Raw genomic sequence first — 110,171 nt, 5'->3', positions numbered from 1 at the left:
CGGGCTACGTGAGACGCAGCCCTCGCCGCTCTCCGCGATACGGATCGGCGTGCCGAGTGATCACGGTGCTGCCCCCTCCACGTACGCGGCCCTCCTCACTCGTCGGCGGTGACCTTGAGGACGTCGCACGTGTGCTGGAACTCCTCCATCAAGCGGGTCGCCTCGACGACGAGGACGCCGTAGGGGCGGGTGGAGTCGGCCAGCGGCAGGTCGTGCTCCTTCGCCGACTCCGTGATCCGCTCCCGCGCCATCTGCGCCGTGTCCGCCAGCCTGCACATCTCGTCGGCCTGCTCCGCGAGGGTGTCGCTGTCGATCTCGGCGACGACATGGGCGATGTCGCGCAGTCGGCGTGCGAAGTCCGCGTACCTCTCCAGGACCGGGGCGTAGGTGTACGTGCTCTCCTTCTCGCGCCACGTGCCGAGACTGCGGGTCAGCGAGCCGAGTTGGTAGACCGCGCGCTCCAGCGCGTCCAGCGTGTCCCGGTAGCGTTCGAACGACAGGTAGCCCCGGTGAGCGGGCAGCAGGCGTCGCGGATTGAAGGGCAGACTGTGCTCGGCCACGCTGAGCCCGCTCCGCGCGTTCTCGACCGCGTCCTGAAGGCGGCCGCCGGTGGTGCGCCAGTGCTCGGCCCGGTCGGCGTCCACGTCGCCGCTGCCCAGGCCGTCCGCCACATCGTCGAGCAGGGTCTCGATCTCGGCGGCCAGGGCGTGCAAACCGTGTTCCGCACTGCGGTAGCGCAGCGGCGGCACGATGCACAGGTGCACGATCAGGCCGATGCCGCAGCCGACGAGAACCAGCAGGATGATCTGCCCGAGTTGGCTCGCCTTGTCCGCCGTGGAGGTGGCGGCGGCGTAGGTGGAGAAGGCGAAGAACGCGGCCGTCGGGACCTGGGACCGCTGTTCGCCCAGCGCCGGCCACTGCGCGACGACCAGAGCGATCAGGGCGACCAGGACGAAGGCGACGAGATCGGGTCCCACGGTGAAGCCGATCGCGGCCTGTACCGCCACTCCGACCGTGACGGCACCGGCGTAGCGGAGCGCCTGCCATACCGATGCGTGGATCGTGGTGTTCATGGTGAGCGCCGCGGAGAACGGTGCGAACGCCGGCGACATCGCTTTCATGAGGTCGTGTGCGACCCACCACGCCAGTGTCGCGGCCAGCGCGCATTTGCCGACGAACAGCACGGTGTCGCGTTCGTGCCCGGACGAGCGCAACGCCCGCGCCCACCACTGCTCCCAGCCTCGGATCCGGTCCAGCACGTACTCTGCCTTTCCTTTCTGTGTGCCCCTTCGTGTGCATCAGAGCAAAAGGATGGGCCCGACCGTGAAAGGCCGGGCCCATCCTGCTCGTTCGGCGCGCCGCTCAGGGCCGCCTCACCATCGGTACCAGCGTCCCTTGCGGGCGCCGCCCGACGCGGGGCGGACCACGAAGCCGAGCAGCCACACGACGAGCACGATCACAGCGACCCACCACAAGGCCTTCAGTGCGAAGCCCGCACCGAAGAGGAGCAGGGCCAGAAGAAGTACCAGAAGCAGGGGAACCATTGTCATTACCTCCTGGCCACCGAGTGCTCTGGTTCGCCTTTCACAAACCACGGTTCGCGGCTTTACGGCAGGTCGACCTTCTGTGCCGCGTCGACAAGGCGCCGCAGTTCCTCCTTCGTCCAGCCGGTCAGTTGCGACACATGCGCCCAGTCCTCGGGCGTCGCCTCGCTCGACCGAAGGACCGCGGCCGCCTCGACCTCCAGGTCCGTGCGGGCCGCGTCGAGGGCGGCGGTGGCGTCCTGGTACCGCTGGAGCGCGAGTTCCAACTTGGGTTCGTCCATCGCCGCATTGTGCACCACGAAGCCGACTTCGAGCGTGACGTCACGTCACGTCAGACCTTGCGCCACTTGGCGTTGGCCCACGAGAAGAGTCCGAAGGCCACGAGGCCCACCGCGATCAGGACGAGCAGCCACGGGCCGGCCGGGGTGTCGGTGAAGGAACGCAGCGTGTCGTCCATCCCCTTGGCCCGGCCCGGCTCGTGCCGCACCGCCGCCGTGACGGCGAAGGCTCCCGCGGCGGTGAAGACCACGCCGCGGGCCGTGCCGCCGAACACCCCGAGGAAGTCGACGTACTTGCGGGCGCGAGAGGAGAGTGCGGACATCTTCAGGTGCTTGCGGAACTTGCGCAGGAGCGCCCGTACGGCGATCCACAGGCCCGCCGCGGCGACGGCGCACCCGGCTGCGCCGACGATCCACTGTCCGTGCGGCCAGTCCAGTGCCTTCGCCGTGACGTCCTTGGAACTCTTGTCGGAACCGCCGCCGCTCGACTTCTCGCCGGCGGCGAAGGACAGCACGGAGTACGCGACGAAGCCGTAGAAGACGCAGCGGCCGGCCGCCATCGCCCGTTTGCTCGCCTTCCTGCCGTCAGGACCGGCCTGGCCGAAGACCGCCTCGGACAACCGCCACAGGGCCATTCCGGCCAGCGCGATGCCGAGCAGCCACAGCAGGGCCATGCCGAAGGGTTTCTCGGCGATCTCCGCCACCGCACCACTGCGGTCCGCCTGCCTGCCGCCGCCGTCGGCGAAGGCGATGCGGAGGGCGAGGAATCCGATCAGGAGGTAGATGACACCGCGCCCGACGAAGCCCGCCCGGGCCGCCATCGCGATCGCTGGGCTCTTCGCCGCGCTGCGTGCCCGTCCCAGTCCTCGTGTCCTCGCCGATCCAATAGCTGTCATGACAGCCGAATGCCCCCGGTTCGAACTTCAACTCCTTTCCGTGGCAGCCGTCTTCGCGCCAAGGCCGTCCTGTGGGGCGGTCCGAGACAGCCGGATGCCCGGCCACCGGCCCGTCGCGGCCAGCTCCTTGGTGACCTCGACGATGCCGCGCCGTACCGCCACCACCGCGTCACGCGGCTCGTAGCCGTCCGTCGCCGTGCGCACCGCGATGTGGCGGCGCAGCACTGGGTCGACGATGCGACGGACCTCGAGGTCGTGCCGGGTTCCGTGGACCGCGACCACCGAGCGCGGCAGGATCGTGCAGGCCTCACCGCTCTCCGCGATACGGATCAGCGTGCCGAGCGATTCCACGTCGCCGACGTTCCTGGGCACCAGACCGTGGGCGGCGAACGCCCGGTCGACCAGGGCCCGCAGGTTGCTGCGCGCCCCCGGCGTCACCAGCGGAACCTGCCGCAGACCGTGCAGGGACACCTCGTCCGGGCTCTCCGGGGCGGGGGCCGGGTGGCCGATGAGGTACAACTCCTCGGAGTACAGGGGGAGTGCAGCGGAGCGCGGCGCGTCGTCCTCGCGGAAGACCGCGGCCAGGTCGAGGCGTCCGGCGAGCAGCAGCTCGTGGACGTAGCCGCTCATCGATTCGAAGAGCTGAAGGTGGATGCCGGGATAGTGGGCGCGCACCCAGGAGAAGAGGGCGGGGGCGAGCGGCGCGGTCACCGTGGTGGGCAGGCCGATCGCGACCGGTCCGTGCACCGGCTGGCGGCCGCCGGTGACGTCCTGCGCGAGCCGGTCGAACTGCCGCACCAGTTGTTGCGCGTCCCGGTAGAGCGCCAGCCCCTCGGCCGTCGGCCGTACGCCGCGCGGGCCGCGGTCGAGGAGGCGGACGCCGAGATGGGTCTCGAGCTGGGCCATGCGCTGGCTGACCGCGGGCTGCGACACGTGCAGCACGCCGGCGGCCCGGGACAGGCTTCCGGCGTCGACGACCGCGATGAAGTCGCGTAGCTGGGCGATGTCCACGGTGGTGTTCGCGGCCGCCTTCCGGCTCTGAGGTGTCGGTCTACGTGTCGGTCTACGTCTCCGTATGCCGTGCGGCGAGTTCGGCGCGGTGCGCGATGCGGCGAGCTCGTTCGACGACAGGCCGGTCGATCATCTCACCGTCCACGGTCGCCGCCGCTTCGTGGCCCGCGGCGAGGACACGTCGGGCCCAGTTCACCTCGTCCTCGGCGGGAGCGAAGGCCGTGCGCACGTGCGCGAGTTGCGCCGGATGGATGCAGAGCTTGCCGCCGAAGCCCCAGGCCCGGGCGCGGGTGGCCGCCCGGGTCACGGCGGCCTCGTCGTGGACGGCCGTGGTCACTCCGTCCACGGGTGCGGGCCGTTCGTTCACCACCGACCAGCGGACCAGGTCGGCGCGGGCGGAGTCCAGCGCCCTGTCGTCGGACACGTCCAGGTCGAGCGCGAGGTCGATGCTGCCGAAGAGCACCCGGGCGCAGGCGGGTTCGGCCGTGATGCGGTCGAGGTCGACGAGTCCGCGCGCGGTCTCGATCAGCGGGAGTACGCGGGTGCCGCTCCCCTCGGCCGCGTCCCGCACCTGCGCCGCGGACTCGGTCTTCGGGAGCACGACGGCCGCGGGCGACAGGGCGCGGCAGGCGGCCAGGTCGTCCGCGTACTCGGCGGTCCGGGGGCCGTTGACCCGTACAACCACGGGGATGCCTGCGTCCCCGGGCCAGGCGGCGCGCAACTGCTCGCGGGCGGTCGCCTTGTCGCCCGCCGCCACGGCGTCCTCCAGATCGATGACGACGGCGTCGGCTCCGCCGGCGACCGCCTTCGCGAACCGGTCGGGGCGGGAGGCCGGTACGAACAGCCAGGTCACCGCCGTGGCCAGCGGGTCGGTCGGGTCGGTCGTATCGGTCATACGGCGCCTCGGTCGGTGAGTTCGTCGATCTCGGTGGGGGTCAGGCCCACCTCGGCGAGGATGTCCCGAGTGTGCTCGCCGAGGCCGGGCACCGGGTCCATACGCGGGGCGGCGTCGACCAGTCCGGGCGGGGCGAGTGCGGGGATCGGGCCCGCCGGGGTCTGCACCTGGTGCCAGCGCTCGCGGGCGGTGAGCTGCGGGTGCTGCCACACCTCGGCCAGCGAGTTGACGCGGGCGTGCGCGACCGGGACGGCGGCGAGGAGTTCGTCGGCCTCGGCGGCGGTGAGTTCGGAGAACCGCGCCGCGATGATCGCGCCGAGGGCCTCCCGGTGCGCGTTGCGGGCGGCATTGCCCGCGTAGTCCGGGTGCGTCGCCAGCTCCGGCTGGCCCAGGAAGCGCTCGCAGAAGGCCGCCCACTCGCGCTCGTTCTGGATGCACATCATGACGACCTTGCCGTCCCCGGCGGTGAAGGGGCCGTACGGGTAGATGGTCGCGTGCGCCGCGCCCGCCCGGGGCGGCGGCTCGGCGCCGTCGTACGCGTAGTACAGCGGGAAGCCGAGCCACTCCACGGTGGCCTCCAGCATCGATACGTCGACATGTGAGCCCTCGCCGGTGCGGCCGCGTTCCAGCAGGGCGGCGAGGATGCCGCTGTAGGCGTACATCCCGGCGGCGATGTCGGACACGGAAATGCCCACCTTCGCCATCTCCTCGGCGCTGCCGGTCACCGAGAGGAGCCCGGATTCGCTCTGCACCATCAGGTCGTACGCCTTCGCGTTGGCGTACGGGCCCGGGGTGCCGTAGCCGGAGATGTCGCAGACGGTCAACTTCGGGTGTGCGGCGTGCAGTTCGTCCCAGCCGAGTCCTGCCCGCTCGGCGGCCCCGGGTGCCAGGTTCTGTACGAAGACGTCGGCCTCGGCGAGGAGTCGACGCAGCACGTCCATGCCCTGCGGATCCTTGATGTCGAGGGTGAGCGACTCCTTGTTGCGGTTGACCCACACGAAGTGCGAGCTGAGCCCGCGTACCCGGCTGTCGTAGGCACGGGCGAAGTCACCGGCGCCCGGCCGCTCCACCTTGATCACACGGGCGCCGAGGTCGGCGAGCTGGCGGGTGGCGTACGGAGCGGCGATGGCCTGCTCGAGCGAGACGACGGTGATGTCGCGGAGGGGTTGCATGTGCTTCTTTCTTTCGTACGTGCTTGTGGGGCGGCGCGCGGGTCTCACACCACGAAGCTCACGGCGATGACCAGCACCAGTGACACGACCGATGCCATCGCGGTCACGAAGGTGAGTGCCTTGAGGGCGCCCCGGGTGGTCACCCCGAGGAGCGGTTGGAACATCCAGAAGAAGTTGCTGTTGACCTGCAAGGCGAAGAGCGATCCTGAACCGATGGCCAGTGCGAGGACCGCGGGCGGCACGGCGAGGTCGCCCATGATCGGGGCGATGATCCCGGCCGCGGCGATGGCGGCGACGCCGATGGAACCGATGGCCAGGTGCAGCAGCGCCGCGACGAGCCACACCAGCAGGATCGTCACCACGGTGGACATGCCCGCGTCGGCGGAGAAGATCCCGGAGAGCACCTTGTCGAGGCCGGTCTTGCCGATGACGGCCCCGAGCGATCCGCCCACGCCGGTGACGAGCAGGATCTGCCCGGTGCTGTGGAAGCCCTCGGTCACCGCCTGCTCCACCCGCTCGTTGCTGAGCACCCGCTTCGCGAGGGCGTACGCGCCGACCAGGCCCGCGAACAGGGCGAACGCCGGGTTGCCGAGGAAGGCGAGCAGGTCGGACTTCACGCCCGCGGCGTCGGCGATGGCGCCGGTGGCGATGAGCAGCAGGGGGACGACGATCGGCAGCAGAGACAGGTAGAGCGGCGGCATTGGGCGGCGGGCATGGGTCCGCTCGTCCTCGGACGCAGGCGCCCCGGTGGGCTCGGTGGAATCGACCGGATCGGTCGGCTCGGTGTCGGCGGGGATTTCGTCGGTGTCCGCGTTCCAGAAGCCGACGCGCAGCAGCCGCCCGTAGAGGAACGTCGTCAGCAGCGCGGCGAGCGGGCCGAGGACGAAGCCGTACACCAGCATCGTGCTGAGCGGCACGTGCAGCAGGCCGGCGACCGCCAGGGTGCCGAGGCCCGGCACGACGAACACGTAGCCGACGAGGATTCCGGCGCTCAGGGCGCCACCCATCATCGGCAGCCCGTGGCGGCCCATGCGCGGCGCGGCCGACTTGGCCAGCGGGGCGGCGAGGACGAGTTGGACGTCCACGTAGATCGACGGGAAAACGGCGCTCAGGGCGCCTGCGAGGGCGTAGGGGAGCTTTCCTGGTCCGAGGACGCGCATCAGCTTCTCGACCAGTTTCTGGAGCATCCCCATGGAGTTCAGCAGTGAGCCGAGCAGCACGCCGAATCCGATCAGCAGCCCCACCTCGGCCATGATGTCGCCGAAGCCGTCGACGATCGTCTTGATGGTGCCCTCGAAACCGAGGCCGGTCGCGATGCCGAGATAGAGCGAGCCGATGACCAGGGCGATCACCGGTTCCACCTTGGGCACCAGAATGAGCAGGACGACCACCAGGATGGCGATCGCGGTGTGCAGAGCTGTCACGGGGATTCCTCTCACCACGGCGTGAGTCCACGTGAGGGAACCACGCTGCTCACGGCGGCGGAAGACGGGAATCCGCGAGGGGGGTATCAGGTGTCCTTATAGCCCCGGAGACGGCCGAAGTGTGTCGCGCTCAACTGTCGTCGGCGCGGCGCCGTGATGTCTCCACCACTTGTTGCAGGGCGGCGACATGGTTCTCCAGGGCGCCCCGGCCCGCATCGCTCAGACTCACCCAGGTGCGCGGCCGCTTGCCGACGTACCCCTTCTTGACCTCGACGTAGCCCTTCGACTCCAGGGTGCTGACCTGCTTGGACAGGGCGGACGCCGAGACACCGGCCTCGTCGCGGAGCCAGCCGAACTCGGCCCATTCCACGCCCGCGAGCAGCGATACGAGCGTCAGCCGCGTCGGGTCGAGGAGGACGGCGTCGTACTCAAATGTGGCCATGGAGGGCGCTTCCCGTGGTGTGTCGTTCGCGTGTCGCCGACGAGGCCAGCGCGCGCTGCATCCGGCCGCCGAAGAGGATCAGCGCGCCGCCCAGCAGCACACCCAACGCCGTTCGCCAGTACGGCACATGGATGCCGAGGTCCGGCTGGAGCAGGGCGAACGCGATGCCCGCCGCGGCGAACGCGAGGATCACCAGGCGGGAGACGAGGGCCCAGCGCCCGTTGATCTCGCTCCTGCGCAGCCGTGCGCGCTGTCCGAGCACCGCCGAGCCGCGGCGGGTGTTCAGGAGGAGGACGTAGCCGATGGCAAGGGCCGAGAACACGGGTGTGGTCCAGGCGGTGACGCCGGGGCCGAAGAAGTCGGGGGCGGCAAGCACCACGAAGCTCAGGACGCCGAACACCACGTCCACCCAGCGTGCCGTGCCGGTTCCGTCGCGGGACTGGGCGCGGCGCTGCTCGATGCCCCGCAGGGCCTGGGCCGCCGCCGCAGCTTCGTATGCCGTGGGCTCGTGCGCTGTGGGCTCGTGGGACTCGGTCATGGGACACCCTCCATCGATGTGCGCCAGCAGAACTTGTTTCCTGAGAGGAAACTAGTTTCCCGAGTCTCGGTCGTCAAGCGCGGGCCATGTATCACGCAAGGCGGGTTCGCCACCGACGTCCGCGCCTCGTTCGTCACTGGTGTTCCGTTTTTCGGCGAACCAGCTGCTCCACCCGCACTCCGGCCTCACCGTGGACGAGTGCGGCTTCGACGGAGGTGGCGGACGCGTGAGGATTCTTCGGCGACCACGGATGGAGGAGCCGAAGGTCTCCACCTCCGAACTGGAGCTGTTCGGTGGCCCGTTGCGCTACGACATGGGCTGGAGCAAACACGAGTACGCCCGCCTCGACCTCACGCTCTGGGGTGCCCTGAAGTCCCTGCCACGCCTGGTGGGACACACCATCGCCCTCGCCTGGCACACCGACCGGCGCTCACTGCTCGTCGTGGGCGCCACCGAGGTGGGCCAGGGCATCGCGGCCGCGCTGAAGCTGCTCGCGGTCAACGCCGCCCTGCACGCGGTGCTCGCGGCCGGAACCGATGTGCGCGGCCTGCGGCACGCACTGCCGGCGGGAGCCGTCCTCGTGGCGGTCAACAGCGTCAACGCCATCCTGGCGTCCTGGTCCACCTCGGCGGCGGGGAGCCTGGAGCCGAAGGTCGAACGCGCCGCGTCCGAGCAGTACTTGGCGGCCTGCGAGCGCGTCGAGATGGCGGCGATCGAGGACGGCGCGTTCCGCGAGTTGATCGACCGGGCACAGTACGGGGCGAACGAGGCGCGGCACATGATCGGATCGAGTGTCTCGGCGATCAACAGTGTGTTCTCGCTGATCGCCTCCGGCGGGGTGCTGCTCGCGCTCAACCCGGTGCTGCTGCCGATGCTGATCCTCATCGTGGCGCCGCGCGGCTGGGGCGTGATGCGGGTGGCCCAGCAGCGGTACTTCTCGACCATGACGTGGATCGAGCATCTGCGGGCGAGCCGCGTGCTGTCCAGCCTCCTGACCTCGGTCACGGCCGCGCTTGAGGTACGTGTGCACGGTGTGGGCGGCTTTCTGCTGCGCCACTTCCACCGGATGTCGCACACCGCGGAGTCCGAGCAGGAGCGCCTGGCGAAGGACAAGGCGCGTACGGAACTGGCCGCGTCCGCCCTGCAAGGGGTCGGCTATCTGCTGACGTTCCTGCTGATGATCGGGCTGTGCCTGTCGGGACACATGAGCGTGGCCGCCTTCGGCACCGCCGCGATGGCGCTCAACTCGGGCTCCGCCGGGATCGGCGCCCTGGTCAGCACCATGAGCCAGCTCCACGAGCAGTCCCTGTACGTGCACGATCTGGCCGACTTCCTCGTGAAGGCCGACGACTGGGCCATCCCGCAGGGCGGGCTCCCGCTGCCCGAGCGGCCCGGGAGCATCCGTCTGCACAAGGTGAGCTTCCGCTACCCCGGCCGCGACGAACCGGCGGTGAAGGACGTCTCCTTCACCATCCCGCTCGGCAGTGTCATCGCCCTGGTCGGGCCCAACGGCTCGGGCAAGTCGACGCTGGTGCGGCTGCTGTGCGGGCTGCACCTGCCCGGCGAGGGCCACATCCACTGGGACGGGGTCGACATCGCCGAGGCCGACCGGCACCAGCTGTTCGCTCACGTCAGCCTGCTCACGCAGAGCTTCGAACGCTGGCCGTTCACGGCCGCGGCCAACATCCGTATCGGCCAGCCCGGCCGGGAGGCCACCGACGACGAGCTGCACATCTCCGCCGAGTACGCGGGCGCGGACGGTGACATCGCGGCGCTCCCCCGCGGCATGAACACCCTGCTGGGCAAACAGTTCCGCGGCGGGAGCGACCTGTCGGGCGGCCAGTGGCAGAAGATCGGGCTTGCCCGCGCGCACTTTCGGGACGCCTGCATGATCATCGTGGACGAGCCGACGTCCGCGCTCGACCCGGACGCCGAGCAGCGCGCCTTCGACCAGATCCTCGGACTGGCGGGCCCCGACCGCATCATCGTCCTGGTCACGCACCGCATGGCGGCGGTCCGGCACGCCGACCGCATCTTCGTCCTGCACGAGGGCCGCCTGATCGAACAGGGCAGCCACACGGACCTGTTCGCCGCCGAGCCCACGAGCCGGTACGCGCACATGTACCGCCTCCAGGCGGAACAGTACGAACACCTCCCCCACCGCCCGGCGCCCGACGCCGACCGACCGGCCGTGCCGGAGCCGAACTGACGGTCAGGAACCCCCGTCCGCCGCACCGTCCTCCGCCAGCCGCGTGAGCCACTCGCGCAGCAGGATCTGCTCGGCCTCGCTGAGGACGTCCGCGTGGTCGGGCAGCGCGGCGCGCAGGGCGCGGGCCGCCGGTGCGGGGCCGGACTCCGTGGCGGAGAAGGTGGGTTCGGCACGGGTGACGGCGCCGACCATGGACTCGCGCAGGACGGTCAGCAGCGCCGGATCGCGGCGCTCCCACGGAGTGGCGTGCCACGTGATGACCGCGCCCTGCCCCGTGGCCTGAATGATCTGGGCGGCCAGCTCCTCGTCGACCCGCAGCCACCCTCCGGCCGCCAGCCGGCGCACCCGGCCCCGCAGGATCTCCAGACCCGCGCGGTGCGCCACGTCCGCGTCCCGGCCGGTGGACCTGTTCATCACCGCGAACAGTTCGGGGCGCGAGACCCCGAACTCCACGACCATGTCCCAGCCGCGGCGCAGTTCCTCCACCGGGTCCTCCGGCGCGGGGTCGAGCTGGGCCCGCTTGCTCTCCAGGAACTGCGCATAGCCGTGCTCGGCGACCGCTTCCAGGAGTCCGTCCTTGTCCCCGAAGAGTCGGTAGATCGCCGGCGGCTGCATCCCGGCCGCGGCGGCGACCGCGCGGGTGCTCACGGCGTCGGGCCCTCCGGCCTCCAGCAGCTCGACGGCCGCTTCGACGATGCGGCGGCGGGGGCTCTCTGCGGTGTCACGGGTAGGCATGTATCGATGATATCGATTTTTTGGTTCCATTGTTAGTTCCAGTGTTATCGTTGTTCTGATTCCATCGGAAACATCGGCAACAACGTTCGGAGAACCCCGTGATCATCGTGACCGGAGCCACCGGCAAGCTCGGCAGCCGCGTCGTCGAGCACCTCCTTCAGCGGATGCCCGCCGACCGCGTCGGCGTCAGCGTGCGCGACCCCCGCAAGGCCCAGGACCTCGCCGACCGCGGCGTGCGCGTACGGCAGGGCAGCTTCGACGACCCCGGCTCCCTGGTGCACGCCTTCGAGGGCGCCGAGCAGCTGCTTCTCGTCTCCCTCGACCGCGCCGGCGAGGAGTGCGTCGCGGGCCATCGGACCGCCATCGACGCCGCGGTGAAGGCCGGCGTCGGCCGCATCCTCTACACCAGCCAGATGGGCGCCGCACACGACTCGCGCTTCCAGCCGTGCCGCGACCACGCCAGGACCGAGGACCTCCTGCGCGCCACCGGCCTACCCTGGACCTCGCTGCGCAACGGCTTCTACGCCGCCAGCGCCCTCCAGTTCCTCGAGTCCTCACGCCACAGCGGAGACGCGGCCCTGCCCGCGGACGGCCCCGTCGCCTGGACGGGACATGACGACCTCGCCGAGGCCACCGCCGCGATCCTCACCGACGAGGGCCGGTTCGAAGGCCCCACCCCGGCGCTGACCGGGCCCGCGGCGCTCGACTTCGACGCCATCGCGGAGCTCGCGGCCGGGGCCGAAGGCCGTCCCTTCACCCGCACCGTCGTCCCCGACGACACCTTCCGCGAGCAGGCGCTCTCGCAGGGTGCCCCGGCCCCGGTCGCCGACCTGATGCTGAGCGTCTTCGAGGCGGCGCGAGGCGGGGAGTTCAGCACCGTCGACCCGACGCTCGCCGAGCTGATAGGCCGCGCGCCGACCGACTTCCGTACGCTGCTGGAGCACGCTTGGGCCGCGTAGGTGTCGACGGCCCTCCACACGGCCCCGAGGGCCCTCAACCGCCCGTGCTCTCCCGGACGATGAGCTCGTGCCCGACGACGTGATCGCGCGGCGGAGCCCCGGCCGGGCCGGCGATGCGGTCGAGGAGCAGGGCCACGGCCGCGCGGGCGATCTCCTTCTTGTCGGGGGCCACCGTCGTCAGGCTCGGCACGCTGAAGCGTGAGGCCTCGATGTCGTCGAAGCCGACCACGTCGAGGGTGCCCGGGACGCTCACCCGCCGCTCGTGCAGGGCCCGGAGTGCGCCCAGGGCGAGGTGGTCGTTGAGGCAGAGCAGGGCGTCGGGGCGCAGCTCCGAGTCGAGCAGCGTGGTCGCGGCGCGGGCGCCGTCGCGCCACTGGAAGGCGTCCACCGGAACGACCAGGCGGGCGTCGAAGGGGATTCCGGCCCCCTTCAGGGCCTCGCGACAGCCGTCGGTGCGCAGCCGGTCCGTGCCCTGCGGGCCGCGCACTCTGCCGCCGATGACGGCGATACGGCGGCGGCCCCGGGAGAGCAGGTGCGCGGTGGCCTCGCGTGCGGCCGCCACGTTGTCGAGGGCGACATGGTCCGTGCCGCCCTCGACGGGCCGCTCACCGAGCAGGACCACGGGGAAACCACGGTCGCGTCCCGCGAGGTCGCCTGGGTGCAGGGCGAGCGGGCTGAGCACGACACCATCGGTGAACCGGGCGTCGAAGCCGCGCAGCGCGTCCAGTTCACGCTCGCGCACCCCGCCGGTCCTGTGCAGCAGCACGGTCAGTCCGCGCCGGTCCGCCTCGGCCATGACGAGCCCCGCCAGTTCGGCGAAGTACGCGACGTCGAGCTCGGGCACGGCCAGGGTGATCATGCCGGTGCGGCCCTGGCGCAGCTGGCGGCCCGCGATGTTGACGCGGTAGCCGAGCGCGTCGATGGCCTCCTTCACCGCCTCGCGGGTCCGGTCCGACACCTGCTCGAAGTCGTTGATCACGTTGGAGACGGTCTTGGGCGAGACACCCGCGTACTCCGCAACGTCCTTGATCCTGGGCCTGGCCACCATGCCACTCACCCCTTCCGTCCGCCGCCCGTGAGCGTATCCGCACCGCCACTCCCGTTGGCCGACTCGCCGTCACAGTCGCCGCGTTGACACGCTTGTGCCCCTTCCCTACCGTCCAGAAGCCTGAGGACTTACATCGATGTAAGGAGTCGCTCATGCGCGCACGCCACCGTGCCGCTCTCGTCGCCGGTCTGGCCGCCGCGTTGATCGCGCTGTTCGCCGGTCTGGTCAGCGCGACGCAGTCCACCACGGAGAAGTCGGCACCGGCCTCCGCGCGCAAACCCACCTCGGCAGCGGCCGCATCGAGCAACTTCCGCAATCCGCTCAACTCCGGTCCTGACCCGTTCCTCTCCCACGCGAACGGCGCCTACCACCTCACCACCACCCAGGGCGGCAGCATCAAGATGTGGAGCTCGCCCTCCCTGGCCACACTGCTCGACGCCGACCCGAAGACGGTGTGGACGGACAGCGACGCCTCGCGCAACCAGCACATCTGGGCGCCGGAGTTCTACCGCTTCGGCGAGCGCTGGTACATGTACTACACGGCCGACGACGGCACGGACGAGCACCACCGCCTCTATGTCCTGGAGTCGCAGGGCGACGACCCGACCGGCCCGTACCACTTCAAGGCGAAGCTCACGCCGCCCAACCACGCGAACGACTTCGCCATCGACCCGGGCATCCTCCAGCACGACGGCAAGCTGTACCTCGCCTACAGCGGTCTCAACCCGTACCAGCACAACGGCCTCAACATCGCGCCGATGTCCAACCCCTACACCGTCTCGGGCGACGCGGTCGCCATCGACGGCGCGGGCGGCTGCCCCCAGGTCCGCGAGGGCCCGGAGTTCCTCAACCGCAACGGCCGTACGTGGATGACGTATTCGACCTGCGACACGGGCAAGCCCGACTACCAGGTGTGGATGATGTCGCTCGCGGACGGGGCGAACCCGCTCGTGCCCGGCAACTGGAAGCAGCACGACGGACCGGTCTTCAAGCGCGCGGACGACCGGGGTGTGTTCGGCCCCGGCCACCACGCCTTCTTCAAGTCGCCCGACGGCAAGGAGGACTGGCTGATCTACCACGCCAAGACCACGTCGACGAACACCTACAGCAACCGCACGACCCGCGCCCAGAAGATCGGCTGGAACGCCGACGGCAGCCCGAACCTCGGCACCCCGCTCGCCCTCGGCGCCACCCAGAACCTGCCCTCCGGCGACCCCGGCTCCGGCAACCACTGGATCAACGACGACGGCCGCTCCAGCGGTTCCGGCTCCGTGAAGTACACCGGCACATGGAACTCCGGTACGGGCTGCGGGACCCAGTGCTTCTGGAGCGACGACCACTGGAGCGACAAGGCGGGCAACACGGCGACGTACTCCTTCACCGGCACCCGGATCGCCCTGCTCTCCGTGAAGGACACCGGCAACGGCATCGCCGCGATCAGCGTCGACGGCGGCCCCGAGCAGCGCGTCGACTTCCACGGCCCGATCCGCACCGGCGAGACCCTCCAGTACCTCAGCCCCCGCCTCACCAACGGCCCGCACACCCTGAGGATCCGGGTGACCGGCGACCACAACGCGGACTCCTCGGGCGCGTTCGTGAGCGTGGACCGGGCGGAGGTGTACACGGACTGAGGCCGGGGCCAGGAGCCGCGCCCTCGCGTCACCGCGTCATGTCGTCACCCTGTGCGCCCGCCGCGCCCCCGGGTCGTCCAGCGCCGGCACCAGCCAGTCGAGGGCGGCCTGTCCGGTGCGTACGGGGTTGGTGAGCGTGCCGACGCCCTCGATGGTGATCGATACCGTGTCGCCTTCGGTCAGGGTGACGTCGAGGCCCGGCACGATGCCGGTGCCCGTCGACAGCACCGCGCCCTCGGGGAAGGGCTGGCAGTGCCACAGGTGGTCGACCAGGTCCTGGAGGGGGCGGTGGAAGGCGGCCGTGGTGGTCGTGCCCTCGAAGGCCACTCCCCCGTCCCGCCGTATCTGCATGCCGATCTTCAGCGCGGCGGCGTCCTGGACCTCCCATGCCGGGACGATGCCCGCGGACACCGCGGAGGCACCGGCGTAGATCTTCGCCTGCGGGAGGTAGAGGGGGTTGTCGCCCTCGATGGAGCGTGAGCTGACGTCGTTCACGACGACGTAACCGACCGTCTGCGCCTGGCGGTTGAGGACGAGGCCGAGTTCCGGCTCGGGGACGTTCAGCTCGGAGTCGTCGCGCACGGCGATGGGTTCGCCGTCCGTGACCACGCGCCACGGCTGCGACTTGAAGAACAGCTCGGGGCGCTCCGCGTCGTAGACCCGCTCGTACACCGACTGTTCGCTGCTCTCCTCCACCCGGGCGTCGCGTGAGCGTTCGTACGTGACGCCTGCCGCCCACAGTTCCATCAGGCCGTCCATCGGCGGCAGGAGCAGCACCGGGCCCACCACCGTCTCCGTGGGGCCCTCGACGCGGGCCCGCAGGTCGTCGAGCGGCAGTCGCAGCAGGTCCGCGATCCGGGGTCCTCCCGTGAAGGCCCGTACGGTGCCCGCCTCATCGGTGATCCCGGTGCGTACGGTGCCGTTCTCGTCAGCGAAGCGCACGATGTGTGTCATCGGCCGTCCCTTCTTCAGTCGTTGTGTTGTTCTTCTGTCCCACCCAGTGGAAGGTCGCCGCGACCAGCGCACCCGCGGCGGCGAGCACCGCGATGAGGTACAGGCCGCCGGTCTGCGAGCCCGTGCCCGCTTCGACCGCGCCCATCGCGTACGGGCCCACGAATCCGCCGAGGTTCCCGAAGCCCGAGATCAGCGGGATGGTTCCGGCTATCTGTACCCCGGCGAGGATCGTCGGCGGCACCGTCCAGAACACCGGCTGGGCGCCCAGGAATCCGAAGGCGGCCACGCACAGGGCGGCCACGGCGGGCACCGGCGGCAGCAGGACGCCGCCGAGCAGGCCGACGACCGTGAGGAGCAGCGCGAGGCGCAGCGGGCCGCGCCGGTCGCCGGTCCGGTCCGACCACCAGGGCAGGATCAGCACCCCGGCGAGCGCGAAGACCCAGGGCAGGGCGGACACGAAACCGATACCGACATCGCCCAGGCCGTCGATGCGGCCGACCAGTGCGGGCAGCCAGAACGTCACCCCGTACACGCTGATCTGGATCGCGAAGTACACGAACATCAGGCGCAGGACGCGGCTGTCGCGCAGGATTTCGACCGCCCGCTGCGGGGTGCCGGCGCCCTCGGCCGGGCGGTCGGCGGCGATCCGGTCGACGAGCAGCCGGCGCTCCTCGTCGGTCAGCCATGTCGCCTGCTCCGGGCGGTCGGTGAGCAGCCACGGGATGGCCAGCGCCATCACCACCGTCGGCGCACCCTCCAGGAGGAACATCCACTTCCAGCCGTCGATCCCGGCGAGGCCGTGCAGCCCGATGAGATAGCCGCCCAGCGGGTTGCCGATGATGCTGGACACGGCGACGGCCGACTGGAACACACCGGTGGCCTTCCCGCGGTCCGGGCCCGCGAACCAGTACGTGATGTAGAGGATCACGCCGGGGAAGAAGCCGGCCTCCGCGGCGCCGAGCAGGAAACGCAGGACGTAGAACGTGGTCGGGCTGCTGACCAGGGCCATGGCGCAGGACAACAGGCCCCAGACGAACATGAGTCCGGCGAGCCAGCGGCGCGCTCCGATGCGGTGCAGGGCGAGGTTCGAGGGCACGCCGAGGACCGCGTAGCCGACGAAGAAGATGCCGGCGCCGAGGCCGAAGGCGGCCGCGTCGATGCCGACGTCCGTCTCCAGGTGGCTCTTGACCAGCGCCACGTTCGTGCGGTCGAGGAAGCTCAGCACGAACATCACGAACAGCGGTGGCAGCAGGCGCCGTGACACCTTGCGGCGCACCCCCTGCACGGTGGTCGCTGTACTCATCGGACCTCCTGCGATCCAGAGACGGTGGGATGCCGGATGCCGCCAACGTGGCCAGACATCTGACCCGTGGACCGTAGTGATCGGGCAACTTCCTTGCAATACCTGGGATTTAAGAAATTGACCTCGCCGAAACGTCTGGTCACTGACGCAGACATCTGACATGTTGGGGCCGTGGCCGCGGCTGCCGACCGCGGCTCTCCCGTGCTCTGACAGGAGTGATTGCCGATGACCGCCCGTATCGTCGACGTCGAGACGATCGACGTCCGTTTCCCGACCTCCGCGTCGCTCGACGGCTCGGACGCGATGAACGACGCGCCGGACTACTCCGCGGCCTACGTGGTGCTGCGCGTGGACGGCGGGGACGAGCGCACCAACTCCCTTGAGGGGCACGGGTTCACGTTCACCATCGGGCGCGGCAACGACCTCGCCGTGCACGCCGCGCGGGCGATCGGCGAACGGGCGGTCGGGATGTCCGTGGACGAGATCGTCGGCGATCTGGGCGCCTTCTCCCGCCATCTGCTCGGCGACAGCCAACTGCGCTGGCTCGGCCCGGACAAGGGCGCCATCCACCTGGGTACGGCCGCGGTCGTCAACGCCGCCTGGGATCTGGCCGGCAAGCTGGCGGGCAAGCCGGTGTGGAAGCTGCTGGCCGACATGTCACCGCGGCAGATCGTGGACCTGGTCGACTGGCGCTACCTCAAGGACGCCCTGACACCCGAGGCGGCGCTCGCCCTGCTGGAGTCGCGGGCCGCCGGCCGCGCCGAACGCGAGGCCCAGGTTAGGGAGTTGGGCTACCCCGCGTACACCACGAGCGCGGGCTGGCTCGGCTACGACGACGCCAAGCTCGCCCGACTGTGCCAGGAGGCCGTCGACGCGGGCTGGGACTCCGTGAAGCTCAAGGTCGGCGCCGACCTTGACGACGACGTGCGGCGCTGCCGGATCGCCCGCGACATCATCGGCCCGGACCGGCGCCTGATGATCGACGCCAACCAGACCCTGGGCGTCGCCGAGGCGGTCGAATGGGCCAAGGCGCTCGCCCAGTTCGACATCTGGTGGTTCGAGGAGCCGACCAGCCCCGACGACATCCTCGGCCACGCCGCCATCGCCCGCGCCATCGCGCCCACGCACGTGGCCACCGGCGAACACGCCCACAACGCCGTGATGTTCAAGCAGTTCCTGCAGGCCGACGCGATCGGCATCTGCCAGATCGACGCCTGTCGGCTCGGCGGCGTCAACGAGGCGGTCGCCGCGCTGCTGCTGGCCGCGGCGCACGACGTCCCGGTCTGCCCGCACGCGGGCGGCGTCGGCCTGTGCGAGCTGGTCCAGCACCTGTCGATCTTCGACTACGTGGCGGTCAGCGGCTCCATGAACGACCGCGTGGTGGAGTACGTCGACCACCTCCACGAGCACTTCCACGACCCGGTCCGCATCCGCGGCTCCCGCTACCTGGTGCCCGAGGCCCCCGGCTACAGCGCGCAGATCCGCCGCGAGACGCTGGCCGAGTACCGCTTCCCCGACGGCCCGCGGTGGAGCGGCCCCCGGATGGCATCCTGAGCCCATGCCCATCACACCCACCACAGCGGCAGCGGACAGCTCCGGTGACGCCGCGGGCAGTGTCGTCGACGTGGCGATCCACCGCCTGAAGAAGCGCATCGAGACGGGCGAGTTCAGCCCCGGGCACCGGCTCCCGCCGGAGACCGTCCTCGCCCACGAGCTGGAGCTGTCCCGCCCGTCCCTGCGCGAGGCGGTACGGGCCCTCGCCATGGCCGGAGTGCTCGAAGTGCGGCGCGGCGACGGCACGTTCGTCACCGATCTGCGCCCGGACCGTCTCGTACGGGCGGCGGTCGGCTTCCTCGACCTCGCGGGCGACACCGGGCTCGACGAGATGCTGGAGTGCCGCAAGGTCATGGAACCGGGTGCCACCGCCCTGGCGGCGACCCGCATCGACACCGCCACCCTGGACCGGCTCCAGGAACGCATCGAGCGGATGCGCACCCTCCAGGACGCCGAGGAACTCGTCCGCGAGGACCTGGCGTTCCACACCGACATCGTGGCGGCCACGGGCAACGCCACGCTGGTCTCCCTCCTGGAGACGGTCGCCCAGCGCACCGCCAGGGCCCGCATCTGGCGGGCCCTGGTCAAGTGCGACGTCGTCACGTGGACGCACGAGCAGCACCTGGACATCTACCGCGCGCTGCGCGCCCACGACTCCCTGAGCGCCTTCGCGGCGGCCCACCGGCATGTCACCGATGTGGACACGTGGGTGCGGGAGCGGCTGGATGCGATCCGGGAGCCGGCCTGACACCTCCGCCGCACGCAGTGTGCGCCTACGGAAGTGTCACCCCGCGGAGGAACAGGTCGCGGCCCGGGCAGGTCGTCGTGCCCGGGTACAACGCGTGCAGCGGCGCGTGGACCGGCGGCTCCAGGGCGATGACCTGCGCCTTGCCGCCTGCGACGACGCCGGGTGGTGCGGTGACGAAGGCGAGGCGGCGGGTGCCGATGACCGCGGTGACCGGCGGCGTGCCCTGGCGGTCGGTGCGCTCGACGCGCGGGTCGAACCCGGCGTGGCGGCAGTGGGCGACGAGCAGGTCCGTGTAGCCGGACCGGCCGGGTGTCCCCCACATCATGAAGTGCTCGCCCGCAAGGTCGGGCAGGCTCACGGTGGTCCGCTCGGCGAGGGGGTGGTCGGCGGCGACGGCGATGTGCAGCCGCTGCTCCCCCAGGGTCGTACGGGTAAGGCCGTGTGCCGGAGCCATGCCCCGGCACAGCCCGATGTCGAGGTCCCCGGCGAGCAGCGCGGTCGTCAGCTCGTCGGGGTAGCGCTGGTGCACCTCGGGGACGACGTCCGGGTGGGCGTCGGTCAGCGGGGCGAGCAGGGTGACCACCTCCTCGCCGGTCACCGCCGGGGTGTATCCGATGCGCAGCGGTTCGGTGTCGCCGCGCCCGATGTGCCGGGCGCGGCGCAGGGCGGAGCGCACCGCGCCGTTCAGCACACGGGCGTCCTCGACGAGCGCCTGCCCGGCGGGCAGGACGGTGATGCCGGCGCTGCCGCGCTCCAACAGGGGTACTCCCACCTCGCGTTCGAGGACGCGGATGGACGTCGACACGGCCTGCTGCGACAGGTGCAGTCGGGCCGCGGCGCGGGTGACACTGCCTTCCTCCACGACAGCGACCAGGTGCTCGAGCTTGTTCAGGTCCAGGGCCATGTCACTGTCCTACGGCATGGCGGTGTCGACCGCGTGGATTGTTCAGGCCTGGCCCGTCTCGAAGCGGCCGACCCGGCCGTCGGTCACGGTGAAGGTCCATCGCGTACGCATGCTGCCCCACGTGCTGTTGGTGAAGACGGCGGTCAGGGTTCTGCCGTCGTCCGACACGTCGTCGACGTCCATGCGTCCGTCGGCCGAGAAGATCTCGCGGTCCACCCATGCGGCCAGGTCGCGTTCCGTGCCGTCGTCGGACATCGTGGCGTCGTCGCTGAGCGCGGCGAAGAACGCGTCCTTGTCACCGGAGTTCACCGCGGAGATGAACGCGGCCACCGCCGGGTCCGTCGATTGAGCGGTCATCGCTTCCTCCTGGGGATGGTTCAGCGGGTGGTGTAGCCGCCGTTGGCGAACAGGGTCTGCCCGGTGATCCACCAGCCGGCCGTGGCCAGGAAGGTGATGAGCGGGACGATGTCCTCGATGTGGGTGAGCTGGTTGCCCATCGCCTGCGACTTGTGGAACTCGACGCGCTCCGGGGTCTCCTGCGGGTAGAAGAACGGGGTGTCCATCGGCCCGGGAGCCACCGTGTTCACCGAGATGTGCCGGTCGGCGAACTCCTTGGAGGCCGCCCGGGTGAAGTGCTCCAGGGGCGCCTTGCCGCCGGCGTACGTCGAGTAGCCGTCGGTGTACGCGGCCAGCAGCGACGTCCCCAGGCTGACGATCTTGCCATGGTCGTTCAGGCGTCGCCCGGCCTCCTGGATGAAGAAGTAGGCCGCCTTGGCGTTGATGCCGAACATGCGGTCGTACTCGTCCTCGGTGGTTTCCAGGATCGGCTTGCGCAGCACCATTCCGGTGGTGTTCACGGCGATGTCGACCCCGCCGTAGGTGTCCACGGCGACGTCGAAGAGGCGCCGCACGTCCGCCACCCGGGTCAGGTCGCCCTGGACGGCGACCGCCTGGCCGCCCGCTTCCCTGATCGCCTTCACCGTCTGCTCGGCGTCGTCCTCACCGGTGTGGAAGTGGACGACGACCTTCGCTCCCGCCTCGGCGAACGTCCTGCTGGTCAGTCCGCCCAGGTTCTTCTCTCCTCCGCCGATGACGGCGACCTTGTCGCGCAGCGTGTACTCGGTCATGCTCAGCACTCCCTCGCGTCCTGCCGGTGTTCGATCCGTTGGTGTCTCACGGTCGAGGCTAGGAGGACATTCCGGGCGCCGGGTAACAGAACCTTTGGGTGACCCCACAGGTGTCGTCGATGAACGCAGGTCAGGGAGGCGCGGCCCGGGTGGCGGGGGACTGCTCCACCCTCGTCAGACCCCCGCGCCCGACACCACCGGCGAGTCCGTCCGGTCGCCGACCGAGCCCTGTGTGGCCTTCTTCGGGATCGGCCGGTCGTGGCGCAGGGACTTCCAGACCTGGTGGGAGGCCTTCTCCAGGGGCAGGACGCGGCCCGCGTCCTGGGCGTCGTAGGTGACCGGGAGCGTGACCATGTCGGTCCGGTCGGGGCTGATGCCCTTCAGCTCCTTGGCGAGGCCGAGGAGCTTGTCGGCGGACGCCAGCTCGGAGTCCGCGCTGATGGTCTTCGTCGCGGTGTCGGCCAGGGCGTAGGACTTGCTCGGGCTGCCGAGCGGGTCGACGGTGTCGGCGCGGTGGATCAGGGCCTTGACGAACGCCTGCTGGAGCTGGATGCGGCCCAGGTCACTGCCGTCGCCCACGCCGTGCCGGGTACGAACGAGCGCGAGCGCGTCCTTGCCCTTCAGGCGGTGCTTTCCGGTGTCCAGGGAGAGGCCGCTGTTGCTGTCGTGGATGGCGTTGCGCGTGGTGATGTCCACGCCGCCGAGCTCGTCGATCAGCTTCTGGAAGCCCTTGAAGTCGACTTCGAGGTAGTGGTCCATGCGGACGCCCGACATCTTCTCCACCGTCTTCACGGTGCAGGCGGGCCCGCCCAGCGCGTACGAGGAGTTGAACACCGCCTTGTGGGCCGCCTGGACGTCGCCGTGCGAGGTCTTGCAGGTGGGGCGGTCGACCTCGGTGTCGCGCGGGATGCTGACGACGGAGGCCTTCTTGTGGGTCTTGTCGACGTGCAGGACCATCGCCGTGTCGGCGCGGGCGCCGAGGACGCCGCTGCCGTACTCGCCGTGGGTTCCCGCCCGGGAGTCGGAGCCGAGCAGGAGGATGTTCATCGCTCCGTCGTGCTGGTCGTGGGGCCGGTTGGCTCCGAGGGCGGCGTCCACGTCCGTGCCCTTGATGTTGCCGTTGAGGTGCTGCCAGGCGTAGGCCACACCGCCGCCGCCGACCAGGGTCAGGCCGAGGGCGCCGCCCGCCATCCAGCGCAGGGCGCGCTTGCGCCTGCGGTGCCGGGAGCGGCGCAACCGTGCGGGGCCGTAGGCGGGCACCGTGGGCGCCGCGGGCTCATCGGCCGGGTGCGGCTGGTGCTCGTTCCCGCTCTCGTGCGGCATGGGGAGGGCTTCCTTACTGCTGGGTACTGCTGGGTGCTGCTGGTGCTACGTGCTCGTCTGCGCCGGGGCGCGGCTCAGTACGCCGAGTCGACGTTGTCGATGGAGCCGTAGCGGTCGGCGGCGTAGTTCGCGGCCGCGGTGATGTTGGCGACCGGGTCCGTGATGCTGTTCGACGTACCGGAGACGTGGTACGTGTCGAAGGTGGGCTGGATCACCTGGAGCAGGCCCTTGGACGGGACGCCGTTCTGGGCGTTGACGTCCCAGCCGTTCTCGGCGTTCGGGTTGCCGGAGGACTCGCGCATGATGTTGCGGTGCAGGCCCTCGTACGAGCCGGGGATGCCCTTGGCCTTCATGATGTCGAGGGACTCGCGGATCCAGCCGTCGAGGTTGTTCGAGTACGTCTTGGCGGGCGCCGCGGGCTTGGCCGGGGCGGTGGCGGCCTTGGCGGTGGAGGCCTTGGCCGGGGCGGTGTGCTCCGCCGCCTGCGCCGGCGAGGAGGGCACCAGGGTGAGGGCCGCGGCGGCGGCCGCCGCCGTGGCGATACCGGCGGCGGAGATCCGGCGCATGCGGTCGGTGCGGTCGGCGGTGCGGGCCGGCATCGGGGCAAAGGGCATCAGCATGAGGGGGTGCCTCTCCAACGGGGTGGTGCACGAAGTGCGTCGTGCGGCGCGAGCCGGTGCCGGTGCTCTCCGGCCGCTCCCGGCTGCTCGGGACTCCATCAGGGGTAGCGGCGCGCGGTGGCCGGACGCAAAGGTGTGACGTACTACCCGAGTACGCAGAACCGGCAGATCGGGCACTTCGGACCAGGGTCGGGCGGCGGGGTTCCACGCCGGCCGGAATTACTACCGTCCTTAGCATGTGCCGTGGCTCATATGGGTGGGCTCACAGCCGGAGGGCCCTCCGGACCTCTCCGTCACCTGTCATCGGCTGTCATCGGCGCCACCGCAAAGACCCCCGCCGTTCACACCACTTCCACCCCGGCGTGTACAACCAGTCGCCCTCCTCGGGGGTCTGCTGTGATGACGATGCGCCGCGTTCCGCGGGGAACCGCCGCGCATCGGCACCACGGCGACAGGACGAAACGGGAGTGCGTGTGAACGGCATGAGACGGCAACGGTTGCTCGCGGCGTGTGCGACGGCCCTGGCGGTGACGGGTGGAGTCCTCCTGGTGACGACACCCGCGCAGGCCGAGCCCCGGGCGGCGGCCTCGCCCGCGGGTGACTTCGACGGCGACGGCTTCGGTGATCTGGCGGTGGGCGCCCCTGAGGGGACGATCGCCGGGTTCTCGAAGGCGGGCTACGTCTCGGTGGCGTACGGCACCTCGCAGGGTGTGCGCACGACCCGGCACAAGGGCATCACCCAGCGCACCGCGGGCATCCCGGGCACCCCGGAGGCGGGCGACCGGTTCGGTTCGGCGACGGCCGTCGGGGACGTGGACGGCGACGGGTACGCGGACCTGGTCATCGGGGCGGGCGGCGAGGCGATCGGCTCCGTGAAGGGGGCCGGTTCGGTCACCGTCGTCTTCGGCGCGAAGGGCGGCCTCAGCGCGGACGCCATCGCCTTCCACGCCCCGACGCCCACGGCCCGGCAGGCCTTCGGCAACAAGCTGGCCGTCGGCGACTTCGACCACGACGGGCGCGCCGACATCGCGGTCGCGGCCGGGACGAAGGTGCAGGTGGTGAAGGGGGCCGCCAAGCTGCGCGACACCCCGAAGCCGGCCATGAAGGCCCTCACCCCGCCGGGCGGCGGCGCCGGAACCGGCCAGATCGCGGCGGCCGACGTCAACGGCGACGGCTACAAGGACCTCGCCACCGTCGCCTACTCCGACGACGCGGCGGACGAGGGCACCCTCGGTGTCCTGGCCGGATCGGCCACCGGCCTCACCGGTACGACGCTCGGCAAGACGGGCCTGCCGTTCGCGGGTTACAGCATCGTCGCCGGTGATGTCACGGGCGACGGCAAGGACGACATCGTCGTGGACACCACGTTCTCGGACGGCCCCGACGACTTCCTGATGCGCATGTTCCCGGGCACCGCCTCGGGCATGGGCAAGGGCGTCGCCTACGGGGGCGAGGCGCAGCCCGGCCGCGCCGGCGTCCTCGCCGACCTCGACGGCGACGGCCACGCCGACCTGGTCACCTCCGACACCACCGCCACCGATCCGGACGGCTTCAACAACGCGGGCGCGGTGACGGTCGTCCCGGGCGCCGACTCCGGCCTCGACGCGCAGGGCGCGCACACCATCACCCTGGCCACGCCCGGCGTGACCGGCTCCAGCGAGGGCAACGACCTGTTCGGCTCGGCGGTGGCCGCGGGCGACTACGACGCGGACGGCACGGCCGACCTCACCGTGGGCGCCCCCGGCAAGTACCTCGGCACCGGCGCGGTCAGCGTCATCCCCGGCTCGGCGGACGGCCCGACCGGCAAGGGCTCGATCCTCTTCACCCCGGAGGACCTGGACCACCCGGCGGTCAAGGCCCGCTTCGGCTCGGCCCTGGGCGCGACGACGCGCCACTGACGCGGACGGCCTCGGAGCGTGCCGCCGCGCGCCCCGGGGCCGGTCTCACGCCGTGGGTGCCTCGGCGAGGGAGAGGCTGTTGCCGTCGGGGTCCAGCACGACGACATGGCGTACGCCGTTGCCGTAGGTCTCGACCGGCTCGTGGTCGACACCGTGTGCCGCCAGCCGGGCCAGGATCTCGTCCAGGCCGTTCACGCCGAGCGTGACCATGGCGCCACCCACGCGCGCGGCGCGGACGTCCCGGTCGTCGACGACGACCCACGCGTCCGCGCCGACCTGCCACAGGCGCTCCTCTCCGATGACCTCATCGGCCGGACGCCCGAAGAACACCGCGTACCACTCCACCGCCTTGGTCCGGTCGCTCACACACATCACGCTGTACAGATCCACCTGCACCACTCCTCCAGACCGGTTCGGTTCGGAAGGTGGACCGATTCCGGGCCCGGGACTCATCGTCCGCCATGCTGACCGGGTGACGGCACCACCGGACTCCCCCGACACCCTCCAGGCCGTCCTCTTCGACTCGGGCGGTGTGCTCATGCGGCCGATCGGTGGCCGCTGGAACCCACGAGCGGACTTCGAGCGAACCGTCCTCGACCACGTCCCGTCGATCACCTCGGACCAGTTCGCAGCGGCCATCGACGCGGGCGACGAGTTCTTCGCGACTGATTCGTCGACGCCCGACTACGACGACTACCACCGGCTGATGCTCCGCCACCTCGGCGTGGAGCCGACCTCGCGCCTCCTGGCCGACTTGCGCCGCGACGTGTCCCCGTCGGTCTTCCTGGAGACGTACCCGGACGTCGAGGAGACCCTGGAAGAGCTGAGCCGCCGAGGCGTCCGGATGGCCGTCGTGTCGGACGCCTGGCCCAACCTGCCCGACCTCCACGCCGGACTGGGCATCGCCCGGTACTTCGAGGCGTACGCGATCTCCGCGGTCCTCGGCTGCGAAAAGCCGGACCCGCGCATGTACCACCACGCCAGCACCGCGCTGGGCCTCGCGCCGTCGCAGTGCCTGTTCGTGGACGACGATCCCGATCTGGTCGCCGCGGCCGTCCAACTCGGTTACGCGGGCCGTGCGTTGTGCCGCGACGCGACCGGTTCCGATGTCCCGTCCATCGGCTCCCTGACCGAACTTCTGCAATTCTTCTGATGGTTCACGCCACCGCACCACCCTGTCGACGGCACACAACCGCCCCGACCGTCGCCAGCGCCAGAAACCCTCCCATCACCAGCGCCATCGGGGCGGCACTGCGCGTACCGAACAGGCCGACCAGTGGTGAAGCCGCGGCACCGAAGGTGAACTGGGCCGCGCCCAGCAGTGCGGACATCGCGCCGGGGGCCTCCCGTCCTCGCCCCTGGCCCACCGTGGTCAGGGCGGGGAACAGGAAACCGAACGACGCCACCGACACGAACAGGCACAGCCAGACCGGCCACAGGCCAGCACCGCCCGCGGCGGTGAACAGCAGGAGTGCGACCTGGCCCGCGAGGCCGACCGCGGCTCCCGCCAGCATCAGCGACTCCGGGCCGAACCGGCGGGCCAGGCGCCCGTACAACAGCGAGGCCCCCAGGTTCCCGAGCGCGTTCACCCCGTAGACGAGGCTGCTCGCCGCGGGCGAAAGGCGCAGCAGGTCGTGCAGCACGAACGTGGCCCCGGCCACGTAGGCGAAGACCGCAGCGCCCATGCAGCCCATGGTCAGTACCGGCGCCAGTACGGCGGGCCGCGCCAGGAGACGGGTCGTCGCGCGCAGGGCGCCTCCGGCCCCGCCCCCGAGGCGCCGTTGCGGCGGCAGCGACTCGGGCACGCCGCGCGCAAGACCCACCACCAGGACGACCCCGACGATCCCGAGCGCCACGAACACGAACCGCCACGGCGCGACCGCCAGCAGAGCCCCGCCCAACACCGGCGCCAGTACCGGACCCAGCGCCCCGATCCCCGACAACGTCCCGTACACACGAGCCAGTTCGGCCCCGTGGAACAGGTCGACGACCACGGCCCGCCCGACCACCAGGCCCGCGGCACCCGAGGCACCCTGACCGAAGCGCAATGCGGTCATCGCCTCGATCGTCGGCGCGAGCGCGCACCCCAGTCCGAACAGGGCGAACGCCGCCGTACCCAGCAGCAGGACGGGTCTGCGGCCCACCATGTCGCTCAGCGGCCCCAGGACGAGCTGCCCGACGATGACACCGAGCAGGAACGCCGTGAGCGTCACCTGCGTCCCCGCGCTGCTCGTGTCCAGCGACTGCGCCATGTCCGGCAGGCCGGGCACGTACATGTCCGTGGCCAAGGGGCTCGCGGCCCCGAGCCCGGCCAGCACCGCCAGGAGCAGCACCCGTGAACCACCGCGGGTCCCTGCCCGGGCTCGGCGGCTCCGCCTCGTTCCCTCCCGGCCGGCGATCACCTCGGTCGTCCCGGTGCCCCGTCAGCGGAATCTCCTCTGTCGTCCAATTCCAGGTCGACCAGGGCGAGTTGCTGCATCAGGTCGCCCGCCAGGCGCAGGAGTCCACGCTCGGCCGGCGTCAGGGTGCGTGCCAGGGCGGACGCCAACCAGGCGTTCCCGTCCCGGACATGATCCCGCAGCGCCTCCACACCGTCCTCGGTGACCACGATGTCCTGCCGCCGCTTGTCCACGGTGCTCCGGCTCCGCGCCACCCGCCCCTGTCGCTCAAGGTCCTGCACCACGCGCGTCAGCGACTGCGCCTGGACGCCCTCGATCGCCGCCAACTCGCTGATCGCCAGCGGGCCACGGTGCTTGAGGTTCGACAGCACCGAGGCCGACAGCCGGGTCAGGGGCTCGGCATTTCCCGGATGCTCCGCCCGCAGCCGGGACGCCAGGCGCGAGACGCCCCAGCGCAGTTGCTCAGCGGTGACCAAGTCCTCTTCGTCAGCGTCCATGAAACCAAGCTAGGGCTTCCCTCTTCACGGGAGAAGCCCTAGGACAGCGAAGGAAATACCAAGACCAAGCGTGCTACTTCCCGCTGGCGCCGAGAACCTCGTCCAGGACGCTCAACAGCCGGTCCGCGTCGTTCGCGTCGAAGATCAGGGGTGGGCGGATCTTCAGGACGTTGCCTTCCGCCCCGGTCGCCGAGATCAGGACCTTGCGTTCGCGGAGGCCGTTGACCACTGCGGTCGCCAGGGCCTGGTCCGGGGTCTTGGTGTCGCGGTCCGTGACCAGTTCCACGCCCACGTACAGGCCCGCCCCGCGGACGTCGCCGATGGCGGGGTGGCGGGCGCTCAGGTCGGTGAGGCCCGTGCGCAGGAGTTCGCCGACCCGCCGGGAGTTGTCGAGGAGGTTCTCGTCGCGGATGACGTCGAGGGTCGCCTGGGCCGCGGCGATGGCCACCGTGTTGCCGCCGAAGGTGTTGAAGTACCGCATGTCGTGGCCGAATTCGGCGACGGCGTCGTGGGTGACGGCGATGCCCGCGACGGGGTAGCCGTTCCCCATGGGCTTGCCCATCGTGACGATGTCGGGGTGCACGTCGTGCCGCTGATGGCCCCACATCCGCTCGCCGGAGCGGGCGAAACCGCACTGCACCTCGTCCGCGATGAACAGTCCGCCCGCGTCCTGCACCGCCTTGACGGCCGGGCCGAGCAGATCCGTCGGCTGGGCGTACAGGCCGTCGGAGCTGAAGAGGGAGTCGACGACGAAGGCCGCCACGCCCACCCCGTGGCGCTCCAACTCGCTTATCTGCTCGCGCACATGGTCGGCGAACCACTCCGCCATGCCATCCCGGGGGACGCGGTACGAGTCCGGGGTCGGCACACGGCGCACCCACGTGCCCAGCAGCGCGTTCTCGCCCATCGCCGGTGAGATCCCCGCCACCTGCTCGGAATTGCCGTGGTACGCCTCCGAGGTGATGATGACGCCCTGGTTGCCGGTGCGGTACTTGGCGATGCGCAGCGCGAGGTCGTTGGCCTCCGAGCCGGTGCAGGTGAACATCGCGTGGCCGTCCGCGACCGGCCCGGTGAGGGTCGTCAGCAGGTCCTCCGCGTAGTCCAGGACGCCTTCCTGGAGGTAGCGGGTGTGCGTGCACAGTGTCTGCATCTGCGCGTGCACGGCCTCGACGACGTGCGGGTGGGCGTGGCCGACCGAGACCACGTTGTTGTAGGCGTCGAGGTACTCGTTGCCCTCGTCGTCCCACAGGCGACAGCCCTTGCCGCGCACGATGTGCAGCGGCTGCTGGTAGAAGAGGCGGTAGGCCGGGCCCAGCAACTTCGCGCGGCGTTCGACCAGATGGCGGGAGGCCGGCGAGAGACCTTCCGCCGCGCTCGGGTCGAACGCGTTGTTCATCTTTCCGCGGGCCTTGGTGCCGGTCTCAGGGGTGCTCATGCTCGTCCTTCGTGGTGGTGTGTGCGGTGGGCGGCCCGGTCAGAGGAACGTCGCGGAGATCTCGTCGGGCGTACGGTCGAGGAACCACGCCAACTGACCCCAGCCCGGGCGGGTGTTGCGCAGGATGTACGTGGTGTTCCCCGGGATCAGCGACGCCCGGTGCAGGGTGATGAGCGCCCGGGCGACCACCCGGCCCATCACGAGGTGCGGGAGCAGCGCCAGTTCCGTCTCGGTGAGGTCGGCGTCGCGAAGGTAGCCGCGCAGCACGTCGCGGGCCTCGGCGAACAGGTCCGGCACCGGTCGCCGCGTGGCGTCCCGGGGCAGCTGGTTGAGCAGCGCGGTGGCGACGTCCACCGCGATCGCGGTGTGCACGGCGTCGCCGAAGTCGATGACACCGGTGACGAATGCGGGGGCGCCGTGGTCGACGAGGAGGTTGGACGTGCTGAAGTCGTTGTGCAGCACCTGGCTGCGCAGGGAGGGAAGTTGGGGCACGACCACGTCCGTGTAGCGCGACAGGCCCTCGGCCAGGGCCCGGCGTTGCGCGGCGTCCGGGACTTCGTCGAGCAGGGGGCGCAGCGCCGGGAGGTGGCGGACGTCCCAGGCGCACACCCTGCCGTCCGCCGGGTGCCGGAAGTCGGCGGTGGCGTGCCGCAGTCGGGCCAGCATCTCCCCCACGCGTTCCCGTTCCGGCGCGGAGGTCCCCGTCGTGTCGAGCGGTGTGCCGGCGGCGAAGGTCATGACGCGTGCCAGGCGGTGCCGGCCGGACCCGTCCCGCACCGGTTCGAGCAGTCGGCCGCCGCGCGAGGGCAGCAGTTCGGGGACCGGCACCCGGTACCCGGATTCGTGCACGTGCCGCATCAGCTCGGTCTCGAAGTCGACTTCGCCGTCGTCCTCGTCGGGGTGGGAGATCTTCACGACGAAGGATTCGCCGCCCGAGGTGTCGAGGCGGAAGGTGTCGTCCTTCTCCGTCGCCAGCCGGGTCGCGGCGACGACGTCGAGGGGCCATCGCGCGCGGGCCAGGGCGACCGCTTCGGACTCGCCCATCACCGCGTGGGCCGCGGCGAGGCGCCCGCTCCCCAGGCCGAGCCGGTCGAGCGTCACCCCGGGTCCCGCACCCTCGATCTTCCGGGCAACCGCGTCCGTCATGCCACCGTCCTCCCCCGGCGCGCAGGTCACCGGTGATCTCCGTAATGACGTACTCGACGTTCGTGCGCTCCTCGTGCCGCTCTCGCTCCTCGCCCCCTCCTCGCACGCCGCGTGCCGCTCGTACTCCTGTGCCTCCTCGAAGGAATACGCCGTCATGCCCTCGCCAAAACCTGCCTCGCGCCTACCGGAAGCCGAGGTCCGATTCCGTGCCGGTCAACTCCCCGCTGGCGGCCCACAGTCGTGCGGCCACGTCCGCGTCCGCCATGTGCGCGGGAATCTGCTCCCGCCGCGGCGTCCCCCGGAGCCCGAAGACCCGCGGCCCCCACAGGTCGCCTCCCCGTACCTGCGGATCGAGCACGGCACGTACGACGGGCCGGGCCCCGGCCTCCTTGCCCTGCACCAGGAGCGCGGCGGGCAGGGCGCGCAGCCGTTCGCCGGGCCTCGTCACGCGGATCGGCGGGCGGGACGGGGTGAGGGAGTCGAGCGCGCCGCCGGGGTGGGCGACCACGCTGAGGACGGTGCTGTCGATGGCACGGAGCCGGCGGTCGAGTTCGAAGCCGAAGGACATCTGGGCGAGTTTCGAGCGGCCGTAGGTGCGCTTGGGCCGGTAGTCCCGGGTCGACTGGAGATCGTCGAGGTCCAGTCGCTCGGAGCGTGCCGCGAAGCTTCCCACCGTCACGACTCGGCCCGCGGGCGCCGCGGAGAGCAGGGGTGCCAGCCACCGGGTCAGGGCGAAGTGGCCGAGGTGGTTGGTGGCGAACATCAGCTCGTGGCCGTCGGCGGTCGCCCGGCGGGGCGGGTCGTCGAGCGCGACGCCCGCGTTGTGGACCACCGCGTCGAGACGGTCGAGGCCGAGGCCGGCCACGGACGCCTTCAGGGACGTCAGGTCGGCAAGGTCGAGGCGGAGGTGACTCACCCGTGCGTCGGGGACACGCGAGCGGATCGAGGCCATCGCCGTGTCGGCCTTGCCGCGGTCCCGGCAGCCGAGGACGACGTGTGCGCCGGTGGCGGCGAGTTGCTCGGCGGTGAAATAGCCGATCCCGGCGTTGCCACCGGTGACCAGGAAGGTGCTGCCCTCGGCGGGCGGCAGGCGGTGAACGTCCCACGGCCGGTGCCGGGTTGCGGAAGACACGGTGTCGGGCTCCTTGCGCTCTGGGGCGGCGTGCTCAGGGACTTGGGGAGCAGCCGTGCGCTCAGAATGACAAGACCTACCGACATGTCGCCGACAGGTCTCCGACACACTGCGACCCGACACACCGCGGCCCGGACACGTCACGGCCCGGACACACCGCGGCCCGGATCGCGACGCCGCTTACACGGTCGGCGTCGCGGTCCGGGCCGCAGGGACTCTCTCCGTCAGGTCAGCCGGCGACCTCGGCCCGCTCCTCCGCGGCCGCACCGGACTCGGCCTCGGCCCCGGCCGGTGCGGACTGCGGGCCCGCACCGGTCTTGCGGCGCACCGCGAGGACGTAGACCACCGTGAGCAGCGCCAGCCAGACCGCGCCGACCTCGAGCGCCACGCGGGTGTCCTCGTGGAAGCCGAGCAGGACCAGGACGGCGGCCATGAAGACGAGCGTGATGATCTGGCCGTAGGGCCAGAACGGGGCCGGGAACTTCAGGGCCGCGGTCTCCTCGGCAGACATCGAGCGGCGGGCCTTCACGTGGGTCAGCATGATCATCACCCAGACGAAGACCGTCGCGAACGTGGCGATCGAGGAGATGATCAGGAAGATCTCGCCGGGCACGACGGCGTTCATCACGACACCGAAGAGCAGCGCGCCGATCATGACGAGGGTGGTCACCCACGGCACACCGTTGCGGGTCGTACGGCGCATGGCCGCGGGCCCGTGGCCGCGTTCGGCGAGGCCGTACATCGTGCGTCCGGCGGCGAAGATGTCACTGTTGATGGCCGACAGGGCGGCGGTCAGGACGACGACGTTGAGGACGGCGGCCGCGGACTTGAGGCCGACCCCGGCGAAGATCTGCACGAACGGGCTGCCCGAGTCGTCGATCTGCTGCCACGGGGTGATCGACATGATCACGGCGAGGGTCAGGACGTAGAACAGGATGATCCGCATCGGGATGGTGTTGACCGCGCCCGGGATCGTCTTCTCCGGGGACTGCGCCTCGCCCGCCGTGACACCGATGATCTCGGTGCCGCCGAAGGCGAACATGACGATGGCGAAGGAGATCACGAAGCCGTCGATGCCGCCCGCGAAGAAGCCGCCGTGGCTCCACAGGTTGTCCAGGCCGACGTGCACGTGGCCGCTGCCGAGACCGAAGGCGATGACCGCGATGCCGACGAGGATCATCGCGACGATGGCGACGATCTTCACGAGGGAGAGCCAGAACTCCAGCTCGCCGAAGACCTTCACGCTGACGAGGTTGAGCGCGCCGACGATGACGACGGCGGCGAGGACCCAGATCCAGCGGGGCACGTCGGGGAACCAGAAGCCCATGTAGACGCCGATGGCGGTGACATCGGCGACGGCCACGATGACCATCTCGAAGGCGTACGTCCAGCCGGTCACGAAGCCGGCCAGCGGGCCCAGATACCGGTTCGCGTACTCGCCGAAGGAGCCGGCGGTCGGCGATGCCACGGCCATCTCGCCCAGCGACCTGAGGACGAGGAAGACGGCGGCGCCGCCGATCAGATAGGCGAGCAGGACGGCCGGGCCGCCCGCCTGTATGGACTCGGAGGAGCCGTAGAACAGCCCCGTGCCGATGGCCGAGCCGAGCGCGATGAAGCGGATGTGCCGTGAGTTGAGCCCTCGGCTCAGGCCGGCCTTTTCGGTACGCAAACGAGTGTCTCCCTCTTCGGGGTGGGGCCAACGGACGTTCCGGGGGACCTGATGTCCGGGCTCCCTATGACGAACGGCAGCCTGTATATTCCTGTCTATACAGGTGCGTCAAGAGGTGGTCCGATGAGTGAGCGCACGAACGGCCCGGAGCGACCCCCCGGAACCGCGTCGAGCGCGTCCCCGGCCGTGGGACGCGCCCTGGACATATTGCTGTACCTCGCCGGCCGACCTGGCCTGGTGCAAGCCGCTACTCTAGCCCGTGACCTGGGCATTCCACGTTCGTCGGCCTACCACATCCTCACCGTCCTGGCCGACCGCGGCTTCGTCACCTACGTACCTTCGGAGCAGGCCTACGGACTTGGTGTCTCGTCCTTCGAGGTGGGCTCGGCGTACCTGCGTCACGAGCCGCTGGAGCGTCTTGCCCGGCCCGTCCTGCGCACGATCGCGAGCCGTCTCGGCCAGACCGTGCACCTCGGGATCCTGCACGGCGCGGAGACGGTCTATCTCCTCAAGGAGCGTCCTCCGGCCCGTGCCGGTGACATCGACATCGCACTCGTGACGGATGTGGGTGTGCGGCTGCCCGCACACCTGACGGCCAACGGGCGCGCCATCCTCGCGCACACCTCCGAGGCGCAGCTGCGCGTGCTGTTCTCCCGGCCGGGCGGTCTCACCACCCGCACCGGGCGCGGTGCGCGTTCGCTCGCGGAGCTGACCGCCGAACTCGGCAAGGAGCGGGAGCGCGGCTGGTCGCAGGAGGTGGAGCTGGTGTCACCGGGCTTCTGCTCGATGGGCGCGGCCGCCTTCGACCACAACGAACGCCCGGTGGCCGCGATCAGCACCACCTGGCGCCGCCACCACGGCCGGCACGACACCGAGGACGTCCGCGAGGCACTCGCCCAGGGCGCGGCGCGCCTGACCACGGCGCTCTCGGGACACATCCCGGCGCCGGGTGCCGGCCAGGCATCATCCTGAGCCCGGCCCGTGCTCAGTGCGTGGCGAACGCACCCTCGAGCCGGTAGCGGGTACCCGGGTGCAGAAGCCGGGCGATGCTCACGAGGGCGTCCCGCGACCAGGTGCGGCGTTGGATCAGCAGACACGGCTCGGCCGGGCCCACGTCGAGGATCGCGCACTCCTCCGGCGAGGCCAGGACCGCCTCGACGATGTGCTCGCCGCGGCCGAGCGGAGCCACCTTCGACAGGAACGTGAACGGTGTCTGAAGCGTGAAGTCCTGCTCCAGGTAGCCGGGCGCGAAGGCCGGGTTCACGTACCGGTCCTCCAGCTGGAGCGGCACGCCGTCCTCGTAGTGCACGACCTGGGAGCGGAAGACCGGTTGTCCCTTGCCGAGGCCGAGGTGCGCGCCGGTCCGCTCGTCGGCCTTCTCCTCACCCAGGGACAGCACGCGGGCCGAGTAGCGGTGGCCGCGCCGGAGCACCTCGTCGGCGATGTTGTGGACCTCGAGGAGCGCGGAGCTGGCCTTGCGTTCGGCGACGAAGCTGCCGACGCCCATGACGCGCCGGATGACCCCGTCGGAGGCGAGTTCGCGCAGCGCGCGGTTGACCGTCATCCGGGACAGGCCGAGCGCGTCGACGAACTGGCTCTCCGAGGGCAGGGCGTCGTCCTCCCGCCAGCGGCCGTCCCTGATCTGCCGCTCGACGAGCTCCTTGACGCGCTGGTACGCGGGCACGGCGCTGCTCGCGCCCTCCTCGTACCACCGGGCCAGCTCGGCCGGCTCCACCGTCATGTCGCCCACTGTCCTCGCCATCCGCTCCCCCGCTACCGGCTACTGCTGCGTACATCGAATCCTATGGGGGCGGCGCCCGCGACGGACGGGCCGATGGTCCCGCTCACGGGAAGCGTCTCGGATCCGAGAAATACCGGCGGCCCCGCTGGTCCCGGCTTCCCGGCTCGCGTGTGATGACGGTGCACAACGGCTCGATCCCCTTGAGGAGCACACATGACCAGCCCTTCCCCCGAAACGCCGGGCGTCGTCCGGGCCCCGCGCGGCACCGGGCTCAACACCCTGGGGTGGCAGCAGGAGGGCGCCCTGCGGATGCTCATGAACAACCTCGACCCCGAGGTCGCCGAGCACCCCGAGGACCTCGTCGTCTACGGCGGCACCGGGAAGGCCGCCCGCAACCACGCCGCGTACGACGCGATCGTGCGCACGCTCAAGACCCTTGAGGCCGACGAGACGCTTCTCGTGCAGTCCGGCAAGCCGGTCGGCGTGATGCGGACGAACGAGTGGGCGCCGCGGGTCCTGCTCGCGAACTCCAACCTCGTGGGTGACTGGGCGAACTGGGAGGACTTCCGCAAGCTGGAGGCCGAGGGCCTCATGATGTACGGCCAGATGACGGCCGGCTCGTGGATCTACATCGGCTCGCAGGGCATCCTCCAGGGCACCTACGAGACCTTCGGCGCGGTCGCCCGCAAGAAGTTCGACGGCACGCTGGCCGGGACCATCACGCTCACCGCCGGCATGGGCGGCATGGGCGGCGCCCAGCCGCTCGCGGTCACCATGAACGACGGTGTCGCGATCTGCGTCGACGTCGACGAGACGCGCATCGACCGCCGCATCGGCACCCGCTACCTGGACGTGAAGGCCGACAACCTCGACCACGCGCTCGAACTGGCCGTCCAGGCGCGCGACGAGCGCCGCGGCCTGTCCATCGGCGTCGTCGGCAACGCGGCCGAGATCTTCCCGGAGCTCCTGGAGCGGGACGCGCCGATCGACATCGTCACGGACCAGACCTCCGCGCACGACCCGCTCGCGTACCTGCCGGTCGGCATCTCCGTCGCGGACTGGCACAAGGAGCGCGAGGCGGACCCGGCCGGGTTCACCGAGAAGGCCCGGCAGTCGATGCGCCTGCACGTCGAGGCCATGGTCGGCTTCCTCGACAAGGGCGCCGAGGTCTTCGACTACGGCAACTCGATCCGCGACGAGGCCCGCAAGGCCGGCTACGACCGGGCGTTCGCGTTCCCCGGCTTCGTCCCGGCGCACATCCGGCCACTGTTCGAGGAGGGCCTCGGCCCGTTCCGCTGGGCGGCGCTCTCGGGCGACCCGAAGGACATCGCGGCCACCGACAAGGCGATCAAGGAGCTGTTCCCGGAGAACAAGCACCTGCACCGCTGGCTCGACATGGCCGGTGAGCGTGTCGCGTTCGAGGGCCTCCCGGCGCGCATCTGCTGGCTCGGCTACGGCGAACGCCACCTGGCGGGCCTCAAGTTCAACGAGATGGTCGCCAGCGGCGAACTCTCCGCTCCTGTCGCCATCGGCCGCGACCACCTCGACTCGGGCTCGGTCGCCTCCCCGTACCGCGAGACCGAGTCGATGCTCGACGGCTCGGACGCCGTCGCCGACTGGCCGCTGCTCAACGCCCTGGTGAACACCTCGTCCGGTGCCTCCTGGGTGTCCATCCACCACGGCGGCGGCGTCGGCATGGGCCGCTCCATCCACGCGGGCCAGGTGTGCATCGCGGACGGCACCGAGCTCGCCGCCCGCAAGCTGGAGCGCGTGCTCACGAACGACCCCGGCATGGGTGTCATCCGGCACGTCGACGCCGGGTACGAGCACGCCTCCTCGGTGGCCAAGGAGCGCGGCGTGCGCGTTCCGATGACGGAGGGCGAGGGCGACTCCGCCTGAGTACGTCCCACGAGTTCCGGGAGGGCGCTCTCCCGGTCGCCGACGTTCCGGCCCGGCCATGGTCGGGCCGGGACGACGGTCCTGGCGCGGAGAACCTGCGCTGGCACCACGTCGTCGGGCTCGATGCGGCATCGGCACAGCCGGGTGAAGTGGCGTTCGTCGGCTTCGCGAGCGACGAGGGTGTGCGCCGCAACAAGGGGCGCCAGGGCGCCGCACAGGGCCCGGACGCGCTGCGCCGTGCCCTTGCCCCGATGGCGCTGCCGAAGCCGCTGCGGGCGCTCGACGCGGGTGACGTGGTGGTCGACGGGGACGCCCTTGAGGCGGGCCAGGAACGGCTCGGCGCCGGCGGACGGCTCGGCGCTGCTGAACCTCGACGCGCACTTCGACCCGTCCGACGACGCGCGGCCCAGCTCGGGCGCTCCGTTCCTGCACATGGCCAGGGACGAGGCCCGGCACTGCCGTGACCTCGACTACTCGGTGCTCGGCACCAGTCGGGCCGTGAACACGGAGGCGCTGTTCTGCACCGCGGGGTCGCTCGGGGTGTAGAACCTGCCGGACACCGAGCGCGGGGTGCTGGACATGGCGCGGGTCGCGGCCGGCGGAAAGGTCGTGGTGTGCGATGTCGTGGAGCTGAACCGGGAGTTCGATGTCGACACCCGCACGGCCCGAGCGGCCGTCCACCCGGCCCACCGCATCGCGTCCGGCCGGTCCTGACACCGCTCCCCCACGAACAGGCCGCCAGGTCGCCCGGCAAGAACGCCGCGGCCTGGCGGCTGCGGCGTTCCCGCGATGGTCCGACTCAGTCTCAGTCCATGCTCGCGCGCCATCGCGCGGAACCGCCCTGCACCTCGGCGATGCTTGGATGCCGCACGGCGTCCAGCCCGTCGTCGGCGAGGAGTTCAGCGATCAGGGGCGCGGGCCCGAACACCTCCGTGGCGCTCAGGTCCCAGTCGGTCAGAACGAACCACGAACCCTCCACGGGCCACCAGTGCGCGGGGAACTGGATCCCTGTGGCCCGGTCGGGCCCTGCGCAGGCGTCGTGGTGGGCCAGGGCTTCGTCCAGGCGGCCCCGGCGGGCGGGGACCGGTCGGCCGATGTCCTCGATCGCCGCCTGGGCCCAGTAGCACTCGGTGCGGGGCCCGTCGGGGCTGTGCCGGGCGAGGATGTCGACGAGGCGCGCCAGGGTGCGGCGGTCGATCTCGCCCAGGTCCGGCGTCCCGAGGTCCGCGGGCAGGTCGAGACCCTCGAACACGCGGAAGGAGGGCGTGAACCGCCAGTCCGTCAGATGTTTGCCGGCGTGCGCCAGCACGTCGTTCCACCGGACCGGTTCCCCTCCCACCGTGACGGTGTGCAGGACCCAGCAACGGTCCGCGAACCCCTCTTGGGGCTCATGTCCCAAGAGGGCCTCGTCCGCGTCCAGCATCGGCCGCACGCCGCCCAGCGGATCGTCGTCCGACAGCAGCTCCACCATGGGCTCCCCTCGACGGGCTCAGCCGACCTCGGTCAGGCTCACGACCGCCAGGACCCCTGCGACGTCCACGTCGACGGGGGTCTCGTCGTCCTGGAGCAGCACCGCGTCCAGGCGGTTCAGGCGGACGGAGTCCAGCGTCGCCGTGCCGTCCAGGACGAGGGCCAGGACGCGGGTGCCCGGGGACGGTGCGAGGACGGTCGGGCCGCGCTCGATGCGGACGTCGGCCTTCGCCTCGGTGCGGCGGGTCATGACGTTGAAGTCGACCAGGGGGCCGCCGAGGAGACGGCAGTCGGTCGTGGCGTCGCCGGAGAAGGGGAAAGGGGTGTAGCGGGTGTCGATGATGTGTTCCGTGCCGTCGACCGTGAGGGCCATGCCAGGACCCTCGACGACGGTGATGATCCGGTCGACGCCCTCGAACGCGGAGAACGGACCCGCGGTCGCCACGTCGGCGAGGCTGATGCGCCACGCGAAGTCGTCCGTGCCCGACCCCTCGGGGTGGGCCAGGACCTCGGTGGTGATGCCTCCGCCGTTCTTCCAGGGGGCGGGAGTGCGTTCGTCGGCGCGGAGGATCTGGGGGGCCATGACGGTGAGTTGTCCTTGTCTTCGTACGGACGGCACAGGGCCGAGCCTAACGCTCGGCCGTGTGCCGTGATGCGAGGGCGGCTTCGGTGAAGACGCGGTAGCCGGCCTCCGGGTCGTAGCCGTGGATCTCGCGGGTGTCGAGGGCCGCCATGTACGTCAGGACGTCCTTGCTGACGACCTGTCCGGGGACGAGGACCGGGAAGCCCGGCGGATACGGCGTGACGAACGTGGCGGAGACGACGGTACGTCCTCGTGCCATCGCGTCGGTGATGGCGTCCACCGTGAGGTGCTCGCACTCGGTGTCGTCGTAGGCGAGGAAGAACGCGGCGCGCATGTCGCCCTCGGGGGTGTGCGGGCTCGGCCTGAACACCGGGTGGAACGCGCTGAAGTCGGGCAGCGCGGCGGAGCCCGCGTCGAGGGCGCTGACGGCATCCCGGTGCGCGGAGCGGTCGTGCGGACCCATCTCGCCGACGCTCTCCTCCAGGTCCTCGGCGATCCGCACGAGCACCTCGATGAGGTAGGCGACGGAGCTGCGGGTGGTGCCGATGTTCGTCATGAACAGGAGCGTGTTGCGGGTGGTCTTGTTGACCTGGACGCCGTGCCGGTCCATGAGGAGGTCGTGCTTGAAGGTGTCCCCGTCGATCCCGGTGCGGCCGATGTGCATGGTGGCCCGGGTGGGGTCGAGCACGAACTCGTCCTCCTCCCAGGCCCGTTCCATCCTTGCGAGGCCCGCGGGCAGCGGCTGGTCGATGCCGGAGGAGCGGAAGCGGGGCGGGACGAGTTCGGGGGTGGTGAGGATGTGCAGGTAGCGGCTGAGCAGCGGGTGCTGGTCGACGGCGTCGCGGAGCACTCCGGCCTGTTCGAGCTGCTTCTGGACGAGGGCGTACCCCTCCAGGACGGCCTGTCGGCGACCCAGGTCCATGGAGGCGAGGATCTGGTAGTTGGGCGAGGTCGAGGTGTGCGTCATGTACGCCTCGTGGAACACCTCGGCGACCTTGTGCCGGAAGTCCTGGTCGAAGACGTGGACCATGGAGCCCTGGCGCATCGAGGTGAGCGTCTTGTGCGTGGACTGGGTGGCGTAGACGCGGACGCGGACCTGCTCGGGGTCGGGCATCAGCCGGGTGGTGGCGAGGGTCTCGTCGTCCGGGTCCTCGCCGAGGCTCTCGCGGTGGGCGGCGTACGTGTCCGCGTACGCGGGGTCGCGGTAGCGGTCGGTGAGCGTCCGGGCGGAGGCCATCGCGGTGCGGCGGCGGTACACGGGGTGGAAGCGGGCGAAGGCGAACCACGCCTCGTCCCACAGGAACGCCAGGTCCGGCTTGAGCGCCAGGCACTCCTCCATGACGCGCGAGGGGTTGTAGACGATGCCGTCGAAGGTGCAGTTGGTGAGCATCAGCAGCTTGACGCGGTGCAGGACGCCCTCACGGCCCAACATCAGCAGCTTGCGCTTGATCTCCTCGACGGGGACGGCGCCGTACATGCCGTACTCGTCGAGGGGATACGCGTCGAGGTAGACGACGTGGGCGCCGGCCAGCACGAGCCCGTAGTGGTGCGACTTGTGGCAGTTGCGGTCGACGAGCACGATGTCGCCGGGCCGCACCATCGCCTGCACGACGATCTTGTTGGCGGTCGAGGTGCCGTTGGTGACGAAGTAGGTCTGGCGGGCGCCGAAGGCCTCGGCGGCCAGGTCCTGGGCCTCGCGCAGCGGGCCCGTGGGGGCGAGCAGCGAGTCGAGACCGCCGGACGTGGCGGAGGTCTCGGCGAGGAAGATGTTGAGGCCGTAGAAGTCGGCGATCTCCGGTATCCAGGGCGAGTTGAGCACCGAGGCGCCGCGGGAGACGGGCAGCGCGTGGAAGACGCCGGTGGGCTTGCGGCTGTGGGCGCGCAGCGCGGTGAAGAACGGGGCGCGGTGGCGTTCGGTGATGCCGTGCAGGATCGACAGGTGGAGTTCGAGGAGGCCGTCGCGGGCGTGGAAGACGCGCCGGAAGCGGCGGCTCAGCCGGCCCGCGGTGGACTCGACGGCCCGTTCGGACACGAGGTAGAGGTCGAGTTCGGGGCGCAGGGCGAGGAGCCGGTCGCCGAGCGTGCTGACCTGTTCCTCACTGCCGCCGGGGCTCGCGGAGGCCGCGTCGGCCGACTCGTCGAAGAAGCGGCGCACGACGCTGAGGTCGTGCCGGGAGCGGTCGGTGAAGCGGTCGCGGATGACGACGGCCTGGAGGCTGGAGTTGACCAGCGAGGTGATGACCGCGTCCTCGAAGCTGGGGGCGACGACGATCTCGTAGGCGAACTCGTCGTCGGGGCGGCGCAGTCGGCGCAGTTCGGCGCGCAGGGCCTGTTCCTCGGCGGCGTCGAGGTCGCCGACGACGAGGACCTCGAAGTACGGGGTGGTGGGCGCGGGCAGGGTGTGTGCGCCGTCGGCGGTGTCGTCGGGCGCGGGGCTGGGGGTGGCGGCGGTGTGCGGGGCGGTGCCGCGGTGCCGGTGGCCCGCGAGCGCGCGGTTCAACTCGTCGGCGCGCTGGGCGAGATGGCGGTGGTCGCCCTCGTCGAGCAGGGCGGCGAGTTCCGTGAGGGCGGGGATGCCGGGGAAGGCCCAGCAGTGCTCGATGGGCGTAAGGAGGTCGATGAGTTCCTCGATGCCCGCGACGGTGTGCGGGTGACCGTCCGCGCCCTGCGTGGCGAGGCGGTGGGTGAGGTCCGTCAGGGAGCTCCAGGCGTCGGCGCGCAGTTGCCCGACGCTGTTGTGCACCGTGGCCGTCGGCAGGTCATTCACCGGGAAGGAGCTCCTTCTGAGGGCTGCCCGGCCGCGCCGCGGACGGGGAGGGCACGAAGAGGGTGGGGCGTGGCGTGGGTGGCAGCGGGCCGGGGCCTTGCCGGTTGCGCCGGGTCCTGACCGGCCCTTCCCTTCGGCACGTTGAGGGACGTGCGAGGGGAAGGGCCGGTAGGGGCCCGGCACACCTCCCGGTTCCCGCCGGGGCCGGGAGGTGTGAGGGACGGGATGCGTCCGGGTCAGACGAGCGAGCCGGTGACGGACTCCGCGGCGGCCACGGCGCGGCCGGAGGCGACGTACTGGACGGCCTCTTCGATCTCCGGGGCGAGCCAGCGGTCGGTGCCGGGGCCCTCGACGGTCTCGCGCAGCCCGTCGCGCACGGCCGCGGTGGCCGGAGCGGGGGTGAGCGGGGCGCGCAGGTCCAGGGCGCGGGCGGCCGTGTAGAGCTCGACGGCGAGGACGCGGTTCAGGCCGTCGATGGCACGGCGCAGCTTGCGGGCGGCCGACCAGCCCATGGAGACGTGGTCCTCCTGCATGGCGCTGGAGGGGATCGAGTCGACGGAGGCCGGGGTGGCGAGCCGCTTGAGCTCGGAGACGATCGCGGCCTGCGTGTACTGGGCGATCATGTGGCCGGAGTCGACGCCCGGGTCGTCGGCCAGGAAGGCGTTCAGGCCGCGGTTGCGGGCCGGGTCGAGGAAGCGGTCGGTGCGGCGCTCGGAGATCGAGGCGACGTCGGCGACGGTGATCGCGAGGAAGTCGAGCACGGCGGCGACAGGGGCGCCGTGGAAGTTGCCGTTGGACTCGACGCGGCCATCGAGGGTGACGACCGGGTTGTCGACGGCGCTGGCGAGCTCGCGGGAGGCGACGAGTTCGGCGTGGCCGAGGGTGTCGCGGGCGGTGCCGTGGACCTGCGGGGTGCAGCGCAGCGAGTAGGCGTCCTGCACGTAGGTGCAGTCCGGGCCCGCGTGGCTTGCGATGATCGCCGAGTCGGCGAGCAGGGAGCGCAGGTTGCCGGCGGAGTCGCCCTGGCCGGGGTGCGGGCGCATGGCCTGGAGGTCGGCGGCGAACACGGCGTCGGTGCCGAGCTGGCCCTCGACGCTCATGGCGGCGGCGATGTCGGCGGTGCGCAGCAGCTTGCGCAGTTCGTGGGCGGCGAGGACGAGCATGCCGAGCATGCCGTCGGTGCCGTTGATGAGGGCGAGGCCCTCCTTCTCCTCCAGGACGACCGGGGTGATGCCGGCGGCGGCGAGGGCCTCGCCCGCGGGCTTCTTCTCACCGTCGGCGGTGCGCACGACGCCCTCGCCCATGACGGCGAGCGCGCAGTGCGCGAGCGGGGCCAGGTCGCCGGAGCAGCCGAGCGAGCCGTACTCGTGGACGACCGGGGTGATCCCGGCGTTCAGGAGCGCGGCGTAGGCCTCGGCGGTCTCGGTGCGCACACCGGTGCGGCCGGTGGCGAGGGTGGAAAGACGCAGCAGCATGAGGGCGCGCACGACCTCGCGCTCGACCTCGGGGCCCGAACCCGCCGCGTGGGAGCGCACGAGGCTGCGCTGGAGCTGGGCGCGCAGCTCGGTGGGGATGTGACGGGTGGCCAGGGCGCCGAAGCCCGTCGAGACGCCGTAGTGGGGCTTGACGTCGTCGGCGAGGGCCTTGATGACCTCGCGACTGCGGGCGATCTCCTGGAGGGCCTCGGGGGCGAGGGCCACCTGGGCGCCGTGACGGGCAACGGAAACAACTTCGTCGGCTGCGAGGGCACCGACACCAACAACAACGTTCATGCCCCTATCAAGCCGCAGCCGGGCAAGGGTTCGCGAGTCGTGCGACACGTCTTGTGTCTGGGATCCAAGACGCTGTGTCTGGGTACCCAGACAGATGGTTTGCGACGTCCCTGGTCTACGCTCGCCCCATGAGCATCGTCCCGGCCGCGGCCCAGGTCCTGGCCGTCCTGCGCTATCTGGCCCGCCAGGCCGCTCCCGTGCCCGCGGCCGCCATCAGCCGTGACGTGGGGCTGCCACGCTCGACGACGTACCACCTGCTCGACACCCTGGCGGCGGACGGCTTCGTGGTCCATCTGCCGGAGGAGCGGCGCTACGGGCTCGGGGTCAGCGCCTTCGAACTCGCCTCGGGCTACGAGCGCCAAGCCCCGTTCCAGCGCCTGGCCCGGGCCCCGCTCGCCGCGCTCGTCGACCGCACCGGTCACAACGCGAACCTCGCCGTGCTGCACGGCCGCGAGGTCATCTACGTCATCGAGGAGCGCGCGCCGGGCCGGCCGCCGCTGGTCAGCGAGGTGGGCGTGCGCCTGCCCGCGCACCTCACGGCGAGCGGGCGCGCGATCCTGGCCCTGCTGCCGCCCGCCCAGGTGCGCGCCCTCTTCCCCGACCGCTCGGCGTTCGTGCAGCGTCACAGCGCGGGCCCGGCGACGCTGACCGCCCTGCGCACGCTGCTCACCCAGGCCCGCCGCCGCGGCTACGCGACGGAGGAGGGCGAAGTCACCCCCGGCCTGTCCTCGGTCGCCGCGCCGGTCCTCGACCACCACGCCCACCCGATCGCCGGAATCGCCGTGACGTTCCCCGACGAGACGGTGGACGAGGCGGAGCAGCGGCGGATAGCGGGCCATGTGGCGCAGACGGCGCGGGAGCTGACGCGGCGGGTCGGCGGGGCGACGCGGGCGCCGTCGGCCTAGGCCAGAGCACACGACCCCGTCGCGATGACTTTTCGACGCGGGGGCGGTCAGTACACACAACAGGCAGCCACTGCCAGCGTCTCGACTCCCCACGGAGAACGCCATGCCCCTGGACCTCTTCGCCGGCATCCCCGTCACCGACTACGCCGCGGCGCTCGCCTGGTACGAGCGGTTCTTCGGCGCGAAACCGTCGTTCCTGCCGAACGACATCGAGGCGGTGTGGGAGGTGGCCGAGCACCGCTACGTCTACATCGTGGAGGACCCGGAACGCGCGGGGAACGCGCTGACCCTGTCCTTCGTGGACGACCTCGACACCCGCATCGCCGAGATCGCGGAACGCGGCCTGGAGCCCGCGAAGCGCGAGACGTTCGACGGCGGCGTCACGAAGGTGATCTACCGGGACGCGGACGGCAACGAGATCAGCTTCGGCGGCAAACAGGCCTGACACGCCCGGCCTGCACGGCCCCTCACCGCCGGTGGACCCCGAGCCCTTCGTGGCCCGCCGCGAGGTCGGGGCACAGGACGAGTTCCTCGTCGTACTCACCGCCGGCCTCGGGCCGGTACGCCAGCGGCTCCTCGTCGGGAAGCGTACGCAGCCGCTCCTTCAGCGCGGCGGAGGTACGGGCGTAGTCCGCCGCGTCGTGCCGGTCCGCGCCGTATGTCACGAACGGCGCGAGCGGCGCCATCCCCGTGTACCAGAACGTGCCGTGCAGCAGCGGGAACAGCACCTGGTCCGCCTGCCCGTGGATCCCGCGCGGCCCGAACCCGGACGGCCTGGCCCCCACCGACGTGACGACCAGGGCCCGCTTTCCGGCCAGACCGCCGTCGCCGTACCGGCGGGTGTGCCCGTCCGGCGCCTTCACGCCGAACCCGAGCCCCTGCACCAACACCCGGTCGAACCAGCCCTTGAGGATCGCCGGAGGCCCGAACCACCACAGCGGGAAGTGCAGTACCACGACATCGGCCCGGACCAGCTTCTCGATCTCGCCCCGGATGTCGGCGCTCAACTCCCCTGCCGCATAGGCCCGTTCCTGCTCGGAGCCGACGAACAGCCGCTCACTGCTGGACGCCCCGCAGCCGAAGTCGTCGGCATCGAGGACCGCCTTCCACTTCATCGCGTACAGGTCGGACACCTGGTACGCGTGCCCGAGACCGTCGAGGGCCTCGAGCGCGTCGGCCATCAGGGAACCGTTGAGGGAACGCTGTTCGGGGTGGGCGAAGACCCAAAGAATGTTCATGCCTCGAGCGTGCGCCCCGACCCTCGTACGGCGTCAGTGGCCAGACGGTCATGGGGTGAAAGAATCTGGCCACTGTCCAGGCGCCCCGGTCAAAGTGGTTGAGGAGCGCAATGATTCGGGTGAGGGTGTTGGCCGTAGCCGAGGAAAGGATGCCCGCCATGGCCGCCACCACTCAGCCCCCGTTCCGCGCCGACCACGTCGGCAGCCTGCTGCGCCCGCCCGCGCTCCTGCGGGCCCGCGAGCAGCACGCCGCAGGGAAGATCGACGACGCCGCGCTCGCCACCGCCGAGGACGCGGCGGTGCGCGAAGTCGTCTCGATGCAGAAGGAAGCGGGACTGCGCAGCGCCACCGACGGCGAGTTCCGCCGCGCCTCCTGGCACATGGACTTCATCTACGCGCTCGGCGGCGTCCGGCGCGTCGAGGACGAGTCGCTGCACGTGCGCTTCCACAACGAGGACGGCGACATCGAGTTCGCGCCGCCCTCCGCGCGCATCGACGGCAAGGTGACACTGGAACGCACCGTCTTCGCGGACGCCTTCACCTTCCTGCGCGACACCGTCGCCGAGGGCGTCACCCCGAAGCTGACCATCCCCTCGCCGAGCATGGTCCACTACCGCGGCGGCCGCGCCGCGATCGACACGTCCGTCTACCCCGACCTCGACACCTTCTGGTCCGACCTCACCGACACCTACGCGGCCCAGATCCGCGGCGTGTACGAACTGGGCTGCCGCTACCTCCAGTTGGACGACACCTCGCTCGCGTATCTGAACGACCCCGAGCAGCGTTCCTACGTGGCGTCCATCGGCGGCGACGCGGAGCACCAGCACGAGACGTACATCGCGAACATCAACCGGGCGCTCGCCGGCCGCCCCGACGACCTGCGTGTCACCACCCACATGTGCCGTGGCAACTTCGCCTCCTCCTGGGCCGCTTCGGGCAGCTACGACTTCATCGCCGAGGCCGTCTTCGGCGACCTCGACGTCGACGGCTTCTTCCTGGAGTACGACGACGAGCGCTCCGGCGGCTTCGCCCCTCTGCGCCACGTCCCCAAGGGCAAGCAGGTCGTCCTCGGCCTCGTCACCACCAAGCGGCCGCAACTGGAGGACAAGGACACCCTCAAGCGGCGTATCGAGGAGGCCTCGCGGTACATCGACATCGATCAGCTGAGCCTGTCCCCGCAGTGCGGTTTCTCCTCCACCGTGGAGGGCAACAAACTCACCGTGGAGGACCAGATGGCCAAGCTGCGCCTCATCGTGGAGACGGCGGAAGAGGTGTGGGGCGGGGTGTGAGGACACGTCCGTCCGTCCCGGCGCGCAGCGGACCGGCCCCGCATCGCCCATGAGGCACACCACGCCCGTGCCCGCCGGGGAAACGGAATCCAGCCGCAACCGGCACGAAACCCTCCGCCGCGCCGCGCTCCGTACGCTCGCCGTACCGGTCCCGGGCCCCGGGATCCGGCACGCGCCCGTACAGGACCGGCACGGGGAGAAGGGCCATGGCGCACGTCATTCCGATCCGCAAGCCCACCGCACGCGCGCCGCAGGCCGGCAGCGCGCTCGCCTTCGCCACCGTCCACGGCTACCGCCGCGCCTACCGGATCGCGGGCGAGGGCCCGGCCGTCCTGCTGATCCACGGCGTCGGGGCCTCCTGCGCGCACTGGGAGGACTGCATCGACACACTCGCGCGCCGGCACACGGTCATCGCCCCCGACCTGCTGGGGCACGGCCATTCGGCGAAGCCGCGCGCCGACTACTCGGTCGCCGCGTACGCGAACGGCCTGCGCGACCTGCTCGGTGTGCTCGGCATCGACCGCGTCACCCTTGTCGGGCACTCCTTCGGCGGCGGGGTCGCGATGCAGTTCGCGTACCAGTTCCCCGAGCGTGTCGACCGGCTCGTCCTGATCTCCACGGGTGGGGTCGGCCGCCAGGTCACCCCCATCCTGCGGGCCGCGACCCTGCCCGGCGCGGGGCTCGCGCTCGGCCTGCTGAAGGTGGCCGGGGCGCGCCTGCCGGTCACCACGGCGGTCCGCGCCCTCCAGTTCCTGGACACCGGTCTCGGCGTGGACGCGCCCGACCTCGTCAATGTCGTCGACGCCCTGCCCGACCAGAAGTCCCGCGACGCCTTCACGCGGACGCTGCGGGCCGTCGTGGACTGGCGCGGCCAGGTGGTCACCATGCTGGACCGCTGCTATCTGGCCCGGGGTGTCCCCACCCTCCTCGTCTGGGGCGATCGCGACAGTGTGCTGCCCGTGGCGCACGCCTTCACCGCGCACGAGGCGATGCCGGGCAGCCGGCTCGAAATCTTCCCGGGCGCCGGGCACTTCCCGCACCACACCGACCCCGTACGATTCGTCCGGCTTCTGGAGGAGTTCATCGCCACCACCACTCCCGGCGACTGGAGCGTCGAGCAGTGGCGCGAACTCCTCCGTACGGGAAGCCCCGCGGAAAAGTACGCGCGGGCCGTTTCACGCGAGTACCGCGAGGCCGGCGAGCGCAGCGCGACGTGAGCGAAGCGCGGCCCCTACTCCATCAAGGAAACCGCGAGCGCCACGACGATCAGCCCGCTCGCCACTCCGACGAGCACCAACCGCAGCGCCATCGCCCGGTTCCGTGACACCTCGGATCCGTCACACGCGCAGACGGTCCGCCCGTGCCCGAGCACGGGTGAATCCAGCCAGTACGGGTCGGAAAGCTCGGCCTGTTCCTCGGCGCGCACGATGTCGCTCATACCGGGGAAACGACACTGCGCCGGACTCGGACGCGCACCTGTCCGAACCGTTATCCCGCCCTCACCTAATGGTCACACCCTCGGTCCTTCGCACCTGCGCCACGTCCGCGCTGACGGGATGAGCGGCCCGCGACCGCGGGCCGCCCATGTCTCAGCGTTCCTCCAGCGCCTTCCGGAACGGCAGCGGGCTGTGCAGTGCCTGTTCGATCCGTTCCAGTGAACGGCCCTTGGTCTCCGGCACCTTGAGGGCGACGAACGCGATGCAGGCCACGTTCATCAGCGCATAGAAGAGGAACGTGCCAGAGCGGCCGATGGTGTTGATCGCGGTCAGGGCGGTCATGGCGATGAGCAGGTCGAAGCCCCACAGGCAGACCGTTGCCAGGCTGGTGGCCTGGCCGCGGACGCTCAGGGGCAGGATCTCCGGGCCGATGAGCCAGACGACGGCCTGCATGCCGACACCGTTGAACAGGATGTAGGCGAACAGCGCGATGATCACGGTCCAGCGCTGCGTGGAGGAGTCGCCGAGGACGCCGAAGGCGAGCGCGAGGACGGTCATCGCCAGGGCGGAACCGGGCAGGAACCACAGGATCGTGCGGCGCCGGCCCGTCTTGTCGACGGCGATGGCACCCACCACGCCGGCCACGACCAGCATCGTGCCGATGCCGATTCCCGTGAGCAGGGCCACCGAGTCCCCGAAACCGGCGTCGGCCAGGATCGTGGGCGCGTAGTAGACGATCGCGTTGATGCCGGTGAGCTGGGAGAAGGCCGCGATGCCCACGGCGATCAGCAGCGCCGGGCGCAGCCAGCGCTGCCCCAGGCTCCGCCAACTGCCGCCGTGCGAAGGGGCGGCTGCCGTGACGGCCGTGATCTCCGCGGCCTCGGCCGCGACGTCCGTGCCCGCGGGGCGCAGCCGTCCGAGCGTGCGCAGCGCGACGTCGGTCCGGCCGTTCTCGATCAGCCAGCGGGGGCTTTCGGGCAGGAAGGCCATGCCGATCGCGAGGGCCGCGGCCGGGACGACGGCGAGGCCGAACATCACCCGCCAGCCTCCGCTGTCGTTCAGTGCCCAGCCGCATACGTAGGCGATGAGCTGGCCGATGGCGACCATGAGCTGGAAGACGACCATCAGGCGGCCGCGGATCGCGGGCGGGGACAGTTCGGCGATGTAGACGGGCACCATGTTGGACGCGCCGCCCACCGCGAGGCCCAGCACGAAGCGGGCGGCGATCAGTGTCCCCACGCCGGGCGCCAGCGCTGCCGCGACCGCCCCCAGGGCGAAGATCACCGCGACGGCGGCGACCACCCTGCGGCGCCCGTGCCGGACGGCGGCGCGGCCCGAGACGACGGCTCCGACCATCGCGCCGAGGAGGATGACGCTGACCACGATCTCCTGTTCGCGCGAGGTCAGGTCGAGGTCGTCGCGCAGGTGGAGCAGAGCGCCCGAGATGATGCCGGTGTCGTAGCCGAAGAGCAGGCCGCCCAGCGCCGAGACGGCGGCGACGGCGTAGACGAGGGCGGGGGTCCGCCCAGCCCCCTTGCCGCCGTCCTGGTCCGGTGGTCGCGCGGTCACCGCGGTCGGCTCAGGCATCGCCCATGACCAGACCCTCGATGGTGTGCTTCTGCGTGACCGGCGTCAGTGCGTCGACGACCGGGCAGTCGAGGTGGCGGCGCACACGCTCGGGCAGCGCCTCCCAGTAGGCGCGGGTGACGGCGGTGTCGTGCCGGTCGCCGTTGGTGGCTTCAGGACCGTCGATGCCGAGGATCAGCACCGGCCGGGAGACGGCCGATTCGTTCTTGGTGCCGCGGTGGATGGTGAGCGCGGTGCGGGCCGAGATGTCGCCGCGCTGCGGGTACTTGCGCACGGCGCGCTCCTCGTAGCGGGCGTAGTGCTCGCGGGGCGGGAACATGCCGTGCTCGAAGTCGGGCTCGTCGTCCCACTGCGTGCCGGGGGCGATCTCGAAGGGGCCCATGTCCTCCTTGGTGTCGACGCCGGTGACGTTGAACGCGAGGGAGGTCAGGCGGCGTTCGGTGCGGGTCTCTTCCGGGATGGGGAAGTCGCGGTGCCAGGGCTGGTTGACGGCACCCTCCAGCGGCACGTCGAAGCCGAGTTCGACGATGCGGTAGTCGGGGCCGAGAACGGCGGTGGCCACCGAGCGCACCCAGGGGTGGTCGACCAGGTCGACGAAGCCGCGCAGCTGCTCGGGGTGGATCTCGACGTAGTAGCGGTTCGGTCCGCGGCCCACGGCGCCGCCGGGCCGGGCGCGCGCCTCTTCGTAGGCCGTTTCGATGTCCTCGCGCAGCCGGTCTGCCCACTCGACGGTGAAGGCGCCCTTCCGCGCCGTGATGCCGTCGGTGTACAGGTTCTCGACATCCCCCGACACGTCGATGTCGAGCTCGGCGGGAACGACACCGGGAAATGCGCCACCAGTGGACGCAACACCGGTAGAAGCGTGCACAGCCATCCTTGCCTCCTTGCAAGCAGAACTTCCGCGGACAGGTTTGCATCGATGCATGCAACGTTGCAATACCCTTCTCGTGAGGAGTTTCGAGACGGCGGTCCACCCAGGTGCGGATGCCGGCGAGGCGCGGGCCACGCGCCTCCGGGACCGCACGGACCGCGTGAAAGGATGAACCGGTGAGCAGCCGTCTGAAGGATGTGGCCGCACGGGCCGGGGTCTCCGTGCGTACGGTGTCGAACGTCGTCAGCGGGTCCGCCGCGGTGGCCGCCGAGACCCGACAGCGTGTACAGGAAGCCATCGACGCACTGGGCTACCGGCCCAATCTGGCCGCGCGCAGCCTGCGGGCGGGCCGCACCGGGATCATCGGCCTGGCCATCCCCGAACTGCACTCGCCCTACTTCGGCGAACTCGCGGGCCTACTCGTGGAGGAGGCCCAACGCCGCTCCTGGACCGTGGTGATCGACCAGACACGCGGCGACGCCGACGCCGAGCGGCGGCTGCTCACGCGCAGCGGCGGGCGCGTGGTCGACGGACTCATCATCAGCCCCTGGGCACTCGATCCGGCCGAGCTGACCGAACTCGCCGCCACGGCCGCCCCGGCGGTCCCGCTCGTCCTTCTGGGCGAGCGCAGCCCGCGCGGCGCCCTGGACCGGGTCGCCGTCGACAACATCGCCGCCGCGGACGAGGCCACCACGCACCTCGTCCGCATCGGGCGACGCCGCATCGCCGCCATCGGCCTCCAGCCGCACCTTCAGAACGGCACGGCGCAGCAGCGCGCGCAGGGCTACCACCAGGCGCTGGAGCGGGCCGGCCTCCCCCGCCCCTCCGACGCCCTTCAGCGGACCGTCGCCGCGCTCCATCGGGCGGACGGCGCCCGCGCCATGACCGAACTGCTCGACGGGCCCGAGCCCCCGGACGCCGTGTTCGCCTTCAGCGACGAACTCGCCCTGGGCGCCCTGCACATGGCGCACGAGCGAGGACTACGGGTACCGGAGGACATCGCGATCGTCGGCTTCGACGACATCGAGGACGGGCGCTACAGCCATCCGCCGCTGACCACGATCGCCCCGGACAAGCACCAGATCGCCCTGCGGTCCCTCCAGTGCCTGGCCGACCGCATATACAGCCCCGACAATGCCGTGCCCGCACAGGATCTGACGGTTCCTCACCAGCTGGTGGTGCGCGGGACGGCGTAGGGCGCGGCCGCCCTCACGCCCGGAAACTCCTTGCCTCTCGGGTCGTTGGCCGACGCGTCAGGCGACCGGGACGAGGGGCTCGTCGAGCAGGCTCCGGTCCCCGTCGACGCCGTGGGCCAGCGCGGCGGCCACGGCCTCGTGCGGGGCGCCGAGGCGGATCGCGCTGATCTCATCCAGCTTCTCGTAGTGGTGCGGGGCGAGTTCGACGTTCAGGGCGTCGAGGTAGCCCGCCAGATGGGCGGGGGTGCGGGGGCCGACGATGGGGATCAGCGAGGTGGCGGACCGCGCCGCGCGCTCACGCAGCCAGGCCAGTGCGACCTGGACGGGGCCGGTGCCCAGCTCTTCGGCCACCGCGAGGACGGCGTCGAGCACGGCGGTGCGCTGCTCGCCGCCCTCGCCGTCGGTCGCGGCGCGTGCACTGAGTCGCCCCTGCTCGCCGCGGCGGTACTTTCCGGTCAACAGGCCGCCGGCCAGCGGGGAGTAGAGGACGACGCCGAGGCCGTGCGCCTCGGCCATGGGCAGGAGCTCGCGCTCCGCGGAGCGCTCGGCGAGGCTGTACTCGGTCTGCATGCCGGCCAACGTCATGCGGCCGCCCAGCTCCGATCGTACGGCGGCACCGGCCACCCGCCAGGCCGGGAAGTTCGACAGTCCGGCGTGGCGGACCTTGCCCGCCCGGATCAGGTCCTCGAAGGCGGCCAGGATCTCCGGCAGCGGGGTGACACCGTCGGGAAGGTGCGGCATGAAGACATCGACGTAGTCGGTCCCGAGGCGCCGCAGGCTCTCCTCCAGGGACCGGATCATGGTCTTGCGGCTGTTGCCCGTGGTGCCGGGGCGGATCTGCGCGCTCCGGCTGCCGCTGTACTTGGTGATCACCACGTAGTCGTCGCGCTCGCGACCCATCAGCTCGCCGAGGACGGTCTCGGCCTCACCGTCCTGGTAGATGTTCGAGACATCGAAGGTGGTCCCGCCCGCCGCTACGAACGAGTCGAAGATCGCCCTGGCCCCCGCCAGGCCCGCCGCGGCCGGGGCCGAGCCGAAGTTGGCCGTGCCCAGCACGTACTCCGACACCCGAAGCCCGCTGTGTCGTCCGAAGGTCTGGTAGCGCATGGGTGCCTCCTCAGGGACAGGATCTGCGGTACGGTCGACGACACTAGCACGTAAAACGAATGGTCATTCTTTTATGCCGAAGGTCAGCCAGTCCCACCTCGACGCCCGCCGTCAGCAGATCATCGACGCCGCCCGCGCCCGTTTCGCCGAGGTCGGCTTCGCGCGGACGTCCATGCCCGACATCGTCCGCGCCTCCGGACTCTCCACCGGCGCGATCTACCGCTACTTCAAGGGCAAGGACGAGATCGTCGCCGCCATCTGCGAAGAGTCGAGCCAGGCGCTCCCCGCGGAACTGACCGCCGAGGCCGTACGCGACTTCCTTGAGCACATTCGCACCCTGGCCCGCGAGGAGGGGCACGCCCGGCTGGTCGCCCAGATCTACGCGGAGGCTGCGGTCTCGGCGGACCTTGCCGCCCTCGTCGACCGCCAGCTCGGGGAACTGCGCGCGGCGGTCGCCGCACTGCTGCCGGGCCACGAGCCCGCCCACGCGGCCCGGATCGCCGAGGCCTTCGTGGCCGTCTGCCAGGGGTACAGCCAGCAGCTCGCGGTGCGGGGCGATGTCGACCCGACCCCTTTCACGGCGGCCCTGGTCGCGATCACCGAGTCGTAGGAGAGGAGTTGGGGCGGCCGGCTTCCGGTCGGCCCGTCACCGCCGCACCGCCAAACGCGCGGCCCTCACCCTTCGGCACAGTCGGCCGCCCCAGCGCGATGCCGAGCAGGACCAGGGCCATGCCCGCCGCCTGCCGCAGGGTGAGCGCCTCTCCCCCGAGCGCGACGCCGAGGGCCACCCCGGTGAGCGGATTGAGCAGGCCGACCAGGCCGACCGTGGCGGCGGGCAGGTGGCGCAGCCCGGTGAACCAGGCGACGAACGCGAGGGCCGTGGCGATCACCGCCGTGTAGGCAAGGGCTGCCGCGCCGGGGGCGGTGAACGCCGGCGGTCCGCCCTCGAAGACCACCGCGGCGACGACCAACAGCACTCCCCCGAAGGTGAGTTGCCAGGCCGTACTGGCCAGGACCCCGGCCTCGTTGCCCCAGCGCTTGGACAGGGCGTAGCCGACCGAGGACGTGGCGAGGGCCCCCGCCGACGCGAGCAGGCCGGGGACGCTGGGCGCGCCGGCCTGCCCGGCCAGCATCAGCACCACACCGCCCAGGCCGATCGCGGCTCCGGCCAGCGGCGCCACCCGCGGCCGTTCGGACAGCAGGGCCCACGCGCTGAGCATCAGGGCGGCCGGCGACAGCGCCATCAGCGTCGAGGCGGTCGCGGTGGTCAGCAGATGGGCGGCGAGGTAGACGAGCAGGAAGAACGCGCTGGTGTTGAGCAGGCCGAGCACGGCGGAGCGCCACCACCAGGCGCCGCGCGGAAGCTTGCGGGACAGGGCCAGCAGCAGGAGACCGGCCGGCAGGGCCCGCAGGGCGGCGCCCCACCAAGGGCTGCCGGACGGGAGGTACTCATGGGTGACGAAGTAATTGGCACCCCAGGCCACCGGGGCGAGCGCCGCGACGGCGCCCCACCGGTACATAGTTTCCATGGAAGGTAATATAACTTCCATGGAAGATACCCCGTCCAGTAGGCGAGATGTTCCGTCCAGCACGGACAAGGACCACGCGGACCTGGATCACGTCGCCCGCATCCAGGCCGCCTGGCGGCAGGAACGCCCCGACCTCGACGTCGCGCCGCAGGGTGTCATCGGCCGGCTGCACCGGATCGCGACGCTGCTCACACAGGAGCTGTGCACGGTGTACGGCCGGTACGACCTCAGCGAGGGCGAGTTCGACGTGCTGGCCGCGCTGCGCCGCGCGGGTGCCCCCTTCGAGCGGGCTCCCGGCGAGCTGGCCGCACACACCATGGTCACCACCGGCGCCATCTCCAAGCGCATCGACCGCCTGGAGCGGGCGGGCCTGGTCGCGCGGCGCCGCGCCACGGGCGACGGACGCGGCCGGGTCGTCGCGCTCACCGACGCGGGCCGCGCCCTCTTCGACCGGGCCTTCACCGACCACATCCGCAACGAGCACCGGCTCCTCGCCGCGCTGCCACCGTCCGAGGCGGCGGCGCTGGAACACCTTCTGGCCTCGTGGCTCGCCCAGTTGGAGGCGCCCGCGCCGGGGCCGGGCTGATCTCTTACCGCGTCGCCGCGACCCCGGTGGCCGGAGCCGCCCGGAGCTCCTCCTCGACGAGACCGCGTACGCGCTCACGCTCGGCGCGCCCCCAGGTCTCCTTGGTCACCAGGATGCCGACGAGGCCGATCACCGCCGCGCCGAGGTAGAGCAGCGCGGCCCCCGGCCATCCGAAGGCTCCCACCAGGGCGGCGGCGAGGAGCGGTGCGAAGCCACCGATGGCGGCCGCGACCTGATAGCCGAGCGAGGCGCCCGACGTACGTGTCGCGGTGCGGAACTGCTCGGTCAGCAGGGAGCCCTGGGTGCCGGTGAGCGAGGCGTGGATGAGGCCGATGCCGATGATGAACACCGCGACGACCAGGGCGGGTTGGGCGGAGTTGGTGAGAAGGTACATGGGGAACGCGAAGAGGATGGCCGCCGTGCACCCGGCGATGTAGAGGGGTCGGCGCCCGATGCGGTCGGTGAGCACGCCGGCCAGGAACGTGACACCGATGGCCAGGACACTGGCGACGGTGATCGCGCCCAGGGCGACGGGCCGCAGGTCGGGGTGGTGGTCGGTGATATAGCTGAGCAGGAACGTCGCGGTGGAGTAGTACGCGAAGGACTCGACGACGCGCAGCGCGATGACCCGCAGGATGCCCCGCCAGTCCCCCGCGAGCGTCGCCAGGAACGGGTTCCGCTCCGTCCTGCCGCCGGCCTTGGCCTCCTGGAACTCCGGGGACTCGGACAGCCGCGAACGCACGATCAGCGCGGCGACCACGAGGACGGCACTCACCAGGAACGGGGTCCGCCACTGCCAACTCCCCTCCAGCGTGGCGCTCCAGGCGAACACACCACTGGCCAGGGCGATGCCGAGCGGGTTGCCCGACTGGGGTATCGCGGCGAACATGCCGCGCCGGTGCCAGGGCGCGTGCTCGTACGCCATGGTGATCGCCCCGCCCCATTCGGCGCCGAACGCGAGGCCCTGGATCATGCGGATCACGGTCAGCAGGATCGGGGCGAGCGCGCCCACCTGCCCGTACGTGGGGAGCGCCCCGATGAGGAAGGTGGCCGCACCCATCACGATCATCGCCGCGACGAGGACGGGCTTGCGGCCGAACCTGTCGGCGAAGTAGCCGCCGACGGCGCCACCGAGCGGGCGCATGACGAAGCCGACCGCGAGCGTGGCGAAAGAGAGCAGCGTGCCGACGAAGCGGTCGCTTTCGGGGAAGAAGACGGCGCCGAAGTAGAGGGCGGACGCGGTGCCGTAGGCGATGAAGTCGTAGTTCTCGACGCTGGTGCCGAAGGCGGCGGCGACGGCGGTTTTGACGCGGTCCTTGGAGCCGAGCACGCTCGGCTGTCCGGCGGGGGTGCGGGTGGACATGGGGATCTCCTGCGGGTTCGGGGCACGTGCGGGTACGCCGAGGGGACGCGCGGCGCGGTGTGTGCGCGGGCGCGGGGAGGGAGGGGCGTCGGTGCGAGCGGAGAAGGAGAGGGTGTTGCAGCGGGGTGGGTGTGTCAGGCGGTCGTGGTCGTCAGGTCGTCGAGGGCATTGAGCTTCGCGACGCGGCGGCGGGTGTCCGCGTCGTCGTCGAAGGTGGCGTCCAGGAACTCGCGGACGATGTCGGGCACGAGCGCGTGCGGGACGAGCCAGGCACCCATGGCGATGGCGTTGGCGTCGTCGTGCTCGACGGACTGGTGGGCGGAGTACGGCTCGTGGGCGAGGCCGCAGCGGATGCCGGGGAGCTTGTTGGCCGCCATGACGGCGCCCTGCCCGGTGCCGCACACGAGCACGGCGCGTTCGGCGGCACCGGAGAGCACGGGCTCGCAGGTGTCACGGGTGATGTCGGGGAAGTCGACGGGTTCGCTGCCGTGCGTGCCGCAGTCCACGACCTCGTGGCCGAGCGCCTCGATGGCCTGCCGGACGGTGTCCTTGAGTGCGAAACCGGCGTGGTCCGCGCCGAGGGCGACCCTCATGTGTTGTCCTGCCTTTCGGGATTCCTTGTGCACAACTGCCGTACGGGCGCTCACCGTTGGGGCTTGGGCGACCGGTCGACGAAGGTCGTGGGGACGCGCTGACCGGTGGCCGCGCGCCCGGCGATGAGGTCCACGACCCCGCGCACGCCGAGCCGGCCGATCTCGGCGGCGTCCTGACGGACCGCGCTGACGGGCGGCGAGGCGAACTCGAACCAGTCGAGGTCGTCGACGGACACCACCTCGATGCGGGCCGCCTGTTCGGTGCCGAGCCGCTCGCGCAGCGCACGTACGGCGCCGAGCGTGGTCGGGCCGTTCGCGCCGAAGACGGCGGTGAACGGGACGCCGCGGTCGAGGATCCGGTGCATCGCCTTGGCGGCCCCTTCGGCGAGGAAGTCGCCGGCGTCCAGGAGTGCGTCGTCGGTGCTGATGCCGTGCCGCTCGCGGCCCGCGAGGTAGGCGGCGCGTCGTTCGGCGCCGGTGGAGATGGTGTCGGGGCCGCCGACGAAGGCGACGTCGCGATGCCCGCGCCGCCGCAGCCAGTCGAGCACCTGCCCGACGCCCTGGGCGTTGTCCGTCCCGTACATCGGCGCGTCGATGCCGTCGATGGTGCGGTTGAGGAAGACGAGCGGGAGGCCGGAGGCGAAGGTGGCTGCGAGCTGCGGCGAGACGGTGCTCTGCGGCGCGAACAGCAGTCCGTCGATGCGCTGCGAGGCGAAGGTCTGGAGGTAGGCGTCGGCCTGGTCGGCGTCCTCGTTGGCGTTGGCCAGCAGCACGGTGTAGCCGTGCCGGCGGGCCTCCTGCTCGGCGGCGTGCGCCAGTTCGGAGAAGAACGGGTTGCGGATGTCCGAGACGAGCAGCCCCAGCACGTCGGTCCGTGCACGGCGCAGCGCGCGGGCGGGCCCGTTGGCGACGTAGCCCAACTCGGCGGCGGCCGCGAGCACCCGCCGCCGCGAGTCGGCCGAGGTCTGGCTGCTCCCGCTGAGCACGCGCGACGCCGTCCCGAGCGCGACTCCGGCGCGCGCGGCGACGTCCTTGATGGTGGCCATCCGTGGCTCCACTTCCTCGTGGATTTCATGGAAACGTTTCCATGAAGTGGATGACTTCAAGATTGCATACGGGCCGGTCCGCGGGCAAGGGTTCGACGGAGGCGCCGCTCGCGGGCGGGGCCGTCGGGGTGCCACGGTTCGCGCCACTCGCGCGACGTGTGCCTTTACCGTGCCCGCACCCGGAGAGCATCCTGATCTTTCGTGCCGCCGCGCGCGGCCGTCCGCGCCGCCTACGAAGGGTCGATTCCAGTGGAGGGGCAACTCCGACAGGTCGAGGCCGTGCTGTTCGACACCTTCGGCACGGTCGTCGACTGGCGGACCGGGGTCGCGGCCGCCGTCGACGACTTCGCCGCACGTCACGGGCTGGCGCTCGACGGGACGGCGTTCGCCATGCGCTGGCGGGAGCTCTACCAGCCGGCGATGGAACCCGTACGCACCGGCGAACGGGACTTCACCCCGCTCGACGTCCTCCACGCGGAGAACCTGCGGATCGTGCTCGCCGAGCACGGAGTTGACCCCGCCGCCTTCGACGAGGTCGGGCTGAGGTGGCTCAACGAGGCGTGGCACCGGCTGCCCGCCTGGCCGGATTCGGCACCTGGCCTGGCGCAACTCGCCCGCGGCGTCACGGTCGGAGCACTGTCCAACGGCAACCTCGCGCTCCTGACCCGCCTGGCCAAACACGCGGGCCTCCCCTGGGACGTGATCGTCGCCTCCGACGTCACCCGCGCGTACAAACCGCAGCGAGAGGCCTACGAGCGGGCGGCCTCGTTCCTCGGGCTCCGTCCGGAACAGGTCATGCTCGCCGCGGCACACAACGAAGACCTGCGGGCCGCTCGGGACGCGGGCCTTCGGACCGCGTTCATCGCGCGGCCCACCGAGTACGGGCCCGCGCAGGCGAAGGACCTGGCACCCGACGGGGACTGGGACCTGGTGGCGGGAGATCTGGTCCAGTTGGCGACGCTCATGGGTGACCGGCCCTGGACCGCGGACCGGCACCTCGCGCCGCCTGCGGGGTGAACTTCGGTTCCACGGCAACCGCACGGAGCCAGCTCGTAGGATGCCGGGGTGCCAAGACCGATACCGACCGGGCGTCGCGCCTGGATTGCCACATGGGCGGGGGTGTGCGCGGCCGGGCTCGCCGCCACCTGCGCGTTGAACACCTCCTCGAAGCCCGACCCGCAGCCCGAGGAGCCGGTCAGTGCCCGGTGCGCCGAGCTGATCGCCTCCGTCGAGAAGCAGTTGGCCAAGGACGAAGGGGACGGGAAGCGGGACGGAGTGGTGGCCTTCTCGCACATGTGGAGCGCCGATGAGGACGATTGCCACGATGCGCTCAGCGATCACTTCGGCGGTGACTGGTGACGCGCGCCGTGTGGCTTGTCGGCTTCGCCGTGCTGGTCGCTGTCGCTGCCGGGTTGACCATCACCATGGCCGCGACATCGGAACCGGAGCCGCACCCCACGCCCTCCCGCGTGTACTCCTCCTGTCTCGCGGCCGACACCCGGCCACTGGCCGAGGGCGAGAACCCGTGCGCGGGGAGCTGAACAACTCCCCTTCCTCTCCTACGTGTTGGTACCCGCCTCGTACCGCTTGCCCGCCGCGATCACGGTCTCGACCGACCGCAGCGCGCCCAGATCCGCGAGCGGGTCGCCGTCCACCACCAGGACGTCCGCGCTGTAGCCGGGGGTGAGTTGGCCGGTGGTCTCGTCGAGGCCCAGCGCGAGAGCGGCCTCCGTCGTCGCCATCCCGAGGACGCGGTCGTTGGGCAGGCCCAGGTGCTCGTAGAACGTGAGGGCGGCGGGCAGGCCGTCGAACCCGGCGCGCTGGACGCCCGCGTCGGTGCCCGCGATCAGCCGGGCCCCGGCCTCCGCCATCCGTCGGATCACGTCGAACATGGCCTCGGCGCGTTCTGCGCCGAAGAACTTCGGCAGCATCCGCCAGTTCGGGCTGACCGTGGGGCAGACGTAGATGTTCTGCTGGACGATCTGATCGAGCACGTCCTCGCGGACCTCGAATCCGTCGGCCGTCATCCACGTGCAGTGCTCGATGGTGTCGACGCCCGCCGCGACCGCGGCGGTGATGCCGTCCGCGCCGTGCGCGTGCGCGGCGACCGGCAGTCCCGCGCGGTGCGCCTCGTCGACGAGCGCCGCCAGCTCCTCCTCGGAGAACTGGGACTCCCAGCTCGCGGCCCCACCCTTGGTGAGCCCGCCACCGGTCGCCATCACCTTGATGACCCGGGCGCCGGACTCGGCGTTGCCCCGCACCAGCCGACGGACCTCGTCGGGGCCGCAGGCCTCGCCGCCGAGGAACCAGCAGTGACCGCCGGGCGGAGTGACGGGTGTCGTCGCGGAGGCCACCCGCGGTCCGGCAGCCGAACCCTGTGCGATGTGCTGCGCGAGTCGCACCGCGAGGCCGTTGCGGTCGCCGAGGTCGCGGGCCGTCGTGACGCCGACGGCCAATAGCTGCCGTGCCCGGACCGCCATCTCGGTGAACAGCGCCTCGTCGTCCTGTTCCTGGAGCGTGGACACGGGGTCCGATCCCGCGTCGAAGCAGAGGTGCACGTGGGCGTCGATCAGGCCCGGGAGGACCGTCCCGGCCGGGAAGTCGAGCCGCGGCTCGTCGGGCCGCGCCCGGCGCTCGACCTCTTCGCGCGGGCCGACGGCGGCGAGAACGCCCTCGCGTACGAGGACCGCCCCGTCGGCGACGACGTGACGATCAGGTCCGGCCAGGACACGCGCGGCGGTGATCAACATGAATCGCGGCTCTCTCTCGCATGCGAAGAACGACGGCTGTCGCCATGCAGGACATCAGAAAGAGCGGGCAGTTCCTGGTTGTACGCGCCAATTCGGCCCCCTCCCCCACCGTGTCGTCGTCATCCCGCCAGACAGCAGTCTCCGCACTTGCCGCCGTTCGGGGCCCGGTAGAAGAGACAGCAGCTGCGGCGGCGGAACGTCGGCCCCGGGCCGGTGATCCGGCCCGTTCCCCGCAGCCTGCCCGTCTCCAGCAACTCGCCTGTCAGACCCGTGAGTTCGGGACGCAGGTCCGGCCGGATCCGCAGCAGTTGCGCCGCCGATCCGACGAGCGCCGAGGCGGAGTTGCCCGCCAGCAGGCGCGGCGCCACCTTGATGGTGAGGCCGCTCTCGACCTGCTCCAGCACCTGGTCGACCTCCGCGTACACCGCGTCGGCGAGTGCCGGGGGCTCCGGTGCGCGGTGTCCCTCGGGTCCGGGCAGGCGGAGGGCCGAGCCCTCCCCCGACCACTCCACCGTGCTCATGGTCGGCACGATCCCGTGGACGAGCGCGCAGGCGAGGACCGGTGACCACAGGCGTGCCGCGAGGCCCAAGTGGGCGATGGAGGCGCCGATACGGGGTTCGGCGGCGGTGTCGTAGTGGTCGTTGACGGCCTGGGCGCGTTCGGCGAGGCCGGCGAGCACGAGCGGTGTGCCGGCCGGTTGTCTCGCCGGCGTCGTGTCGAGGGCGAAGAAGCCGCCGAGCCGTGCTGCCACGTCGTCCAGCGCCCCGGCGACCTGTTCCGACGGCACCGCGGTCATGAGATCGAGGCCCGGCGCGGCGGCTTGATCACGTAGAACTCCAGGATCTCCGGGCACGGTGCCACTCCCGGTCCGCCGGCCCGCACCCACTCCGCGATGTCCTCGGTGGCGTCACGGTCGTTGACCAGGCCGAGCCACACCGGCCGCGCTCCGGCCGCACGCCCGGCGGCGGAGGGCTGTACGACGATGACGTTGGCCTGTTCGCAGACGTCGAGGCACTCGGAGATCCGCAGCGGGGCGATCTCCCGCAACCGCGCCGTCTGTGCCGCGTGGTCGCCGCTGACCTTGACGGTGCCGCAGCAGCAGTCGCGGCACACGACCAGGCGGCACGGAACCGCCCGGCCCGCCGCGGGTGCCGGCACTTCGGCGCGTCGTCGTCGGGGCATGGAGCATCCTCCCTCTGGCCGGGGAGTTCCGCCCCGGATCGCTTCGAGGGGGCGACGACGTGAGTCTCCTGGCTCTCGGGTCCGTGCTCGTCCCGGCCTTCCCGCCCTCGCGGGGCAGTGGCCTCCCGGGATCCGCTCGCCGATCACAGTGGCGGTACCGCACCGGATTCGCACCGGTTTCCTCGGGCCGCCGTCGCCCGTGTTCCCGGCCATCATGCCATCCGGCCCCGCCCCTGATGTCGGCAACTCCGGCACCAGGGGCGGGGCACCCACCGGTCTACATCAGGCGACGGGCGCGTCCGTGCGCCTGCCCCGCCTGTACGCGATCTCGCCGAGCACGATGTCGCAGAGCATGAACGCCGCGAGCGGCAGGCCGAGCAGCGGCACGAAGTAGCCCAGCACGGCGATCACCACCATCGCCGGCACCACGACGTACGGCGGCACCTGCTGCCAGGCCCCGCGCGGAACCGGCCGCCCGAAGGCGGAACCGCGCCCGCGCTGCCACCACATCCGGTACCCCCACACGATGAGGAGCACCACCGCCAGGGCGAGAGCGGCGAGGGCGATCTGGTTCACGAGCCCGAACAGGTTGCCGGTGTGCAGGTCGATGCCCCAGCGGGACAGCTTGGCGAGCACCGGATAATCGGCGAACCGCACCACGTCCGTGACCTGACCGCTCGCCGGGTCGACCGCGACGGCGTCCTGCTTCTCCGGCCAACTCCGCTGGATCTGCTGCACGGTGTACGCCGAGGAGGTGTCGGCGGGCGGGACGATCTCCACCGGGTTCGAGAGGCCTTCGGCGCGGGCCGCCTCCAGCACCGCGTTCAGGCCGACGCCGCCGTCACCTGCCGGGGCACCCGATCCGCCCATGCCGTGCCCTGCGTGTTCACCACCGGAGGCCGGGGCCGCGGACGCGGAGACCGTCGGTGTGGTCTGGCCGAGCGCGGCACGCAGATCGGTGATGCTCGCGCCCGCGTACGTCGACCAGGTCAGGCCCGTCGCCGACAGGAAGAAGAGTCCGAGCGCCGCCCAGACACCCACCGACCCGTGCAGCGACAGGGTGCGCCTGCGGCCGGTCGTCCCGCGGATTGCCCGACGGGAGCGGCGCCGACCGAACCAGAGGACGAGGCCGCCGCCCGCGATCACCCACATCCAGCTGGCCGCGAACTCGCTGTAGAGACGGCCCACTTGGCCGAGGTGCAGGTCGCGGTGGAGCTCGTCGATCCAGGTGCGCAGGGGCAGCGCGCCGGTCGACCCGTACTGTTCCAGGGCGCCGCGGACCTCTCCGTTGTACGGGTCCACGAACACCGCGAGCGTGTGGTCGGCGTCGACGCCCGCGACGCCGGAGAGCATGACGCGTGTCGTCGCGCCCGCCTCGGGCGAGGGCCGCACGGCGCTGATGTCTCCGTCCGGATGGGCCTTGCGGGCGGCGGCGACCTGTTCGGCGATGGGCAGCTCGGACGTGCCCACGGGGACGTTCAACTCATGGGCGTACACGAGCTTCTCGGCCTGGAACGAGCCCGCGTAGAGCAGGCCCGTGACCGCGGCGACGAACAGGAACGGGGCGACGAACACCCCGGCGTAGAAGTGCAGTCGAAGCACCAGCGGGCGAAGTGACGCCCACGCCGACCGGTCGGCGGGCGGCGCGTGCCGGCCTTCTTCTGCCGGGCGGGAGTCAGAGGTGTCTGACGTCTCGGAGGTGAGGGACAACGTGGTCCTCCAGGTTCGGGCAGCACGGAGTCCGGGCGCGGGCCGCTCCGCGGCGGCCCTGGACACATCCGGATCCGGTGCGTTGCAAGGGGACTCGGCCGCGCGGGCCCGCTCCGGGCGTGCGCACGGCCGGCGCCCGAGGGTGCGGCGCAGCCTCGGGTGAACCGGCTGTCGTCAGGCGACAGCGTTCCCTGCGGGTGGGCCCCTGGAGGTGATGGGGTCCGCGAGGAGCAGCTCGCGCGGCGTGCGGTCGCGCCGGGTCCTGCGGACGTGGATACGCGGGCGGTGCGGCGGAGCCGGAATCCGGAACAGGAGCCTCAGAGGAGCCACGATCCGGCCGACGACGCACCTCGCGAGGCGGAACGCGGCCTGCTCGCCGTACGCCAGCCAGAGCCCGCTCAGCACGGCGGCCAGCAGGTGGGCCAGGAGCATGCCGGTGGGAGACATGCCGCCCATGTCATGACCGGCATGGGCCATGTCGTGCATGCCGCCCGCGGGGGCCGTCGGGTCCATGCCGCCCATCGCGTCGGCCGGCAGGGAGCCCATGGGCATGTCGCCCCCGGGCTTCATGGACCCCATTGACGCCATGGGCGCGCGGCACAACACATGGTCCAGCCACTGCCCGGCGACGGAACCGCCCGGCGCGGCCGGGTGCGCGATGACCTGCGCCCACGAGAAGAAGAGGTGCAGCGTCGCCTGCGCGGCCACCGCCAGGCCCACGACCGGCAGGACTCCGCGCTCACGGCCTGCGGTCACACACACCGCTCCACCGGTGGCCGCGAATCCGGCGGCCCATGCCCACCACGGCACGGTGTCACCGGACATGAGCGTGTGCGCGAGCGCCGTGAGCAGCACGCAGACGGCCGCGAACAGCGCGGCCCGTCCAGCGCGAGCGTCCCGGCGTGTGGTCATGTCCGACCCATCTTGGCATCCGCACCCCCGTGCGCACCGGCAGGTTCACAACCCGGTATGCGCACCGTAACGGCAGCGTAGGATCGCGGGGTCATCGCCGCGACGGGAGACAGGAAGCCGGTGCGAATCCGGCACGGTCCCGCCACTGTGACCGGGCAGCGCGCGTCACCGCGCCCCGGGAGTCAGGTCACTGGCCCGTCGCGGGCTCATTCCGAGGAGCGCGGACTCCGTAGGAGGCTTCACGTGTACGACGGTCCTTGCCGTCCCCATGCCCTTCCCCTCTCCCGTGTACGACGACGCCCCGTCGTGCGTGTCGCGGCCATCCTCGCCGCGCTGTCGGCGACGCTGCTCACCGCGGGCTGCGGCCCGTCCCGATCCGACCACGCGGGCGACACCGGCCGGCAGTCGTCGACCGCCAAGGGTTTCCCCGTCACCATCGACAACTGCGGCGTCACGACGACGTACGACAGGCCCCCGTCCCGCGTGGTGAGCATCCATCAGCACCCCGCCGAACTCCTGCTCTCCCTCGGCCTGAAGGACCGCATGGTCGGCACGGCGTTCCCCGACTCCGCCGTCCTGCCGAGACTGCGCGAGGACTACGCGTCGGTGCCGGAGCTCGCCGCGAAGGCGCCCTCGTTCGAAAAGGTCCTCGAAGCCGAACCCGACTTCGTCTACGGCGGCTACTCCAGCGCGTTCGACGAGAAGGAGGGCCGCTCGCGCACGGCGTTCGCCGACGCGGGCATCGACACGTACCTCAATCGCGAGTACTGCGGCGAGAAGAACGTGACCATGCGGGACACCTACGCCGAGATACGCACCATCGGCAAGATCTTCGGGGTCTCCGACCGCGCCGACGCGCTCGTCTCCGACCTGCGCCGACGGGTCGGGAAGGCGAGCGCCGCCGTCCGGGACAGGCCCGACGTCCCCGTGTTCGTGTACGACAGCGGCGACAAGTCCGCCTTCACCGCGGGCGGCAAGGGACTGGGCACGCAGCTGATCCACCGGGCGGGCGGCCGCAATGTGTTCGCCGATCTCGACGATGTGTTCGGCGATGTCTCGTGGGAACAGGTCGTCGACCGCAAGCCCGAGGTGATCGCGATCTACGACTACGCGGGCGACAAGAGCGTCGAGCAGAACAAGCGGTACCTCCTCGCGCAGCCCGCGCTCGCCGACGTACCCGCCATCAAGCACAAGCGGTTCGTGGTGCTGCCGTTGACCGCGACGCTGGTCGGGGTCCGGTCGGCGTACGCGGTGGAGGGTCTTGCGCGCGGACTGCACCCGGAGAGCTTCAAGTGACGGCGCCCGCGGTGGCCGACAAGCAGAGGTCGGCCGGGGTGCGGGAGCGGCACATCGGCCAGGGGGCACGGCTCACCGCCACGCTGGTCGTGCTCGCCGCGCTGCTCCTCGTCTCGCTCACGGCCGGACTCGCCATCGGCTCGGTACGTGTGCCGCCCGGTCAGGTGTGGGGCATCGTGACGCACGCGCTGGGCGCCGACTGGTGGGGGGCCGCGGACTGGTCGCGGGCGCGGGAGACGATCGTGCTCGACGTGCGGGCACCACGTGTCCTGCTCGGGGCCATGACCGGCGCAGGACTCGCGGTCGTCGGCACGGCCTTGCAGGCCCTGGTGCGCAATCCGCTCGCCGAGCCGTACCTCCTCGGTGTCTCGTCCGGTGCCTCGCTCGGCGCGGTCGCGGTCCTCGTGTTCGGGGTCGGTGTGTTCGGCGCGATGTCCCTGTCGGCGGCGGCGTTCGCGGGCGCGCTCGGCGCCCTCGTCCTCGTCTACGCCACCGCGCGCACCGGCGGCAGCATCACGTCCGGCCGCCTGATCCTGTCGGGTGTGGCGGTCGCGTCGATCCTCAGCGCACTGCTCAACCTGCTGCTGCTGACCACGGATCGCGGCAACGAGGCACGTACGGTCCTCGCCTGGACGCTCGGCGGCCTGGGCGGGGTGTCCTGGAACTCGCTGTGGCTGCCGGGACTCGGCCTGCTCCTCGGGATCGGTGTGCTCATGGTGCAGGCGCCGAATCTGAACCTGCTGCTGGCGGGCGAGGAGGCCGCCACGACGATGGGCCTGGACGTGGCCCGCTTCCGCGCCCGGATGTTCGTGCTGGTCTCGCTCGTCACGGGTGTGCTGGTCGCGGCGGCCGGGCCGATCGGCTTCGTCGGCCTGATGCTGCCGCACATCGTGCGCCTGCTCGTCGGCGGCGACCACCGGCGGGTACTGCCGACGGCCTCCCTGGGCGGTGCCGTGTTCCTCGTCTGGGCGGACATCGCGGCGCGCACGGTCGCCGCGCCGATGGAGATCCCGGTCGGTGTGCTCACGGCGCTGTGCGGCGGCCCGTTCTTCCTGTGGCTGATGCGACGGGACGCGCGGCGCCGGAACACGGGAGGTGTCGGATGACGAAGCCCGCCGACCTCCATGTCGAGAACCTCACGCTCACGGCGGGCGCACGACGACTGGTCGACGAGGTCTCGCTGACCGCCCGCCCGGGCGAGACCATCGGCCTCGTCGGCCCCAACGGCAGCGGCAAGTCCACGCTGCTGCGGGCCGTCTACCGCGTGCTGCGCCCGGACGCGGGGACGGTGCGCGTGGACGGCGCCGACGCGTGGTCGCTGCCGGTGCGCCGACTGGCCCGCACGGTGGCCGCCGCCGTGCAGGACGCGGGGGCCGACGTGGAACTCACGGTGAGCGAGGTGGTCGCGATGGGCCGCGCCCCGCACAAGCGGCTACTGGCGGGCGACACGGCGGAGGACGCCGCCCTGATCGAGGCGTCGCTGACCTCCGTGGATGCCGCCGACCTCGCCGACCGGCCCTTCGCCCACCTCTCCGGCGGCGAACGCCAGCGCGTGCTCATCGCCCGCGCCCTGGCCCAGCAACCGTCCCTCCTGGTCCTCGACGAGCCCACCAACCACCTCGACATCCGGCACCAGTTGGAGATCCTGTCGGCCCTGCGCCGCCTGCCCGCGACGGTCCTGGTCGCCCTCCACGACCTCAACCTGGCGGCCCACTACTGCGACCGCCTGTACGTCCTGCGGGGAGGGTCGGTCGTCGCGTCGGGCCCACCGGAGGAGGTGCTCACCCCGCGGCTCCTCTCCGAGGTCTACGAGGTGAACGCCGAGGTCGCCGTGCATCCGCGCACGCGGCGGCCACAGGTGACGTATCTGCCGGAGGAGGAGGGGAGCTTCCCATAGCTTCCGCTACGGCGGCCCGTGCGATGCGGGAATCCGGGCGGCTGCCGATGGCGTTGGATCAATGGCCGCCAGCATCCCCTGCCTCCTCCACTACCTCCGCTTCCTCCGGGAGACATCTCATGACCGAGCCCACGTCCGTGCCAGAGATCGATGCCCTCGTGTTCGACGTGCTGGGCACGCTCGTCGACGAGCCCGCCGGGATCCGCTCCGGAATTCGCCAACTCGTGCCGGACCTGGACGACTTCAGCGTCGAGAAGCTTCTCGCGCTGTGGCAGCAGCACGTCGAGCGTGAGCAGCAGCGCGTACTCGACGATGGCCGGGCCTACGCCGCAAGCGACGTCATCGACCTGGAGGCCGCGCGGCTCGTCGCCGATGCCGCGGGGGTCGGGGATCCGGGCGCCGTAACGGAGTTGGCCCTGGCGGGACGCAGGCTTCCGCCGTGGCCGGACACGGTGGCGGGGCTGGCCCGGCTCGGCGAGCGGTACCCGTTGATCGGGCTGTCCAACGCGAGCCGGACGGCGCTGCTCGGCCTCAACGCCCACGCCGGGCTGCGCTGGCACCAGGCCCTGTCCGCCGAGGACGCCCGGGCGTACAAGCCGGACCCGGCGGTCTACCGGCTGGCCGTCGACGTGTCCGGACGGCCGCCGGAGCGGCTCCTGATGGTCGCCGCCCACGCCTGGGACCTGCGCGCGGCCCAGGCCGTGGGTCTGCGTACGGCCTATGTCGCCCGACCTGTCGGCGACCCGCCCGCCGCCTCCGACCGGTTCGACTTCTACGTCGACGGACTGGCGGACCTCGCAGTGCGGATCGGGGCGTGAAAGGGAGGGTCGCCTCAGGCGTGCGGCAAGAAGTCGGCGATCTCCGCCGCCACCGCGTCGGGGACGAGTGAGGGCGCGAAATGCATCTGCCCGGGGAACGTCGTGTACGTGACCTTGGGCAGCGCGGCCGCGAGGCGGTCGAGGGTCGACGGCATCGGGTCCCAGGTGTCGGCGCCCCGCATCAGCAGGGTCGGGGCGGTGACGCCGGACCAGCGCTCCACGTCCGCCGAGTCGGCGATCAGCGATTCGAGGTCGCGGCACCAGCCCCGCGCCTCCTCGGGGTCGCTCTCGCCGGGCTCACCGGAATCCATCAGGTCCAAGAGCGCCGCCGGGACGCGGGCCACCTTCTCCGCCAGCAGCCGGTCGGCGCGCCGCCGGTCGCCCTTCGCGGTCAGTTCCTTGAACTCCTCCAGTACGGGGGCCAGTTCGGCGCCCACCGCGTACAGCGGCGGCTCCCACAGCACCAGTGAGCGCACCGGCAGACCGGCCGCCGCCGCGTGCAGGGCGACGTTCGCGCCGTAGGACATGCCGGCCAGGTGCACGGGGCGGCCGATCGTGGCGATGAGTGACCCGAGATCCGCCACCTCGTCGGCGAAGCGCTTGGGCGAGCGGGCCGGCCCGCTCGGGGCGTAGCCGCGGCGCGCGGGCAGCCACAGCTCGTAGCGGTCGGCGAGGCGTTCGGCCACCGGCTGCCAGGAGTGCAGCCCACCGCCTGACGGGGGAACCATGAGCACCGGTGGGCCGGAGCCGAACGTACGGTAGGCGATGGCCGTCCCGTCGGTGGACTCGACTGATGTGACACGCCCGAGGACGGACTCGGGTGACTCGGACTCGCTCGGCATGCCCGGACCCTCGCACGCCGCGCCGGAACCGGGCCACCCAATTTCGCGCCTCTCGTGGGTGACACTGAACCGACCATACGCAGGAGAGAGGTTGGATCATGACACACACGGTTGTTGTCGCAGGCCTTGACGGAATCCGGGACGACCTGGCCGACCTCTACCGGGACCTTCACGAGCACCCGGAATTGTCACTCCAAGAGACCCGGTCGGCCGGCCTGCTCGCGCGGCGGCTGCGGGCCGCCGGTGTCGACGAGGTCGTCGAAGGTGTCGGCACGACCGGCGTGGTCGGTGTGGTGCGCAACGGCGAAGGACCTGTCGTCATGCTGCGCGCCGACTTCGACGCGCTGCCGGTGGAGGAGAAGACCGGGCTGCCCTACGCCAGCGTCGCCCGCGCGGTGGACCACGAGGGCAAGGACGTGCCCGTGATGCACGCGTGCGGGCACGACATGCACGCGGCCTGCCTGGTCGGGGCGGCGACCCTGCTGGCCGGGGCGCGCGAGCAGTGGCGGGGCACGCTGCTGCTGGTGTTCCAGCCCGCGGAGGAACTCGGGTGCGGGGCCCGCGGCATGGTGGACGACGGGCTGTTCGAGCGCTTCCCCACTCCGGAGGTCGTGCTGGGCCAGCATGTGGGGCCGCTGCCCGCCGGGTTCATCGGCCACGGCAGCGGCCCGGTGATGGCCGCATCGGACTCCCTCGATGTCACCCTGCACGGTCGCGGCGGGCACGGCTCACGGCCCGAGGCCGCCATCGACCCGGTACTGATGGCCGCCCATGTGGTGACCCGGCTGCAAGGTGTCGTCGCCCGTGAGGTGCCACCGTCCGAGACGGCGGTCGTGACGGTGGGCCGTATGCAGGCCGGCACCAAGGACAACATCATTCCCGACGACGCCGAGCTGGGCATCAATATCCGCTCCACGACGGCCGCCACCCGCGACCTGCTGCGGTCGGCGACCGAACGCGTCGTCCGCGCCGAGGCCGCGGCGGGCGGTGCCACGCGCGATCCCGAACTGACGTGGACCGGGAGCGTTCCCGCCCTGGTCAGCGACCCGGACGCCACCGCCACCACGCTGGCCGCGTTCGCCGGGCACTTCGGAGAGCAGCGCATCATTCCCATGCCGCCGGTCAACGCCAGTGAGGACGTGGGCGTGTTCGGCGATGCGATCGGGGTGCCGACCGTCTTCTGGTTCTGGGGCGGCCTCGACACCGACACCGTCCTGGCCGCACTGGGGGCCGGCAAGCTCGACGACCTGCCGGCCAACCACTCCCCGCACTTCGCCCCGGAGATCGAGCCGACGCTGAGCACGGGTGTGGAGGCGCTCACGGTCGCGGCGCTCACCTGGCTGGGCACACCGTGACATGTGCGCCTTGGCAGTACGCCCCCGTGGTACGCCCCAGCAGTACGCCTCAGTAGTAGCCCTTCGACCCGTCGATCAGCTCCCGCACGATGTCCGCGTGGCCCGCGTGCCGGCCGGTCTCCTCGATGAGGTGGATCAGCATCCAGCGCAGATCGACCTTGCCGGCGCCGTACTTGGGGTGTCGGCCGGTGTCGTCGAGGGAGGCCGCGGCCACGATCTCGTTGCTGCGGGCGCACTGGGACTCGTAGTCGATCAGCAGTTGTTCGAGGGGGATGCCTTCGGTGCGCCAGTCGGCGTCCTCGTCGTCCGACTCGTCGAAGGACGGGTTCACCGTCTCGTCGCCGCCGAGGAACAGCACTTCCAGCCAGGAGTGTTCAACCCAGCGCATGTGGCTGACGAGTCCGGCCATCGTCATCGCCGGGGAGGTCGGGACGACGCTGCGGCGCGCGTCCTCGTCGCTCAGTCCTTCGCACTTCCATCGCAGGATCTGGCGCTGGAGGTCCAGCCATCCGATGAGTGCCGTGCGCTCGTCGGCCTGGAACGGTGGGCGTTCAAGTGAAGGGGCCATGCGCAGCGACGCTAGCGTGCCCGCTTCCCCGATGTCCGCAGGTTTTCGGCCGACGCGATCGAAGCCGACGTGCGTGTAACACGCATCGGACTTTCGGCGCTGTCACCAAGAGGGGCTCCTCGGCAGTCGGCGGCCGAGGAGCCTCTCTTCCGCCGCGCGGTGGTGTACCGCCCACTGCCGCAGCCGCTCCGCGGGCCTCGGCAGCACCACGAACGCCTCGGCCTGGAGGCACGCCCAGCTGATACGGGGCAGGTCACGGGCGGTCGGGTAGACGACGAAGCGGGGCTGCCACTGCGGGTGGAACTTGGCGTTGAAGCGGTACAGCGACTCGATCTGGAACCAGCGCGACAGGAACACGAGCAGTGCGCGCCACCCCTTGAGGACGGGCCCCGCGCCGATCCGCTCGCCGCGCGCCAACGCCGCCCGGAACACCGCGAAGTTGAGCGAGACACGGGCGATGCCGAGACCGGGCGCGGCGCGCAGCGCGGCGACGATGAGGAGTTCGTTGAGGCCGGGTTCGGCGGTGCGGTCGCGGCGCATCAGGTCGAGGGAGAGGCCGTCCTCGCCCCAGGGCACGAAGTGCAGCAGCGCGCGGACGTGCCGGCTGCCGTCGGCGTCCTCCTGGTGGGCGGTGACGACGACGCAGTCGCTGTCGTCCGGGTCACCGAACCGGCCGAGGGCCATGGAGAACCCGCGTTCGGTGGCGCTCCCCCGCCAGGCCGCCGCGGCCTCCCGCAGCTGCCGCTTCTCCTCGTCGGCGAGGTCGCGCACGCGGCGCACCCGGCATGAATAGCCGCTGCGCTCAATGCGGTTGACCATCTGGCGCACGTTGCGCATGGCGCGGCCCGAGAGGCTGAAGTCGGCGGTGTCGACGATCGCCTCGTCCCCGAGTTCCAGGGCCTTCAGGCCGCCTTCGCGCGTCCAGATCTGGGCGCCGAGTTCGCTGCATCCCATGACGGCGGGCGTCCAGGCGTGCCGCGCGCACCGGTCGAGGAACTCCTTGATGGCTCCCGGCCAGGCCTCCGGGTCACCGAGGGGGTCGCCGCCGACGACCGCGACCCCGGAGACGATGCGGTAGGCGACGGCCGCCTTCCCCGTGGCCGAGAACAGGACGGCCTTGTCGCCGCGGAGCGCGAAGTAGCCGAGCGAGTCACGTCGCCCCTCCCGGCCCAGCAGGGCGCGCACCCGCGCTTCGCTGTCGTCCGGTGCGAGCCGGACGGGGCGCAGCGCCAGGTAGACCGTGGTCGAGGCGGTGAGCAGTCCGAGGGCGAGCAGCGACATGTTCACGGCGTCGCCGATCCGGTCGCTGTCGTACGTCAACGGGCCCGCCATGCCCACGAGTCCGTACGCGACCTGTTTGATCCGGTCGACGAAGGAGATGCCCTGGCCGGCCTCGTGGTCGGCGCGCACCCCGACGATGAGGAGCCCGAGGCCGACGCTGATGGTGCCGAGCAGCAGCAGGTTCCCCAGGGCGCGGGCCCTGCCGCGTGGATCGCTCAGGGCCCGGAACTCGCCCCGCAGCAGGACGAGTCCGGCGCACAGCAGCGCGGACACGGCGGCCGCGACGAACGCGTGGTGGCGCAGGCCCTGTACGAGCGCGCTCACGGCGAGGAGCGCGACGGCCGCCTCCCAGGCACGCCGTTTGCCGCGCCGCAGGCCGCGCGCGAGGAGGACGAGGAGGACTCCGGAGACCAGGGCGGCGGCGCGTGCCACGTCCTCGGTGAGGCCGGGAACGTAGGGCGCGAGGCGTTCGATGCGGCTGGCGCGCATGTGCGGGGAGACGGCCGTCGCGATGTCGACGAGCCCGATGAGCAGGCAGGTGTGACCGGCGATGGCGGCGGGGCGTGGCTTCACGGCCGCTGAGCGTAGGGCCGCCGGTCACCAGTGGAGTAAGGGCTGGTGAGGAGAAGGGTAAGAAAGCGCGGCGCCGCCAACCCGGCTCCCCGTCCGGGCCTCTTGTCCGGTGGAGGCTGCCGCGGGGGCGGCACCCGCGCGCCCGCCGCGAGAGCGAGAGGTGGAGGAACCATGGGCCCTGCGAGCCGTGCGCTGGAGTACACGACGGCGCTGCTGGCGCTGGTGTGCGTGGGGGTCACGGTGCGGGCCTGGCCGCGGCTGGCCCGGCGCGGCCCGGTGGCGGTGCTCGGCAGGCTCGGAGCCCTCATGGTGACTCAGCTGGCGCTGCTGGCGACGTGTGCCGTCTCGGTGAACGCGCACTTCGATTTCTACGGCTCCTGGGGCGAGCTGCTCGGCCGGCCGCCCACCACGCCGGCACATGTCGAGGACGCGGGCGGCGGGCTCCACGGGGACGCGTCGCGCGGCGGCCTCGTGCGGACGGCGGGGCCGCAGGGGCTTGACCAGGTGCAGGGGCTGCCCTCGGGGCCGCCCGCGAAGGCGGGGCGGGTCGAGTCGGTGCGCATCGTCGGACGGCGCACGCATGCCGTGAATCCGGCGTTCGTGTATCTGCCGCCGCAGTACTTCCAGCACCAGTACCACCGGCAGCGCTTCCCGGTCGTCGTGGCGATCAGCGGCTATCCGGGCGGCATCATGAACCTCGCCCAATTCCTGCGCGTCCCGCAGACCGCCGCCCGGTTGGAGGCGTCGGGGCGCATGCAGCCGACCGTGGTGGTGATGGTGCGGCCCACCATCGCGCCGCCGCGCGACACCGAGTGCGTGGACGTGCCGGGCGGTCCGCGGGCCGAGACGTTCTTCACCCGGGACCTGCCCGAGGCGGTCGAGTCGGCCTACCGGGTGGGGCACGACCCCAGCGCGTGGGGCGCCCTCGGCTACTCCTCCGGTGGCTCCTGCGCACTCCAACTCGCCCTCCGCGAACCGAAGGTGTATCCGGCGGCGGCCGCGCTGTCCGCCGACTACCGGGTGCGCGAGGACCTGACCACGGGCGGTCTCTTCGGCACCGGTCCCGCCGCGGCGCGCAGGCGGCGGGGGCACGACCTGGTGTGGCGGCTGCGGCATCTGCCGGTGCCGCGGGTGTCGGTCCTGGTCGCGAGTTCCCGGCAGGGCGAGCCGGACTACGGGCCGACGATGACGTTCCTCGAGGCCGTGCGGCCGCCCATGACGTCGGCGCGCATCGTCCTGCCGCGCGGCAGCCACCACTTCACGACCTGGCGGCGGGAGATCGGCCCGGCGATGGAGTGGCTGGGCGGGCAGCTGACGTTCCCGCAGGACACCATCCCCCGCTCGAAGCCGCACGGCTCCGCGCAGGCGGCCGCGCGGGGGCACTGACATCGCCATGGGTGCGGGGCGGGTGGCGGACCGCCGCCGACAAGCCGGACCGCCACCCGCCCCGCGGAGGCTCGCACCACCGGCACGCGGGGGAGGGCGGGCTCGGTGGCGCGAGCGGCTCGAAGAGCGCTACGGCAGCCGGGGCCGCGCGGCGCTCTGGTGGCCGGTGGGGCGACGGCCGCCAAGGGGGACGTCCGGCGGCGCGCCGCGTACCGAACGGACCTTCCTGCGCGCCCAGTTGGCCGCCCGGTCGCTGAACCGCTGCCAGGCCCGGGCGCGCCGGGAGGCCCGCAGGTCCTCGAAGAGGGTGTCGTAGCGGGCCACGACCGGCTCGGGGTCGTAGCGGTGCGCCGACTGGAGGGCGGCCGCGCTCATCTCCTTGCGGCCCGCCTCGTCCTCGATCAGGTCGAGCATCGCCGCGGCGAGCGCCCGCGCGTTCCCGACGGGCACGAGCCGACCGTCCACGCCGTCCGTGATGATCTCGGCGGGCCCCAGCGGCGCGTCCGTGCTCACGACGGGGATGCCGCAGCGCATGGCCTCCACCAGTGTCATCCCGAACGACTCCGCGTCGGATGCGCTCACGACCAGCGAGGCCCGGGCGAACTCGGGCTCTATCGGTGCGACCGCGCCCATCAGGCGGGCCCGGCCGCCGAGCCCGAGGGCGGCGACCAGCTCGCGCAGCCGCTGCTCCTCTCCCCCGGCGCCGTAGATCCGCAGCTCCCAGCCCGGCGCCCGCCGCGACACCTGGGCGAAGGCCTCCAGGAGCAGGTCGTAGCGCTTGCCCGGCGCGAGCCGGCCCGCCGCCGCGATCACCTTCGACGTGCCGTCCGAGTGCGGGACGGGCACCGACGGCACGATGTTCGGCACGCAGCGGACGGCGACACCGGGCAGCGGCATCCGCTTCCGGTACACCTGCGCGTCCGCCTCCGTCATCGTCACCACCGCGTCGAGCGAGCGGTAGTGCCGGCGCAGCTCGGCCCGCAGCTTCTTGCTGTGCGCGTCGTGGCGCAGGTGCTCCTGCGCGATCCGCAGCGCCCGCTTCGGGCCCCACAGGGACAGGTACACGTTGATGCCCGGACGGGTGCCGATGACGACGTCCGCGTCGCAGTGCTGCTCCAGGTACTCCCGTGCCCGCTGGTCGTGCAGGAGCGTGTACTGCTTGTGGCGCTTCTCGGCGGCCGGGAAGTCCCGCGCAGGGCTGCCGTACGCGGCCAGGCGGGTGTCCTCGCTGTCCGCCCGCGTGTCCACCAGCGGTACGAGGGTGATCCGCGGGTCGACGGCGAAGCGGGGGTTCGCCCGGTGCCGGGACATCGAGACGATCTCCACCTCGTGGCCGCCGTGCTCGACGAGCGCGGCGGCGAGGTTGAGCGTGGTGCGCACCGTTCCGCCTATGGCGTACGCGTTGTGCAGCAGGAACGCGATCTTCATGTGCAATGCCTTCCTCGGCGGGCGCACGGTGTGGGCCCGTACCGTCGCCGACAGCGTGCGGGCCGGGGGTAAGGGACCCCTCGCCCGCCGGTGAGAGGCGGGTAAGAAGGCCTCCGGTCGGCGGTCGAGCGGTCGATCCGGACAGGCCGCGGGGGCAGACTGGGTGATGTGTCGCAACAAGCCGTTTCACCAGCCGCCCGACCGCCCGAGACGCCCGCGCCCACCGTGCTGCTCGCCGAGGACGACCGGGCGATCCGGCACGCGCTGGAGCGCGCCCTGACCCTGGAGGGCTACACCGTCACGGCCGTCTCCGACGGTGTCGAGGCCCTGGCCGCCGCGCACCGGCACCGGCCCGACATCCTCGTCCTGGACGTGATGATGCCGGGCATCGACGGCCTTCAGGTCTGCCGCGTCCTGCGCGCCGAGGGAGACCGCACCCCGATCCTCATGCTCACGGCCCTGGTCGAGACCCCCGACCGGATCGCGGGCCTCGACGCGGGCGCCGACGACTACGTGGCGAAACCCTTCGACGTCGAGGAGGTCTTCGCCCGTCTGCGCGCCCTGCTGCGCCGCACCGCGCCGCCGGCCGACGAGCCCGACGACCACCAGATCACCGCCGCCGACCTGCGCATCGACCCCGCCGCCCGGCGCGCCTGGCGCGGCACCCGCGAGCTCGAACTGACCCGCACCGAGTTCGACCTCCTCGAACTCCTCGCCCGCAACAGCGGCATCGTCCTCGACCACACCACCATCTACGACCGCATCTGGGGCTACGACTTCGGCCCCGGCTCGAAGAACCTCGCGGTGTACGTGGGCTATCTGCGCCGCAAGGTCGACGAGCCCGAGGGACCGCCCCTCATTCACACCGTCCGGGGCGTCGGATACGTCCTGCGGGACACGTGAGATGCGCGATCACCAAGACACCGGGGAGAGAGCCGTGCCGGACGGCAGGCGCCCCAAGCGGTGGCGGGCCCGCAGCCTGCGCACGACGCTCGCCATAGCGTTCGCCCTCGTCGCTGCCGGGGTCACCGCGCTGGTGGGCGTCCTGTCCTACGACTCCGCCGCCCGGCTCGTCCGCGTCGATCAGGAGGCCGTCTTCGACGAGGTCGTGCACGACCTGCGCGTCCAGGTGCGCCAGCAGACCCTCACCCCCGACGACTTCACCTCCGGCGACCCCGACCACGACGGCCCGCGCGACGACCTGACCCGCCCCGTCGGCACCGACGTCCAGGTCCTCGGCCCCGGCGGCACGATGATCGACAAGGGCAGCCCGCCGCTCCCTGTCGACGCCGACGCCCGCCGCATCGCCGACGCGGACACCGCGGGCACCGTCGACGAGGACCACGACGTACCGGTCGGCGGCAACGAGTACCGGATGGCGACGGTGGCCCTCGGCGACGGGCGCGGCGCGGTCCAGGTGGCGCAGGAGTTCAGCGACACCGAGGACCTGCTGCGGGAGCTTCAGAAGCGCACGCTGCTGTTCGCGGCCCTGGTCGTTCTCGCCGCGGGCCTGTTCGGCTGGTGGCTGGCGCGCCGCATCACCTCGCGCCTCGTCCGGCTCGCCGAGACCGCCGAACGCGTGGCGTCGACCGGGCGGCTGGATGTCGCGGTCCCGGTCGCCGGCCGCGACGAGGTGGGCAGCCTCGGCCGTTCCTTCGACCGGATGCTGGGCCGGCTCGCCCGCTCCAAGGACGACCAGCGCCGGCTGGCCCAGGACGCCGGACACGAGCTGCGCACGCCGCTCACCTCGCTGCGCACGAACATCTCGCTGCTTCGCCGCATCGACGAGCTGCCGCCCGCGTCCCGCGCCGAGCTGGTGGCCGACCTCAGCGACGAGTCCCGCGAACTGACCGATCTGGTCAACGAGTTGGTGAACCTCGCGGCGGGCCACCAGGACGACGAATCGCCCGCCGACGTGGCGCTCGCCGAGATCGCCGAGGATGTCGCCGTCCTGGCCCGCCGCCGCACCGGCCGGACGATCACGGTCCGCTCGGACCCGGACACGACGATCACCGGCCGCCCCGCGCAGTTGCAGCGCGCCCTGACCAACCTGGTGGAGAACGCCGCCAAGTTCGACGCCGAAGGCACCGCCCCCATCGAGATCACCGTCACCCGCATCCCGGGCTCCGGGGTCCGCCTGGAGGTCCTCGACCGGGGCCCCGGCCTCGCCGAGGTCGACACGGAGCGCATCTTCGACCGCTTCTACCGGGCTCCGGCCGCCCGCAGCAGCCCCGGCTCGGGGCTCGGGCTGTCCATCGTGCGCGAGGTGGCGGCGGCCCACGGCGGCGTCCCGTTCGCGGCCCGGCGGGACGGCGGCGGCGCGGTGATCGGCTTCACCGCCCGCGAGGCGGTGTCGGACTGAGCCCGCGGGCGCGGGACCGGCTGGCCCGTGCCCGGAGCAGCCCCGCTGGGTGGCGCCCCGTCACACCGCGCCGCCCGGCCGCCAGATCCAGGGCGTCGCGTCGGGTGACATCCCCACGACCGACATGGGGTGCCCGCGCCGGGCCAGCAGTGACGGGACGCCCACGGGGACCGGGCGGTCCGGCGCGGTCAGCGGGGCGGTGTCCCCCGACACTCCGTACTGGATCTGGACGCCACCGTCGTCGGTCAGGCCCAGCAGCACCGGTGTCGCGCTTGCGGTGCGGGCCGCGCCGAGCGCCCCGTAGCCGATGAAGTGCGGCTGGAGGACGCCGATTTCGCTGCGGGCGGCGTCGTAGGCGAGCGGTGCGGGAGCGGCCGGGGTGCGGTAGATCAGCGTGATGCGGCCGTCCGGGCCGAGGACGGCGGCGGGCGGCCCGTCCGGGGCGGGCAGGGCCGTCGGCGGGCGGAGGGCGATCGGGCCGCCGACACGGTCCTGGGCCCAGTGGTGCACGGTGTCGTGGCCCGCGGCGTAGACGTGGACGCGTCCCGCCCGGTCGAGGATCACGGTCAGTCCGTCCTGGACCTGCCGCCCGCCCAACTGCCGCCAGGGCCCCCACACACCGGAGGGCTCGCGGGTGCGCGTGGCCAGGCCCTGCGCGGCGGTGCGGGCGAAGAGGTGGATGCGGCGGTCCGGGGCGGCCACGGCCACCGGGCAGCCGACCCGGCGTGCCCGCTCGGAGCCGAGGTCAGGTGTACCGAGAGGGAGCCACGGGGCGAACGGGCCGCCCGCGCGGGGTTGTTCGAGGACGACGATCTCCCGGGTGTCGGCGCGGCCCTGGCCCTCCAGCGCGGAGAAGCGCAGCGCGAACACGGTGTGCCGGCCTTCGGCATCGGTCACGACGGACAGGACCGGCGCCAGCGGTCCGCCGCCGAGGTTGACCGGGGCGCCGAAGCGTCCGCCGCCGGGTACGGTCTCGCGCCAGCGGACGGCCTGGGTGCCCAGCACGCCGTAGGCGACGATCCGGCCGGTGCGGTCGACGGTGGGCGCGGGCGAGGCGCCCGGGTGGCGCGGATGGGTGCTGCGCGCCCACCCCTTGTGGCTGGTCAGTGCGTGGGTGCCGCCCTGGCTGTAGTCGCCGCAGCCGGCCGGATCCTCGCACGCCCAGCGCGGGCTGCCGCCGTACGCGGCGATGTAGCGGACCTTCCGCGCGAGCACGTCGGGCGGCAGATTGTGCGGCCAGCGCTGGTTGTAGTAGCCGCGGAAGGCCGTGGTCGTGAAGCGCGGGGCGTGCCCGTCGCGCCGGTCGGTGTCGGCCACCCACTGGGACATCGCCTTCCACGTGAACAGGGCCGTGGGGGTGTGGTCGCGGTGGTCGGAGAAGTGCGCCTGGTCGTTGCCCTTCGGGTGGGCGGCGTCGTGCATCTGGAAGTCCGGGTCGGGGTCCAGGGTGTGGATGACGGTTGGCCGGTAGTGGTCCATGAGCCGGGCGAGGACGTCGACCAGGGTCTGATGCTGGTACGTGCAGGGCCGGGACACCAGCGAGTCGGTCGCCGGCACGGTGCGCATCACCGTGCCCGGAACGTTCCACAGCTCGGGCAGCCGGACGTCGCCCGTGCACCGCATGGCGATGTTGAGGAAGATCAGGCGTGCCCGGCGCTCCCCCGCCGCGAGGCCGTCCGTCTCGGCCGCGACCCGATGCGGCAGCAGCAGGACCGAGCGTTCCCAGCGGGTGAAGCGGTCCAGGCCGAGCATTTCGGCGTAGGCCTGGCGCATGCCCTGCTGGCGGGCGCCGGAGTACCCCGCCCGGTTGGAGAGCACAGGCGTGAGCTCGTGAGGTACGCGGTTGCGGCCGGTGGCGTCCCCGGCCGTGACGACGACGGTGACCACCGGCACCCCGGAGGTGAGCAGTTGGCGGCACTGGGGGTTCATGAAGAACAGGTCGTCGTCCGGGTGGGCGATGACCTGGAGCAGCAGGCTCTTGCCCGCCACCGCGAAGGAGCCGGTGGCTCGGGGATTCACGGCGCGGACCGGCGCCGGCGCGACACCTTCGCGCCCGCTGGAGTCGCCCGCGACGACCAGAGCGGACGCGAGGGCGCCGACGCCGCCCGCGAGCACCTGCCGTCGGGTCACCGCATACCGCGCACCCCGCATCGCCTCATGAGCCACCATGCCCCCACACCCTCGTCCGCCGGGCGCGTCCCCCCATGGGCCCGCGCGTCGATTACGCGTGTCTCACAGACTCTGATGCTCCTTCTGCCTCAGCGCATCCGCCGAACTCTCGGACACCGGCGCCCAGTTGGGCTCCCTCTGCGGGGTGTGCGCGGTGCCGGACGTGATGGCCCAGCGGGCGATCACGAACGAGAGGGGCGTGGCGAGGACTCCCGCGATCAGCGCCGTGATGTCCTTGCCCATCCCCAGGGAGTGCACGCCCAGGAAGAGGAGCGCGCCGCTGAACACCATGTTCACGAGGCTCGACAGCGGGAAGCGGAAGAAGCCCCGCCAGGTCGGCCGCGTGCGGCAGGTGATGTAGCTGTTCAGCAGGAAGGAACCGACGACACTGACCGAGAACCCGATGACGTGCGCGATCAGATACGGGATCCACCGGTTCAGCGACACGTACACGGACATGTACACGGCCGTGTTGACGATGCCGATCAGGCCGAAGACGACGAACTGCCGAAAGGTGCGCAGGGCGCTCTTGTCGCCGACCCCCTCCTTGGACCGCACGATCGCGTCCACGGTGAGTTGGGGCTCGGTCCCGGGAGCGGGCACGGCAGCGCCCCGCTCCGCGCTCGCCTCGGTCTCGCGCACCACATAGGGGGGCCGGCGCTTCGTCTCGCTGTAGATTCGGCCAACGTATTCACCGATGACGCCCAGCGTGGCCAGCTGGATTCCGCCCAGGGCCGCGATGGCGATCAGCAACGTGGCGAATCCGGGAACGTCCACTCCGTGGATGACGACGTCGGCGGCGATCCACAGCGCATACGCGAATGCCGCGAATGCGAGACCGAGGCCCGCGTAGATGACCAGGCGCAGCGGGCGGCTGTTGAAGGAGATCAGCCCGTCGATCCCGTAGTTGAGGAGACGCCGACCACCCCATTTCGACCGTCCCGCCGCCCGATTGACATTGTGATAAGTGAAACTGACGGTGTCGAAGCCGATCCAGGAGAAGATTCCCTTGGAGAACCGGTTGGCCTCGGGCAGGGCGAGCACCGCGTCGACGGCGCGGCGCGACAGCAGCCGGAAGTCCCCCTCTCCGTCGACGACGTCGACGTCCATGCAGCGCCCCATGGCCTGGTAGTACGCCGAGCTGACGGTCCTGCGCAGCAGCCCCTCGCCGGAGCGGTCCCGGCGGGCGACGACCTGGTCGTAGCCGTGCCGGCGCAGTTCCAGCATCCGGTGCAGCAGTCCCGGCGGGTGTTGCAGATCGGCGTCCATGAGGGCGACGGACGCGCCGCGCGACATCCGAAGGCCCGCGAGCATGGCCGCTTCCTTGCCGAAGTTGCGGCTGAAGGACGTGTAGCGGACCCGCTCGTCCTCGGCGGCCAGAGCGCGCAACTGGGCCCGGGTGGTGTCGCGGCTGCCGTCGTCGACGTAACAGATCTCGAAGGAGCGTCCCGTGTCCTCCAGGACTTCCATCAACGCAAGGTGAAATGTGTTGATCACTTCTTCCTCGTTGAAGCATGGAACAACAACGGAGATCTGACACGCTTCCATTCGCCACCCCAGCAGGTGTGAGTTCAACATTTGTGACTACGGCCACCACCATGACGCATCAGGTCAAGACAACGGTAAGAAGGCTGGGCCGAACGCGTCGAGAGTCATCCCAGCCGCGTTATCTTTCGATCAGGCTGACCTGCGGAACCGAACGTCAGCACACTGCAAACCGTATTTTCGTGTCGCGGAGAATTCCGTTCCGCCGGCACCGATCGAGAAGGGGGCGGCCTGTGGTGCACGCACCGGAGAAGGCTGTTCGAGACCAGCACACCGACGTCGGTCCCCGACCGCGGAGGACATGGTGGCGGACGGCCGCACCCCTGGCGCTGCTCACACTCCTGCCGCTCGCCGTGTTCGGCTACGCCGCGTGGAACGCCCGCCTGGTGCGTACCGGCGGTGACGACTGGTGCTTCCTTCCGGTGGTCCACGACGGCGGACTGCCCGCGATGGTGGGGAAGTTCTACCTCCACGACAACGGCCGGATCGTCAACGCCGTGGCGGTGTGGGCGTATGCGCGGTTCGGCGAGGCGGGCCAGCAGTGGTTCGCGCCGGTGTCCGGTGTGCTCGTCCTCGCGCTGCTGTGGGCCTTCGCCGTCGCCGTACTGCACGCGGCGCGGCTGCGGGTTCCCCGGGGTGTGCCGCTGCTGGCCGCGTCAATGGTGACGGTCCTGTTCCTCTTCGGATCGCCGAACACCTACAAGACGTTCTACTGGCCGGCCGCCTCCGTCTCGCACACCCTGCCCCCGGTGTTCGCCTGCGCGGCGGCCGTCCCCGTGCTGTGGGCGGCTTCGCGGCGGGGCAGGCTCCTCGCGCTGGGCACCGTGGTCCTCACGGGGGTGTCGCTGGGGCTCCTGTCGGAGGAGACGACGGTCGTCGCGGCGACCGTCCTGGCGTGCGCGCTGCTGATCAGCGGCCCTGTCTTCCCGGCGGCACGGCGGCGATTCCTGCGGCTGTGCTGCACGGCCGGCATCGGCAGCCTCGTGCTCGGCACACTGATCCTGTACACCTCCCCCGGCGCCGCGCGACGGCGCGAGCGCAAGCACGCGTCGACGATGTTCAGCTCCGACTCGCTGCTCGGCGCCCTGCACGGGTTCGCCGAGATCGCCGCCACGGTGCTCACGACCTGGTGGTACCTCGGAGCCGTCGTGGTGGGTGTGATCCTCGGCGTGGTGGCACCCGGCCTCGTGGGCCGCGGCTCCCTCAGGAAGAAGTACGTTCCGGTGCTCTTCGCGGGTGCCTGCGCGCTGCTCGTCTCCGGTTACGTGTGCACGGTCATCACGTACCCCGTCTTCAAGCACCATGTGGTGTCGTCGACCCGGCTGTGGAACGACTACCTGCTGCTGTACCTGCTGTTCCTCGTCTTCGTCGGCGCGCTCGCCGGGCACGCCGTACGGGCGCGCGTGCGGCACACGGTGCCGGTCCTGGCCGCCGGCGGTGTGCTGTACGCCCTCGTGTGCGTCGCCCTGACGGCTTCGCTCACGGGCCTCGGCTCAACGATGCAGGCGCACGCCCAGGACTGGGACCGCCAGGACCGCTGGATGAGCGCGCAGGCGGCGGCCGGAGCGCGGACGCTGCCGTACAAGCGGCTTCCCCAGAGCAAGATGACCGAGCCGTTCCGCCATGGCGGGAAGGCGAAGTGGCCCGCTTCGTGCATCGCCACCTACTACGGCGTCGAGCACATCAAGCAGGCCCACGAGCTGCCGTGACTCAGCCCGCCCGGTCCGCCTGGGCCAGGAGGCGTCGGGCCCGGTCCAGGACCGGCTTGTCGACCATCTGGCCGTCGACCGTGGTGACCGCGTCGCCCGCGGCGAGCACGGAGCGCGCCCAGCCCAGTTCGGAGTCGGTGGGGGCGAATCCCGCTGCCACGGGCCCGAGTTGCGCGGGGTGGACGCACAACTTGCCCGCGAAGCCGAGGCGGCGGCCGTGCGTGACATCGGCGGTGAGGGCGGCCGTGTCCCGTACGGCGGTGGTGACACCGTCGAGCGGAGGGCACAGGCCCGCGGCGGCCGAGGCGAGCACCACCTGGGACCGGGCGTGGGTCAGCGCGAGGTGGTCGTCGTGCGCGACCCCGAGGTCGGCCGCGAGGTCCACATTGCCGAAGGCGAGACGCACCACGCCCGGCGCTTCGGCCACCTGGTGGGCGCGCAGCACCCCGCGCGCCGTCTCGATCAGGGCGATGAGCGGGCAGCGCCCCGCCGTCCGTGCCGCCAGCCCCGAAAGGGCCTCCGGATCCTCGGACTTGGGGACCATCACCGGACAGCCGTGTTCCGCCGCGATCGCGAGGTCGGCCTCGGCCCAGGGGGTGCCGGGGGCGTTGATCCGCACGACCGGCCGGTGCCCCGCGGCCAGCCAGGCGGCGACGTGCGTACGCGCCTCGCCCTTGCCGGCCGGGGCGACGGCGTCCTCCAGGTCGATGATGACGAGGTCGGCGCCAACGGCGTGCGCCTTGGCGTAGCGGTCGGGGCGGTCGCCGGGCACGAAGAGGAGGCTGCGCGCGGCGGCGATCCGCTCGGCGGCATCGGGTGCGTCGGTCATGCGAACGTCACCTCCGCGGAGGCGTGCCGCGTCTCACGGTGGGTGGCGACGCCGAGCCGGGCGCCCCGCCCGTCGTCCGCGGGTGTCCCGGTGGCCAGCAGGTGTTCCCCGGCGAAGGCGGGCCTGTGCAGCCGGTAGGAGAGCGAACTCACCTGCCGTTCGGGTGAGTTGCGGCGTACGAGGTCCAGCATCAGCAGCGCCAGCAGCGGGCCGTGGACGACGAGGCCGGGGTAGCCCTCGACGTCGCGGCAGTACGGGGCGTCGTAGTGGATGCGGTGCGCGTTGGCGGTCAGTGCGCTGACCCGGAACAGCAGGCGCTCGTCGGGCCGGGCCCGCAGCTGCCAGGGGTCCTCGGCGTGCGGGAGGGCCGCGGTGTCGAGCGTGGCGGGGTGGGCCGCCGCCGCGCTGCGTCCCGAGCGGTAGACGATGTCCTGTTCCTCGACGAGGCAGGTGCGGCCCGCCTGACGGAACTCGCGGCGTTCGGTGACGAAGAGCAGTTCGCCGCTGCGGCCGCTCTTGGGGGTGACGGAGGCGAGACTGCACACGCGTTCGGCGGGTTCGCCGAGGCGCAGCGGCTCCTCGACGTGCACGCGCCCGCCGGCGAACATGCGCTGCCGGTCGGGGATCGGGGGCAGGAAGCGGGCGTCGGCGAGGTGTCCGTCGGGGCCGAGCTCGCTCTGGGCGGGCCACTCGAGGAAGTACAGCCACTGCCACAGCGGGGGCAGGGGATCGCCCGCCTTCGCGGCCGGTTCGGGCAGGTCGAGGACGGCCGAGAGGGCGGCGGCGGGGCCCGGCGGCAGGGCGTCCTCGTCGGTGGTCACGGAGGGCGCCCAGGACTCCACGTAGGAGGCGAGGGACGGGGTGGAGGCGGCGGGTGCCATGGAGGTGCTTGCCTTCCGTCGAGGGGCGGGTGTCACGCGGGGGTCGTGGCGTCGGCCTCGGCGGCGCGGGGCGCGGCGCCCGGTTCGGTCTCCAGGTGGGAGTCGCGGGACGGTTCGCGCACGAGGAGCGTGGCCAGCAGCGTGAGGCCGACGCAGCCGGTCACGTACCAGAAGAACACGGTCTCGTGACCGTTCTGCTTGAGGGCCAGGGCGACCGGTTCGGTCAGTCCGCCGAAGGTGGCGGTGACGAGGGCGTGCGGGAGGCCGACGCCCAGGGCGCGCACCTTCGTGGGGAACATCTCGGCCTTGACGATGGCGGCGAGGGCCGAGTATCCGGTGACGAACGCGAGGGCGAGGGTCATCAGGAGGAAGGCCACCCACGGGTTGCCGGTGTGTCCGAGGAAGGTCATCACCGGGACCGTGAGCACCATGCAGCCGATGGAGAAGCCGAACATGACGGGGCGGCGGCCCACCCGGTCGGACAGCGCGCCGACCAGTGGTTGCAGCAGCATGTACACGAACAGGGCGGCGAAGCCGATGACCGTGACGGTCGACTTGGGGATGCCCGCGGTGTTCACGAGGTACTTCTGCAGATAGGTGGTGTACGTGTAGAAGGCGACGGTGCCGCCGATGGCGAGACCGAACACGGCGAGCAGTTGGCGCGGGTACTCCTTGAACAGGGCGACGAGGCCCTTGCGTTCGCCCTCGGTGGCGCGGGCCCGCTCCTTCTGGAAGTGCTCGGACTCCTCCATGGTGCGCCGCAGGTACATGACGGTGAGCCCGGCCACCGCCCCGACGACGAACGGGATGCGCCAGCCCCAGCTCGCGAGCTGGGCCTCGGTGAGCACGTTCTGAAGGACGATCGCCACGAGCAGCGCGGAGAGCTGGCCGAGCACGATGGACACGTACTGGAAGCTGGAGTAGAAGCCGCGCCGTCCGGGCGGTGCCACCTCGGAGAGGTAGGAGGCGCTCGAGCCGAACTCGCCGCCCACCGACAATCCCTGGGCCAGACGCGCCACGACGAGGAGGGCGGGCGCCCACAGGCCGATGACGTCATGTCCCGGGGACAGGGCGATGACGAGCGACCCGGCGCTCATCAGCAGCACGGAGAGGGTCAGTGCCTGCCGGCGGCCGAACCGGTCGGCGTAGCCGCCGAGCAGCCAGCCGCCGAGCGGGCGCATCAGGAAGCCGACCGCGAACACCACTGCCGTGGACAGGAGTTGGGCGGTCTGGCTGCCTTCCGGGAAGAACACCGGTGCGAAGTAGACGCTGAAGGTGGCGTAGGCGAACCAGTCGTACCACTCGATGAGGTTGCCCAGGCAGCCGCGCACGACGTTCGCGGTGACGCGGGAGGGTGGGCTGGTGGCGGGTGTCTTGCTCATCCGTGGCATCGGTGGCGTCTCCGTACTCAGTGCTCGATCGGCGTTGGTCGGGCGGCTCGGAACGCCACTCATCATGAGCGCTGATGCGGGATGCGGAACAATAGAAATCGGTGATGTGTCCATGCGTCGCGGGCATGGATGCCGGACACGATTCCCCCGCGCCCCGCCCTACAGCGGCGCCCCCTTGAGGAACCGGACGACCGCCGTCCCGGCCTCGGCGCGGCACTCCTCGAAGTACGCGTGGCGCGCGCCGGGGAACACCAGCGTCATGGCATCGGGGATGCGGGAGGCGAGCAGCGGCACGTTGTCGGGCGGGGTGAGCCGGTCCTGGTCGCCGTGGAGGATGAGGGTGGGCGCCATGATGTACGGCAGCGCGTCCCAGGCGTCGTGCCCACTGCTGGCACGCAGGTGACCGCGGCGGGCGTGCGGCGGCATGGAGGGATCGCCCAGCGTGCCGTACGGGCCCGGGTGGGCGGCGCGCCAGGCGGGGGTGTACATGAGGTCGGTCAGCGCTTCCTCGGCGGCGCCCGGTTCGGTCCGCGCGAGGGCGTGGCGCACCTCGGCATCGCGCTCCACGGCGTACTGGCCGCCGGGTGAGGTGCAGCCGAGGACGAGGCGGCGGATCCGTCCGGGATGGCGCGCGGCGGCCCACTGGGCGACGCGCCCGCCCATGGAGGTGCCGTACAGGTCGGCGCGCTCGATGCCCAGGGCGTCGAGCACGGTGATCACGTCGTCCGCGAACTGCCAGGTCGAGTAGCCCTCCTGGGCCTCGGGCCTGCCGCTGGCGCCCGTGCCCCGGTAGTCGACGGTGATCGTGCGGCGGGCCGGATGGAAGTCGTCGCGCACCGTGTCCCACCAGTGGTGGCTGTTGGCCTGCCCGGCGAGCAGGACGAGCGGGTGTCCGGTGCCGCGAGTCTGATAGGCGAGGGTGGTGCCGTCGGGGGCCGTGGTGGTGCCTTCTTCGGTGTACACGTTCTCGATCATCCCTTGGAGCTTCTTCTCACTCATCAGCGCCACCCTCGTCGTCCGTGTCGGGGAGCCGCGCCGAGGGCCATCTGCCGCTCTCCACGGCGGCGTTGACCTGGCGCACCAGCTCCTGTGCGACGACGTTCACGGCGGGCGGGGTGCGGCCGGTGCGGGGTGCGCCCAGGACGATGGAGCGCCAGGCGGCGGGCTCGCACAGGGGCGCGGCGCTGAGCGAGCCCGCGGCGACGTCCTCGGCGAGTCCCACGCCGGGCAGTACGGTCCAGCCGTGTCCGGCTCGCGCGAGCTGCTTCTGTACGGGCATCGAGTTGGTCTGCGCCGCCACCTCGATGCGAGCCCCCGCGCGGGCCGCCGCCGACTCGATGAGCGCGCGCAGTGCGTGCCCGGACGTCGGCATGACGAGGGGGCGCGCCGCCGCCTCGGCGAACGGGACGGGCGTGTCGGCGCGGAGCCCGGCCTCCGGCGGCGCCGCCACCCACAGCCGCTCGCGCACCAGCGGGCGTACGTTCAAGGAGGGCGTGCTGCCGAGGTTGTAGAGCAGTGACAGGTCGAGGTCGCCGTCGTCGAGCCACTGCTGAAGGTGGCCCGAGTAGGCGGTCATCACGCGCAGCCGCACACCGGGGTGGGCCTTGCGCATGGCCGTCACCAGGGGCTCCGCGAGCAGTTCGAGCGTGCTCTCCAGCAGGCCGACGGTGACGATGCCGGACACCTCGCCGGGCGTGGGCCGCACCTCCGCGCGGGCCCGCTCCAGCTCGTGCAGCGCCCGCCGGGCCCGCTCGACCACGGCCGCCCCGGCCTCGGTGGGCCGCATGCCCTGCCGGGTCCGTTCGAAGAGGGGGACGCCCAGTTCCTCCTCCAGGGTGCGGATCTGGCGGGTGACGGCGGGCTGCACGAGGTGCAGGACCGTCGCGGCCCGCGTCACGCTGCCCACTTCGGCGACCGTCACCAGCGCCTTCAGCTGTTTGATGTCCATCGCGCCCCGCCCCTCGCCCTGCCATCCGCGCCGCGCATGGCGGCATCACGATTTGCTATTTCACGGGCATTGCCATGAAGACCCATGATGTTAGTCGTCACGGGGAGGCCGCCCGCAGGCCGCCCCGCGCACCCCACACGACCACCCCCGCACCTGGAGGTCACCGCATGACCGGGACGACCGATCGTGCCGCCGCGCCCCCGGCGCACCCGCTGTCCGGGATCACCGTCGTCAGCCTCGAACAGGCCGTGGCCGCGCCCTACGCCACCCGGCAGCTGGCCGACCTCGGCGCCCGCGTCATCAAGGTGGAGCGGCCCGACGGCGGCGACTTCGCCCGCCGCTACGACACCACGGTGCACGGCGAGTCGAGCTATTTCGTCTGGCTGAACCGCGGCAAGGAGTCCCTGACGCTCGACGTGAAATCCCCGGCAGGACGCGAGCTCCTCGACGAACTCCTCGCGGACGCCGATGTGTTCGTGCAGAACCTCGGGCCCGGCGCCGCCGCACGCCTCGGCCTGGACGCCGCGACACTGACCGCGAAGCACCCGCGTCTGATCCCGTGCACCGTCTCCGGCTACGGCACCGACGGCCCGTGGGCCGACCGCAAGGCGTACGACATGCTGGTGCAGTGCCAGACCGGTCTCGTCTCGCTCACCGGTACTGCGGAAGAGACCGCGCGGGCAGGTGTGTCGATCGCCGACATCGCCGCCGGGATGTACGCCTACAGCGGCATCCTCACCGCCCTGTTCACCCGTGCCACCACCGGTGTCGCGCATGCGGTGGAGGTGTCGCTGTTCGAGGCGCTCGCCGAGTGGATGGGCCAGCCCGCCAACTACACCCGCTACGGCGGCGCCCAGCCGCCGCGCCTCGGCACCCAGCACGCCACCATCGCCCCGTACGGCGCCTACCCGGCCCGTGACGGCAAGCAGATCCTGATCTCCGTACAGAACGAACGCGAGTGGCGCGCACTGTGCGAACAGTTCCTCGAACGGCCCGCGTTGGCCTCGGATCCGCGCTTCGCGACCGGCTCCGCCCGCGTCGCCCACCGCGAGGAGCTGAACGCCGTCATCGCCGAGCGCTTCCTGGCGCACGACGGAGCCGATGCCGCCAAGGTGCTCGACGCGGCGGGCATCGCGAACGCCGGGGTCAACGACGTCGCCGAATTCCTCGACCACCCGGTGCTCGCGGGCCGCGGGCGCTGGCACGAGGTCGGCACGCCCGGCGGCCCCGTCCAGGCGCTGCGGCCCCCGGCCGACCTGGCCGGAATCGATCCCCGGATGGACCCGGTGCCCGCCCTCGGCGAGCACACCGAACGCCTCCTGGCGGAACGCGGACGCACCCCCGAGCAGATCGCGAGCCTGCGCGCGGCGGGCGCGATCTGACACCCCGCTCCACTCCCCCTCCCCCGGACATCGCCACACGACAGCAAGCAGAGGAGAAGGCCCCGTGAGCACCCTGGACGCCCTGGACGCCGACGAGCGGTTCGTCGTCGAGACCGTGCACGACTTCGTGGACAAGCACGTCAAGCCGGTCGCACAGGAGTTGGAGCACTCCAACACCTACCCGGAAGCCCTCATCGAGCAGATGAAGGAGATGGGCATCTACGGGCTCGCCGTCCCGGAGGAGTTCGGCGGCACCCCGGTCTCGATGCCCGCGTACGTCCTGATCACCGAGGAGCTCGCGCGCGGCTGGATGAGCCTCGCGGGCGCCATGGGCGGCCACACGGTCGTCGCCAAGCTGCTCACCCTCTACGGGACCGAGGAGCAGAAGGCGGCGTATCTGCCCCGGATGGCGACCGGTGAGCTGCGCGCGACGATGGCCCTGACCGAGCCGGGCGGCGGCAGCGACCTACAGGCGATGCGCACCTCGGCCCGCCGCCGGGACGACGGCACGTATGTCGTCAACGGCTCCAAGACGTGGATCACCAACTCCCGCCGCTCCGGGCTCATCGCGCTGCTGTGCAAGACCGATCCGGACGCGACGCCCACCCACCGGGGCATCTCGATCCTCCTCGTCGAGCACGGTCCCGGCCTCACCGTCTCCCGCGACCTGCCCAAGCTGGGCTACAAGGGCGTCGAGAGCTGCGAGCTGTCCTTCGACGGGTACGTCGCCGCCGCCGGCAGTGTCCTCGGCGGGGCGGAGGGCAAGGGGTTCGGCCAGATGATGAAGGGCCTGGAGACCGGTCGTCTACAGGTCGCCTCGCGCGCCCTCGGCGTCGGCCGGGCCGCCCTGGAGGACTCGCTCGCGTACGCGCAGGAGCGGGAGTCGTTCGGCAAGCCGATCTGGCAGCACCAGGCGATCGGCCACTACCTCGCCGACATGGCCACCAAGCTCACCGCGGCCCGCCAGCTGACCCTGCACGCGGCCCGGGAGTACGACGCGGGCCGGCGGGTCGACATGGAGGCGGGGATGGCGAAGCTGTACGCGTCCGAGACGGCGATGGAGATCGCCCTCAACGCCGTCCGCATTCACGGCGGTTACGGCTACTCCACCGAGTACGACGTCGAACGCTACTTCCGTGACGCGCCACTGATGATCGTCGGCGAGGGGACGAACGAGATCCAGCGGAACGTGATCGCGGCTCAGCTCGTCAAGCGAGGGGGCCTGGACTCGTGAGGGGAGCCCAGGTGTAGCGGACGCGCACGCCGTGGTCCCGCAGCCAGCTGGTCTCTCTGTGCCGCAGTTCGTGCGCGGACTCCGGCGCGATGGCGGAGGGCCAGCGGACGAGGACCGCGGTGACGTCGCCGGTCTGCACGAGCTGTCGCACCCGCCGCCAGCCCGTGCGCCGGGCCGGGTCGGGCTCACCGTAGGTGTCGGTGACGACCTCGGCGATCGTCAGCCCGCGTTCCTGGGCGAACGCGCGGCCTTCGGTCTGCGCGCACTGCGTGGCCGGCCCGGTCGCGCCCGGGGCCCGGTCGGCGCATACGTACAGCACGGCGGGTGAAGCGGTGTCGCCGTGGGGGGTCATGGGCGCCTCCTGATGGTTGGATCGAGGAGAATGGATTCCTCGTCGCGCGAAGGGTGAGGAGCGGGGGCGGTCGATCTCCGTGGGCTCAGGAGAAGGCCGTCAACTCCGCCCAGACGACCTTTCCTTCGGCCCGCGTCGAGCGCGCGGAGCCCCAGCGGTCGGCGAGCTGCTGAACGAGGAAGAGGCCGCGCCCGCCCTCCTCGCCCGGCCCGGCACGGTGCTCGGGCGGACGCACCGGAGTGACTCCCTCGTCGTGGAGTTCGATGCGCAGGCTGCGCTCGTCGTCGGTCAGCGTGAGGCCGCACAGGACCTGATCGCTCTCGGTGTGCAGCAGCGCATTCGTGGTCAGCTCGGACACAAGGAGCACCGCGTCGCAACAGGTGTCGCCCGGCACCTCCCAGGATCGGAGCCGCTCGCGCACGGTGTCGCGGGCGGATCTCGCGCTCGTGCGCAGCGCGGGCAGGCCGAACCAGAACTCCCGGCCGGGCGCGGTCGCTAAAGCGGGGGACGCAGCCGGGGCCAGGGGCGTGGGGAGAGTCACGAATGTCGCCTTCCAGTGCCTTCCGCGGGGCGGGCGCGGTGTGGGGGTGCGGGCTACAGCTCGAGCCGTGAGAGGCACAGACCAAGCCGGGCATCACGGACCCCCAGGGGGCCTGATGCCGCGTCAGAGCCGCGACGTGACCGCTCACAGTGCAACTATGCGCGTGATCGTGCTCACCCTGCAACCGACTCCCTGATAATTTCAGCAAGCGGGGTATCACCCTGGCGTCATCATCAAGTCACTGCAAGAATGCTCTTGTTGATGAATCCTCAGGAGGTTGGGCGTGAGTGAGGCCCGTTCTGCTACCAGCGCGCCGACAGTGCTGCGCATGATCCTCGGCCGTCGGCTGCAGGACATGCGTCTGGCTGCCGGTGCCTCGCTGGAGGACGCGGCGAAGGCACTGCGCGTGAAGACCCTGACGATCAGGCGGCTGGAAAAGGCCGAAGTGGCGCTGAAGCCTCTCTATGTGGAGAAGCTCCTGGAGACCTTCGGCGCGGGCCGGCAGGAGATCGACGAGTTCGTCGACCTCGCCGAGCAGGCCAACGAGCCGGGCTGGTGGCACTCCTACCGGGACGCCGTCCCCAGCTGGTTCACCGCCTACGTCAGCCTGGAGACCGACGCCAAGACCCTGCGCACCTACGAACCCCAGTACGTCACGGGCCTCTTGCAGACCCCCGACTACGCACGCGCGGTGCTGCGCGGCGGGCTGCCGAACGGCAGCGAGGAGGACCTCGAGCGCCGCGTGGCGCTGCGCCTGCGCCGCCAGGGCCTCCTGGAGAAGGAGGACGCCCCCACCTTGTGGGTGGTCATGGAGGAGGCGGTCCTGCACAAGGAGGTGGGCAGCCCCGACGTGATGCGGGAGCAGATCGAGCGCCTCCTGGACGTGTCCGAGCTACCGCACATCAGCCTGGACATCGTGCCGTTCTCCGCGGGCGCGCATGTCGGGGCGTGCGCCCCGTTCACGTACTTCCGGTTCGAGGAACCCGAGCTGCCCGACATCGTCTACAGCGAACTTCTGTCCGCATCCGTCTATTTGGACCAGCGCGCGGACGTGGTCGCCCATCTAGAGGCGCATTCGCGTTTGGCGTTGCTGACGTCGTCGGATGACAGCAGGGCGCTCTTGAACCGTATGCGCAAGGAGTACTCAACATGACGGTGGTCGAAGTCGAAGAGGGCGTCTACAACGGGATGCCGGCCCGCAACCTCGGGGAGCAGGGCTGGGAGCGTCCCTGGAGCGGGCCCAACGGTGGACAGTGCGTCGAGACGAAGCTGCTGGCCGACGGCCGCGTGGCCGTGCGGCAGTCGACCGACCCGGCGGGTCCCGCGCTGATCTACACACCGGAGGAGATCGCCGCGTTCGTGCGCGGCGTGAAGCAGGGCATGGCCGATCACTTGGCCGCCGGTTGAGCCGGTGGCCTGCGGGAGGGGCGCCGACACCGCTAGCGTTCCCGGCCTGTGGACCGACAGTCACACCGATGAAGGGGAGCACATGACCACCAGGCAGTCCGGCCGGGACCTCGACACCAGCAAGGCCCACTCGGCCCGGATGTACGACTACTTCCTCGGTGGCAAGGACCACTTCGAGGTCGACAAGGAGGCGGCCATGGTCGCCGCCAAGGCCCACCCCGGCCTGCCTGTCACCGCCCGCGAGAACCGCGCGTTCATGCACCGGGCCACCCGCGTCCTGGCGCAGGAGCACGGCATCCGCCAGTGGCTCGACATCGGCACGGGCATCCCCACCGAGCCGAATCTGCACCAGGTCGCCCAGTCCCTCGTGCCCGAGGCCCGCGTCGTCTACGCCGACAACGACCCGCTGGTCCTCAAGTACGCCGAGCGCCTCATGCGCAGCACCACCCAGGGACGTACGGCCTACATCGAGGCCACGGTCACCGACCCCGAGTCGCTGCTCGACGCCGTGCAGGACGCCGAGGTCCTGGACTTCGACAAGCCCATCGCGCTCTCCCTCAACGCCCTGATGCACTTCGTCACGGACCCGCACGACCCGTACGCGATCGTGCGCCGGCTGCTCGAGCCGCTCCCGCCGGGCAGCGCCCTCGCGATGAACCACTGCACGCCCGACTTCGACCCCGAGACGTGGAACGGGGTGGCGGAGGCGTACACCAACTCCGGGACGCCGGTGCAGTTCCGCTCGCACAGCGACGTCCGCCGCTTCTTCGACGGTCTCGACCTGATCGAGCCCGGCATCATCTGCTGCCACCGCTGGCGCCGCGACAACCCCGAGGACGGGACGGAGATCGCGGACGCCGAGATCAGCCTGCTTGCGGGCGTGGGCATCAAGCACTGAGCGGGCGCGGGCGGGGCCGGAGTCCTCAGCTCCGCCTGCTCCTCAGACAACGGCGGGTGAGCACCACGCCTCCCGCCACGACCACGAGGGCACCCGCGGCCGCCCCGCCGATGGCGAGCGGAGAGGTCCGCTCGCGACCGCTGATGTCGGTCGCGAGCGCGGCGCTGTCGTTGTCGTGCGTGCGGTCGTACGTGCCGACGACGCGGACCGTGCCGCGCGCACCGGGCACGTTGTCGTCGATGCGGACGCGCACGGTCACGGTGGTGCGGGCGCCCTTGCGGCCGTCTATCTGCTCGAACGCGTCGCTGCCCAGGCCGCACCGCCACGCGCGGGAGCCCTTCGCCGGGCGCTTGCACGCGTTGTCCATCGGGTCGCCGTCCACCGTGTACGGCGTGCCGGTGATCGTGGTGCCCTCGGGCGGGACGATCTCGAAGCGGTCCGGGTTGATGCCGGGCAGCTTGCCCCCGTTGACGTTGCGCGCGCCGATGCGCACCGACACGGTCTGCCCGACCTTGCCGCGGACGGGCCCCTCGACGACCGGGGCGTAGTCGACCTGCGCGGTGCCGCGCACGATCAGTGAGCCCCAGGCGTTGCGGCTCTTCTTGATGTCACCGGTGGGAACGCGTTCGAGTTTCAGCTCCGGACCGCTTCCCCGGTGCGGGTAGGCCGCCTTGTCCCGTGCCTCGTAGAGCAGTTGATAGCGGACGCTCTCCGCGGGCATGTCCGCATCCAGGTGCCCGATCATCGGCCGGACGATCCGCCAGGCGGTGTGCGCGGGCAATGGTGTGTCGAACTCGCACCAGGCGAGTTCGGTCCCCGCCAGCCCCGCGTCGGAGGCGTCGTCCTCGGTGTCGGGGTACCAGCAGTTGCGGTACTTCTGGTCCACCGTCAGATGACGGCCGTATGAGGACATCCGCAGCCCGAACCTCTCGACCGGCCAGCGGCTCTCGTTGGCGAGGCCCGGCCGGAGCTCGACCGGCTCCTTCGGCTCGACCAGGCCGGGCACTCGCTCCGCACCGGCCGGTGTCAGGTCGGGCGGCTGGACATCCATCCGCATGTCCGCGCGTACGTCCGCGGCATTGTCGGCCCGTGCGGTGAGGTGCACGGTGCCGCCGTCCCCCGGGTCGACACCGTCCTTGCCACGCAGGTGGAACGGGCTGAAGTGGGACGCGTACCGCAATGAGCGCGGGTCGAAGCGGCAGCGGAACACGTCGTCGTCCCCGGTGCAGCGGTGCCCCGGTGTCATGGTCCCGACGGTCTTCAGCTCACGGGCGTCCACGGTGATCTCGACATTGCGGGCCACGCCGCCGTGCGGCTGCACCAGCATCCTGGGGGCGTCGAAGCGTGCCTCGGCGCCCTCGTCGGGGTCGTAGAGTCCGGATGCCTCGGGGACATCGAGGGTGAGCCGGACCTGGTCCTGCGCCAGAGCCGGAACCACCGCCCCGGTCACGGCCAGCAGCGTCCCTGTCACCAGCGCCGCCGCCCGCGCCCCGAAGCGCCGGCCCTGTCCGCGTATCCGCCGCATTGCCACTCCCCCGTGCTCGGTCCTTCACCGGCCCCGCTGGTCGACGGGTCCCGTGAAGGCACCCTACGAGACACCTTCGGTGACATCGGCCTCCCCCGCACGGGGGCTCCGCGACTGCCTCGGCCCGGAATTCCCGCTGGTCACTCCGTGACGGGCGCGGGACCTTCCTCCCGCCGCCCCTCGATCCACTCCCGCGCCTCCGCTTCCGCCGCCGCCAGCGGGCCGAGGAGTTCGGGGGCGGCCGGGACGATGCCGAGACGTTCGCTCAGGCCCGTCGACTTCAGGACGCGGACGAGGGAGGGTCGCGCGCCCGCGAGGATCAGGCGGGCGCCGGCCTTGTCGAGGGAGCGGGCGTAACGGTCGAGGAGTTTGATCACCGCGGAGGACGGGACGTCGGGGAGGGTGCGGACGACGAGGACGAGGACCGCGTCGCGGGCCCCGTCGGGCGACGGCAACTCGTTCTCGATGTGCGGGAGTTCGGCGAAGAAGGACGTTCCCGCGTAGTCGAGGACCGTGACCTCGCCGGCGGGCAGCCGCTTCGGCGGCGTCCCGGTGTGCCAGGTGCCGTCCGGCCCGCGGGTCAGGGCGATGAGTCTCGCCTGGCGGGCGGCCTGGGCGCAGTACAGGAGCAGGGACAGGACCGCGCCGATGACGATGGCCTGCTGGAGCGGGAGCTGGGTGGTGGCCAGGAAGGTCAGGATCATCGCGGCCGACGACATCCTTGAGGTGCGCAGCACGAGCGCGATGTCGCGGCGCTTGCCCCAGATCAGTTCGCCGCCGACCACCAGGATCAGGCCGCCGATGACCGGCATGGGGATGCGTTCGGCGAGCGATCCGCAGACCAGGACGACCAGGGCGAGGAAGACGCCGGAGATCACGCCGGCCCAGCGGGTGCGGGCGCCCGCGCTCACCGCGACGCCGGTCCGTGACATCGAACCGCCGCTGGGCAGCGCCTGGAAGAGGCCGCCGAGGACGTTGGCGCAGCCCTGCGAGCGGAAGTCGGCGTCGACGTCGGAGCGGGAGCCGTCGGGGTTCGGCATGGACGGGGAGATGCCCGCGGCCTGCGCGAGGGCGACCAGGGCGACGGAGCAGGCGCCGGTGAGCAGGTCCGGGAGCGCCGACAGATCGGGGGCGGTGAACGAGGGCAGGGCGCCGGGGATGTGTGCGATGTCCCGCACCAGTTCGACGTCCGTGCCCGCCACGGCCACCCCGACGCTGACGACCACCATCGCCACCAGCAGCGCCACCGACTCCAGGCGCCGCACCGCGCGGGTCGCCGCCCACACCGCGACCGTGACAACGGCGACGAGGGTCGCCGCGCCCTGCCAGTCGCCGGCGTGCGCCAGCCAGTCCCCCACCTGGTACAGCTTGTTGTGGCCCCGCGGGGTGTAGCCGGTGGCGTCCTTGAGGACTCCGACGATGATCTGGAGAGCGATCCCGGTGGCGAAGCCGGTCATGACGGCGTTCGACACAAAGCTCATCACGACGCCGAGCCGCAGCACACCCATCAGCAGCATGACGACGCCGACGAGCACGGTCAGCATCGCGATGTTGCCCGCGCTCTTCGGGTCGAGCCCGGCGTCGGAGAGCACGCTCTGCGAGGTCAGGGCGATGGCGCTGGTGAGCGTGGTGACCATCAGGACCGTACGGGAGGTCAGCGAGCCGACGATCGCGGGCACGACGCCCGCGTACAGGCCCGCCACCGGGTTGAAGCCGGCGATGGCCGCGTACGCCATGCCCTCCGGGATGGAGAACAGTCCGGTCACCGCGCCGCCGGCCACGTCGGCGGAGCTGGGGCGCCCGAGACCGCGCAGCCACGCCTTCGGACCGCCGCGCCTCGCCGCACCCATCCGCCACCACCCCTCCTTGTGCCGATCCGGACACGGCGTGGAAGGGTCGGCCGCCCGCGGCCGGACCGTGCGCCGGATGGCCGGTCGTCTCAAGGCGTCACGATGGCGAAGTTCGGGTCCGGCTCGTCCAGGAGGCCGAACAGCCGGGCCAGGGCCGCCGCGTCGCCCTGCTGGCCGATGCCGTCGAGGCCGTGGCCCGCCAGGATGCCGAGGAGTTGGGCCTTGGTGAGTGTCACGGTCAGGTCGGCCTCGGTGTCGCGGGGCTCGGGGAAGTGGACGAGCGCTCCGTTGGAGAGTTCCATGCGGTGCGTCTCCGCGAGGTCGATCACCTTCCACACGATGCTGAGCTGCACGTCCCAGGCGCGCGGCCCGTTGACGCGGATGGCGAGCGAGTCGAAGATCTGCGTCACCGAGAGGGCGGAGGCCATGCTCGACGCGAGCGCGATCGGGGTCTTCGGGACGCCCTCCGTCAGCTCGTGCGCCCCTTCGAGGAAGAAGTTGCGCCACGTCGCGCACTCGGCGCCGTACCCGAGCCGGGTCAGCACATCGGCGAGCAGTTCCCTGGCGCCGGTGTGGTCGGGGGCGCCGAAGACGACATGGGAGGCGAGTTCCGCGGCGAAGCGCAGGTCGCCCTCGTCGGCGAAGGAGCGGGCGGTCGCGACGGCCCGGTCGGCGCCGCCGAGCGCGCGCACGTACCGCTCGCCCTGGGCCTGCGGCGGGTGCTGCCACAGATGGGCGGGGTTGCCGTCGAACCAGCCCATGTAGCGCTGGTAGATGGCCCTTACGTCGTGGGAGACGGAACCGTAGTACCCACGCGTGTGCCAGGCCTTCTCCAGGCCGGGCGGGAGCTGCATCTCCTCGGCGATCTCGATGCCGGTGTGTCCGGAGTTCATCAGGCGCAGCGTCTGGTCGTGCAAGTAGCCGTACAGGTCGCGCTGTTGGCTCAGGAAATGGGCGATGCGGTCCGTGCCCCAGGTCGGCCAGTGGTGGGAGGCGTAGACGACCTCGGCCTCGTGGCCGAAGAGTTCGAGGGCCTCGTTCAGATAGCGCGACCACATGCGGGCGTCGCGGACCTGGGCGCCGCGCAGGGTGAGCAGGTTGTGGAGGGTGTGGCAGGCGTTCTCGGCCATGCACAGGGCGCGCCGGTCGGGCAGGTAGAAGTTCATCTCGGCGGGCGCCTCGGTGCCCGGGGTCATCTGGAAGACGAACTTCACGCCGTCCAGGACCTCTTCCTGACCGGTTCTGGTGATGGTCACGCTCGGCGGGATCAGGCCCACCGAGCCCGACGACGTGGCCATCCCGAGCCCCATGTTGACCTGCCCGGTGGGCCCGACCGGGGTGCCGAAGGCGGAGAAGTACATGCCGCGCCGGATCATCGCGGTGCCCGCGTAGACGTTCTCGGAGACCGCGTGCTCCATGAAGTGCTCGGGCGCCACGACCGGCACGTCGGAGTCCGGGCTGATCACGCCCATCACGCCGCCGAAGTGGTCGAAGTGCGGGTGCGTGTAGATCACCGCGGTCACCGGCCGGTCCCCGCGGTGCGCCCGGTACAGGCCGAGCGCCGCGGCGGCCGTCTCGGCGGACACCAGCGGGTCCACGACGACGACGCCGCGCGCGCCCTCGATCAGCGACATGTTCGACAGGTCGAGGCCGCGCACCTGGTACACGCCGTCGGTGACCTCGTAGAGACCCTGCCGCGCGCAGAGTGCGGCCTGCCGCCACAGGCTCGGGTCGACGGTGTCCGCGGGCTCCGGGCGCTCCCTCAGGTACGCGAAGGCGTCGCTGTTCCAGACGGTCACACCGTCGGCGTTCTTGACGACGCCGGGCTCCAGGGCCGCCACGAACCCCTTGTCGGCGTCCGCCGCGTCGCTTCCGTCGTCCGGAGGCAGATCGTGCGCGGGCATCGGGTCCCTCCTCAGGTACCGGGGCTCCGCACCGGCCACGGTCCCGCCCCTTGCGCGGGTCCCGCCGCCACGGGCCCTGGTGCCCCAGCCTCTGGCCACGCCTGGGGCCGGACCATCGGGGCTGGGCCGAACGGGTGAGGTCCGGCCGGAAGGGATCTTGAGGAGACGCGGCGCCCACCGATGACTTTCCGTGCCCGCGGCGGTCCCCACCCACGTAAGGCAGAACGCGCCGCGCGCGCACCGCACCTCACCGTCCGGAGGCACCATGACCACCACCGGGAACGCCCTGCCGCCCGTCGTCGACCGCGCCACGTGGGAGAAGGAACTGGCGGCGCTGCGGGTCCGCGAGAAGGCCGCCACTCGGGAGCTCGACGCCATCGCCGCGCAGCGGCGCCGGCTGCCGATGGTCGAGATGCCCGACTACGTGCTGGAGGGGGAGGACGGCCCGGTGCGGCTCGCCGAAGTCTTCGGTGAGCACCCGCAGTTGATCGTCTACCACCACATGTGGCACGCGGGCGCGGAGTGGCAGTGCGGCGGCTGCACCGGCTTCACGTCCCAGTTCACCCGGCTCGCGGGGCTCGAGAAGTTCGACGCCCGCTTCGTGATCGTCACGCAGGGGCCGATCGACGAGGCGCTCGCGTACCGGCGCAAGGTCGGCAACACGATGACCTGGTACTCCACCGCGAACAGCCCGTTCGGCGCCGACCTCGGCGCGCCGCCGAACGCCGGGTTCGCGGTCAACGTGTTCCTGCGCGACGGCGACACGGTGTACCGAACCTGGCACACCGACGGCCGCGGCACCGAGCAGCTGAGTTATCTGTTCGGCCTCGTCGACCTGCTGCCGTACGGCCGGCAGGAGGAGTGGCAGGACTCCCCCGCGGGTTGGCCCAAGTCACCGACGTACAGCCGGTGGGCGTCGCCGCAGGAGATCGCGGCGGCCTACGGCGAGCGCGGCTGAGGTCAGGCGTCCTCGACGCCCAGCACTCTGTTCACGGTCGTGCGGGCCTCGTAGAAGTCTTCGTCGGAGACGTTCGGGTCGTCCTCGGTCTGTTCGAGCCAGTCCGACATGTCGTCGGGCGACCAGCGGTCGAAGTCCTTGGGGATGTCGAGCGTCGTGGTGTTCATGCGCAGCCGCGCGACGGCTGTCGCTTCCTCGACGCTGATGGTGTTCACTTCGGTCATCGCGCCCCTCCCATCGGGTCTTCACGGGATCGGACCGGCGACCTTGCCAGACGCTGCCGGGCAGTGTCCAACCGCGACGTCACGGACAGTGAGCGGAGGTCGCCGAATCAGGTCCCACAGCGCCCGGTCGACCTCCGCGAACCCGGCGTCGGCGGGCAGCGGGTGCCGCTTGCGTCGGCGCGGTTCGCGTACACCCTGGAAGAGTCCGCAGCCGAGCGGGGTGCGGCCGCGGACCGCTCACGCGTCGTCCTCGCGGCCGTCCCGGACGACGAGGACCGGGCAGTGCGCGTGGTGGAGCAGGGCCTGGCTGACCGAGCCCATGATCAGGCCCCTGAAGCCGCCCCGGCCGCGGGCGCCCACGACGATCATCCTGGCCTCCTTGGACGCCTCGATCAGGGTGGGGCGCACCCGGCCCTCCAGCAGCCGCCGCTCCACGGAGATGTGCGGGTGGGCGACCAGGCCCGGGGCGAGGGCGTCGGTGAGGGTCTGCCCGGCCGCCTTGCGCAGCTCGCTGAAGTTGGAGACGAGCGGGGTCAGGGCGCCGGGGCGTTCGGGGCCCTCGGCGGACCAGGTGTTCCAGACGTGCAGGGCGAGCAGTCCGGTGCCGTGGCGCTCGGCCTCGCCGAACGCGGCCTCGACCGCGGCCTGCGCGTCCCCGGAGGAGTCGACGGCGACGGCGACGAGGCCGCCCGCGTCGGCCCGGCTCCGGACGACGAGCACGGGGCACTCGGCGTGCGCGGCCAGATACACCGCGACCGAGCCGATCAGGAGCCCGGTGAAGGCCCCGAGCCCCCGGCTGCCGACGACGACCAGGTCCGCCTCCGCCGAGCGGACCGTCAGGATGGTCAGCGGCTCACCCGTGACGACCTCGCCCTCGATGTCCGCGAGCTCCGGTTCCGCGGCGCGGGCGTGCTCGACGGCCGACGCGACCACGGCATCGGCCTGTCCGCGCAGCGCATCGGCGGCCGCCGCGAATCCGGCGGCGCGCATCATGGGCCAGATGAAGGCATGCACGATCCGCAGTCCGAGGCCACGCGCCCGCGCCTCCCGGGCCGCGATCGCCACCGCCTCCAGGCTCGAATCGGATCCGTCGGCCCCGACCAGTACATGGCCTGCCATGCGCGCGCTCCCTGTCGATCCCGGCACCGTCCTCGGCCGCCCGTGCGGCCCGGTTCAAGACTGACCCGGTCCGCCGGGCGGCGCACGGCGAGCCCTCGCGCCGCGTTCTCCCTCCTCACCGTCGACAGCCCATTGCCCTCGACGAACCACCGGTGTCACCATTGGTTCATAAATCGCTGGAGAGCCCTCGGGAGCACACGCATGGCACGCACGGCGCGATGGATGGCAGGCGGAACGGCGGTCGCCGCCGCCGGGGCGGGGATGGCCTGGCTGTGGCGGCACCAGGAGGAGGTCGCGTTCCGGCGACCCGTCAACGAGTGGACGTTCACGCACATGTCGACGGTGCTGCCGGTGGCGCCCGTGCCCGCCGCCGCGCACGAGCGCCCGCTGCCCCAGGGCGAGCTGCCGCCCGGGTTCACGTACGAGTTCCGGGGCTCGCGCCGCACCCTGGAGGAGCTGCACGCGCGCACGCACACCACCGGGTTCGCCGTCCTGCACCGCGGGCGGCTCGTGCACGAGAGCTACCCGGGCCGGTTCGGCGGGCCCGCCCGCCGCTTCCAGCTCTTCTCGCTCACCAAGTCGGTGACCTCGGTGCTGCTCGGCATCGCCCTGGCGGAGGGCGCCCTCGGCTCGCCCGACGACAAGGTGGTGACGTACTGCCCCGAGCTGGCCGGGTCGGCCTACGACGGGCCGACGGTCGCGGATCTGCTCGACATGACGAGCGGCGCAGGCGGTGTCGAGGACTACGAGGACCCGCAGGCCCCGGTCAACCGTCTGATGCGGGCCGTGGCCGGCCGTGGCTCGGTGCTCGACGTGGTCCGCTCCGTCGACCCGGGCGCGGATCCCGGCACGTTCTTCAACTACTCGACGCTCGACACGCAGGTCCTCGGCTGGGTCCTCGAGAGCGCCACCGGCATGCCGCTGGCGCGGTACGCCGCCGAGCGGCTGTGGAGCAGGATCGGCGCGGAGACGGACGCGTACTACGGGCTCACCCGCGGACGTCCGCGGACCGCCGTCGGCGGCGGATCGTTCAACGCGACGGTGCGGGACATGGCCCGGGTGGGGCTGCTCATGGCGCGCGGCGGCGCCGTCGACGGCGAGCGGATCGTGCCCGAGGCATGGGTCGAGCGCGGACGCGGCAGCGGCAAGGAGTTCCTGCGGCCGGGAGCGCTCAGCGAGCTCTACCCGGCGCACTACGGCTACGCGAACCAGTGGTGGACGCTCGGCGGCGAGCACCGCGCCTTCACGGGGCTCGGCATCTACGGGCAGTTCCTCTGGGTCGATCCGGTGGCGGACGTCGTCGTGGTGAAGACCAGCGCCTGGCCCGTGGCCGAGGATCCGGACCGGGACGCCGAGACCGTGGCGGCGCTTTCGGCCCTGGTCGAGCACCTCTCCGAGGCGGAGTGACGGGGCGGGCCGGTGCATAGGATTGACGCCATGACAGACCACGGCGTCCACGGCGGCAGCGCCTCCGCACCGGCCGCCCGTGCCGCCGCCCCCGCCCGGCGCGGCCGGCCGCCGTCCACCGCGCTGAACCGGGACCGGATCCTGGACGCCGCCCGCACCCTCGTCGAACGCGAGGGACCCGACGCCCTCACCCTGCGCCGCCTCGGCGCCGAACTCGGCTCCAACCACACCGCCGTGCTGCGCCACTTCTCCGGCAAGGAGGACATCCTCCTCGGGCTCGCCGAGCAGCTGATCGAGGAGGCGGTCACGGGGTACGAGCCGACCGACTCCTGGCGCGAGACCCTGGCCGGTCTGGCCCGCCGCGTCCGCAGCGCCTGCCTCACCCATCCGCAGGTCGCCGCCGTCGTGGCAGGGCGGGTCTCGCGGCGCGACGCCGAGTTCCGGGGCGCCGACCTCGTCATCGGCGCGCTCAAGCAGGCCGGTTTCGGCGACCGGGAGGCCGCCCGCTACTACCGCGCGCTCGCCGACACCGCCCTCGCCATGGGCGCCCAGGAGGCCGCCCTCGCCGCGCTGGACGGCGCGGCGCGGGAAGGCGACCGGCTGGCCTGGCGGCGCGAGTACCTGGCCGTGTCGCCGACCGCCTATCCGCACCTCGCGTCGGTCGCGCCGCACCTGGCCGCCGCGGATGAGGACGACCAGTTCGAGACGGTCCTCGGGCTGCTGCTCGACGCGGTGGAGTTGCGGGCACCCCACGAGCCCCGATGAGGCGATGCGGCCCCACGGCCGCCGGACATCCACGACGATGGGGCGCGGACCGTCGTGGCGTCGGGGAAGGGGACCGGACCGTGTTCGGATTGCTGTCCAAGCTCGCGGAGTTGCTCGCCCAGTTCGGCACCGGGCTCGTCACGCTGCGGCGCACCGCGCAGGACACCGATGTGGCGGCCGCGCTGCTGCGCTGCGCGGTGGCGCTCCAGGACCTGTGCGTACGCGGGGAGCGGCTGCTGGCCCTTGCCTCAGATCTGGTCGACGGCCCCCAACGGCCGGGAACGGCGCAGGAGTTCGTGGGCCTGGTGCGCGTACAGGCACAGGCGGTCGAAGCGGTGCGCGGCACCCTCGTCGAGTGTCAGGAGCTGCTGGCCACCGTCGACGCGGGGGTCTATGTGGAACTGGCGCCGTTCCTCGACGCGAAGTCCGGTCTGCTGACGCGCTGGCAGCAGCAGGCCACGATGAGCGCGCTGTCGTCGACGACCCTGTTCTTCCTGCCGCGGGCGGCGTTGGAGGAGGCCCTCTCCGTCGGCAGGTCCCACGCCACCCGGGACGGCCTCGCCATCGACCGCACGGACTACCTGCTGGCGGTCGGCGACGGCCTGCGTGCCGCACGCGCCCAGGAAGTGCGCGACCTCGGCCGCGCCGCGGCGACGCGCCACGCGTCCGCCGTCAGGGACGAGCTGGCCGACGCCAAGGACGAACTCGCGCGGGCGGCAGCGCTGTGCCGGCAGCTCGTGGACGCCGTCCAGGAGGCCGTGGGGCCGGAGGCGATGGCGCGGCTGCGCAGGCAACTGGTGCCGAAGCAGCGCGCCACTAGGTCTGGCCGGACCCCCGCCTAGTATTCGCCGGCTTGTTCACCTTCTCGTACAGCTCGCGGTCCCGCGGGAAGCCCGCCCTGGCGAAGGCCAGGCTGCCCGTGCCGGTGGCCAGGATCCGGATCGCGTCGAGGCCGAGGGCTCCGGCGAGCCGCTCGGTGTTGAACTGAAGGCGCTGGAACAGACCGCTCCCCCGCGCGTCCGCCGCGATGCGGACCTCGTCCATGGTGATCTCCTTCTCCTTGAAGTCGAACCGGAGCTGGAGCACGGCCCGGTTCTCCCCGCCGTCCCGCAGCACCAGGTCGACGCTGCCCGCCCCCTCCGGATAGAGCACGACCTCCGCCTGCGCCCCGGTCAGCCGGTCCAGGAGCAGCTCGGTGAACATCGCCGGGGTGATGGGCACCAGCGACTTCCAGATCCCGACGAATTCCTCGTCCAACCGGCCGACGATCAGCCGCGGTTCCAACGACGCGAAGTCCGCGACCGTGAGCGCGGCGACGGACCGCCGGACGGCTTCCGTGTCCCTGGCGTGCGGCGCGCCGGCGGTGGGGTGCAGGGCAAGGCCGGAGGCGCAGCGCACCAAGTGGTTCCAGACGGGGTCCGTCGGGAAGGGCGGCAGGCTCCAGTCGTCCGCGCACGCCTCCCAGCCGCGCTGCCACCACGCGACGGCCGCCAGTGACCGCAGGCCGAACCGCAGCGCGCCCGCGATCTGGCAGCGCACCAGCAGCCCCTTCGCCGAGACGGTGTCGAGGTTCGCGCCCGGCTCCGTGGCACTCGTCGCGAAGCGCTCGGCGGCGGCGACGGTCTCGGCCAGGCTGATCAGCGGCGGCGCGTCCGAGATCACCACCGGGATCGGCGACTGGAGGACCCGCACGGGATCCTCGGGGGCGAACACCACGTCGTCGGTGAGGACGATCAGCGGCGTGACGTCGTCGCCGTCGGTCATCACGAACTCGAGCGCCGCGTCGCCCATGGGCGTGCGGCTCCTCGTGACGCGTTTGACGTCGCAGACCGGAAGGCTGAGCGTCTCGCCGATCGCCGGTATCCCGACGCTCACCCGCCCGCCCTCCACGGTGGGCCGCAGACCGAGGACCTCCTCGAACGCCGTCGCGATCTCCTGGGCCAGCGCGGCGTCGTCCCGCTCGCGCCCGAGCGGCAGGGCGGCGAGGGACGCGAGGTTGTCCCGCACCGTCCCGGTCAGTGCGTGCCCCTCGCCGAGCACGCGCCGGCAGTCGGCGAGTGCGTGTCCGAAGGTCGCGGCGGCACGCTTTGCCTGCCCGGACGTCAGGTACGCGGTGGCGAGGTCGTTGCGCGCGGAGAGCGTGCCGGGTTCCTCGGCACCGGCGACCCGCCGGCACTCCGCCACGGCCAACTCATGGAGCGGTACGGCGAGTTCGGGCCGGTCGTCCGCGAGCCATCCGGCGAACCAGATGGAGGCGAGGTTGGCGAGCGTGGAGACGGTGGCGCGGTCGTCGGCGCCCACGACCCGGACCACTCCCGCGAGCAGCCTCTCCTGGAGCCCGAACGCCTCGACGTAGCTCCGTTCCCGGTAGTACGCGTGGGCCAGCTCTCCGCACGCGGCGAGCGTTTGCGGATGATCCTCGCCCAGCGTGCGGACACTGTCGTCGTACTGACGCCTCAGGTCGTCGATCGCCATGCCACCGATGATCCCTCACGAAGGCAGCGGACTTCTTCAACTTCCCTGACTTCAGAGCCGTTTGACACACACGACGCCCCTGCGACGGCTCCCGCGGCCCAAACGCCCCTCTACACCCTCGGCGGCCATTCCGTCGCAACAACTGGGCGGAACTGTGCGGCACTTGATGCTTCTCCTACGATGACGAGGACCGCGGGGCCACCCGGCGGTCCATGAACGTGGCAGCACCCGCTGGAGGGGAGCGGGTGTTGCTGCATGTCGCACGGGGCGGGCGTCACCCCGCCATCACAACACCAGCATCGCCTCTGCGATCTCGCCGACGTCCGCGTCGCGGATCGCGGTGGAGGCCTCGTCGAGGACGAGCAGCCGCGCCCCGGGGACCTCCCTCGCGATCGCCTCGCCGTTGCCCACGGGGAAGAACGGGTCGCGCCGGCCGTGGACCACGAGGGTGGGGACACCGATCTCGGGCAGCCGCTCGCGCCAGCGGGGTGCGCAGTCGAGCCGCGAGAACACCATCCCCAGCTGGTTGGCCATCTGGACCTGGGGGTCGGTGCCGGGCGTGCGGTCCCAGACGCGCGCCGCGACCGAGCGCGCGGCGCCGGGGTCGTTGCCCATGACCTCCGCGCCCGCCGCCGCGAACTCCGCGACCGCCTCACGGTCGGCCCAGTCGGGCATCGGGCTCGAGAACAGCCGGCCCATCGTCGCCCCGTCGTGATCGGGGAGGTCGTCGTCGACCGGGCCGGGGGCGACCGCGCGGGTGCCGATCAGGGTGAGTGCCGAGAACGCCCCCGGGTGGTCGAGTGCGGCCACCTGCGCGACCATCCCGCCGACGCCGATCCCCGCGAGGTGCGCGGGACCGCCGCCGAGCGCCCCGGCCAGGGCCGCCGCGTCGGCGGCGAGGTCGCGCAGCGTGTAGTCGGGCGCCTCCGGGTCCCCGGCCGTGGACTCTCCGCTGTCGCGCAGGTCGTAGCGCACCACCCGGCGCCCGCCCGCCGCGAGGCGCTCGCACAGCGCGTCGGGCCAGGACAGCATCGTCGTCCCGCCCACGAGCAGGACCGGGGGCGCGCCCTCGGCGCCGAACGACTCGATGCCCAGGACGATGTCATTGACTTTCACAGTGGTCATACCAGGGAAGACCCGCCCCGCCTCCCGAATTCATCGCTCGGTGCGCAGGACGGCGGGGTGACCAGTGCCGATGGGTGTGCCGGTGCACCAGGGCCGTCGGCGACCTAGGCCCTGGGACCTCCTCCGGGGGGTCCACGTCAATCATTCACGGGCCCGATGCCGCGCCGGGCCCGTCCGGGCAGTCTTGTGGCCCACCAGCCCATCCGCCCATCCGCCCATCCGCCGACAAGGAGCGCACGATGTCGTACTTCGAGAACATGCGGTACCCGGAGCCCCGCTACCACGGCGACAAGGGCGAGGTGAGCGCGTCCTTCCGGTCGGCCGACACACCACCGGAGGTGACCTCGCCCGGCGGGTCCACCAGCTACCTCGCCACACAGGAGTCGACCGGAGGTGAATTCGGGCTCTACAAGGGCGTGTTGGGGCCGCGCTCCGCCGGGGCGAAGGAGCACTTCCACCGAGCGATGTCGGAGTCGTTCTACGTCCTGTCCGGCGAACTCGAACTCTACGACGGCGAGAAGTGGACGACGGGCCGCGAGGGGGACTTCCTGTACGTCCCGGCTGGCGGTCTGCACGCCTTCAGGAACGTGACCGACGACCCGGTGTCGATGCTCATGCTCTTCGCTCCCGGCGCTCCGCGCGAGGAGTACTTCGAGCGGGTCGCCGAGATGTCGCAGCGCGGCCCCGATGAGCTCAAGGAGTTCCGCGTCCGGCACGACAGCTATTTCGTGGAGGACTTCGACTTCGGGTCGGGAACGGCGACGTAGCGTCGCCGCTCCTCACCGGCCGGTCATCCAGGGCCTCACGACCTCCCGCCCGCAGGACCTTGGTCCCGGTTTGCCCGTCTCGACCCGGGCAGGACGCCCGTGTCCAGCCGTCCAGTGGAAGCGACACAGCATGCTCGCCAGCGATCCGAACGTCTCCGCCGACCGTCTCGCCGACCTCGCCGTCGCCGCCTTCACCCGCGAGGTGTTCCTGACGCCGAAGCCGGGGCTACCGGACTGCCGGACCGCGCAGAGCCCCGCCAACACCGTGTTCTCCTCCCTCGTCGACGCGGGTGTCGCACTGCACGGTTCGTTCCACGCCGCCGCGCGCGCCGGGGGCGATCTGGAGCGGCTCGCGCAGGCCTGCGCCGACGCGCAGCGCCAGGTGCCCTACGTCGCCTCGCTCAACGGCCTCGACGTCGCCGCCCGCTCGCTGTGCCTGCTGGCGGCGGCCTGGGCGCAGGGCGCGGAGAGCGCCGACGACGCCTGCCGCCGCGCCCTGGAACTCGACGCGCGGGTCGAGCCCACCGGGGACTTCCGCGACGGGTATCGCGCTCTTCCCGTCGAGGAGAAGCGGCGCCATCTCACGACCGCCCTCGCCGCCCTGCCGGGCCTGCGCTCGGCGCGGGCGCGCGGCGTCCCCGAGGAGACCGCGCAGCTCGACGCGCTCCTCACGCTGATCGCGTCCGTCGACGACGTCCGCGTCGCGCAGGAGAAGGGCCCGCTGGCCGTCCGCCTGATCCGGCAGGACGCCGCCGCCGTCCTGGCCGCGGGCGGCTCAGGGACCGACGAGGGCCGCCGGCTGCTGTCCGAGCTCGACGAGGAGATGATCCACTACGGGATCTGCCCGGCGGCCAGCGGCGCCCTGCTCACGGTGCTGCTCTTCCTGGACTCGGTGATCGAGCGCCCGCTGTCGGTCGCCGCCTGAACGGCGCACGG

General features: G+C 71.7%; 106 protein-coding genes and 2 riboswitches. Of the genes, 41 read left to right on the top strand and 65 right to left on the bottom strand.

Features of this window, described 5'->3' with window-relative positions:
* Positions 1 to 95 precede the first annotated feature (95 nt).
* From ACNYS0_RS40610 to ACNYS0_RS40565, 10 genes are all read right to left on the bottom strand, one after another.
* The gene (locus ACNYS0_RS40610; protein WP_422481574.1) at positions 96 to 1,259 is read right to left on the bottom strand and encodes an FUSC family protein; all 1,164 of its coding nucleotides are present in this window, start codon (positions 1,257 to 1,259) and stop codon (positions 96 to 98) included.
* A 114-nt stretch (positions 1,260 to 1,373) separates the two neighbouring features.
* The gene (locus tag ACNYS0_RS40605; RefSeq protein ID WP_422481572.1) at positions 1,374 to 1,544 is read right to left on the bottom strand and encodes a hydrophobic protein; all 171 of its coding nucleotides are present in this window, start codon (positions 1,542 to 1,544) and stop codon (positions 1,374 to 1,376) included.
* A gap of 62 nt (positions 1,545 to 1,606) precedes the next feature.
* A complete protein-coding gene (locus tag ACNYS0_RS40600) occupies positions 1,607 to 1,825 on the bottom strand; it encodes a hypothetical protein (protein WP_422481570.1) in 219 nt (72 codons plus the stop codon).
* A gap of 50 nt (positions 1,826 to 1,875) precedes the next feature.
* Complete coding sequence (locus ACNYS0_RS40595) at positions 1,876 to 2,643, bottom strand: DUF1206 domain-containing protein (RefSeq protein WP_422481568.1); 768 nt, start codon at positions 2,641 to 2,643, stop codon at positions 1,876 to 1,878.
* Between the two features lie 102 nt (positions 2,644 to 2,745).
* Positions 2,746 to 3,729, bottom strand: coding sequence for a LysR substrate-binding domain-containing protein (locus ACNYS0_RS40590; RefSeq protein ID WP_422481566.1), 984 nt, complete (start codon positions 3,727 to 3,729; stop codon positions 2,746 to 2,748).
* Between the two features lie 52 nt (positions 3,730 to 3,781).
* Positions 3,782 to 4,624, bottom strand: coding sequence for an HpcH/HpaI aldolase/citrate lyase family protein (locus tag ACNYS0_RS40585; RefSeq protein WP_422481564.1), 843 nt, complete (start codon positions 4,622 to 4,624; stop codon positions 3,782 to 3,784).
* Entirely contained in the window at positions 4,621 to 5,796 is a 1,176-nt protein-coding gene (locus ACNYS0_RS40580) for a CaiB/BaiF CoA transferase family protein (RefSeq protein WP_422481562.1), read from the bottom strand. Before ACNYS0_RS40580 ends, ACNYS0_RS40585 begins: the two co-directional genes overlap by 4 nt.
* A 44-nt stretch (positions 5,797 to 5,840) precedes the next feature.
* The gene (locus ACNYS0_RS40575) at positions 5,841 to 7,220 is read right to left on the bottom strand and encodes a GntP family permease (RefSeq protein WP_422481560.1); all 1,380 of its coding nucleotides are present in this window, start codon (positions 7,218 to 7,220) and stop codon (positions 5,841 to 5,843) included.
* Positions 7,221 to 7,350: 130 nt separating this feature from the next.
* Positions 7,351 to 7,662 (bottom strand): winged helix-turn-helix domain-containing protein, encoded by a 312-nt coding sequence (locus tag ACNYS0_RS40570; protein ID WP_422481558.1) that lies wholly within the window; start codon positions 7,660 to 7,662, stop codon positions 7,351 to 7,353.
* Positions 7,649 to 8,200, bottom strand: coding sequence for a hypothetical protein (locus tag ACNYS0_RS40565; RefSeq protein WP_422481556.1), 552 nt, complete (start codon positions 8,198 to 8,200; stop codon positions 7,649 to 7,651). The genes ACNYS0_RS40570 and ACNYS0_RS40565 overlap by 14 nt, the downstream gene beginning before the upstream one ends.
* A 226-nt stretch (positions 8,201 to 8,426) precedes the next feature.
* On the opposite strand from ACNYS0_RS40565, the gene ACNYS0_RS40560 reads away from it, so the two are divergent.
* Positions 8,427 to 10,409, top strand: a complete 1,983-nt coding sequence (locus ACNYS0_RS40560; protein ID WP_422481554.1) for an ABC transporter ATP-binding protein — start codon at positions 8,427 to 8,429, stop codon at positions 10,407 to 10,409.
* Positions 10,410 to 10,412: 3 nt separating this feature from the next.
* Here the strand turns inward: ACNYS0_RS40560 and ACNYS0_RS40555 are convergent, their stop codons facing one another.
* Positions 10,413 to 11,144, bottom strand: a complete 732-nt coding sequence (locus ACNYS0_RS40555; RefSeq protein WP_422481552.1) for a TetR/AcrR family transcriptional regulator — start codon at positions 11,142 to 11,144, stop codon at positions 10,413 to 10,415.
* A gap of 98 nt (positions 11,145 to 11,242) precedes the next feature.
* Here ACNYS0_RS40555 and ACNYS0_RS40550 point away from each other — a divergent pair, with 98 nt between their 5' ends.
* Entirely contained in the window at positions 11,243 to 12,103 is an 861-nt protein-coding gene (locus ACNYS0_RS40550) for an SDR family oxidoreductase (protein WP_422481550.1), read from the top strand.
* Positions 12,104 to 12,137: 34 nt separating this feature from the next.
* On the opposite strand, the gene ACNYS0_RS40545 is transcribed toward ACNYS0_RS40550, so the two are convergent.
* Entirely contained in the window at positions 12,138 to 13,148 is a 1,011-nt protein-coding gene (locus tag ACNYS0_RS40545) for a LacI family DNA-binding transcriptional regulator (RefSeq protein WP_422482901.1), read from the bottom strand.
* Between the two features lie 155 nt (positions 13,149 to 13,303).
* On the opposite strand from ACNYS0_RS40545, the gene ACNYS0_RS40540 reads away from it, so the two are divergent.
* The gene (locus ACNYS0_RS40540; RefSeq protein ID WP_422481548.1) at positions 13,304 to 14,782 is read left to right on the top strand and encodes a glycoside hydrolase family 43 protein; all 1,479 of its coding nucleotides are present in this window, start codon (positions 13,304 to 13,306) and stop codon (positions 14,780 to 14,782) included.
* 36 nt (positions 14,783 to 14,818) lie between these two features.
* On the opposite strand, the gene ACNYS0_RS40535 is transcribed toward ACNYS0_RS40540, so the two are convergent.
* Positions 14,819 to 15,736: a fumarylacetoacetate hydrolase family protein gene (locus tag ACNYS0_RS40535; RefSeq protein ID WP_422481546.1), complete on the bottom strand. Its 918-nt coding sequence runs from the start codon at positions 15,734 to 15,736 to the stop codon at positions 14,819 to 14,821.
* Positions 15,711 to 17,039 carry an MFS transporter gene (locus ACNYS0_RS40530; RefSeq protein ID WP_422481544.1) on the bottom strand — a complete coding sequence of 443 codons (1,329 nt, stop codon included), beginning with the start codon at positions 17,037 to 17,039 and terminating at the stop codon, positions 15,711 to 15,713. The genes ACNYS0_RS40535 and ACNYS0_RS40530 overlap by 26 nt, the downstream gene beginning before the upstream one ends.
* A 225-nt stretch (positions 17,040 to 17,264) precedes the next feature.
* On the opposite strand from ACNYS0_RS40530, the gene ACNYS0_RS40525 reads away from it, so the two are divergent.
* A complete protein-coding gene (locus tag ACNYS0_RS40525; protein ID WP_422481542.1) occupies positions 17,265 to 18,593 on the top strand; it encodes an enolase C-terminal domain-like protein in 1,329 nt (442 codons plus the stop codon).
* A 4-nt stretch (positions 18,594 to 18,597) separates the two neighbouring features.
* Positions 18,598 to 19,341: a FadR/GntR family transcriptional regulator gene (locus ACNYS0_RS40520; RefSeq protein WP_422481540.1), complete on the top strand. Its 744-nt coding sequence runs from the start codon at positions 18,598 to 18,600 to the stop codon at positions 19,339 to 19,341.
* Positions 19,342 to 19,366: 25 nt separating this feature from the next.
* On the opposite strand, the gene ACNYS0_RS40515 is transcribed toward ACNYS0_RS40520, so the two are convergent.
* The 5 genes from ACNYS0_RS40515 to ACNYS0_RS40495 form a co-directional block, all read right to left on the bottom strand.
* Positions 19,367 to 20,245, bottom strand: a complete 879-nt coding sequence (locus ACNYS0_RS40515; protein WP_422481538.1) for a LysR family transcriptional regulator — start codon at positions 20,243 to 20,245, stop codon at positions 19,367 to 19,369.
* 42 nt (positions 20,246 to 20,287) lie between these two features.
* Positions 20,288 to 20,602, bottom strand: a complete 315-nt coding sequence (locus ACNYS0_RS40510; protein WP_422481536.1) for a nuclear transport factor 2 family protein — start codon at positions 20,600 to 20,602, stop codon at positions 20,288 to 20,290.
* 20 nt (positions 20,603 to 20,622) lie between these two features.
* Positions 20,623 to 21,372, bottom strand: coding sequence for an SDR family oxidoreductase (locus ACNYS0_RS40505; protein WP_422481534.1), 750 nt, complete (start codon positions 21,370 to 21,372; stop codon positions 20,623 to 20,625).
* 174 nt (positions 21,373 to 21,546) lie between these two features.
* A complete protein-coding gene (locus tag ACNYS0_RS40500) occupies positions 21,547 to 22,695 on the bottom strand; it encodes an LCP family protein (RefSeq protein WP_422481532.1) in 1,149 nt (382 codons plus the stop codon).
* A 74-nt stretch (positions 22,696 to 22,769) separates the two neighbouring features.
* A complete protein-coding gene (locus ACNYS0_RS40495; RefSeq protein WP_422428958.1) occupies positions 22,770 to 23,315 on the bottom strand; it encodes a transglycosylase SLT domain-containing protein in 546 nt (181 codons plus the stop codon).
* A 482-nt stretch (positions 23,316 to 23,797) separates the two neighbouring features.
* Here ACNYS0_RS40495 and ACNYS0_RS40490 point away from each other — a divergent pair, with 482 nt between their 5' ends.
* A complete protein-coding gene (locus ACNYS0_RS40490) occupies positions 23,798 to 25,213 on the top strand; it encodes an FG-GAP-like repeat-containing protein (RefSeq protein ID WP_422482900.1) in 1,416 nt (471 codons plus the stop codon).
* Positions 25,214 to 25,258: 45 nt separating this feature from the next.
* On the opposite strand, the gene ACNYS0_RS40485 is transcribed toward ACNYS0_RS40490, so the two are convergent.
* Positions 25,259 to 25,603: a VOC family protein gene (locus ACNYS0_RS40485; RefSeq protein WP_422481530.1), complete on the bottom strand. Its 345-nt coding sequence runs from the start codon at positions 25,601 to 25,603 to the stop codon at positions 25,259 to 25,261.
* 82 nt (positions 25,604 to 25,685) lie between these two features.
* Here ACNYS0_RS40485 and ACNYS0_RS40480 point away from each other — a divergent pair, with 82 nt between their 5' ends.
* Complete coding sequence (locus ACNYS0_RS40480; RefSeq protein WP_422481528.1) at positions 25,686 to 26,366, top strand: HAD family hydrolase; 681 nt, start codon at positions 25,686 to 25,688, stop codon at positions 26,364 to 26,366.
* A 4-nt stretch (positions 26,367 to 26,370) separates the two neighbouring features.
* On the opposite strand, the gene ACNYS0_RS40475 is transcribed toward ACNYS0_RS40480, so the two are convergent.
* The 6 genes from ACNYS0_RS40475 to ACNYS0_RS40450 form a co-directional block, all read right to left on the bottom strand.
* Positions 26,371 to 27,546, bottom strand: coding sequence for a multidrug effflux MFS transporter (locus tag ACNYS0_RS40475; protein WP_422481526.1), 1,176 nt, complete (start codon positions 27,544 to 27,546; stop codon positions 26,371 to 26,373).
* Positions 27,547 to 27,611: 65 nt separating this feature from the next.
* Positions 27,612 to 28,109, bottom strand: coding sequence for a MarR family winged helix-turn-helix transcriptional regulator (locus ACNYS0_RS40470; protein ID WP_422481524.1), 498 nt, complete (start codon positions 28,107 to 28,109; stop codon positions 27,612 to 27,614).
* Positions 28,110 to 28,182: 73 nt separating this feature from the next.
* On the bottom strand, positions 28,183 to 29,544 hold the full coding sequence (locus ACNYS0_RS40465; RefSeq protein WP_422481522.1) for an aspartate aminotransferase family protein: 1,362 nt from the start codon (positions 29,542 to 29,544) through the stop codon (positions 28,183 to 28,185).
* A 39-nt stretch (positions 29,545 to 29,583) separates the two neighbouring features.
* Positions 29,584 to 30,690 (bottom strand): phosphotransferase, encoded by a 1,107-nt coding sequence (locus ACNYS0_RS40460; RefSeq protein WP_422481520.1) that lies wholly within the window; start codon positions 30,688 to 30,690, stop codon positions 29,584 to 29,586.
* Between the two features lie 181 nt (positions 30,691 to 30,871).
* Positions 30,872 to 31,822: an SDR family NAD(P)-dependent oxidoreductase gene (locus tag ACNYS0_RS40455; protein ID WP_422481518.1), complete on the bottom strand. Its 951-nt coding sequence runs from the start codon at positions 31,820 to 31,822 to the stop codon at positions 30,872 to 30,874.
* A gap of 229 nt (positions 31,823 to 32,051) precedes the next feature.
* On the bottom strand, positions 32,052 to 33,491 hold the full coding sequence (locus ACNYS0_RS40450) for an amino acid permease (RefSeq protein ID WP_422481516.1): 1,440 nt from the start codon (positions 33,489 to 33,491) through the stop codon (positions 32,052 to 32,054).
* 123 nt (positions 33,492 to 33,614) lie between these two features.
* On the opposite strand from ACNYS0_RS40450, the gene ACNYS0_RS40445 reads away from it, so the two are divergent.
* The gene (locus tag ACNYS0_RS40445; protein WP_422481514.1) at positions 33,615 to 34,463 is read left to right on the top strand and encodes an IclR family transcriptional regulator; all 849 of its coding nucleotides are present in this window, start codon (positions 33,615 to 33,617) and stop codon (positions 34,461 to 34,463) included.
* Positions 34,464 to 34,476: 13 nt separating this feature from the next.
* Here the strand turns inward: ACNYS0_RS40445 and hutC are convergent, their stop codons facing one another.
* The gene (gene hutC, locus ACNYS0_RS40440) at positions 34,477 to 35,232 is read right to left on the bottom strand and encodes a histidine utilization repressor (protein ID WP_422481512.1); all 756 of its coding nucleotides are present in this window, start codon (positions 35,230 to 35,232) and stop codon (positions 34,477 to 34,479) included.
* Positions 35,233 to 35,445: 213 nt separating this feature from the next.
* On the opposite strand from hutC, the gene hutU reads away from it, so the two are divergent.
* From hutU to ACNYS0_RS40425, 3 genes are all read left to right on the top strand, one after another.
* Positions 35,446 to 37,131 carry a urocanate hydratase gene (gene hutU / locus ACNYS0_RS40435; RefSeq protein ID WP_422481510.1) on the top strand — a complete coding sequence of 562 codons (1,686 nt, stop codon included), beginning with the start codon at positions 35,446 to 35,448 and terminating at the stop codon, positions 37,129 to 37,131.
* Positions 37,132 to 37,446: 315 nt separating this feature from the next.
* Positions 37,447 to 37,677, top strand: a complete 231-nt coding sequence (locus ACNYS0_RS40430) for a hypothetical protein (protein WP_422481508.1) — start codon at positions 37,447 to 37,449, stop codon at positions 37,675 to 37,677.
* A gap of 33 nt (positions 37,678 to 37,710) precedes the next feature.
* A complete protein-coding gene (locus ACNYS0_RS40425; RefSeq protein ID WP_422481506.1) occupies positions 37,711 to 37,845 on the top strand; it encodes a hypothetical protein in 135 nt (44 codons plus the stop codon).
* 91 nt (positions 37,846 to 37,936) lie between these two features.
* Here the strand turns inward: ACNYS0_RS40425 and ACNYS0_RS40420 are convergent, their stop codons facing one another.
* The 4 genes from ACNYS0_RS40420 to hutH form a co-directional block, all read right to left on the bottom strand.
* Positions 37,937 to 38,602: a hypothetical protein gene (locus tag ACNYS0_RS40420; protein WP_422481504.1), complete on the bottom strand. Its 666-nt coding sequence runs from the start codon at positions 38,600 to 38,602 to the stop codon at positions 37,937 to 37,939.
* Between the two features lie 18 nt (positions 38,603 to 38,620).
* Entirely contained in the window at positions 38,621 to 39,184 is a 564-nt protein-coding gene (locus ACNYS0_RS40415) for a HutD/Ves family protein (protein ID WP_422481502.1), read from the bottom strand.
* A gap of 46 nt (positions 39,185 to 39,230) precedes the next feature.
* Positions 39,231 to 41,951, bottom strand: a complete 2,721-nt coding sequence (locus tag ACNYS0_RS40410) for an aminotransferase class I/II-fold pyridoxal phosphate-dependent enzyme (RefSeq protein WP_422481500.1) — start codon at positions 41,949 to 41,951, stop codon at positions 39,231 to 39,233.
* A 236-nt stretch (positions 41,952 to 42,187) separates the two neighbouring features.
* Positions 42,188 to 43,723 carry a histidine ammonia-lyase gene (gene hutH, locus ACNYS0_RS40405; RefSeq protein WP_422481498.1) on the bottom strand — a complete coding sequence of 512 codons (1,536 nt, stop codon included), beginning with the start codon at positions 43,721 to 43,723 and terminating at the stop codon, positions 42,188 to 42,190.
* Between the two features lie 128 nt (positions 43,724 to 43,851).
* Between hutH and ACNYS0_RS40400 the strand changes: the two genes are divergently transcribed.
* Positions 43,852 to 44,628: an IclR family transcriptional regulator gene (locus ACNYS0_RS40400; RefSeq protein WP_422428970.1), complete on the top strand. Its 777-nt coding sequence runs from the start codon at positions 43,852 to 43,854 to the stop codon at positions 44,626 to 44,628.
* A gap of 103 nt (positions 44,629 to 44,731) precedes the next feature.
* Entirely contained in the window at positions 44,732 to 45,073 is a 342-nt protein-coding gene (locus tag ACNYS0_RS40395; RefSeq protein WP_422481496.1) for a VOC family protein, read from the top strand.
* A gap of 22 nt (positions 45,074 to 45,095) precedes the next feature.
* Here ACNYS0_RS40395 and ACNYS0_RS40390 read toward each other — a convergent pair whose 3' ends face one another.
* Positions 45,096 to 45,866 carry an NAD(P)H-dependent oxidoreductase gene (locus ACNYS0_RS40390; RefSeq protein ID WP_422481494.1) on the bottom strand — a complete coding sequence of 257 codons (771 nt, stop codon included), beginning with the start codon at positions 45,864 to 45,866 and terminating at the stop codon, positions 45,096 to 45,098.
* Positions 45,867 to 46,024: 158 nt separating this feature from the next.
* On the opposite strand from ACNYS0_RS40390, the gene ACNYS0_RS40385 reads away from it, so the two are divergent.
* Positions 46,025 to 47,155, top strand: coding sequence for a 5-methyltetrahydropteroyltriglutamate--homocysteine S-methyltransferase (locus ACNYS0_RS40385; RefSeq protein WP_422481492.1), 1,131 nt, complete (start codon positions 46,025 to 46,027; stop codon positions 47,153 to 47,155).
* A 206-nt stretch (positions 47,156 to 47,361) separates the two neighbouring features.
* On the top strand, positions 47,362 to 48,372 hold the full coding sequence (locus ACNYS0_RS40380; protein ID WP_422481490.1) for an alpha/beta fold hydrolase: 1,011 nt from the start codon (positions 47,362 to 47,364) through the stop codon (positions 48,370 to 48,372).
* Positions 48,373 to 48,386: 14 nt separating this feature from the next.
* On the opposite strand, the gene ACNYS0_RS40375 is transcribed toward ACNYS0_RS40380, so the two are convergent.
* The 3 genes from ACNYS0_RS40375 to ACNYS0_RS40365 all read right to left on the bottom strand — a co-directional run bounded on the left by ACNYS0_RS40375 (position 48,387) and on the right by ACNYS0_RS40365 (position 51,052).
* Positions 48,387 to 48,593, bottom strand: coding sequence for a hypothetical protein (locus ACNYS0_RS40375; protein ID WP_422481488.1), 207 nt, complete (start codon positions 48,591 to 48,593; stop codon positions 48,387 to 48,389).
* A 151-nt stretch (positions 48,594 to 48,744) separates the two neighbouring features.
* Positions 48,745 to 50,178, bottom strand: coding sequence for a sugar porter family MFS transporter (locus ACNYS0_RS40370; RefSeq protein ID WP_422481486.1), 1,434 nt, complete (start codon positions 50,176 to 50,178; stop codon positions 48,745 to 48,747).
* Positions 50,171 to 51,052 (bottom strand): phytanoyl-CoA dioxygenase family protein, encoded by an 882-nt coding sequence (locus ACNYS0_RS40365; RefSeq protein WP_422481484.1) that lies wholly within the window; start codon positions 51,050 to 51,052, stop codon positions 50,171 to 50,173. The genes ACNYS0_RS40370 and ACNYS0_RS40365 overlap by 8 nt, the downstream gene beginning before the upstream one ends.
* 173 nt (positions 51,053 to 51,225) lie before the next feature.
* Between ACNYS0_RS40365 and ACNYS0_RS40360 the strand changes: the two genes are divergently transcribed.
* Complete coding sequence (locus ACNYS0_RS40360; protein WP_422481482.1) at positions 51,226 to 52,245, top strand: LacI family DNA-binding transcriptional regulator; 1,020 nt, start codon at positions 51,226 to 51,228, stop codon at positions 52,243 to 52,245.
* Between the two features lie 57 nt (positions 52,246 to 52,302).
* Here the strand turns inward: ACNYS0_RS40360 and ACNYS0_RS40355 are convergent, their stop codons facing one another.
* Positions 52,303 to 53,352, bottom strand: a complete 1,050-nt coding sequence (locus ACNYS0_RS40355) for an aldo/keto reductase (RefSeq protein ID WP_422481480.1) — start codon at positions 53,350 to 53,352, stop codon at positions 52,303 to 52,305.
* 73 nt (positions 53,353 to 53,425) lie between these two features.
* On the opposite strand from ACNYS0_RS40355, the gene ACNYS0_RS40350 reads away from it, so the two are divergent.
* Positions 53,426 to 53,962 carry a TetR/AcrR family transcriptional regulator gene (locus ACNYS0_RS40350; RefSeq protein ID WP_422481478.1) on the top strand — a complete coding sequence of 179 codons (537 nt, stop codon included), beginning with the start codon at positions 53,426 to 53,428 and terminating at the stop codon, positions 53,960 to 53,962.
* Here ACNYS0_RS40350 and ACNYS0_RS40345 read toward each other — a convergent pair.
* The gene (locus ACNYS0_RS40345; RefSeq protein ID WP_422481476.1) at positions 53,949 to 54,881 is read right to left on the bottom strand and encodes a DMT family transporter; all 933 of its coding nucleotides are present in this window, start codon (positions 54,879 to 54,881) and stop codon (positions 53,949 to 53,951) included. The genes ACNYS0_RS40350 and ACNYS0_RS40345 overlap by 14 nt on opposite strands.
* 19 nt (positions 54,882 to 54,900) lie before the next feature.
* Between ACNYS0_RS40345 and ACNYS0_RS40340 the strand changes: the two genes are divergently transcribed.
* Complete coding sequence (locus ACNYS0_RS40340; protein WP_422481474.1) at positions 54,901 to 55,467, top strand: MarR family winged helix-turn-helix transcriptional regulator; 567 nt, start codon at positions 54,901 to 54,903, stop codon at positions 55,465 to 55,467.
* A gap of 4 nt (positions 55,468 to 55,471) precedes the next feature.
* On the opposite strand, the gene ACNYS0_RS40335 is transcribed toward ACNYS0_RS40340, so the two are convergent.
* The 3 genes from ACNYS0_RS40335 to ACNYS0_RS40325 all read right to left on the bottom strand — a co-directional run bounded on the left by ACNYS0_RS40335 (position 55,472) and on the right by ACNYS0_RS40325 (position 58,469).
* Positions 55,472 to 56,830 carry an MFS transporter gene (locus ACNYS0_RS40335; RefSeq protein WP_422481472.1) on the bottom strand — a complete coding sequence of 453 codons (1,359 nt, stop codon included), beginning with the start codon at positions 56,828 to 56,830 and terminating at the stop codon, positions 55,472 to 55,474.
* 134 nt (positions 56,831 to 56,964) lie between these two features.
* The gene (locus tag ACNYS0_RS40330; protein ID WP_422481470.1) at positions 56,965 to 57,423 is read right to left on the bottom strand and encodes an RpiB/LacA/LacB family sugar-phosphate isomerase; all 459 of its coding nucleotides are present in this window, start codon (positions 57,421 to 57,423) and stop codon (positions 56,965 to 56,967) included.
* A 50-nt stretch (positions 57,424 to 57,473) separates the two neighbouring features.
* Positions 57,474 to 58,469, bottom strand: coding sequence for a LacI family DNA-binding transcriptional regulator (locus ACNYS0_RS40325; protein WP_422481468.1), 996 nt, complete (start codon positions 58,467 to 58,469; stop codon positions 57,474 to 57,476).
* A gap of 201 nt (positions 58,470 to 58,670) precedes the next feature.
* Between ACNYS0_RS40325 and ACNYS0_RS40320 the strand changes: the two genes are divergently transcribed.
* The 3 genes from ACNYS0_RS40320 to ACNYS0_RS40310 are packed head-to-tail and all read left to right on the top strand — an operon-like array spanning position 58,671 to position 60,010.
* Positions 58,671 to 59,486 (top strand): haloacid dehalogenase type II, encoded by an 816-nt coding sequence (locus ACNYS0_RS40320; protein WP_422481466.1) that lies wholly within the window; start codon positions 58,671 to 58,673, stop codon positions 59,484 to 59,486.
* Between the two features lie 48 nt (positions 59,487 to 59,534).
* Entirely contained in the window at positions 59,535 to 59,828 is a 294-nt protein-coding gene (locus ACNYS0_RS40315) for a hypothetical protein (RefSeq protein WP_422481464.1), read from the top strand.
* Positions 59,825 to 60,010, top strand: coding sequence for a hypothetical protein (locus ACNYS0_RS40310; protein WP_422481462.1), 186 nt, complete (start codon positions 59,825 to 59,827; stop codon positions 60,008 to 60,010). Before ACNYS0_RS40315 ends, ACNYS0_RS40310 begins: the two co-directional genes overlap by 4 nt.
* Before the next feature lie 18 nt (positions 60,011 to 60,028).
* On the opposite strand, the gene ACNYS0_RS40305 is transcribed toward ACNYS0_RS40310, so the two are convergent.
* The 5 genes from ACNYS0_RS40305 to ACNYS0_RS40285 all read right to left on the bottom strand — a co-directional run bounded on the left by ACNYS0_RS40305 (position 60,029) and on the right by ACNYS0_RS40285 (position 65,024).
* Positions 60,029 to 61,219: an amidohydrolase family protein gene (locus ACNYS0_RS40305; RefSeq protein WP_422481460.1), complete on the bottom strand. Its 1,191-nt coding sequence runs from the start codon at positions 61,217 to 61,219 to the stop codon at positions 60,029 to 60,031.
* 119 nt (positions 61,220 to 61,338) lie between these two features.
* On the bottom strand, positions 61,339 to 62,016 hold the full coding sequence (locus ACNYS0_RS40300; protein WP_422481458.1) for a (2Fe-2S)-binding protein: 678 nt from the start codon (positions 62,014 to 62,016) through the stop codon (positions 61,339 to 61,341).
* Positions 62,013 to 62,402: a (2Fe-2S) ferredoxin domain-containing protein gene (locus ACNYS0_RS40295; protein WP_422481456.1), complete on the bottom strand. Its 390-nt coding sequence runs from the start codon at positions 62,400 to 62,402 to the stop codon at positions 62,013 to 62,015. Before ACNYS0_RS40295 ends, ACNYS0_RS40300 begins: the two co-directional genes overlap by 4 nt.
* Before the next feature lie 61 nt (positions 62,403 to 62,463).
* Positions 62,464 to 62,586: riboswitch (cobalamin riboswitch) on the bottom strand.
* A gap of 98 nt (positions 62,587 to 62,684) precedes the next feature.
* Positions 62,685 to 64,112 (bottom strand): PepSY-associated TM helix domain-containing protein, encoded by a 1,428-nt coding sequence (locus tag ACNYS0_RS40290; RefSeq protein ID WP_422481454.1) that lies wholly within the window; start codon positions 64,110 to 64,112, stop codon positions 62,685 to 62,687.
* Between the two features lie 174 nt (positions 64,113 to 64,286).
* A complete protein-coding gene (locus ACNYS0_RS40285) occupies positions 64,287 to 65,024 on the bottom strand; it encodes a hypothetical protein (RefSeq protein WP_422481452.1) in 738 nt (245 codons plus the stop codon).
* A 73-nt stretch (positions 65,025 to 65,097) separates the two neighbouring features.
* Positions 65,098 to 65,237, top strand: a riboswitch (cobalamin riboswitch).
* A gap of 30 nt (positions 65,238 to 65,267) precedes the next feature.
* Between ACNYS0_RS40285 and ACNYS0_RS40280 the strand changes: the two genes are divergently transcribed.
* The 4 genes from ACNYS0_RS40280 (at position 65,268) to ACNYS0_RS40265 (ending at position 69,035) form a co-directional block, all read left to right on the top strand.
* Positions 65,268 to 66,320 (top strand): ABC transporter substrate-binding protein, encoded by a 1,053-nt coding sequence (locus tag ACNYS0_RS40280; protein ID WP_422481450.1) that lies wholly within the window; start codon positions 65,268 to 65,270, stop codon positions 66,318 to 66,320.
* A complete protein-coding gene (locus ACNYS0_RS40275; protein ID WP_422481448.1) occupies positions 66,317 to 67,426 on the top strand; it encodes a FecCD family ABC transporter permease in 1,110 nt (369 codons plus the stop codon). The genes ACNYS0_RS40280 and ACNYS0_RS40275 overlap by 4 nt, the downstream gene beginning before the upstream one ends.
* A complete protein-coding gene (locus tag ACNYS0_RS40270; RefSeq protein WP_422481447.1) occupies positions 67,423 to 68,217 on the top strand; it encodes an ABC transporter ATP-binding protein in 795 nt (264 codons plus the stop codon). The genes ACNYS0_RS40275 and ACNYS0_RS40270 overlap by 4 nt, the downstream gene beginning before the upstream one ends.
* Before the next feature lie 119 nt (positions 68,218 to 68,336).
* The gene (locus ACNYS0_RS40265; protein ID WP_422481445.1) at positions 68,337 to 69,035 is read left to right on the top strand and encodes a haloacid dehalogenase type II; all 699 of its coding nucleotides are present in this window, start codon (positions 68,337 to 68,339) and stop codon (positions 69,033 to 69,035) included.
* Between the two features lie 14 nt (positions 69,036 to 69,049).
* Here ACNYS0_RS40265 and ACNYS0_RS40260 read toward each other — a convergent pair whose 3' ends face one another.
* Complete coding sequence (locus tag ACNYS0_RS40260) at positions 69,050 to 69,877, bottom strand: alpha/beta fold hydrolase (RefSeq protein WP_422481443.1); 828 nt, start codon at positions 69,875 to 69,877, stop codon at positions 69,050 to 69,052.
* A gap of 98 nt (positions 69,878 to 69,975) precedes the next feature.
* Here ACNYS0_RS40260 and ACNYS0_RS40255 point away from each other — a divergent pair, with 98 nt between their 5' ends.
* Positions 69,976 to 71,232 (top strand): amidohydrolase, encoded by a 1,257-nt coding sequence (locus ACNYS0_RS40255; RefSeq protein ID WP_422481442.1) that lies wholly within the window; start codon positions 69,976 to 69,978, stop codon positions 71,230 to 71,232.
* A 49-nt stretch (positions 71,233 to 71,281) separates the two neighbouring features.
* Here the strand turns inward: ACNYS0_RS40255 and ACNYS0_RS40250 are convergent, their stop codons facing one another.
* Together ACNYS0_RS40250 and ACNYS0_RS40245 are read right to left on the bottom strand one after the other, a co-directional pair.
* On the bottom strand, positions 71,282 to 71,800 hold the full coding sequence (locus ACNYS0_RS40250; RefSeq protein WP_422481441.1) for a DinB family protein: 519 nt from the start codon (positions 71,798 to 71,800) through the stop codon (positions 71,282 to 71,284).
* Between the two features lie 102 nt (positions 71,801 to 71,902).
* Complete coding sequence (locus tag ACNYS0_RS40245; protein ID WP_422481440.1) at positions 71,903 to 73,654, bottom strand: phosphatidylglycerol lysyltransferase domain-containing protein; 1,752 nt, start codon at positions 73,652 to 73,654, stop codon at positions 71,903 to 71,905.
* Between the two features lie 171 nt (positions 73,655 to 73,825).
* Here ACNYS0_RS40245 and ACNYS0_RS40240 point away from each other — a divergent pair, with 171 nt between their 5' ends.
* Positions 73,826 to 75,040 carry an alpha/beta hydrolase gene (locus ACNYS0_RS40240; protein ID WP_422481439.1) on the top strand — a complete coding sequence of 405 codons (1,215 nt, stop codon included), beginning with the start codon at positions 73,826 to 73,828 and terminating at the stop codon, positions 75,038 to 75,040.
* A 129-nt stretch (positions 75,041 to 75,169) separates the two neighbouring features.
* Here ACNYS0_RS40240 and ACNYS0_RS40235 read toward each other — a convergent pair whose 3' ends face one another.
* Positions 75,170 to 76,468: a glycosyltransferase family 4 protein gene (locus ACNYS0_RS40235; protein WP_422481437.1), complete on the bottom strand. Its 1,299-nt coding sequence runs from the start codon at positions 76,466 to 76,468 to the stop codon at positions 75,170 to 75,172.
* 225 nt (positions 76,469 to 76,693) lie between these two features.
* Here ACNYS0_RS40235 and ACNYS0_RS40230 point away from each other — a divergent pair, with 225 nt between their 5' ends.
* Together ACNYS0_RS40230 and ACNYS0_RS40225 are read left to right on the top strand one after the other, a co-directional pair.
* Positions 76,694 to 77,371 (top strand): response regulator transcription factor, encoded by a 678-nt coding sequence (locus ACNYS0_RS40230; RefSeq protein ID WP_422482899.1) that lies wholly within the window; start codon positions 76,694 to 76,696, stop codon positions 77,369 to 77,371.
* Position 77,372: 1 nt separating this feature from the next.
* Entirely contained in the window at positions 77,373 to 78,830 is a 1,458-nt protein-coding gene (locus tag ACNYS0_RS40225) for a sensor histidine kinase (protein WP_422481436.1), read from the top strand.
* A 60-nt stretch (positions 78,831 to 78,890) separates the two neighbouring features.
* Here ACNYS0_RS40225 and ACNYS0_RS40220 read toward each other — a convergent pair whose 3' ends face one another.
* Positions 78,891 to 80,999 carry a PIG-L family deacetylase gene (locus ACNYS0_RS40220; protein ID WP_422481434.1) on the bottom strand — a complete coding sequence of 703 codons (2,109 nt, stop codon included), beginning with the start codon at positions 80,997 to 80,999 and terminating at the stop codon, positions 78,891 to 78,893.
* 63 nt (positions 81,000 to 81,062) lie between these two features.
* A complete protein-coding gene (locus ACNYS0_RS40215) occupies positions 81,063 to 82,547 on the bottom strand; it encodes a glycosyltransferase (protein WP_422481432.1) in 1,485 nt (494 codons plus the stop codon).
* A gap of 230 nt (positions 82,548 to 82,777) precedes the next feature.
* Between ACNYS0_RS40215 and ACNYS0_RS40210 the strand changes: the two genes are divergently transcribed.
* Complete coding sequence (locus ACNYS0_RS40210) at positions 82,778 to 84,253, top strand: DUF6056 family protein (protein ID WP_422481430.1); 1,476 nt, start codon at positions 82,778 to 82,780, stop codon at positions 84,251 to 84,253.
* Between the two features lies 1 nt (position 84,254).
* Here ACNYS0_RS40210 and ACNYS0_RS40205 read toward each other — a convergent pair whose 3' ends face one another.
* The 5 genes from ACNYS0_RS40205 to ACNYS0_RS40185 form a co-directional block, all read right to left on the bottom strand.
* Positions 84,255 to 85,082, bottom strand: a complete 828-nt coding sequence (locus tag ACNYS0_RS40205; protein ID WP_422481428.1) for an HpcH/HpaI aldolase/citrate lyase family protein — start codon at positions 85,080 to 85,082, stop codon at positions 84,255 to 84,257.
* The gene (locus ACNYS0_RS40200; RefSeq protein ID WP_422481426.1) at positions 85,079 to 85,963 is read right to left on the bottom strand and encodes an HTD2 family dehydratase; all 885 of its coding nucleotides are present in this window, start codon (positions 85,961 to 85,963) and stop codon (positions 85,079 to 85,081) included. Before ACNYS0_RS40200 ends, ACNYS0_RS40205 begins: the two co-directional genes overlap by 4 nt.
* 32 nt (positions 85,964 to 85,995) lie before the next feature.
* On the bottom strand, positions 85,996 to 87,345 hold the full coding sequence (locus tag ACNYS0_RS40195) for an MFS transporter (protein ID WP_422481424.1): 1,350 nt from the start codon (positions 87,343 to 87,345) through the stop codon (positions 85,996 to 85,998).
* Positions 87,346 to 87,513: 168 nt separating this feature from the next.
* Positions 87,514 to 88,353 (bottom strand): alpha/beta fold hydrolase, encoded by an 840-nt coding sequence (locus tag ACNYS0_RS40190; protein ID WP_422481422.1) that lies wholly within the window; start codon positions 88,351 to 88,353, stop codon positions 87,514 to 87,516.
* Positions 88,346 to 89,302, bottom strand: a complete 957-nt coding sequence (locus tag ACNYS0_RS40185; protein ID WP_422481420.1) for a LysR family transcriptional regulator — start codon at positions 89,300 to 89,302, stop codon at positions 88,346 to 88,348. Before ACNYS0_RS40185 ends, ACNYS0_RS40190 begins: the two co-directional genes overlap by 8 nt.
* Before the next feature lie 167 nt (positions 89,303 to 89,469).
* On the opposite strand from ACNYS0_RS40185, the gene ACNYS0_RS40180 reads away from it, so the two are divergent.
* Both ACNYS0_RS40180 and ACNYS0_RS40175 read left to right on the top strand, forming a co-directional pair.
* Complete coding sequence (locus ACNYS0_RS40180) at positions 89,470 to 90,684, top strand: CaiB/BaiF CoA transferase family protein (protein WP_422481418.1); 1,215 nt, start codon at positions 89,470 to 89,472, stop codon at positions 90,682 to 90,684.
* Positions 90,685 to 90,748: 64 nt separating this feature from the next.
* The gene (locus ACNYS0_RS40175; protein WP_422481416.1) at positions 90,749 to 91,918 is read left to right on the top strand and encodes an acyl-CoA dehydrogenase family protein; all 1,170 of its coding nucleotides are present in this window, start codon (positions 90,749 to 90,751) and stop codon (positions 91,916 to 91,918) included.
* On the opposite strand, the gene ACNYS0_RS40170 is transcribed toward ACNYS0_RS40175, so the two are convergent.
* Positions 91,893 to 92,270: a recombinase family protein gene (locus ACNYS0_RS40170; protein ID WP_422481414.1), complete on the bottom strand. Its 378-nt coding sequence runs from the start codon at positions 92,268 to 92,270 to the stop codon at positions 91,893 to 91,895. The two genes, ACNYS0_RS40175 and ACNYS0_RS40170, sit on opposite strands and share 26 nt — an antisense overlap.
* 85 nt (positions 92,271 to 92,355) lie before the next feature.
* Entirely contained in the window at positions 92,356 to 92,811 is a 456-nt protein-coding gene (locus ACNYS0_RS40165; RefSeq protein ID WP_422481412.1) for an ATP-binding protein, read from the bottom strand.
* Between the two features lie 283 nt (positions 92,812 to 93,094).
* Here ACNYS0_RS40165 and ACNYS0_RS40160 point away from each other — a divergent pair, with 283 nt between their 5' ends.
* The 3 genes from ACNYS0_RS40160 to ACNYS0_RS40150 all read left to right on the top strand — a co-directional run bounded on the left by ACNYS0_RS40160 (position 93,095) and on the right by ACNYS0_RS40150 (position 95,116).
* Complete coding sequence (locus ACNYS0_RS40160) at positions 93,095 to 93,964, top strand: helix-turn-helix domain-containing protein (protein WP_422481410.1); 870 nt, start codon at positions 93,095 to 93,097, stop codon at positions 93,962 to 93,964.
* The gene (locus ACNYS0_RS40155; protein ID WP_385755314.1) at positions 93,961 to 94,218 is read left to right on the top strand and encodes a DUF397 domain-containing protein; all 258 of its coding nucleotides are present in this window, start codon (positions 93,961 to 93,963) and stop codon (positions 94,216 to 94,218) included. The genes ACNYS0_RS40160 and ACNYS0_RS40155 overlap by 4 nt, the downstream gene beginning before the upstream one ends.
* Before the next feature lie 82 nt (positions 94,219 to 94,300).
* Complete coding sequence (locus ACNYS0_RS40150; protein WP_422481408.1) at positions 94,301 to 95,116, top strand: SAM-dependent methyltransferase; 816 nt, start codon at positions 94,301 to 94,303, stop codon at positions 95,114 to 95,116.
* 25 nt (positions 95,117 to 95,141) lie between these two features.
* Here ACNYS0_RS40150 and ACNYS0_RS40145 read toward each other — a convergent pair whose 3' ends face one another.
* The 3 genes from ACNYS0_RS40145 to ACNYS0_RS40135 all read right to left on the bottom strand — a co-directional run bounded on the left by ACNYS0_RS40145 (position 95,142) and on the right by ACNYS0_RS40135 (position 100,395).
* Positions 95,142 to 96,641 carry a hypothetical protein gene (locus ACNYS0_RS40145; RefSeq protein WP_422481406.1) on the bottom strand — a complete coding sequence of 500 codons (1,500 nt, stop codon included), beginning with the start codon at positions 96,639 to 96,641 and terminating at the stop codon, positions 95,142 to 95,144.
* Positions 96,642 to 96,781: 140 nt separating this feature from the next.
* Positions 96,782 to 98,491: a SulP family inorganic anion transporter gene (locus ACNYS0_RS40140; RefSeq protein ID WP_422481404.1), complete on the bottom strand. Its 1,710-nt coding sequence runs from the start codon at positions 98,489 to 98,491 to the stop codon at positions 96,782 to 96,784.
* A gap of 89 nt (positions 98,492 to 98,580) precedes the next feature.
* Complete coding sequence (locus ACNYS0_RS40135; protein WP_422481402.1) at positions 98,581 to 100,395, bottom strand: alkyl/aryl-sulfatase; 1,815 nt, start codon at positions 100,393 to 100,395, stop codon at positions 98,581 to 98,583.
* A gap of 265 nt (positions 100,396 to 100,660) precedes the next feature.
* On the opposite strand from ACNYS0_RS40135, the gene ACNYS0_RS40130 reads away from it, so the two are divergent.
* Positions 100,661 to 101,353: a DUF899 domain-containing protein gene (locus tag ACNYS0_RS40130; RefSeq protein WP_422481400.1), complete on the top strand. Its 693-nt coding sequence runs from the start codon at positions 100,661 to 100,663 to the stop codon at positions 101,351 to 101,353.
* 2 nt (positions 101,354 to 101,355) lie between these two features.
* Here the strand turns inward: ACNYS0_RS40130 and ACNYS0_RS40125 are convergent, their stop codons facing one another.
* Both ACNYS0_RS40125 and ACNYS0_RS40120 read right to left on the bottom strand, forming a co-directional pair.
* Positions 101,356 to 101,577: a hypothetical protein gene (locus ACNYS0_RS40125; protein ID WP_422481398.1), complete on the bottom strand. Its 222-nt coding sequence runs from the start codon at positions 101,575 to 101,577 to the stop codon at positions 101,356 to 101,358.
* Between the two features lie 237 nt (positions 101,578 to 101,814).
* Positions 101,815 to 102,696, bottom strand: a complete 882-nt coding sequence (locus ACNYS0_RS40120) for a universal stress protein (protein ID WP_422481396.1) — start codon at positions 102,694 to 102,696, stop codon at positions 101,815 to 101,817.
* Between the two features lie 201 nt (positions 102,697 to 102,897).
* Here ACNYS0_RS40120 and ACNYS0_RS40115 point away from each other — a divergent pair, with 201 nt between their 5' ends.
* The 3 genes from ACNYS0_RS40115 to ACNYS0_RS40105 all read left to right on the top strand — a co-directional run bounded on the left by ACNYS0_RS40115 (position 102,898) and on the right by ACNYS0_RS40105 (position 105,710).
* The gene (locus ACNYS0_RS40115) at positions 102,898 to 104,103 is read left to right on the top strand and encodes a serine hydrolase domain-containing protein (RefSeq protein ID WP_422481394.1); all 1,206 of its coding nucleotides are present in this window, start codon (positions 102,898 to 102,900) and stop codon (positions 104,101 to 104,103) included.
* A gap of 30 nt (positions 104,104 to 104,133) precedes the next feature.
* Entirely contained in the window at positions 104,134 to 104,868 is a 735-nt protein-coding gene (locus ACNYS0_RS40110; RefSeq protein ID WP_422481392.1) for a TetR/AcrR family transcriptional regulator, read from the top strand.
* 80 nt (positions 104,869 to 104,948) lie between these two features.
* Positions 104,949 to 105,710: a hypothetical protein gene (locus ACNYS0_RS40105; RefSeq protein WP_422481390.1), complete on the top strand. Its 762-nt coding sequence runs from the start codon at positions 104,949 to 104,951 to the stop codon at positions 105,708 to 105,710.
* On the opposite strand, the gene ACNYS0_RS40100 is transcribed toward ACNYS0_RS40105, so the two are convergent.
* Complete coding sequence (locus ACNYS0_RS40100) at positions 105,685 to 107,343, bottom strand: tetratricopeptide repeat protein (protein WP_422481388.1); 1,659 nt, start codon at positions 107,341 to 107,343, stop codon at positions 105,685 to 105,687. The genes ACNYS0_RS40105 and ACNYS0_RS40100 overlap by 26 nt on opposite strands.
* Before the next feature lie 285 nt (positions 107,344 to 107,628).
* Entirely contained in the window at positions 107,629 to 108,468 is an 840-nt protein-coding gene (locus ACNYS0_RS40095) for an alpha/beta fold hydrolase (RefSeq protein WP_422481386.1), read from the bottom strand.
* 239 nt (positions 108,469 to 108,707) lie between these two features.
* Between ACNYS0_RS40095 and ACNYS0_RS40090 the strand changes: the two genes are divergently transcribed.
* Together ACNYS0_RS40090 and ACNYS0_RS40085 are read left to right on the top strand one after the other, a co-directional pair.
* Positions 108,708 to 109,235 carry a cupin domain-containing protein gene (locus tag ACNYS0_RS40090; protein WP_422481384.1) on the top strand — a complete coding sequence of 176 codons (528 nt, stop codon included), beginning with the start codon at positions 108,708 to 108,710 and terminating at the stop codon, positions 109,233 to 109,235.
* A gap of 130 nt (positions 109,236 to 109,365) precedes the next feature.
* Positions 109,366 to 110,160: a triphosphoribosyl-dephospho-CoA synthase gene (locus ACNYS0_RS40085; protein ID WP_422481382.1), complete on the top strand. Its 795-nt coding sequence runs from the start codon at positions 109,366 to 109,368 to the stop codon at positions 110,158 to 110,160.
* The last annotated feature ends 11 nt before the right edge of the window (positions 110,161 to 110,171 follow it).

Source organism: Streptomyces anthophorae, assembly GCF_049310305.1.
In the GTDB taxonomy this organism is placed as follows: Bacteria; Actinomycetota; Actinomycetes; order Streptomycetales; family Streptomycetaceae; genus Streptomyces.
This window is presented reverse-complemented; position numbering and strand designations above follow the sequence as displayed.

Excerpts from the sequence above, each read along its gene's own strand:
- ACNYS0_RS40415 (WP_422481502.1), bottom strand. The coding sequence starts at position 39,184 with ATGGCCCCCCAGATCCTCCGCGCCGACGAACGCACTCCCGCCCCCTGG.
- ACNYS0_RS40445 (WP_422481514.1), top strand. The coding sequence starts at position 33,615 with ATGAGTGAGCGCACGAACGGCCCGGAGCGACCCCCCGGAACCGCGTCG.
- ACNYS0_RS40420 (WP_422481504.1), bottom strand. The coding sequence starts at position 38,602 with ATGGTGGAGCTGCTGTCGGACGACGATCCGCTGGGCGGCGTGCGGCCG.
- ACNYS0_RS40205 (WP_422481428.1), bottom strand. The coding sequence starts at position 85,082 with ATGACCGACGCACCCGATGCCGCCGAGCGGATCGCCGCCGCGCGCAGC.
- ACNYS0_RS40335 (WP_422481472.1), bottom strand. The coding sequence starts at position 56,830 with ATGTCCACCCGCACCCCCGCCGGACAGCCGAGCGTGCTCGGCTCCAAG.
- ACNYS0_RS40145 (WP_422481406.1), bottom strand. The coding sequence starts at position 96,641 with ATGCGGCGGATACGCGGACAGGGCCGGCGCTTCGGGGCGCGGGCGGCG.
- ACNYS0_RS40500 (WP_422481532.1), bottom strand. The coding sequence starts at position 22,695 with ATGCCGCACGAGAGCGGGAACGAGCACCAGCCGCACCCGGCCGATGAG.
- ACNYS0_RS40470 (WP_422481524.1), bottom strand. The coding sequence starts at position 28,109 with ATGGACGCTGACGAAGAGGACTTGGTCACCGCTGAGCAACTGCGCTGG.
- ACNYS0_RS40370 (WP_422481486.1), bottom strand. The coding sequence starts at position 50,178 with ATGCCTGAGCCGACCGCGGTGACCGCGCGACCACCGGACCAGGACGGC.
- ACNYS0_RS40120 (WP_422481396.1), bottom strand. The coding sequence starts at position 102,696 with ATGGCAGGCCATGTACTGGTCGGGGCCGACGGATCCGATTCGAGCCTG.
- ACNYS0_RS40265 (WP_422481445.1), top strand. The coding sequence starts at position 68,337 with ATGACCGAGCCCACGTCCGTGCCAGAGATCGATGCCCTCGTGTTCGAC.
- ACNYS0_RS40300 (WP_422481458.1), bottom strand. The coding sequence starts at position 62,016 with ATGACCGCGGTGCCGTCGGAACAGGTCGCCGGGGCGCTGGACGACGTG.
- ACNYS0_RS40260 (WP_422481443.1), bottom strand. The coding sequence starts at position 69,877 with ATGCCGAGCGAGTCCGAGTCACCCGAGTCCGTCCTCGGGCGTGTCACA.
- ACNYS0_RS40600 (WP_422481570.1), bottom strand. The coding sequence starts at position 1,825 with ATGGACGAACCCAAGTTGGAACTCGCGCTCCAGCGGTACCAGGACGCC.
- ACNYS0_RS40085 (WP_422481382.1), top strand. The coding sequence starts at position 109,366 with ATGCTCGCCAGCGATCCGAACGTCTCCGCCGACCGTCTCGCCGACCTC.
- ACNYS0_RS40235 (WP_422481437.1), bottom strand. The coding sequence starts at position 76,468 with ATGAAGATCGCGTTCCTGCTGCACAACGCGTACGCCATAGGCGGAACG.
- ACNYS0_RS40125 (WP_422481398.1), bottom strand. The coding sequence starts at position 101,577 with ATGACCGAAGTGAACACCATCAGCGTCGAGGAAGCGACAGCCGTCGCG.
- ACNYS0_RS40425 (WP_422481506.1), top strand. The coding sequence starts at position 37,711 with ATGGCGCGGGTCGCGGCCGGCGGAAAGGTCGTGGTGTGCGATGTCGTG.
- ACNYS0_RS40390 (WP_422481494.1), bottom strand. The coding sequence starts at position 45,866 with ATGAACATTCTTTGGGTCTTCGCCCACCCCGAACAGCGTTCCCTCAAC.
- ACNYS0_RS40090 (WP_422481384.1), top strand. The coding sequence starts at position 108,708 with ATGTCGTACTTCGAGAACATGCGGTACCCGGAGCCCCGCTACCACGGC.
- ACNYS0_RS40305 (WP_422481460.1), bottom strand. The coding sequence starts at position 61,219 with ATGTTGATCACCGCCGCGCGTGTCCTGGCCGGACCTGATCGTCACGTC.
- ACNYS0_RS40520 (WP_422481540.1), top strand. The coding sequence starts at position 18,598 with ATGCCCATCACACCCACCACAGCGGCAGCGGACAGCTCCGGTGACGCC.
- ACNYS0_RS40605 (WP_422481572.1), bottom strand. The coding sequence starts at position 1,544 with ATGGTTCCCCTGCTTCTGGTACTTCTTCTGGCCCTGCTCCTCTTCGGT.
- hutH (WP_422481498.1), bottom strand. The coding sequence starts at position 43,723 with ATGAACGTTGTTGTTGGTGTCGGTGCCCTCGCAGCCGACGAAGTTGTT.
- ACNYS0_RS40355 (WP_422481480.1), bottom strand. The coding sequence starts at position 53,352 with ATGCGCTACCAGACCTTCGGACGACACAGCGGGCTTCGGGTGTCGGAG.
- ACNYS0_RS40285 (WP_422481452.1), bottom strand. The coding sequence starts at position 65,024 with ATGACCACACGCCGGGACGCTCGCGCTGGACGGGCCGCGCTGTTCGCG.
- hutU (WP_422481510.1), top strand. The coding sequence starts at position 35,446 with ATGACCAGCCCTTCCCCCGAAACGCCGGGCGTCGTCCGGGCCCCGCGC.
- ACNYS0_RS40100 (WP_422481388.1), bottom strand. The coding sequence starts at position 107,343 with ATGGCGATCGACGACCTGAGGCGTCAGTACGACGACAGTGTCCGCACG.
- ACNYS0_RS40240 (WP_422481439.1), top strand. The coding sequence starts at position 73,826 with ATGGGCCCTGCGAGCCGTGCGCTGGAGTACACGACGGCGCTGCTGGCG.
- ACNYS0_RS40365 (WP_422481484.1), bottom strand. The coding sequence starts at position 51,052 with ATGGCTGTGCACGCTTCTACCGGTGTTGCGTCCACTGGTGGCGCATTT.
- ACNYS0_RS40540 (WP_422481548.1), top strand. The coding sequence starts at position 13,304 with ATGCGCGCACGCCACCGTGCCGCTCTCGTCGCCGGTCTGGCCGCCGCG.
- ACNYS0_RS40525 (WP_422481542.1), top strand. The coding sequence starts at position 17,265 with ATGACCGCCCGTATCGTCGACGTCGAGACGATCGACGTCCGTTTCCCG.
- ACNYS0_RS40295 (WP_422481456.1), bottom strand. The coding sequence starts at position 62,402 with ATGCCCCGACGACGACGCGCCGAAGTGCCGGCACCCGCGGCGGGCCGG.
- ACNYS0_RS40385 (WP_422481492.1), top strand. The coding sequence starts at position 46,025 with ATGGCCGCCACCACTCAGCCCCCGTTCCGCGCCGACCACGTCGGCAGC.
- ACNYS0_RS40140 (WP_422481404.1), bottom strand. The coding sequence starts at position 98,491 with ATGGGTGCGGCGAGGCGCGGCGGTCCGAAGGCGTGGCTGCGCGGTCTC.
- ACNYS0_RS40535 (WP_422481546.1), bottom strand. The coding sequence starts at position 15,736 with ATGACACACATCGTGCGCTTCGCTGACGAGAACGGCACCGTACGCACC.
- ACNYS0_RS40130 (WP_422481400.1), top strand. The coding sequence starts at position 100,661 with ATGACCACCACCGGGAACGCCCTGCCGCCCGTCGTCGACCGCGCCACG.
- ACNYS0_RS40215 (WP_422481432.1), bottom strand. The coding sequence starts at position 82,547 with ATGGAAGCGTGTCAGATCTCCGTTGTTGTTCCATGCTTCAACGAGGAA.
- ACNYS0_RS40225 (WP_422481436.1), top strand. The coding sequence starts at position 77,373 with ATGCGCGATCACCAAGACACCGGGGAGAGAGCCGTGCCGGACGGCAGG.
- ACNYS0_RS40150 (WP_422481408.1), top strand. The coding sequence starts at position 94,301 with ATGACCACCAGGCAGTCCGGCCGGGACCTCGACACCAGCAAGGCCCAC.
- ACNYS0_RS40255 (WP_422481442.1), top strand. The coding sequence starts at position 69,976 with ATGACACACACGGTTGTTGTCGCAGGCCTTGACGGAATCCGGGACGAC.
- ACNYS0_RS40345 (WP_422481476.1), bottom strand. The coding sequence starts at position 54,881 with ATGGAAACTATGTACCGGTGGGGCGCCGTCGCGGCGCTCGCCCCGGTG.
- ACNYS0_RS40135 (WP_422481402.1), bottom strand. The coding sequence starts at position 100,395 with ATGCCCGCGCACGATCTGCCTCCGGACGACGGAAGCGACGCGGCGGAC.
- ACNYS0_RS40250 (WP_422481441.1), bottom strand. The coding sequence starts at position 71,800 with ATGGCCCCTTCACTTGAACGCCCACCGTTCCAGGCCGACGAGCGCACG.
- ACNYS0_RS40495 (WP_422428958.1), bottom strand. The coding sequence starts at position 23,315 with ATGCTGATGCCCTTTGCCCCGATGCCGGCCCGCACCGCCGACCGCACC.
- ACNYS0_RS40110 (WP_422481392.1), top strand. The coding sequence starts at position 104,134 with ATGACAGACCACGGCGTCCACGGCGGCAGCGCCTCCGCACCGGCCGCC.
- ACNYS0_RS40380 (WP_422481490.1), top strand. The coding sequence starts at position 47,362 with ATGGCGCACGTCATTCCGATCCGCAAGCCCACCGCACGCGCGCCGCAG.
- ACNYS0_RS40170 (WP_422481414.1), bottom strand. The coding sequence starts at position 92,270 with ATGACCCCCCACGGCGACACCGCTTCACCCGCCGTGCTGTACGTATGC.
- ACNYS0_RS40180 (WP_422481418.1), top strand. The coding sequence starts at position 89,470 with ATGACCGGGACGACCGATCGTGCCGCCGCGCCCCCGGCGCACCCGCTG.
- ACNYS0_RS40515 (WP_422481538.1), bottom strand. The coding sequence starts at position 20,245 with ATGGCCCTGGACCTGAACAAGCTCGAGCACCTGGTCGCTGTCGTGGAG.
- ACNYS0_RS40200 (WP_422481426.1), bottom strand. The coding sequence starts at position 85,963 with ATGGCACCCGCCGCCTCCACCCCGTCCCTCGCCTCCTACGTGGAGTCC.
- ACNYS0_RS40220 (WP_422481434.1), bottom strand. The coding sequence starts at position 80,999 with ATGGTGGCTCATGAGGCGATGCGGGGTGCGCGGTATGCGGTGACCCGA.
- ACNYS0_RS40375 (WP_422481488.1), bottom strand. The coding sequence starts at position 48,593 with ATGAGCGACATCGTGCGCGCCGAGGAACAGGCCGAGCTTTCCGACCCG.
- ACNYS0_RS40505 (WP_422481534.1), bottom strand. The coding sequence starts at position 21,372 with ATGACCGAGTACACGCTGCGCGACAAGGTCGCCGTCATCGGCGGAGGA.
- ACNYS0_RS40595 (WP_422481568.1), bottom strand. The coding sequence starts at position 2,643 with ATGGCGGCCCGGGCGGGCTTCGTCGGGCGCGGTGTCATCTACCTCCTG.
- ACNYS0_RS40530 (WP_422481544.1), bottom strand. The coding sequence starts at position 17,039 with ATGAGTACAGCGACCACCGTGCAGGGGGTGCGCCGCAAGGTGTCACGG.
- ACNYS0_RS40195 (WP_422481424.1), bottom strand. The coding sequence starts at position 87,345 with ATGAGCAAGACACCCGCCACCAGCCCACCCTCCCGCGTCACCGCGAAC.
- ACNYS0_RS40490 (WP_422482900.1), top strand. The coding sequence starts at position 23,798 with ATGAGACGGCAACGGTTGCTCGCGGCGTGTGCGACGGCCCTGGCGGTG.
- ACNYS0_RS40565 (WP_422481556.1), bottom strand. The coding sequence starts at position 8,200 with ATGACCGAGTCCCACGAGCCCACAGCGCACGAGCCCACGGCATACGAA.
- ACNYS0_RS40325 (WP_422481468.1), bottom strand. The coding sequence starts at position 58,469 with ATGGCCACCATCAAGGACGTCGCCGCGCGCGCCGGAGTCGCGCTCGGG.
- hutC (WP_422481512.1), bottom strand. The coding sequence starts at position 35,232 with ATGACGGTGGAGCCGGCCGAGCTGGCCCGGTGGTACGAGGAGGGCGCG.
- ACNYS0_RS40115 (WP_422481394.1), top strand. The coding sequence starts at position 102,898 with ATGGCACGCACGGCGCGATGGATGGCAGGCGGAACGGCGGTCGCCGCC.
- ACNYS0_RS40340 (WP_422481474.1), top strand. The coding sequence starts at position 54,901 with ATGGAAGATACCCCGTCCAGTAGGCGAGATGTTCCGTCCAGCACGGAC.
- ACNYS0_RS40095 (WP_422481386.1), bottom strand. The coding sequence starts at position 108,468 with ATGACCACTGTGAAAGTCAATGACATCGTCCTGGGCATCGAGTCGTTC.
- ACNYS0_RS40330 (WP_422481470.1), bottom strand. The coding sequence starts at position 57,423 with ATGAGGGTCGCCCTCGGCGCGGACCACGCCGGTTTCGCACTCAAGGAC.
- ACNYS0_RS40350 (WP_422481478.1), top strand. The coding sequence starts at position 53,426 with ATGCCGAAGGTCAGCCAGTCCCACCTCGACGCCCGCCGTCAGCAGATC.
- ACNYS0_RS40585 (WP_422481564.1), bottom strand. The coding sequence starts at position 4,624 with ATGACCGATACGACCGACCCGACCGACCCGCTGGCCACGGCGGTGACC.
- ACNYS0_RS40510 (WP_422481536.1), bottom strand. The coding sequence starts at position 20,602 with ATGACCGCTCAATCGACGGACCCGGCGGTGGCCGCGTTCATCTCCGCG.
- ACNYS0_RS40570 (WP_422481558.1), bottom strand. The coding sequence starts at position 7,662 with ATGGCCACATTTGAGTACGACGCCGTCCTCCTCGACCCGACGCGGCTG.
- ACNYS0_RS40460 (WP_422481520.1), bottom strand. The coding sequence starts at position 30,690 with ATGACGGACGCGGTTGCCCGGAAGATCGAGGGTGCGGGACCCGGGGTG.
- ACNYS0_RS40395 (WP_422481496.1), top strand. The coding sequence starts at position 44,732 with ATGCCCCTGGACCTCTTCGCCGGCATCCCCGTCACCGACTACGCCGCG.
- ACNYS0_RS40185 (WP_422481420.1), bottom strand. The coding sequence starts at position 89,302 with ATGGACATCAAACAGCTGAAGGCGCTGGTGACGGTCGCCGAAGTGGGC.
- ACNYS0_RS40155 (WP_385755314.1), top strand. The coding sequence starts at position 93,961 with ATGACGGTGGTCGAAGTCGAAGAGGGCGTCTACAACGGGATGCCGGCC.
- ACNYS0_RS40555 (WP_422481552.1), bottom strand. The coding sequence starts at position 11,144 with ATGCCTACCCGTGACACCGCAGAGAGCCCCCGCCGCCGCATCGTCGAA.
- ACNYS0_RS40270 (WP_422481447.1), top strand. The coding sequence starts at position 67,423 with ATGACGAAGCCCGCCGACCTCCATGTCGAGAACCTCACGCTCACGGCG.
- ACNYS0_RS40190 (WP_422481422.1), bottom strand. The coding sequence starts at position 88,353 with ATGAGTGAGAAGAAGCTCCAAGGGATGATCGAGAACGTGTACACCGAA.
- ACNYS0_RS40580 (WP_422481562.1), bottom strand. The coding sequence starts at position 5,796 with ATGCAACCCCTCCGCGACATCACCGTCGTCTCGCTCGAGCAGGCCATC.
- ACNYS0_RS40400 (WP_422428970.1), top strand. The coding sequence starts at position 43,852 with ATGAGCATCGTCCCGGCCGCGGCCCAGGTCCTGGCCGTCCTGCGCTAT.
- ACNYS0_RS40465 (WP_422481522.1), bottom strand. The coding sequence starts at position 29,544 with ATGAGCACCCCTGAGACCGGCACCAAGGCCCGCGGAAAGATGAACAAC.